Annotated in this window: 109 protein-coding genes (1 of these 109 only partly in view); 51 read left to right on the forward strand and 58 right to left on the reverse strand. The window is 59.1% G+C overall.

The genetic code is table 11. The features are described from left to right. On the forward strand, positions 1-241 hold a 241-nt coding region (locus L861_RS25085), incomplete at its 5' end, for a pyrroline-5-carboxylate dehydrogenase (RefSeq protein ID WP_035568622.1). A gap of 49 nt (positions 242-290) precedes the next feature. Here the strand turns inward: L861_RS25085 and L861_RS16025 are convergent. From L861_RS16025 to L861_RS16035, 3 genes are all read right to left on the reverse strand, one after another. Beyond that, a complete protein-coding gene (locus tag L861_RS16025; RefSeq protein WP_016417678.1) occupies positions 291-1061 on the reverse strand; it encodes a molybdopterin-binding protein in 771 nt (256 codons plus the stop codon). Beyond that, positions 1054-1935: a cytochrome b/b6 domain-containing protein gene (locus tag L861_RS16030; RefSeq protein WP_016417679.1), complete on the reverse strand. Its 882-nt coding sequence runs from the start codon at positions 1933-1935 to the stop codon at positions 1054-1056. The genes L861_RS16025 and L861_RS16030 overlap by 8 nt, the downstream gene beginning before the upstream one ends. A gap of 86 nt (positions 1936-2021) precedes the next feature. Next, entirely contained in the window at positions 2022-2279 is a 258-nt protein-coding gene (locus tag L861_RS16035; protein WP_016417680.1) for a hypothetical protein, read from the reverse strand. Positions 2280-2467: 188 nt separating this feature from the next. On the opposite strand from L861_RS16035, the gene L861_RS16040 reads away from it, so the two are divergent. From L861_RS16040 to L861_RS16050, 3 genes are all read left to right on the forward strand, one after another. Then, positions 2468-3196, forward strand: a complete 729-nt coding sequence (locus L861_RS16040) for a response regulator transcription factor (RefSeq protein WP_016417681.1) — start codon at positions 2468-2470, stop codon at positions 3194-3196. Next, a complete protein-coding gene (locus L861_RS16045) occupies positions 3193-4686 on the forward strand; it encodes a sensor histidine kinase (protein ID WP_016417682.1) in 1494 nt (497 codons plus the stop codon). Before L861_RS16040 ends, L861_RS16045 begins: the two co-directional genes overlap by 4 nt. Positions 4687-4780: 94 nt before the next feature. Further along, positions 4781-5152 (forward strand): phasin family protein, encoded by a 372-nt coding sequence (locus tag L861_RS16050; protein ID WP_016417683.1) that lies wholly within the window; start codon positions 4781-4783, stop codon positions 5150-5152. Positions 5153-5244: 92 nt separating this feature from the next. On the opposite strand, the gene L861_RS16055 is transcribed toward L861_RS16050, so the two are convergent. Continuing rightward, positions 5245-6354 carry a class I SAM-dependent methyltransferase gene (locus tag L861_RS16055; protein ID WP_016417684.1) on the reverse strand — a complete coding sequence of 370 codons (1110 nt, stop codon included), beginning with the start codon at positions 6352-6354 and terminating at the stop codon, positions 5245-5247. A 107-nt stretch (positions 6355-6461) separates the two neighbouring features. On the opposite strand from L861_RS16055, the gene L861_RS16060 reads away from it, so the two are divergent. Then, the gene (locus L861_RS16060; RefSeq protein ID WP_016417685.1) at positions 6462-7484 is read left to right on the forward strand and encodes a GlxA family transcriptional regulator; all 1023 of its coding nucleotides are present in this window, start codon (positions 6462-6464) and stop codon (positions 7482-7484) included. Between the two features lie 48 nt (positions 7485-7532). Here L861_RS16060 and L861_RS16065 read toward each other — a convergent pair whose 3' ends face one another. Further along, positions 7533-8522 carry a LysR family transcriptional regulator gene (locus L861_RS16065; RefSeq protein WP_016417686.1) on the reverse strand — a complete coding sequence of 330 codons (990 nt, stop codon included), beginning with the start codon at positions 8520-8522 and terminating at the stop codon, positions 7533-7535. Between the two features lie 290 nt (positions 8523-8812). Here L861_RS16065 and L861_RS16070 point away from each other — a divergent pair, with 290 nt between their 5' ends. The 3 genes from L861_RS16070 (at position 8813) to L861_RS16080 (ending at position 14820) form a co-directional block, all read left to right on the forward strand. Then, positions 8813-9997 carry an efflux RND transporter periplasmic adaptor subunit gene (locus tag L861_RS16070; RefSeq protein WP_371827892.1) on the forward strand — a complete coding sequence of 395 codons (1185 nt, stop codon included), beginning with the start codon at positions 8813-8815 and terminating at the stop codon, positions 9995-9997. 217 nt (positions 9998-10214) lie between these two features. Next, positions 10215-13385, forward strand: coding sequence for an efflux RND transporter permease subunit (locus L861_RS16075; protein WP_016417688.1), 3171 nt, complete (start codon positions 10215-10217; stop codon positions 13383-13385). Then, complete coding sequence (locus L861_RS16080) at positions 13378-14820, forward strand: efflux transporter outer membrane subunit (RefSeq protein ID WP_016417689.1); 1443 nt, start codon at positions 13378-13380, stop codon at positions 14818-14820. Before L861_RS16075 ends, L861_RS16080 begins: the two co-directional genes overlap by 8 nt. 104 nt (positions 14821-14924) lie before the next feature. On the opposite strand, the gene L861_RS16085 is transcribed toward L861_RS16080, so the two are convergent. Further along, the gene (locus L861_RS16085) at positions 14925-16415 is read right to left on the reverse strand and encodes a CoA-acylating methylmalonate-semialdehyde dehydrogenase (protein ID WP_016417690.1); all 1491 of its coding nucleotides are present in this window, start codon (positions 16413-16415) and stop codon (positions 14925-14927) included. A gap of 37 nt (positions 16416-16452) precedes the next feature. Next, positions 16453-17796 carry an omega-aminotransferase AptA gene (gene aptA / locus L861_RS16090; protein WP_016417691.1) on the reverse strand — a complete coding sequence of 448 codons (1344 nt, stop codon included), beginning with the start codon at positions 17794-17796 and terminating at the stop codon, positions 16453-16455. A gap of 182 nt (positions 17797-17978) precedes the next feature. On the opposite strand from aptA, the gene L861_RS16095 reads away from it, so the two are divergent. Continuing rightward, positions 17979-18899 (forward strand): LysR family transcriptional regulator, encoded by a 921-nt coding sequence (locus tag L861_RS16095; protein WP_016417692.1) that lies wholly within the window; start codon positions 17979-17981, stop codon positions 18897-18899. Positions 18900-18913: 14 nt separating this feature from the next. On the opposite strand, the gene L861_RS16100 is transcribed toward L861_RS16095, so the two are convergent. Genes L861_RS16100 through L861_RS16110 form a run of 3 tightly spaced genes read right to left on the reverse strand, consistent with a single transcriptional unit; the run spans position 18914 to position 20726 of the window. Beyond that, positions 18914-19528, reverse strand: a complete 615-nt coding sequence (locus tag L861_RS16100; RefSeq protein WP_016417693.1) for an FMN-binding negative transcriptional regulator — start codon at positions 19526-19528, stop codon at positions 18914-18916. Further along, complete coding sequence (locus L861_RS16105; RefSeq protein WP_016417694.1) at positions 19525-20256, reverse strand: GNAT family N-acetyltransferase; 732 nt, start codon at positions 20254-20256, stop codon at positions 19525-19527. Before L861_RS16105 ends, L861_RS16100 begins: the two co-directional genes overlap by 4 nt. Further along, entirely contained in the window at positions 20253-20726 is a 474-nt protein-coding gene (locus L861_RS16110; protein ID WP_016417695.1) for a GNAT family N-acetyltransferase, read from the reverse strand. Before L861_RS16110 ends, L861_RS16105 begins: the two co-directional genes overlap by 4 nt. Positions 20727-20808: 82 nt before the next feature. Here L861_RS16110 and pdxR point away from each other — a divergent pair, with 82 nt between their 5' ends. Continuing rightward, entirely contained in the window at positions 20809-22317 is a 1509-nt protein-coding gene (gene pdxR / locus L861_RS16115) for a MocR-like pyridoxine biosynthesis transcription factor PdxR (RefSeq protein ID WP_016417696.1), read from the forward strand. 3 nt (positions 22318-22320) lie between these two features. On the opposite strand, the gene L861_RS16120 is transcribed toward pdxR, so the two are convergent. The 4 genes from L861_RS16120 to L861_RS16135 all read right to left on the reverse strand — a co-directional run bounded on the left by L861_RS16120 (position 22321) and on the right by L861_RS16135 (position 25145). Next, complete coding sequence (locus L861_RS16120; RefSeq protein WP_016417697.1) at positions 22321-22707, reverse strand: RidA family protein; 387 nt, start codon at positions 22705-22707, stop codon at positions 22321-22323. Positions 22708-22780: 73 nt separating this feature from the next. Next, positions 22781-23743, reverse strand: coding sequence for an arsenic resistance protein (locus L861_RS16125; RefSeq protein ID WP_016417698.1), 963 nt, complete (start codon positions 23741-23743; stop codon positions 22781-22783). Further along, positions 23740-24543 (reverse strand): ABC transporter permease, encoded by an 804-nt coding sequence (locus L861_RS16130; protein WP_016417699.1) that lies wholly within the window; start codon positions 24541-24543, stop codon positions 23740-23742. The genes L861_RS16125 and L861_RS16130 overlap by 4 nt, the downstream gene beginning before the upstream one ends. Next, positions 24540-25145 (reverse strand): ABC transporter ATP-binding protein, encoded by a 606-nt coding sequence (locus tag L861_RS16135; RefSeq protein WP_016417700.1) that lies wholly within the window; start codon positions 25143-25145, stop codon positions 24540-24542. The genes L861_RS16130 and L861_RS16135 overlap by 4 nt, the downstream gene beginning before the upstream one ends. A 194-nt stretch (positions 25146-25339) precedes the next feature. On the opposite strand from L861_RS16135, the gene L861_RS16140 reads away from it, so the two are divergent. Together L861_RS16140 and L861_RS16145 are read left to right on the forward strand one after the other, a co-directional pair. Beyond that, entirely contained in the window at positions 25340-26104 is a 765-nt protein-coding gene (locus L861_RS16140; RefSeq protein WP_016417701.1) for a TIGR01458 family HAD-type hydrolase, read from the forward strand. 131 nt (positions 26105-26235) lie between these two features. After that, complete coding sequence (locus L861_RS16145; RefSeq protein WP_016417702.1) at positions 26236-27627, forward strand: uracil-xanthine permease family protein; 1392 nt, start codon at positions 26236-26238, stop codon at positions 27625-27627. Between the two features lie 18 nt (positions 27628-27645). Here L861_RS16145 and L861_RS16150 read toward each other — a convergent pair whose 3' ends face one another. Further along, entirely contained in the window at positions 27646-28395 is a 750-nt protein-coding gene (locus tag L861_RS16150; protein ID WP_016417703.1) for an NAD(P)H-dependent oxidoreductase, read from the reverse strand. A gap of 91 nt (positions 28396-28486) precedes the next feature. Between L861_RS16150 and L861_RS16155 the strand changes: the two genes are divergently transcribed. The 3 genes from L861_RS16155 (at position 28487) to L861_RS23685 (ending at position 30982) form a co-directional block, all read left to right on the forward strand. Continuing rightward, positions 28487-29362, forward strand: a complete 876-nt coding sequence (locus L861_RS16155; protein WP_016417704.1) for a LysR family transcriptional regulator — start codon at positions 28487-28489, stop codon at positions 29360-29362. A gap of 266 nt (positions 29363-29628) precedes the next feature. Beyond that, positions 29629-30216 (forward strand): isopentenyl-diphosphate Delta-isomerase, encoded by a 588-nt coding sequence (gene idi / locus L861_RS16160; RefSeq protein ID WP_016417705.1) that lies wholly within the window; start codon positions 29629-29631, stop codon positions 30214-30216. A gap of 43 nt (positions 30217-30259) precedes the next feature. Then, on the forward strand, positions 30260-30982 hold the full coding sequence (locus L861_RS23685; RefSeq protein ID WP_016417706.1) for an isopentenyl transferase family protein: 723 nt from the start codon (positions 30260-30262) through the stop codon (positions 30980-30982). Positions 30983-31087: 105 nt separating this feature from the next. Here the strand turns inward: L861_RS23685 and L861_RS16170 are convergent, their stop codons facing one another. The 9 genes from L861_RS16170 to L861_RS25325 form a co-directional block, all read right to left on the reverse strand. Beyond that, complete coding sequence (locus L861_RS16170) at positions 31088-32314, reverse strand: cytochrome P450 (RefSeq protein ID WP_027948076.1); 1227 nt, start codon at positions 32312-32314, stop codon at positions 31088-31090. Positions 32315-32658: 344 nt separating this feature from the next. Continuing rightward, entirely contained in the window at positions 32659-33363 is a 705-nt protein-coding gene (locus L861_RS16175; protein ID WP_016417708.1) for an aspartate/glutamate racemase family protein, read from the reverse strand. 15 nt (positions 33364-33378) lie between these two features. After that, on the reverse strand, positions 33379-33807 hold the full coding sequence (locus L861_RS16180; protein WP_016417709.1) for a VOC family protein: 429 nt from the start codon (positions 33805-33807) through the stop codon (positions 33379-33381). A gap of 220 nt (positions 33808-34027) precedes the next feature. Beyond that, entirely contained in the window at positions 34028-34849 is an 822-nt protein-coding gene (locus tag L861_RS16185) for a formate/nitrite transporter family protein (RefSeq protein WP_016417710.1), read from the reverse strand. 49 nt (positions 34850-34898) lie between these two features. Next, the gene (locus L861_RS16190; RefSeq protein WP_051149360.1) at positions 34899-35648 is read right to left on the reverse strand and encodes a DUF899 domain-containing protein; all 750 of its coding nucleotides are present in this window, start codon (positions 35646-35648) and stop codon (positions 34899-34901) included. Next, on the reverse strand, positions 35606-36172 hold the full coding sequence (locus L861_RS16195) for an SRPBCC family protein (protein ID WP_016417712.1): 567 nt from the start codon (positions 36170-36172) through the stop codon (positions 35606-35608). The genes L861_RS16190 and L861_RS16195 overlap by 43 nt, the downstream gene beginning before the upstream one ends. 11 nt (positions 36173-36183) lie before the next feature. Beyond that, complete coding sequence (locus L861_RS16200) at positions 36184-36570, reverse strand: ArsR/SmtB family transcription factor (RefSeq protein WP_016417713.1); 387 nt, start codon at positions 36568-36570, stop codon at positions 36184-36186. After that, the gene (locus L861_RS16205) at positions 36563-37465 is read right to left on the reverse strand and encodes an Nmad3 family putative nucleotide modification protein (protein WP_021029215.1); all 903 of its coding nucleotides are present in this window, start codon (positions 37463-37465) and stop codon (positions 36563-36565) included. Before L861_RS16205 ends, L861_RS16200 begins: the two co-directional genes overlap by 8 nt. Before the next feature lie 58 nt (positions 37466-37523). Next, positions 37524-37763 carry a DUF6868 family protein gene (locus L861_RS25325; RefSeq protein ID WP_371828298.1) on the reverse strand — a complete coding sequence of 80 codons (240 nt, stop codon included), beginning with the start codon at positions 37761-37763 and terminating at the stop codon, positions 37524-37526. A gap of 95 nt (positions 37764-37858) precedes the next feature. Here L861_RS25325 and L861_RS16210 point away from each other — a divergent pair, with 95 nt between their 5' ends. Next, entirely contained in the window at positions 37859-38758 is a 900-nt protein-coding gene (locus L861_RS16210) for an arylamine N-acetyltransferase family protein (protein WP_016417715.1), read from the forward strand. Between the two features lie 60 nt (positions 38759-38818). On the opposite strand, the gene nfo is transcribed toward L861_RS16210, so the two are convergent. From nfo to L861_RS16235, 5 genes are all read right to left on the reverse strand, one after another. Next, complete coding sequence (gene nfo, locus L861_RS16215; RefSeq protein WP_016417716.1) at positions 38819-39670, reverse strand: deoxyribonuclease IV; 852 nt, start codon at positions 39668-39670, stop codon at positions 38819-38821. 122 nt (positions 39671-39792) lie between these two features. Further along, positions 39793-40371 (reverse strand): antibiotic biosynthesis monooxygenase, encoded by a 579-nt coding sequence (locus L861_RS16220; RefSeq protein WP_016417717.1) that lies wholly within the window; start codon positions 40369-40371, stop codon positions 39793-39795. Between the two features lie 194 nt (positions 40372-40565). After that, complete coding sequence (locus tag L861_RS16225; protein WP_016417718.1) at positions 40566-41507, reverse strand: pirin family protein; 942 nt, start codon at positions 41505-41507, stop codon at positions 40566-40568. Positions 41508-41614: 107 nt separating this feature from the next. Then, entirely contained in the window at positions 41615-42247 is a 633-nt protein-coding gene (gene ycaC / locus L861_RS16230; RefSeq protein ID WP_016417719.1) for an isochorismate family cysteine hydrolase YcaC, read from the reverse strand. A 69-nt stretch (positions 42248-42316) separates the two neighbouring features. Then, complete coding sequence (locus L861_RS16235) at positions 42317-43195, reverse strand: pirin family protein (RefSeq protein ID WP_016417720.1); 879 nt, start codon at positions 43193-43195, stop codon at positions 42317-42319. 120 nt (positions 43196-43315) lie between these two features. Between L861_RS16235 and L861_RS16240 the strand changes: the two genes are divergently transcribed. The 4 genes from L861_RS16240 to L861_RS16255 all read left to right on the forward strand — a co-directional run bounded on the left by L861_RS16240 (position 43316) and on the right by L861_RS16255 (position 46067). Next, positions 43316-44251: a LysR substrate-binding domain-containing protein gene (locus L861_RS16240; protein WP_016417721.1), complete on the forward strand. Its 936-nt coding sequence runs from the start codon at positions 43316-43318 to the stop codon at positions 44249-44251. Positions 44252-44536: 285 nt separating this feature from the next. After that, a complete protein-coding gene (locus L861_RS16245; protein ID WP_016417722.1) occupies positions 44537-44935 on the forward strand; it encodes a cupredoxin domain-containing protein in 399 nt (132 codons plus the stop codon). A 3-nt stretch (positions 44936-44938) separates the two neighbouring features. Next, on the forward strand, positions 44939-45562 hold the full coding sequence (locus L861_RS16250) for a LolA family protein (protein WP_016417723.1): 624 nt from the start codon (positions 44939-44941) through the stop codon (positions 45560-45562). Between the two features lie 25 nt (positions 45563-45587). Then, on the forward strand, positions 45588-46067 hold the full coding sequence (locus tag L861_RS16255; protein WP_016417724.1) for an SRPBCC family protein: 480 nt from the start codon (positions 45588-45590) through the stop codon (positions 46065-46067). Between the two features lie 37 nt (positions 46068-46104). Here L861_RS16255 and L861_RS16260 read toward each other — a convergent pair whose 3' ends face one another. The 4 genes from L861_RS16260 to L861_RS16275 form a co-directional block, all read right to left on the reverse strand. Then, complete coding sequence (locus tag L861_RS16260; RefSeq protein ID WP_016417725.1) at positions 46105-46641, reverse strand: GrpB family protein; 537 nt, start codon at positions 46639-46641, stop codon at positions 46105-46107. A gap of 131 nt (positions 46642-46772) precedes the next feature. Then, positions 46773-48923, reverse strand: a complete 2151-nt coding sequence (locus L861_RS16265; RefSeq protein ID WP_016417726.1) for a methyl-accepting chemotaxis protein — start codon at positions 48921-48923, stop codon at positions 46773-46775. Between the two features lie 183 nt (positions 48924-49106). Beyond that, positions 49107-49742: a nitroreductase family protein gene (locus tag L861_RS16270; protein WP_016417727.1), complete on the reverse strand. Its 636-nt coding sequence runs from the start codon at positions 49740-49742 to the stop codon at positions 49107-49109. A 26-nt stretch (positions 49743-49768) separates the two neighbouring features. Then, positions 49769-50716 carry an EamA family transporter gene (locus tag L861_RS16275; protein WP_016417728.1) on the reverse strand — a complete coding sequence of 316 codons (948 nt, stop codon included), beginning with the start codon at positions 50714-50716 and terminating at the stop codon, positions 49769-49771. Positions 50717-50803: 87 nt separating this feature from the next. On the opposite strand from L861_RS16275, the gene L861_RS16280 reads away from it, so the two are divergent. Next, complete coding sequence (locus L861_RS16280; protein WP_081645878.1) at positions 50804-51292, forward strand: MarR family winged helix-turn-helix transcriptional regulator; 489 nt, start codon at positions 50804-50806, stop codon at positions 51290-51292. A 54-nt stretch (positions 51293-51346) separates the two neighbouring features. Here the strand turns inward: L861_RS16280 and L861_RS16285 are convergent, their stop codons facing one another. Further along, positions 51347-51682 carry a hypothetical protein gene (locus L861_RS16285; protein ID WP_016417730.1) on the reverse strand — a complete coding sequence of 112 codons (336 nt, stop codon included), beginning with the start codon at positions 51680-51682 and terminating at the stop codon, positions 51347-51349. A gap of 164 nt (positions 51683-51846) precedes the next feature. Here L861_RS16285 and L861_RS16290 point away from each other — a divergent pair, with 164 nt between their 5' ends. Further along, on the forward strand, positions 51847-52749 hold the full coding sequence (locus tag L861_RS16290) for a LysR family transcriptional regulator (protein ID WP_016417731.1): 903 nt from the start codon (positions 51847-51849) through the stop codon (positions 52747-52749). A 4-nt stretch (positions 52750-52753) separates the two neighbouring features. On the opposite strand, the gene L861_RS16295 is transcribed toward L861_RS16290, so the two are convergent. Next, on the reverse strand, positions 52754-54484 hold the full coding sequence (locus tag L861_RS16295; protein ID WP_016417732.1) for a bifunctional diguanylate cyclase/phosphodiesterase: 1731 nt from the start codon (positions 54482-54484) through the stop codon (positions 52754-52756). A gap of 221 nt (positions 54485-54705) precedes the next feature. On the opposite strand from L861_RS16295, the gene modA reads away from it, so the two are divergent. From modA to L861_RS16315, 4 genes are all read left to right on the forward strand, one after another. Beyond that, positions 54706-55512 (forward strand): molybdate ABC transporter substrate-binding protein, encoded by an 807-nt coding sequence (gene modA, locus L861_RS16300; protein WP_016417733.1) that lies wholly within the window; start codon positions 54706-54708, stop codon positions 55510-55512. Beyond that, entirely contained in the window at positions 55512-56180 is a 669-nt protein-coding gene (gene modB, locus L861_RS16305) for a molybdate ABC transporter permease subunit (protein ID WP_016417734.1), read from the forward strand. The genes modA and modB overlap by 1 nt, the downstream gene beginning before the upstream one ends. A gap of 1 nt (position 56181) precedes the next feature. Continuing rightward, positions 56182-57330 (forward strand): ABC transporter ATP-binding protein, encoded by a 1149-nt coding sequence (locus L861_RS16310; protein WP_016417735.1) that lies wholly within the window; start codon positions 56182-56184, stop codon positions 57328-57330. 93 nt (positions 57331-57423) lie between these two features. Further along, positions 57424-57945 carry a DUF192 domain-containing protein gene (locus L861_RS16315; RefSeq protein WP_016417736.1) on the forward strand — a complete coding sequence of 174 codons (522 nt, stop codon included), beginning with the start codon at positions 57424-57426 and terminating at the stop codon, positions 57943-57945. Here the strand turns inward: L861_RS16315 and L861_RS16320 are convergent. The 4 genes from L861_RS16320 to L861_RS16335 form a co-directional block, all read right to left on the reverse strand. Next, a complete protein-coding gene (locus tag L861_RS16320; RefSeq protein WP_016417737.1) occupies positions 57942-58829 on the reverse strand; it encodes a DMT family transporter in 888 nt (295 codons plus the stop codon). The genes L861_RS16315 and L861_RS16320 overlap by 4 nt on opposite strands. A 140-nt stretch (positions 58830-58969) precedes the next feature. Further along, positions 58970-60217 (reverse strand): nucleoside permease, encoded by a 1248-nt coding sequence (locus L861_RS16325; protein WP_016417738.1) that lies wholly within the window; start codon positions 60215-60217, stop codon positions 58970-58972. Between the two features lie 44 nt (positions 60218-60261). Next, positions 60262-61341 (reverse strand): sugar phosphate isomerase/epimerase family protein, encoded by a 1080-nt coding sequence (locus L861_RS16330; RefSeq protein ID WP_016417739.1) that lies wholly within the window; start codon positions 61339-61341, stop codon positions 60262-60264. A gap of 16 nt (positions 61342-61357) precedes the next feature. Continuing rightward, positions 61358-62524 carry a Gfo/Idh/MocA family protein gene (locus tag L861_RS16335; protein ID WP_016417740.1) on the reverse strand — a complete coding sequence of 389 codons (1167 nt, stop codon included), beginning with the start codon at positions 62522-62524 and terminating at the stop codon, positions 61358-61360. 246 nt (positions 62525-62770) lie between these two features. On the opposite strand from L861_RS16335, the gene L861_RS16340 reads away from it, so the two are divergent. The 5 genes from L861_RS16340 to L861_RS16360 all read left to right on the forward strand — a co-directional run bounded on the left by L861_RS16340 (position 62771) and on the right by L861_RS16360 (position 67152). Continuing rightward, positions 62771-63772: a LacI family DNA-binding transcriptional regulator gene (locus tag L861_RS16340; protein ID WP_016417741.1), complete on the forward strand. Its 1002-nt coding sequence runs from the start codon at positions 62771-62773 to the stop codon at positions 63770-63772. A 113-nt stretch (positions 63773-63885) separates the two neighbouring features. Beyond that, a complete protein-coding gene (locus tag L861_RS16345; RefSeq protein WP_016417742.1) occupies positions 63886-64893 on the forward strand; it encodes a DctP family TRAP transporter solute-binding subunit in 1008 nt (335 codons plus the stop codon). A gap of 78 nt (positions 64894-64971) precedes the next feature. After that, positions 64972-65451 (forward strand): TRAP transporter small permease, encoded by a 480-nt coding sequence (locus L861_RS16350; protein WP_016417743.1) that lies wholly within the window; start codon positions 64972-64974, stop codon positions 65449-65451. Further along, positions 65441-66736, forward strand: coding sequence for a TRAP transporter large permease (locus L861_RS16355; RefSeq protein WP_016417744.1), 1296 nt, complete (start codon positions 65441-65443; stop codon positions 66734-66736). The genes L861_RS16350 and L861_RS16355 overlap by 11 nt, the downstream gene beginning before the upstream one ends. Before the next feature lie 23 nt (positions 66737-66759). After that, on the forward strand, positions 66760-67152 hold the full coding sequence (locus L861_RS16360) for a hypothetical protein (RefSeq protein WP_016417745.1): 393 nt from the start codon (positions 66760-66762) through the stop codon (positions 67150-67152). Here L861_RS16360 and L861_RS16365 read toward each other — a convergent pair. Next, positions 67149-67682, reverse strand: a complete 534-nt coding sequence (locus L861_RS16365; RefSeq protein WP_016417746.1) for a macro domain-containing protein — start codon at positions 67680-67682, stop codon at positions 67149-67151. The two genes, L861_RS16360 and L861_RS16365, sit on opposite strands and share 4 nt — an antisense overlap. 457 nt (positions 67683-68139) lie before the next feature. On the opposite strand from L861_RS16365, the gene L861_RS16370 reads away from it, so the two are divergent. The 8 genes from L861_RS16370 to L861_RS16405 all read left to right on the forward strand — a co-directional run bounded on the left by L861_RS16370 (position 68140) and on the right by L861_RS16405 (position 77682). Beyond that, positions 68140-69120: a TAXI family TRAP transporter solute-binding subunit gene (locus tag L861_RS16370; protein WP_016417747.1), complete on the forward strand. Its 981-nt coding sequence runs from the start codon at positions 68140-68142 to the stop codon at positions 69118-69120. 122 nt (positions 69121-69242) lie between these two features. Next, positions 69243-71837 carry a TRAP transporter permease gene (locus tag L861_RS16375; RefSeq protein WP_016417748.1) on the forward strand — a complete coding sequence of 865 codons (2595 nt, stop codon included), beginning with the start codon at positions 69243-69245 and terminating at the stop codon, positions 71835-71837. An 11-nt stretch (positions 71838-71848) separates the two neighbouring features. Beyond that, a complete protein-coding gene (locus L861_RS16380) occupies positions 71849-72277 on the forward strand; it encodes a universal stress protein (protein WP_016417749.1) in 429 nt (142 codons plus the stop codon). Between the two features lie 247 nt (positions 72278-72524). Then, positions 72525-73340 carry a DUF2189 domain-containing protein gene (locus L861_RS16385; protein ID WP_016417750.1) on the forward strand — a complete coding sequence of 272 codons (816 nt, stop codon included), beginning with the start codon at positions 72525-72527 and terminating at the stop codon, positions 73338-73340. A gap of 82 nt (positions 73341-73422) precedes the next feature. After that, on the forward strand, positions 73423-74226 hold the full coding sequence (locus tag L861_RS16390) for an MOSC domain-containing protein (RefSeq protein WP_016417751.1): 804 nt from the start codon (positions 73423-73425) through the stop codon (positions 74224-74226). Positions 74227-74252: 26 nt separating this feature from the next. Further along, the gene (locus tag L861_RS16395; protein WP_016417752.1) at positions 74253-74765 is read left to right on the forward strand and encodes a lysozyme inhibitor LprI family protein; all 513 of its coding nucleotides are present in this window, start codon (positions 74253-74255) and stop codon (positions 74763-74765) included. 175 nt (positions 74766-74940) lie between these two features. Then, entirely contained in the window at positions 74941-75456 is a 516-nt protein-coding gene (locus L861_RS16400; RefSeq protein WP_016417753.1) for a putative pterin-binding protein, read from the forward strand. A 36-nt stretch (positions 75457-75492) separates the two neighbouring features. After that, positions 75493-77682 (forward strand): ATP-binding protein, encoded by a 2190-nt coding sequence (locus L861_RS16405; RefSeq protein WP_016417754.1) that lies wholly within the window; start codon positions 75493-75495, stop codon positions 77680-77682. Here the strand turns inward: L861_RS16405 and cra are convergent. Continuing rightward, entirely contained in the window at positions 77661-78668 is a 1008-nt protein-coding gene (gene cra / locus L861_RS16410; protein ID WP_016417755.1) for a catabolite repressor/activator, read from the reverse strand. The two genes, L861_RS16405 and cra, sit on opposite strands and share 22 nt — an antisense overlap. Positions 78669-78882: 214 nt before the next feature. Between cra and ptsP the strand changes: the two genes are divergently transcribed. The 5 genes from ptsP to L861_RS16435 all read left to right on the forward strand — a co-directional run bounded on the left by ptsP (position 78883) and on the right by L861_RS16435 (position 88418). Next, positions 78883-81747 (forward strand): phosphoenolpyruvate--protein phosphotransferase, encoded by a 2865-nt coding sequence (gene ptsP / locus L861_RS16415; RefSeq protein WP_016417756.1) that lies wholly within the window; start codon positions 78883-78885, stop codon positions 81745-81747. Next, a complete protein-coding gene (gene pfkB, locus L861_RS16420; protein WP_016417757.1) occupies positions 81747-82721 on the forward strand; it encodes a 1-phosphofructokinase in 975 nt (324 codons plus the stop codon). The genes ptsP and pfkB overlap by 1 nt, the downstream gene beginning before the upstream one ends. After that, a complete protein-coding gene (fruA, locus tag L861_RS16425; RefSeq protein ID WP_016417758.1) occupies positions 82718-84466 on the forward strand; it encodes a PTS fructose transporter subunit IIBC in 1749 nt (582 codons plus the stop codon). The genes pfkB and fruA overlap by 4 nt, the downstream gene beginning before the upstream one ends. Positions 84467-84682: 216 nt before the next feature. Next, the gene (gene nosP / locus L861_RS16430; RefSeq protein WP_016417759.1) at positions 84683-85870 is read left to right on the forward strand and encodes a nitric oxide-sensing protein NosP; all 1188 of its coding nucleotides are present in this window, start codon (positions 84683-84685) and stop codon (positions 85868-85870) included. Next, positions 85845-88418: a hybrid sensor histidine kinase/response regulator gene (locus L861_RS16435; RefSeq protein WP_016417760.1), complete on the forward strand. Its 2574-nt coding sequence runs from the start codon at positions 85845-85847 to the stop codon at positions 88416-88418. Before nosP ends, L861_RS16435 begins: the two co-directional genes overlap by 26 nt. Before the next feature lie 133 nt (positions 88419-88551). Here the strand turns inward: L861_RS16435 and L861_RS16440 are convergent, their stop codons facing one another. From L861_RS16440 to L861_RS16470, 6 genes are all read right to left on the reverse strand, one after another. Then, complete coding sequence (locus L861_RS16440; RefSeq protein WP_016417761.1) at positions 88552-88899, reverse strand: fucose-binding lectin II; 348 nt, start codon at positions 88897-88899, stop codon at positions 88552-88554. Between the two features lie 355 nt (positions 88900-89254). Then, positions 89255-89926, reverse strand: coding sequence for a response regulator (locus L861_RS16450; protein ID WP_027948066.1), 672 nt, complete (start codon positions 89924-89926; stop codon positions 89255-89257). A gap of 139 nt (positions 89927-90065) precedes the next feature. Next, positions 90066-90881 carry a lanthanide ABC transporter permease protein PedC gene (locus L861_RS16455; RefSeq protein ID WP_016417764.1) on the reverse strand — a complete coding sequence of 272 codons (816 nt, stop codon included), beginning with the start codon at positions 90879-90881 and terminating at the stop codon, positions 90066-90068. Further along, positions 90878-91663 (reverse strand): lanthanide ABC transporter ATP-binding protein PedB/LutE, encoded by a 786-nt coding sequence (locus L861_RS16460; RefSeq protein ID WP_236617171.1) that lies wholly within the window; start codon positions 91661-91663, stop codon positions 90878-90880. Before L861_RS16460 ends, L861_RS16455 begins: the two co-directional genes overlap by 4 nt. Beyond that, complete coding sequence (locus L861_RS16465; RefSeq protein WP_016417766.1) at positions 91660-92628, reverse strand: YVTN family beta-propeller repeat protein; 969 nt, start codon at positions 92626-92628, stop codon at positions 91660-91662. Before L861_RS16465 ends, L861_RS16460 begins: the two co-directional genes overlap by 4 nt. Before the next feature lie 45 nt (positions 92629-92673). Beyond that, positions 92674-93846 (reverse strand): lanthanide ABC transporter ABC transporter substrate-binding protein PedA1, encoded by a 1173-nt coding sequence (locus L861_RS16470; protein WP_016417767.1) that lies wholly within the window; start codon positions 93844-93846, stop codon positions 92674-92676. 334 nt (positions 93847-94180) lie between these two features. Here L861_RS16470 and pedF point away from each other — a divergent pair, with 334 nt between their 5' ends. The 3 genes from pedF to L861_RS16485 all read left to right on the forward strand — a co-directional run bounded on the left by pedF (position 94181) and on the right by L861_RS16485 (position 97663). Continuing rightward, complete coding sequence (gene pedF, locus L861_RS16475) at positions 94181-94603, forward strand: cytochrome c-550 PedF (protein ID WP_016417768.1); 423 nt, start codon at positions 94181-94183, stop codon at positions 94601-94603. A gap of 39 nt (positions 94604-94642) precedes the next feature. Continuing rightward, positions 94643-95587: a transporter substrate-binding domain-containing protein gene (locus L861_RS16480; protein WP_016417769.1), complete on the forward strand. Its 945-nt coding sequence runs from the start codon at positions 94643-94645 to the stop codon at positions 95585-95587. A 291-nt stretch (positions 95588-95878) separates the two neighbouring features. Next, positions 95879-97663 (forward strand): PQQ-dependent methanol/ethanol family dehydrogenase, encoded by a 1785-nt coding sequence (locus tag L861_RS16485; RefSeq protein ID WP_016417770.1) that lies wholly within the window; start codon positions 95879-95881, stop codon positions 97661-97663. A gap of 137 nt (positions 97664-97800) precedes the next feature. Here the strand turns inward: L861_RS16485 and L861_RS24725 are convergent, their stop codons facing one another. Further along, positions 97801-97947, reverse strand: coding sequence for a hypothetical protein (locus tag L861_RS24725; protein WP_154658840.1), 147 nt, complete (start codon positions 97945-97947; stop codon positions 97801-97803). A gap of 510 nt (positions 97948-98457) precedes the next feature. Between L861_RS24725 and exaC the strand changes: the two genes are divergently transcribed. Further along, positions 98458-99978: an acetaldehyde dehydrogenase ExaC gene (gene exaC, locus L861_RS16495; protein WP_016417773.1), complete on the forward strand. Its 1521-nt coding sequence runs from the start codon at positions 98458-98460 to the stop codon at positions 99976-99978. 94 nt (positions 99979-100072) lie between these two features. On the opposite strand, the gene dauA is transcribed toward exaC, so the two are convergent. The 10 genes from dauA to L861_RS16545 form a co-directional block, all read right to left on the reverse strand. Beyond that, on the reverse strand, positions 100073-101809 hold the full coding sequence (gene dauA / locus L861_RS16500) for a C4-dicarboxylic acid transporter DauA (protein WP_016417774.1): 1737 nt from the start codon (positions 101807-101809) through the stop codon (positions 100073-100075). A 91-nt stretch (positions 101810-101900) separates the two neighbouring features. Then, a complete protein-coding gene (locus L861_RS16505; RefSeq protein WP_016417775.1) occupies positions 101901-102671 on the reverse strand; it encodes a copper resistance protein B in 771 nt (256 codons plus the stop codon). A 9-nt stretch (positions 102672-102680) separates the two neighbouring features. After that, a complete protein-coding gene (locus L861_RS16510; protein WP_016417776.1) occupies positions 102681-104456 on the reverse strand; it encodes a copper resistance system multicopper oxidase in 1776 nt (591 codons plus the stop codon). 84 nt (positions 104457-104540) lie between these two features. Continuing rightward, on the reverse strand, positions 104541-105857 hold the full coding sequence (locus tag L861_RS16515) for an ATP-binding protein (protein WP_016417777.1): 1317 nt from the start codon (positions 105855-105857) through the stop codon (positions 104541-104543). Continuing rightward, positions 105844-106509, reverse strand: coding sequence for a response regulator transcription factor (locus L861_RS16520; RefSeq protein ID WP_016417778.1), 666 nt, complete (start codon positions 106507-106509; stop codon positions 105844-105846). The genes L861_RS16515 and L861_RS16520 overlap by 14 nt, the downstream gene beginning before the upstream one ends. A gap of 6 nt (positions 106510-106515) precedes the next feature. After that, entirely contained in the window at positions 106516-107001 is a 486-nt protein-coding gene (locus L861_RS16525) for a cupredoxin domain-containing protein (protein WP_016417779.1), read from the reverse strand. 97 nt (positions 107002-107098) lie between these two features. After that, positions 107099-108772, reverse strand: a complete 1674-nt coding sequence (locus tag L861_RS16530; RefSeq protein ID WP_016417780.1) for a phosphoethanolamine transferase — start codon at positions 108770-108772, stop codon at positions 107099-107101. After that, positions 108765-109511: a phosphatase PAP2 family protein gene (locus tag L861_RS16535; RefSeq protein ID WP_016417781.1), complete on the reverse strand. Its 747-nt coding sequence runs from the start codon at positions 109509-109511 to the stop codon at positions 108765-108767. Before L861_RS16535 ends, L861_RS16530 begins: the two co-directional genes overlap by 8 nt. Further along, on the reverse strand, positions 109493-109876 hold the full coding sequence (locus L861_RS16540; protein ID WP_016417782.1) for a diacylglycerol kinase: 384 nt from the start codon (positions 109874-109876) through the stop codon (positions 109493-109495). Before L861_RS16540 ends, L861_RS16535 begins: the two co-directional genes overlap by 19 nt. Before the next feature lie 112 nt (positions 109877-109988). Continuing rightward, on the reverse strand, positions 109989-110429 hold the full coding sequence (locus tag L861_RS16545; protein WP_016417783.1) for a WD40/YVTN/BNR-like repeat-containing protein: 441 nt from the start codon (positions 110427-110429) through the stop codon (positions 109989-109991). A gap of 50 nt (positions 110430-110479) precedes the next feature. On the opposite strand from L861_RS16545, the gene L861_RS16550 reads away from it, so the two are divergent. The 3 genes from L861_RS16550 to L861_RS24260 all read left to right on the forward strand — a co-directional run. Beyond that, on the forward strand, positions 110480-111025 hold the full coding sequence (locus L861_RS16550) for a Spy/CpxP family protein refolding chaperone (RefSeq protein WP_016417784.1): 546 nt from the start codon (positions 110480-110482) through the stop codon (positions 111023-111025). A gap of 71 nt (positions 111026-111096) precedes the next feature. Next, positions 111097-113388 (forward strand): heavy metal translocating P-type ATPase, encoded by a 2292-nt coding sequence (locus L861_RS16555; RefSeq protein ID WP_016417785.1) that lies wholly within the window; start codon positions 111097-111099, stop codon positions 113386-113388. Next, positions 113385-113426: the 5' end (the start) of a DUF2933 domain-containing protein gene (locus L861_RS24260; protein WP_021029216.1), read on the forward strand. The gene runs 207 nt beyond the window's last position; 42 of the gene's 249 nt are visible here — the first part of the coding sequence; the start codon lies at positions 113385-113387; its stop codon lies off the right edge, out of view. The genes L861_RS16555 and L861_RS24260 overlap by 4 nt, the downstream gene beginning before the upstream one ends.

Here is a 113426-nt window from a genome sequence, read left to right on the forward strand (position 1 = left end):
GCTCGACGGCACCGTCGCGCCCGAGACGCTGAGCGCGGTCAAGGGTATCGCTGCCGTGGCCGCTTCCGGCACCAGCGACTGGACCCGCGAACTGCGCCTTGCGCTCGCCAAGCGCGACGGCCCCATCGTGTCGCTCGAGACCCAAACCATCTCGCCGGAACGCTACGTGGTGGAACGCCATCTGTGCATCGACACCACCGCCGCGGGCGGCAACGCCAGCCTGCTGGCGACTGTCGAATAGACTTACCGACCCTGCCGGGCGGCGGATCGAACCGCCGCCCGGCGCTCCCTTATATCCCCGCCCACCATTGGTAGCCACGGTCCTCCCAATAACCGCCCCGGCCGCGGCCGAGGTGGGCGAAGCTCTCCACCAGTTCGACTCGCATCACGTACTTGGCCATCTTGTAGCCGAGTTGGCGTTCGGCCCGCAGCCGCAGTGGGGCGCCGTTGGCAATGGGCAGGTCGGTGCCATTCAGGTCATAGGCCAACAGCGTCTGCGGGTGATACGCCTCGAGCATGTCCAGGCTTTCGTAGTAAGGGTCCGTTCCGTGATAGCGGTCGGCACAATGGAAGACCACGAAGCGAGCTTCGTCGCGCACGCCCACCTGGGCCAACAGATCGCCGAGCACCACGCCTGTCCATTGGCCAATACAGCTCCATCCCTCGACGCAGTCGTGACGGGTGATCTGGGTACGCGAGGGCATGGCCTTGAGTTCGTCGAGCGAGAAGGTCTGTGGCCGTTCGACCAGGCCGTCGATCGTCAAGCGCCAGTCACGGAAGCCATTGGCTGCCAGGCGTCGATAGGCCTCGTTTTGGGGATTGGTGGTGCCGTTGGCGCGAAAGGTGGGGGCGATGTCCTTGGGCGCGTATTCGCGTGCCAGAGATTCGCGAGAGGCCAGTAGACGTTGTGCGCGCTGGGTCAGGGCCTCACCGGCATCGAATAGCCGGCTCATGGTGTCACTGCGTGACAGCCGGTCACAACCGGCCAGCAGCACCGCACTCGTGGCCAGCAGTGAATTCGTCAGAAAACGTCGACGTCGAGGATCGGTCGGTTCATTCATCGCGGGCCTCCTTCTCGGGAGCGGTCTCGGGGGCAGTCTTTGGGAGTAGTACATAGCGCCCGGTGATCATCGAGCGCAGGTTGTTGACGACGCCGGAGACCAGCACCAGCACGATATGAATCAGGAAGAAGCCCACCAACGCGAGAGCACACAGGAAGTGGATCGTGCGTGCGCTCTGACGGCCACCGAAGACATCCAGCAGCCACGGCCAGGTGGCATCCATGGTGGGCGACATGGTCAGCCCGGTGAGTATGATCAGCGGGGTGATCACGAACAGTACCAGCAGATAGGCCAGTTTCTGCAATAGGTTGTAATGACGTGCTTCTTCGCCCTTCGGGAAGCGCAGCCGCAGGTGTTCGTACAAGGTGTGACCAATGCTTCGCCATTCGCGTCGGCGCGGCAACAGGCGCCGTCTTAGCTGACCGCTGATGACCAGATACAGGAGATAGGCGATCAGCATGGGGACGAAGATCCAAGCGGCCAGAAAATGCCATTGGCGACCCGCGGCCAGCCAGCGCGGGCTGGGCAGGGTGATCCAGGCAGGGAAGGCACGTCGTTCACGAGCGTCGCGAGGGCCGGAGACACCCAGTACCCCGGTGGTATCGAAACGATAGGTGCCGACTTGGGTGATGCCGCGCAACTCTCCGTCGTTACCGCTCATGGCACGAATCGATAGTGCCGGGCTGTCGAAATGGGAATCCTTGCCCCAGTACAAGGCGGGGTGGGCGTTGAAGATCTGCAGGCCGCTCATCAGTAATACCAGCAGGCAGACGGCATTTACCCAGTGCCAGACCCGGGTGAACGCACTGTGTCGCTGGATGACCGTCGGTGTCTGACCGCTGTTCGTGCCAAGCCATGTCTTGAAGACACGCATCGCGGAACCCTCCTTCGAGTGAAGATCGAGAAAATGTCGGCCGGTGGGCGGGAATGCCGGCACCGGCCGGCACCGTAAGCCGAGCTTCACATGGCGTCGTCATCCGACATCATGTCGTCTTCTTCCTCCATCATGTGATCTTCTTCTTTCTTCATCTCCTCTTCTTCCATCATGGAGTCTTCCGCCATGGTGTCGCTGCCCATTTCGTCGGTGCTCATGGAATCGTGTTCCATGCTGTCGCCTTCCATGGGCTCGTTCGCCAAGGCGGTAGTCGGCAGCAGCAGGGCAGTTGCTAGCAGAGTGGCAAACAGGGCGGTACGGGATTGGTTTGTCTTCAGGCTCATCTGACACCTCCATTGATCGTCATGGCCGTCGGCGGTGTACCGAAGCGGCAAGTGTCACGCTAAGCGCCTGGCATCGGCGATTCATCACGAACGCATCACAACCCGTCATTGTTTTCGTGATCTTTTCGTGATGCGGGAAGTTGGATTCGGCCCTAGAGTAGGGCCAGATGTATGGAGAGAAGCCCGTGATGCCTTATCGGATCCTGTGTGTCGAAGACAATCCCGAGATTGGCAAGCTGCTGACGGAATCGTTGGCGGCAGCGGACTATGCCTGTGACTGGGTCCGCGATGGCGAAGCGGCGTTGGCACTACTGGCGGCCGAAGCCTCGGGGCTGCGCTATGACCTGGTGATGTTGGATCTGATGTTGCCGGGGGTGGATGGCCTGGAGGTTTGCCGCCGGCTGCGTCGCTGTGACAGTCTGACGCCGGTATTGATGGTCACCGCCAAGGCGGCGATTCGCGATGTGGTGGTGGGTCTGGAGATCGGCGCCGACGATTACATTACCAAGCCTTTCGCCATGCCGATCCTGATGGCTCGGGTCCAGGCCCTGTTACGCCGAGGTGGTCAGCAACAGACGGGTGCCGATGACGGCATCGTTGCCACTCCGCCGTTGGTATGCGGCCCATTAGCCATCGATGTCGACCAGCATCGCGTGTCGCTGGAAGGAAAACCGGTTCAGCTCACTGGCAAGGAATTTGCGCTACTTTCGTTGTTCGCCCGCCATCCCGGGCACAGTTTCACGCGCGGTGAACTGCTGGACAAGGTGTGGGGTGAAGAATTCGATGGCTATGACCATACCGTGAATACCCACATCAATCGCCTGCGTGGCAAGATTGAAACCGACCCGGCCAAGCCACGCTTCATCCAGACCGTTTGGGGCGTCGGTTATCGATTCGCCGGTGACGAACCGCCATGAGAGTGCTGATCCACAAGGCCGCCCGTCTGGGACGCAGTCTTTATGCGCGTATCGCTCTAGTCTATCTCACCAGCCTGCTGCTGCTGTCGGTGGCTGTTGCCTGGATCGCCATCAGCCAGTTCAACCAACTCGCCCGGGAATTCCAGCAGCGGATGGAAATCGACCTGGCCAAGAATCTCGCTCAGGTCATGCAGCCGGCATTGCGGCAAGGTGTCGACAGCACTGCCGCCCGCGACATGGCCCACCATATCCTGTCGATCAATCCCTCGCTGTCACTCTATGTGCTCGATGAAAACGGACGGGTGATCGCCGACTATGCCGACTCTGCCTGCGGGTTGGGGCAGCGGGTGGATCCCGGGGCACTGGAAACCTTGCTGGGAGAGGAGCCGATGCTGCCGGTGCTGACGACAGCCCCTTGCGGTGACGATCCCGGGATCTTCTCCGTGGCGTCTATCCGCCATGGCGAGCAACGCCGTTCCGGTTATCTGTACGTCGATCTAGCCAATGCCGGCCAAGCATCGATGTTCGCCATGTTACGCACCAGTTCCATTACCCGCACCTTGATGGCCGCTGGGTTGATAGCACTATTGGTCTCCGGCATTTTCGGTCTGGTGTGGTTTGCGCTGATGACTCGAAACTTCTCGCGTTTGACGGCAGCGGTGCAACGCTTCGCCGAAGGCGACTACGGGCAGCGTATCGTTGCACCTCGCGATGATGAACTCGGACGCCTCGCCAAGGCCTTCAACGATATGGCAGGAACCATCGATGCTCAGCTTCAGGCTTTGCACGAGACTGACCGGCAGCGTCGCGAACTGATCGCCAACCTCTCGCATGATTTCCGCACTCCGTTGACCTCGCTACGCGGATACGCCGAACAGTTGCTCTCCCAAGAGGCGGGCCTGGATGTGGAGCGGCGGGGGACCCTGACCGCGATTCTCGATAATGTCGATCGCCTGACCCGACTTGCCGAGCAGCTCTCGACATTGGCACGGCTGGACGCTGACGACAGGCCGCTTCAGCGCGAGCCTTTCTCGTTGTCCGAGCTGGCCCACGATATCGTCGGCAAGTTCCAGTATCAGGCACACCAGGCAGGTGTCACCCTGAAGGCGGTCTGCGATCCCGAGCTACCGTGGGTCGATGCGGATCTGGGGCTGATCGACCGGCTATTGTCCAACCTGCTCGACAATGCGTTGCATGCCACCGCCTCCGGCGGTTGGGTGCGACTGGAAGCTGAACCACTAACGGATGGTGTGTGTCTGGCGGTCGTCGATAACGGCGTGGGTATCGATGCGGAGGAATTACCCATGGTGACCCAGCGTTTCTATCGCACCCGAGCCGGTCTCGCTCGTGGAGAGGGATCGGGGTTGGGACTGTCGATCGTGCGTGAAATTTGTGAACGCCATGGTACGCAGTTGAAGATAGAGAGTCGCCCTGGTGAGGGCACCAAAGTGAGCCTGGTACTGCCTTTGGCAGGATTCACGAAAATTTGAAGATAGCATGTTGCGTCGCAACAAAAGCTTTGCTATGTTGCATTGCAGCAGAGAGCATATTGCTTTCTTTATCGCAACCCTATGGAGGTGATCCATGAGCAACGCGACTCTCGACCAAGCGACTCAGCAATTCGAATCCCTGTTCTTCGCTCCGGCACGTTCCTATGCGGCGCTGAGCCTGGACTACACCGAGAAACTGCTGGCCGCTCAGTTCGATGCCGTCAAGGCTTATTCCGACGTCAGCCTGAGCCAGGCTCGTGCCGCTCTCGACATCAAGGATGCCGAAGGGCTGCGCAGCTACGTCGAAGGCCAGCAGAAGGCTGCCCAAGATCTTAGCGAGCGTCTCAAGGACGATGCCGAGAAAGTCGTGGCCATGAACCAGGAGTTCGTGCAGAAGAGCCAGAAGCTGGCAGAGGACAACCTCAAGGCAGCGTCCAAGAGCACTACCAAGACGACCGCCAAGTAAGCAGTACACGCCTGCTCAACAGGCAATGAATACCAAGCCGTCGCCCATTGGGCGACGGCTTGTTTTTTATCTAGCGCTCCACTCGGTTCGATTCACGGACGACAGACGAAGTAGTCGTTCTGTACATCGTGCTCGAGTTGGTGAACCTGCACGTCACTGAACCCAGCCTTGTGAAAGTATTCCAACGCCCGTTCGCGCCCCCACATGGTGCCTAGACCTTCGCCACCCTGGGCTAGCGAAACGGTCATGCAATGGGTGACCGAGACAGCGTACAGTAGGGTACCCAGTGGGTGGTCTCGGTCTTGATGGTGATGGCTCGAAGCATGGATGTCCTGAGCGATGTAGACGCCATTTGGCGCCAGGCTGCGGCGGATGCCACGTAACAGATTGAGAGGTTTGGCCTGATCGTGAATGCCGTCGAAGGTGGTGATCAGATCGAAGGCTTCCGGCTCTGCCGTGGTGTCGAAGTCGCTCAGGTCGCGAACTTCGAAGCGCAGGTTATCGAGCCCGGCTTCGGTGGCGTGGGCTTGCCCCCAGGCAACGGCTTCCTGCGACAGGTCGTAGCCGGTGAAGCGGCTGGCCGGGAAGCGTTCTGCCATCATCAACAAGGCGCGCCCGCGACCACAGGCACAGTCCAAGACTCGAATGCCGCTTTCGAGTCGCGCGATCAACCCTGGCGACATGGGCAGAATGTCATCGAACAGTGCCGGCAATACTGTCTGTGCACTGTCGCTGGCCATGATTTCGTGGAAGCGGGGGTAGCGAGAGTAAGGCACACCGCCGCCTTCGCGAAAGCAGCGTACGATATCGTCCTCGACGGCGCCCAACAGGCCGAAAAACTGCGAGTAGACCGCCAGGTTGAAGGGGCCGCGGTCGGTCAGTAACGTCGCGTGGGCTTCGGGCAACCAATAGCGGTGGGTGTTGGGATCGATCTCGACGATACCGCCAACGACCATGCCACCCAGCCATTCACGCACGTAGCGCTCATCGAGACTGGCGCGTTCGGCCAATTCATGGCTGGTCATGGGCGGCTGACCGGCTAATGTCTCATAGAGACCGGTACGGTGACCGATCGACATCAGCAGCATCAGCCCACTTTCATTGAGAGCGTGGAGCAGCCGTGCCTCGAAGGCGTCGACATCATGATGGGTAGTGGTAGTGGTAGTGGTAGTAGAGGTAGGGGGAGCGATGATATCGCACATGGTAACTCCTTACGTGATTGTTGTTGGTGGTGGGTGCAAGGAGAACACTACTGCTCGGCAAGTGAGTGGACTAAAGTGAATTGCGACGCAAACGAGAGTTTTCTGCCATGCTCCAGCCTCCGGTGATGACGATCGCCTTGCTTGCCACCCGTGAAGCGACGGCATCCACGCTCTATGGCCTGTACGATTTATTCAGTTCGGCGGGGCGCGACTGGGAGATCGTGATGCATGGCCGTCCGGGTCGGGCACTGCTCGAGCCGCTGATCGTCTCGGTGGATGGCCAAGGGTACCGTGCGGGCAATGGTGCCTGGATTCAGCCTGATGCCAAGCTCGCCGACTGTGCCGCTCTCTCGGCTATCTGCATTCCCGACCTGATGGTTGCCCCAGATGAACCGCTGTCAGGGCATTATGACGCCGAAATCGAATGGTTGCGGGCCCGTCATGCACAAGGCGTGCTGCTCGCAGCAGCATGTACCGGCGCCCTGATTTTTGCCGAGGCGGGATTACTCGATGGCCGTGACGCCACTACCCATTGGGCTTATTGCGACACCCTTGCCAAGCGTCATCCCAAGGTTCGCGTGCATGCCCATCGGGCACTGGTGGCGACCGGAGAGGGCGAGCGTATCCTCATGGCGGGAGGCGGAACCTCGTGGCTGGACCTGGCGCTGTTCCTGGTGGCGCGGCTGGTGGGTACCGAAGAAGCCATGCACCTCGCTCGCCTATACCTTATCGACTGGCATCGCGAGGGTCAGCGCCCCTATGCGGCGTTGACGACCTCGCGTCAGGTCGAGGATGCCGTGATCGCCAAGGCCCAGGTCTGGGCCGCACAGCACTATGACACTCCCACGCCGGTATGCACCATGATGCAGCTCAGTGGCCTGACCGAGCGCTCCTTCAAGCGGCGTTTCAAACTCGCCACTGGCATGACGCCGATGGAGTACGTGCACACGCTGCGCCTTGAGGAAGCCAAGCAGTACCTGGAAACCACCGACGAGCCGGTCGAGGCGATCGCCGAACGGGTCGGCTATGCCGACGCCAGCTTCTTTCGGCGCTTGTTCGGTCGGCGTGTCGGTCTGACCCCCAGCCAGTACCGTCGCCGTTTTCGTAGCATGCGCCTGGCCATGCAGTGAAGGTCTAGCTACGACTTGAAAGCAAGGCCACTCGGCAAACCTGCGGATTCAGGCCGTCTCGTCCACCGGTTCCTCTTCGTCCTCGGGTTCGGTGGATGCCACGGGAAGCGCTGGTGGCTGCCAGTGCTCGGTAGTGAAGGAGCGGTCGATCTGCATGCGTTCGGCGACCATATCGACGAAGCTGCGTACCTTGGGCGAGATGAGGCGTCCCCCCGGGAATACGGCATTGAGCTCGACTTCCGGGCCCGACCAGCCTTCCAGAACGCGGAGCAGGCGTCCTTCCTGTGGCCCCCAACAGGCCACGATTTCGCTGGCCAGCATCAAGCCATGACCTTCGATGAGTAAACGCCTCAACACGAAGGGGTCATTGGCCACGGCGATGGGGTCGATGGCGACTTCTTCGTGGCGCGAGCCGTTTTGTAGTTGCCAGAAATAGCGGTGATTGCGCTGGTCGGTGGATTTCGCCAATACCGGATGAAAGGCCAGGTCCGCCGGCTGGCGTGGTTCCCCGTGACGGGTGATGTAGTTCTCGCTGGCGTAGACGAACGAGCGATAGCTGGCCAAGGGGCGGGCGACCAGGCTGGAATCCGGCAAGGGGCCGACCCGCAGCGCCACATCGATCTGGTTGGCAACCAGATCAAGACGCTCGTTCGACAATACCAGATCGATCTTGACCTCGGGGTACAACAGGCGGAAGTCGCGGATCAGGGTCGAAGTGAATTCGGTGCACATCGTGAAGGGAGCCGTGACCCGCAGCCAGCCACGTGGGCTGCCTTCGAGTCGATGCACGGCGCTTTCCGCTTCCCCCAGGTCTTGGGCGATGCGATTGCAATACTCGAAGTAGACAGCGCCGGCCTCGGTCAGGCTCAGCTTGCGGGTCGTGCGGTTCAATAACCGTGCGCCCAGACGTTGCTCCAGTTCCTGGACCTTGCGGCTTACCGTGGTCTTGGGAATGCGCAGCAACTTCGATGCGGCGGTAAAACTTCCTTGTTCCACGACCTTGGCGAAAATCAAGACGTCGTTGAGATCCTGCGACATGTCATTGTCCTTTCTCCGTGCATGCGTGTCCGGGGAGGAATATCACGTAAAGGCGGGTTGCACGGCGACTATCCCGTCAATGGAACAGTATTTCCCTCAAAACCCGACTAATCAAGTCATCTTAATCGCTTTATCTTCTTTCACCTCACCAGCGCCGATGATGTCGATTTCACGCCCTAGCCAACGACTAAGGGCATGAAGGCTATTGATTCATACCTACCACAAACTGATCGGCGTTGGCATAGAAGATAAGCGAAGGCTCAAGAGGGGCACTCATGAACGTCCACAAGATGTTCCATCATTCGAGCTCCAGGCGAATGCGCATGGTTATCCCCATGCTGCTGGGGTTTGCTTTTCTGGCAGGTTGCGATACCCAGGCGGACAGTGCGCAGCAACAGCCGCCACCACCTGAAGTCAGCGTAGCCGAGGTGGTAGTGAAGGATGTGCGGTTCTGGGATGAATTCACCGGCCATATCGAGGCGGTGGAAACGGTGGAACTGCGTCCACGTGTGTCCGGCTATATCGAACGCATCAATTACACCGAGGGCCAGGTCGTCGACGAGGGCGATGTGCTGTTCGTGATCGATCAGCGTCCGTATCGTGCCGAGCTGGCTCGTGCTGAAGCCGATCTCCAGCGTGCCCAGGCGCGAGCCGAGTTGGCCCGTGCCGAGGCCGCCAGGGCGGAAACGTTGGCACAGACCCGCGCTATCTCTCGTGAGGAGCTGGATCAGCGTCGTGCGGCGTCGGCCGAGGCCGAAGCCGACGTGCTGGCGGCGCGCGCCGTGGTCGAGACGGCAAGCCTGAACATGGAGTACACCGAGGTACGTGCCCCGATCGCTGGCCGCACCGGGCGGGCTCTGGTCACTGCCGGCAACCTGGTGTCCGACTCCACACCGCTGACCAGCATCGTTTCCCTTGACCAGGTTCATGTGCATTTCTTCGCCGACGAGCAGAGCTATCTGCGCTATGGCGCCATGGAGCGGTCAGGGGAGCGCCCCAGCTCACGGGAGGAACGCACGCCGGTACGCGTCGGGCTGGCTTCCGATGTCGGCTATCCGTATGAAGGCGAGGTGGACTTCGTCGACAACCAGCTCGACTCCTCGGCGGGAACCATTCTGATGCGTGCCGTACTCGACAACCGCGATGGACGCTTTGCGCCAGGCATGTTCGCGCGCGTGCAACTACGTGGCAAAGGCTTCGGCGATGCCATGCTGGTCGATGACAAGGCGGTGTTGACCGACCAGGACCGCAAGTATGTCTATGTCGTCGATGACCAGGGCGTCGCCGTGCGCAAGGACATCAAGCTCGGGCGCATGGCGGAGGGGCTGCGCGTGATTGAGTCAGGGCTCCAGCCCGGCGACCGCGTGGTGGTTCGCGGTGCGCAGCGCATCTTCTTTCCAGGGATGCCGGTGGCCGCGCAAAGCGTCGATATGAGTGATCCCCAACCGACGGTCGATCTTACGGCCGCTCACTGACGGCTGTTGCCGTTGATGTGTTTCCCGGGGCGGGCGCTAAGGCTTGTCCGAAAACTGTCTGCGCTCGCCCATACGGCGTTAAAAATCAGCTCAAAATGCTCATTTACAACCACGTAAACTCCGCTTTTTCGCTGATTTTTGCCTTGTCTGGCCATCGCTCGACGACTTTTCGGACAAGCCTAAAAAAAGATGCTCGCCCCGATGACGGAGTATTGCCATGGACTTCGCGAAATTTTTCATCGACCGCCCGATCTTCGCCGCGGTGCTGTCGATTCTCCTCTTCATCGCGGGTGCGATCACCATACCGCTGCTGCCGGTCAGCGAATACCCGGACGTGGTGCCGCCTTCGGTGGTGGTGCGCACGGTCTATCCTGGCGCCAATCCCAAGGTCATTGCCGAAACCGTCGCCACGCCGCTGGAGGAAGAGATCAACGGCGTCGAGGACATGATGTACCTCAAGTCGGTGGCCGGCTCCGATGGTGTGTTGCAGATGACCGTGACCTTTCGCCCCGGTACCGATCCGGACGATGCGGCGGTCAAGGTGCAGAATCGGGTCAACCAAGCGCTGGCACGGCTGCCCGAGGACGTACGCCGGCAGGGCGTGACGACGCAGAAGCAGTCACCGACGTTCCTGATGGTGGTGCATCTGACATCAGAGGACGGCCGTTACGACACCCTGTACCTGCGCAACTATGCCCGTCTGCACGTCAAGGACGCGCTGGCGCGTATTCAGGGTGTCGGTGACGCGCAGATCTTCGGTGGCGGCGATTACGCCATGCGCGCCTGGCTCGATCCGAACAAGATTGCCGCGCGCGGGCTCACGGCCGGCGACGTGGTGAGGGCGATGCGCGAGCAGAATGTGCAGGTTTCGGCTGGCCAGCTCGGCGCCGAGCCGATGCCCGACAGCGACTTCCTGACCCTGATCAACGCTCAGGGCCGTCTAACCACCGAGCAGGAGTTCAGCGACATCGTGGTCAAGAGCGGCGCCGACGGAGAACTCGTGCGTTTGGCCGATGTCGCTCGTCTGGAACTGGGCGCCGGCGACTATACCTTGCGCTCGAAGCTGGACGGCAATGACGCGGTCGCTATCGGCGTCTTCCAGGCACCGGGGGCGAATGCGCTGGAGATCCAGGAAAACGTCATCGCCACCATGGACGAGCTGGCCCAGTGGTTCCCCGAGGGAGTCGAATACGAGGCGGTGTACGATACCACCATCTTCGTGCGCGACTCGATCGAGGCTGTGGTCAAGACCCTGCTGGAGGCGGTGCTACTGGTGGTGCTGGTGGTCACGCTGTTCCTGCAGACCTGGCGCGCGTCGATCATTCCGCTGATCGCGGTGCCGGTGTCGGTAGTGGGCACCTTCGCCGCGCTCTATCTGCTGGGTTTCTCGATCAATACCCTGACCTTGTTCGGCCTGGTGCTTGCGATCGGTATCGTGGTCGACGACGCGATCGTGGTGGTGGAGAACGTCGAGCGCAACATCGAAGAAGGATTGACACCGCTTGCCGCCGCGCACCAGGCGATGAAGGAAGTGAGCGGGCCGATCATCGCCATCGGCCTGGTACTGTGCGCGGTGTTCGTGCCGATGGCGTTCCTGTCCGGTGTCACTGGGCAGTTCTACCGTCAGTTCGCGGCGACTATCGCCATCTCCACGGTGATCTCCACGATCAACTCGTTGACCTTGTCTCCGGCGCTGGCGGCGATGCTGCTCAAGCCCCACGATGCGCCCAAGGACCGTATGACCCGCTTGATCGACCTGCTGTTCGGCTGGGTATTCCGTCCTTTCAACCGCTTCTTCGGCAGCAGCTCGGCAAAGTACCAGGGGGCAATTTCACGCATCCTGGGCCGGCGTGGGGCGGTATTCGTGGTGTATGCGTTGCTGCTGGTCGCGACCGGGGTGATGTTCAATGCGGTGCCGCCGGGCTTCATCCCGACCCAGGACAAGCAGTACCTGATTGCCGGCGTCATGCTGCCGGAAGGGGCTTCGCTGTCGCGCACCGATGCGATGCTGAGCCAGGTTGGCGAGCTCGCCATGGAGACTGAGGGTGTGACGCACTCGATCGCCTTTCCGGGGCTCAATGCCCTGCAGTTCACCAATACGCCCAATAACGGTGTGGTGTTCCTGACCTTGGCGCCATTCGCTGAGCGCGACCGCACAGCGGCCGAGATCAACGCCGAGATCAACCAGAAAATCGCTGGCCTGCAGGAAGGCTTCGCGTTCGCGTTCATGCCACCGCCGATTCTTGGCCTCGGCAACGGCAACGGCTGGCAGATGTTCATCGAGGACCGGGCGGGTCTCGGCTACGGCGAGTTGCAGAGCGCGGTGCAGGCGTTCCAGGGGGCTATTGCGCAGACGCCGGGGATGGGCTTCCCGATTACCAGCTACCAGGCCAACGTGCCGCAGCTCAACGCCGAAGTCGACCGAATCAAGGCCAAGGCCCAAGGGGTACCGCTGACGGAGTTGTTCGATACACTGCAGACCTATCTTGGTTCGACCTATGTCAACGACTTCAACCAGTTCGGCCGCACCTGGCAAGTGATCGCTCAAGCCGATGCCCCTTACCGTGACAGCGTCGAGGATATCGCCAACCTGCGTACCCGCAACGAGCGCGGCGAGATGGTGCCGATCGGTTCGATGGTGCAGATCAGTCAGACCTTCGGGCCGGACCCGGTGCTGCGCTACAACGGCTATCCCGCCGCCGATCTGGCCGGCGAAGCGGACCCGCGTGTGCTGTCCTCGGCGCAGGCGATGGACACGCTGAGCGAACTCGCCGCCGAGGTTCTGCCCGGTGGCATGACCTTCGAGTGGACCGATCTGAGCTTCCAGCAGGCTACCCAGGGCAACGCCGCGCTGGTGGTGTTCCCACTCTCGGTGTTGCTAGTGTTCCTGGCCCTGGCCGCGCTCTACGAGAGCTGGACCCTGCCGCTGGCAGTGATCCTGATCGTGCCGATGTGCATGCTCTCCGCACTGCTCGGGGTACGGTTCATGGGGGGCGACAACAACATCTTCGTTCAGGTCGGGTTGGTGGTATTGATCGGCTTGGCGTGTAAGAACGCCATCCTGATCGTCGAGTTTGCCCGAGAGCTGGAGATGCAAGGGCGAGGCATCATCGAAGCGGCGCTTGAGGCCTGCCGTCTGCGTCTGCGGCCGATCATCATGACCTCGATCACCTTCACCGCGGCGGTGGTGCCACTGATGCTGGGTAGTGGCGCCGGTTCGGAAGTGCGCCAGGCGCTCGGTGTGGCGGTGTTCGCCGGTATGCTTGGCGTCACGCTGTTCGGTCTGTTCCTGACGCCGGTGTTCTACGTGGCGTTGCGTAAGCTGGCCGAGCGCTTCCGTCGGGCGCCGCAGGAAACCCTGCCAGCGGAGGGCGAATACCGTGCGTAAGCTACTGCCTATCTCCTTGTCGCTGCTGCTCACGGCTTGTGCCGTGGGCCCCGACTACCAGTCGCCCGAGCTGCCGGAACCTCAATCGCTAGTACGCGCCGATACTTCGCTGTATGCCACCGAACCGGTGGAAGCCGAGTTCTGGCAGCGTTTCGATGATCCACTGCTGACGCAACTGGTAGACGACACTCTGGTCACCAATCATGATCTGCGTGTTGCCCTGGCTCGTTACGATCGCAGCCGTGCCTTGCTACGTGAATCGCGGCAGAACCTGACACCTGACATCACGGCGGAGGCCGGGATAGCGAATCAGCGCTTGAGTGCCGACCAGATGCCGGGTGTGTCACGAGCCGAGCGTGACGGCGACAGTTTCGATGCCGGGATCTCGGCCTTCTGGGAGCTGGATGTCTTCGGTCGCGTGCGACGTAGCGTCGAGGCCCAACGCGCCGAGAGCGAAGCCACGGCTGCTGATCTGCGCGCCTTGCAGGTGGTGGTGGTCGCCGAATTGGTCGATAGCTACTTCCAATTGCGCGGATTGCAGGAGCAGCTTCGGGTCGCACGGGCCAACGCCGACAACCAACGCGAGTCGCTGGAACTGGTGGATGCGCGCCTTGCTGCGGGACGCGGTATCGAGTTCGACAGCGTTCGCGCCCGGGCACAGCTCGAAACCACACTATCGCGAATTCCGGCACTCGAAGGCGAGATCGCTGCACTGACGCATCGTATCGCGGTGTTATCCGGCAAGGAGCCCGGTGCTCTGGTCACCGTGCTGGAAGCGCCGGCACCATTGCCGGCGTTGCCTGACCGGGTCGCCACTGGTTTGCCCGGAGAACTGCTGCGCCGCCGTCCCGATATCGCCGCCGCCGAGCGGCGTCTGGAGGTTGCCAGTGCGAGAATCGGCGTTGCCACTGCGGATCTCTATCCGCGTTTCACCCTGAGTGGATTACTGGGGACCCATGCGGCCAATACCGATGATCTGTTCAGCCGTGATAGCGAGACACGGCTGATCGCGCTGGGCATTGATTGGTCGTTCCTCGACATCGGCCGTGTGCGGGCACGCATGGCGGCTGCTGATGCCGACGCCGAAGCCAACCTCGCCCGCTATGAACAGGCGATCCTGTTGGCCCTGGAGGAAACCGAAACCGCCATGGCACGCTACGCCCAAGCGCGGCGTGAGCGCGAGCACCTGCAGGATGCCGCCGAAGCCAGCGCTGAAGCAGCACGTCAGGCACGCCAACGCTTCGAGGTCGGCGTTGTCGATTTCCTGCAGGTCATCGATGCCGAGCGTTCGCGGCTCGAGATCGAGGATAGCCTGGCGCGCAGCCACACCCGTACCGCCACGGCCCTGGTCGGGCTCTACAAGGCTCTGGCCGGTGGTTGGGAGGAAATGCCGGTCGGTACTGCCGAAGTGCCAAGCTACGAAGACGCGGGATGACGTGATAGGGGCAGGAATAGAAAAATAGAAAAAAGCAGCCGAATCGGATATTCCGATTCGGCTGCAAGCACAGAGGTTGACGTTACGTCATGCCACCGCGGTCCTCATGAGGGGAAGGAGAACTGGGCGCCTTCGCGTACCCCGGCCGACGGCCAGCGTTGGGTGACGGTCTTGCGCTTGGTGTAGAAGCGCACGGCATCCGGCCCGTAGGCGCTCAGGTCGCCGAACAAAGAGCGCTTCCAGCCACCGAAGCTGTGGTAGGACACCGGCACCGGCAGCGGTACGTTGATGCCGACCATGCCCACCTGGATGTTGTCGCTGAAGTAGCGGGCTGCCTCGCCGTCGCGGGTGTAGATGCAGGTGCCGTTGCCGTACTCATGATCGTCGATCAGTTGCATGGCTTCTTCCATGGAGCCGGCGCGGACCACCAGCAGTACCGGCCCGAAGATCTCTTCGAGGTAGCAGGTCATGTCGGGAGTCACGCGATCGATCAGGGTGCCGTCGACATAGAAGCCGTCCTCGTGGCCCGGCACCTGCACTCCGCGGCCGTCGACCACGATCTCGGCGCCCTGTTGCTCGGCGCTGTCGATATAGCCGCAGACTTTCTCCTGGTGAGCCTTGGTGATGACCGGGCCGAAGTCGTTTCCGGCGTCGGAGAAGGGGCCCACCTTGAGGGTTTGCATCTGCTCCTGCATCTTGCTGATCAGGGCATCCGCAGCCTCGTCACCCACGGCCACCGCCACGGACAGTGCCATGCAGCGCTCGCCGGACGAGCCGAAAGCGGCCCCGGTCAGGGAGTTGACCACATTGTCCATGTCGGCGTCGGGCATCACGATGGCGTGGTTCTTGGCACCGCCCAAGGCCTGGCAGCGCTTGCCGTTGGCGCTGGCGCGGCTATAGATATACTCGGCGATCGGTGTGGAGCCGACGAAGCTGACCGCTTGGACGCGGGAATCGTCGAGCAGGGCATCAACGGCTTCCTTGTCACCGTTGACAACGTTCAGCACGCCGGCGGGCAGGCCTGCTTCCAGCGCCAACTCGGCGATGTAGAGCGTTGAGGTCGGGTCGCGTTCGGAGGGCTTGAGCACGAAGGTGTTGCCGCAGGCGATGGCCATCGGGTACATCCACAGCGGGACCATGGCCGGGAAGTTGAACGGGGTGATACCGGCGACCACGCCCAGCGGCTGAAATTCGCTCCAGGAATCGATGCCGGGGCCGGTGTTCTTGCTGTACTCGCCCTTGAGCAATTCCGGCACGCCGCAGGCATACTCCACGTTCTCGATGCCGCGCTGTAGTTCACCTTTGGCATCGTGCACGATCTTGCCGTGTTCCTGGCCGATCAGCCGGCAGATCTCGTCGGCATTCTCTTCCAGCAACTGCTTGAAGCGGTACATGACACGGGCCCGCTTCGCAGGCGGGGTATTGCGCCAAGCTGGATAGGCGGCCTGGGCGGCGGCGATGGCGTCCTCGACGGTGGCTTTGCTCGCCAGGCTGACCTGGCCGGCGACCTCACCGGTGGAGGGGTTGTAGATGTCCTGGGTACGCCCTTCGCTGTCGACACGAGCGCCGTTGATCAGATGGCCAAGAGTAGTCATGTGCTACCTCGTAGTGAAACGTTGTAAGTTGAGGTCTTCAGTTCAGTTCGCCAATGGCATCGCCAAGGACATTAATAAGTCGGTCTATCTCGTCGCGCTCGACGATGAAGGGCAGGCCGAGTTGGATGGTGTCGCCGCCGTAGCGTACGTAGAATCCCTTCTCCCAGCACTTCATGGCGATCTCGTAGGGGCGGCGGGCCGGTTCGCCGGGATAGCTCTCGATCTGCAGGGCGCCGGCGAGTCCGTAGTTGCGGATGTCGCTGATATAGCGGGTGCCCTTGAGGCTGTGCAGCGATTCCTCGAAGACCGGGCTCATCTCCCGCACGCGGTCGATCAGGCGATCGCTCTCGAGCACGTCCAGCGCGGCCAACGCCGCGGCACAGGCCACCGGATGCCCCGAATAGGTATAACCGTGGGGCAGCTCCAGCATGTAGTCGGGCCCACCTTGCTCCATGAAGGTGTGATAGATATCGCTCTGGACGATGACCCCGCCCATGGGCACCGCCCCGTTGGTCAGCTGCTTGGCGACGTTGAGGATGTCCGGTACTACGCCGAATTCCTCGGCCCCGGTCATGGATCCCATGCGGCCGAAGCCGGTGATGACCTCGTCGAAGATCAGCAGGATGTCATGTTGGTCGCAGATCTCGCGCAGCCGCTGCAGATAGCCCTTGGGCGGAGGGATCACCCCGGCCGATCCGGCCAGCGGCTCGACGATTACCGCGGCGATGTTGGAGGCGTCGTGCAACGCAATCAGCTCCAGCAGTTCCTCGGCACGCTCAGCGCCGCGCTCGGGCATACCCTTGGTGAAGGCGTTTTCCTTCAGCAGGGTATGAGGCAGGTGGTCGGCATCGACCCCTTGACCGAAGATGGTGCGGTTGGCGCCGATGCCGCCCAGGCTGAAGCCCCCGAAGTTGACACCATGATAGCCCTTGGAGCGACCAATCAGCTTGGTCTTAGTGGCCTTGCCTTTCTTGCGCCAATAGGCGCGTGCGATCTTCAGCGCGGTGTCGGCACTCTCGGAGCCGGAGCCGGTGAAGAACACGAAGTCCAGCCCTTTCGGCATCAGCCCACGGATGCGATGAGCCAGCTCGAAGGCCTTGGGATGGCCATACTGGAATGCCGGTGCGTAGTCCAACTCGGCGAGTTGCCGGCTAACTGCCTCGGTGATTTCCGGGCGGCAATGGCCTGCACCACAGGTCCACAGGCCGGAGAGGCCATCGTAGATTCGGCGACCCTCGGCGTCGGTGAAGTAGCTACCCTCTGCCGCGACGATGATCCGCGGATCGCGCTTGAATTGGCGGTTACCGGTGTACGGCATCCAATAGGCATCGAGCTGCTCCGGGCTCAGACCAGCGGTCTGTGGGAATTCTTGATCTGACATGGCAGCACACCCTCTGTAGACATTGCTTTTACTATTGTTGGTGGTTCTGTAGAGGCATGCTAGACCCGGCTACCAGTAAGTTAAATCTAGAATTATTTAATCTCATGCAAGCCAGCGCTTAACTTACTTCCTCTTCGAGGCTATCCTCGAAGCAGGGCTGCATCCAGGAAGAGGAAAGACCGATGCCACTCCGCAAGGAAGCCTTGACGGGCCAACTGGGCGATGCCGACCTCCGTTTGCTGAGGATCTATAAAAAGGTGGTGGAGTGCGGTGGCTTCTCTGCCGCCGAGGTGGAGCTGAATATCAGCCGGGCCGCTATCAGCATGGCGATGAACGACTTGGAGACGCGGCTCGGTCTTCGGCTATGTCAGCGGGGGCGAAGTGGCTTTGCCTTGACCGACGAAGGCTCCGAGGTCTATGAGGCCACACAACAGCTGCTGGCGTCGGTGGAAGGCTTCCGCACCCGGGTCAACAGCCTTCACGCATGGCTCAAGGGCGAGCTCAATATCGGCATCACCGACAACCTGGTGACCATACCCGAGATGTATATCACCAATGCGCTCAGTGCGCTCAAGGAGCGCGGTCCGGATGTACGCATCAACATCCGCATGATACCGCCCAGTGACATCGAGCTGGCCGTACTGGATGGGCGCCTGCATACCGGTGTGGTTCCAACCCTCAAGACCTTGTCCGGGCTGAATTACCTGTCGCTGTACGAGGAGACCTCACAGCTCTATTGCGCCTCCGGTCATCCCCTGTTCGACGCCGAGGGAGTGACGGAGAAGCAGTTGGCGAACTGCGACGCCGTGATACCCGCCTATGCCCAGACGGCAAAGATCAAGGCACAGCATGAGCACCTCAGGTCTGCCGCCACAGCCACCGACCGGGAAGGCATTGCCTTCCTGATCTTGTCCGACCGTTATATCGGTTATCTGCCGACCCACTATGCCGAAAGGTGGGTACGCGATGGCAGGATGCGCGCCCTGAACCCTCAAAGGTGGCACTATCTCACCCATTACAGCGCCATCACCCGCAAGGGTGCCCCACCCAACCTGGTGCTGGAAAGCTATCTGGAGGAACTCGAGCGTCTGGTAATAGGCTAGATGGTATCTAAGCCCTACTTCTCGGTATCCAGAGGAATGGTTTGCATATAACGCCAAAGCTGCCGGGCCTGCGGGCTGTCACTGTCGCGCAAGCCTGCGGCAACGCCGGCCTGGTCTTCCTGCGATCGATGCTGGCCGAGTTTGGCCTTGCCATGGATCTCGTGGATACGAATCCTGAAGCCGACGATGGCGGGAAGTAGTTTGTCGCGCAAGGCATCGCTTAATGTCTCGGGATCATCGAGTAGTTCGGGTTCGTATTTGGCCAGTGTCTTGTCGAGGATCTCGTGCGTGACAGACGAATCGAGTAGTTCAAGCGTGCCCTCGATATGTACGACCGCATAGTTCCAGGTTGGCACCGCCGGTTTCTTGGCATACCAGGTGGGAGAGATATAGGCGTGAGGGCCGTTGAAGATCGTCAGCACTTCCTGGCCGTCCAGGCTTCTCCAATGGGGATTGGCCCGGGCAAGATGACCGTAAAGGGTGCCATGCTCCCCTTCATTGCGATCCAGAAGCAAGGGCAGGTGGGTAGCCTGTAGTCCCTCGCTGATGAGGACACCAAAGCTGAATTCTTCGATGAGAGCGTAGGCTTGTTCCTGGTGCATCGCCATGGAGTAGGGAATATGCATCATGTCGAAGCCTCTTGGATCAGGGTGGATAGCGCTATCCGCTGATGTCCTAGGTCATCGAAGTTGTTCGGTGATAGCCAGTGCGTGAAAGCGTTCTCCAGCGCGGGCCATTCGCTGTCGAGAATCGAGAACCAGGCGGTATCGCGATTTCGCCCAGCCACCACACGGTGCTGGCGGAAGATCCCTTCGAAGCGAAAACCCAGGCGCTCGGCGGCGCGTCGTGAGGGCGCATTGAGCGCATCGCACTTCCATTCGTAGCGACGATAGCCGAGTTCGAAGGCTCGGCGCATCATCAGCATCATTGCCTCGGTGGCGGCCGGAGTGCGCTTGAGGCGCGGCGTGAAGTGCAAGTGACCAACTTCTATCGAGCCTTCTTCGGGGTCGATGCGCAGGTAGGCGGCCACGCCCAGCGCCTGTCCGCTACCATTCTCGACGATGGCATAGAAACTCGGGTCGCGGCTGGCCGCACGTCCCGCCAGCCAGTCGTGGTATTGGGCAGTGTTTTCGAAAGGGCGACCGCCCAGATAGGTCCAACGCTCTTCCAGTCCCTCGCCGGGCGTAACGCTTGGGTCAAGAAAGGCTACATGCAGATCGTCGGCGTGACGGTCGACATCCAGCGGTTCGACCCGTACCAAGCTTCCTATCATAGGCTCGGGATCGGGAAAGGCGGCACCTTGCCAATCCGTCACCTGGCGGCCAACGGGTTGGCCGTAAGCGTTCGTCTCCGTCATGGGCAACTCTCCTCGAGAACCTTGTCGTCCACCGCCAGCGCGTAGTGATAGAACACCGTGTCGCGCTGCCATCCCAGCGACTCGTACAACCCCTGAGCGACATGGTTCTCTATCTGGGTAGCCAGCTTCAGGTGCCTGACGCCGTTGTCCAGAGCCAGGTCGCGGGCGGCATTCATCAGCGCCCGGCCGATACCACGCTGACGTGCCTGAGGAGCGACGAAAAGGTCGTTGAGAAGCCACAACGGGGCCAGGCGCACGGTGGTGAAAAGGGGATAGAGCTGCACGAAACCCAGCAACTCGTCATCTTTGTCTTCATAGACCAGCAGGTGAGAATCGCCCAACCCCAGGCGATGTGCCAGGAAGTTACGGGCGCCAGCCGGGTCCGAAGGCTGGTCGTAGAACACCCGATAGCTGTCGAGCAGTTCACCAAGGGGCTCGATATCGTGCAGCTTGGCATGACGCACTGACATGAGAAAGTCCTCCTGAAGGGTGACACCCACTCAGTCTGGAGGCATATTGGTTCCTCAATAAGAGCCAATTTTCGAGAAAATCATGGAACCGGTTATTGGTGACGATGCAGATTGGACGACCGAGGCACTGGGTATCGAGCTGGCCAGCCTGTCTTCGGCACCGCTTGCGCAGCGTCTTTATCGCGCTCTGCGTACTTGGATACAGGAGGGGCGCCTGGTCAGTGGCCAGCGGTTACCGTCTTCGCGTCGGTTGGCCCAGGAGCTGAGCTTGGGACGCAACACCGTGCTGGCTGCCATCGACCAATTAATCGCCGAAGGCTTTCTGGAAAGCCGGCCGGGTGCCGGCACCTTCATCGCAGATGTGGCGTTCGAAACCACGGCGAGCCAATCTGGCAAGACGAGTCCGCCATTGGGGCAGACGACAGTGGGCGAGGCCGAGCTATCATCGCGCGGTGTACAGCTGCTTGAATTCTGCGCCACCCTCGACAACCGCTTCGGCGCCTTTGCACCTGGTGTGCCGGCGTTGGATCGCTTTCCCTTTGAGCTTTGGCAGCGGCTGTTGCGGCGTCATCTGCATGCGACGCCCACCCAATGGCTGGATTACCAGGCCCAGGGTGGTGTACCGGCATTGCGGGAGGCATTGTGCGACTATCTGCGGCTGTCGCGCTCGGTGCGTTGTCGCCCTGAGCAGATCCTGATCGTTCAGGGGGCCCAACAAGGTTTCGAACTGCTGGCGCGCATGCTCGGCGATGTCGGCGACCGGGTGTGGGTCGAGGAACCTGGTTACAACGGTGCCCAAGCCTGTTTTAGTGCGGCTGGCTTCGACGTGGAACCGGTGCCGGTGGATGCCGAGGGCATGAGCGTTGAACGCGCTCCCGTTGGAGGAGTCTCGCCCCGCTTGATCCATGTCACGCCGTCTCACCAATACCCTAGCGGTGTCACGATGAGCCTGGCACGGCGTCTGGCACTGCTCGAAGTCGCCGAGCACCACCGCGCCTGGATCGTCGAGGACGACTACGACAGCGAGTTTCGTTATGGACAGAGGCCTATCGCTGCCTTGCAGGGGTTGGTCGATGGTGCCCGAGTGATCTATGTCGGTACCTTCAGCAAGGTGCTCTATCCGGGGTTGCGGCTGGGCTATCTGGTGCTGCCCGAGCCTTTGGTGCTGCCTTTCCGCCGCGCCAATGCGCGCCTGCATCGCGAAGGGCAATATTCGCTGCAGGCGGCACTGGCCGAGTTCATTGCCCAAGGACATTTCTCACGCCATGTACGACGTATGCGTGACTGCTATCGTCAGCGCCAGGCGCGGCTACGCAAGGCCCTGGCACCCGCAGTGGCGCGTGGCCTGACGCTTTCCGAGGGCCAGGCCGGCATGCACCTGGTAGCCTGGCTCGACGATCTGGAGACTGAGCGGACGTTGGTGGCTCGAGCCGTCGAGCAGGACATCACCCTCTCGCCGCTCTCGCGTTATTACCTGCGCCAACCGGGCCGCCCTGGTCTGGTATTGGGTTATGCCGGAGCACGTGAAGATGAGATCGAACGTGCTGGAAGTTGGTTGGCAGGTGAGTGGCTGGCACTCAGTGGAGCATGAAGATCATGCACTCCGCCTAGCGACCAGCGTGATTTCCACTCGACTATCGCCATAAAGCTTGGATGATTCGGTGCAGGTGCGAGCAGGATAGTGATCCTTGGTGAAGAATTCAGCATAGGCGGCGTCCATGTCACTGATCTCGTCCAGATCGACCAGGTGCACGTCGACCCGTACCACGTCATCCAGACGGCAGTCCGCTGCCTCCAGCAAGCGTTGGAGTTGGCGCATTATCCAGCGGGTTTCCTCGCTGACATCGCCGATCACGGTCTCGCCGCCCTGGATATCGGCTGCTGTTAACCCGGAAGCGAAGACATAGTCGTCATCCAGCACCAAGTGGCTACCGGGGAAGGCCGGGGCGGGCAGGGTGGGGTCGTTGCGATAGTCCGGCATACAGGCGTTCTCCTGCTTGTGCGATATCTGTCAGTGTAGTCGCTGCCGCATTCACCCATGTCATGGCTGCGACTCACGCCGAGAGGGGGAAGAGTCGTCTCGGCACCCACCACAGGAAAATTGCCATCCCTAGCAGTTCGACCAGTGATTGCAGCACGATGACCACGGCAGTGACTTCGAAGGATGCCGGCAGGGCCAGAGCAATGGGCAGCACCACGAAGGAGTTGCGGGTACTGAAGCTGAACGCCAATACCCGTCCTTGTCGTATGGGCAGGTGGAATATCCAGGCGAGTATTCGCGCCAGCAAGGCCGACAATGCCAGAAAAGCGATGAATAGCGGGGCGACTCTGGCCAGTATGGAACTCGAGGCCATGACGGTCTCGACCTGGGAAGTGGCGATCAGCAACACGACCAAAGCCAGAAGCGGCACCGGGAACCAGCCGAGAGCATGCAACATGGGAACTCTTTGTCGTTTGCGTGCAACCCAGGCTTGAGTCAGGAAAGCGGCCAGCAGCGGCAGCAAAATCAGCCCGACAAAGGCTTCCAGCAATTCACGCCTGGCCAGAGCCAAGGCCAGTTCCTGGCCGGAGAATGCCCAAACATAGAAGGGCAATAGCGCTAGCTGCAGCAAGAGGCTCACCGGTGTGAAGGCGATGGCATGACGCGTGTCTCCCCCTCCCAATTGGGTGAAAGCGATGAACCAGTCGGTACAGGGCACTAACAGAACCAGCATGATGCCCAGGCGAACCGCTGGAGTGGCGGGGGCGAGCTGCAACAGGCCCCAGACGATGGCAGGCAACAGCAGGAAGTTGCCGATTATCGCAACAGTGAGGAAGCGGCTATCGGACAGGGCTTCAGGGAGCTTGGCCAGTGGTACCTGAGTGAAAGTTGCATAGAGCAGCATCCCCAGCACTGGCCACAGTAACGTTTCCAGGACCTGTGGTGTCTCGGGTAGCACCATACCAATGACGAGCCCGGCGCTGATGGCTACCAGGTAGACGAGCACTTGGTAGGCCTCGAGTCGTTCCCGCGTCATGACACTGGCCCGCTCAGGCGATCGAGGCGTAGCCGTTCGCGTTCGTCGAACAGGCGACGGCTTCCCGCGGTGACGGCGGCCAGAGTGCCGAAGCCAGTGCCCACGGTAATGGTGAACATCACCAGGATCTGGTATTTCACGGCCACGGCCGGCGGGCTGCCGGCGAGAATCTGGCCGGTCATCATGCCCGGCAGGCTGACCACTCCCGCTGCAGCCATGGCGTTGATGGTGGGGATCATGCCGCTGCGCATGGCTTCGCGGCGAATGTCGCCGATGGCCTCTTGCCAGCGCTGACCAAGCATCAGGCGGTTCTCGATCACTGCGCGCTGGCGCCAGGCGGTATCGGTCAGGCGGTCCAGCGAGAGCGACACGCCGTTCATGGTATTGCCAAGCATCATGCCCAGCAGGGGAATGGCATACTGCGGCGTGTACCAGGGCTCGGGACCGATGATGACCGTGAGCGTCAGCACGGTGACCGTAAAGGACGACAGAAACATCGACAGGGTGCCGATGCCGAAGGCCCAACCGCCCAGCAGACGACGTTTCTGGCGCGCCATGACCTCGCGTCCGGCGATCAGCAGCATGGCGATGGCCATCAGCGCCACCCAGTGCAAGCGGGAGGCGGCGAACAGCGCCTCCAGAATGAAGCCGATCAGCGCGAGCTGTAGTACGGTTCGGGTGGCGGCGATCAGCAAGCTCTTGCCGACCTCCAGATGGGTCAGATATGTGCAGGCGGCCAGTGCCACTACCATCAAGGCGGCAAGACCCAGTTGCCACCAGGCCAGATCGATCACGTTCATCGCACCTCCTTGAGACGCGAACCTTCGATGCGATAGTGACGGTTGGCGACATGCTCGATCTGGCGTGAGTCATGTGCTACCCACAGTACCGGCAAACTCAACTGTCTGGCTCGCTCGAGCAGCCAGCTTTCACAACGCTGGGTGGCGGTGTCATCGAGATTGGCAGTGGGTTCGTCCAGTAGCAGGGCACAAGGAGAGAAAGACAGCGCCCTCAATAATGCCAGGCGCTGTTTCTCACCGGACGATAGCCGGCCGACTTGCCAATCGAGTGTCTCCCTGTCGAAGCCCAGCGCGGCCAGATCCTCTTGCGAGATGGGGCGAGCATGCTCGCCGACGCTCGGTGCCCACCACTGGCTCTCAGCAGGTACCAGCATCACCAGGCCACGCCATTCATGTCCCGGCAGTTGTGACTGGGCACGATCACCCAGCCAGATATCGCCGTCATGAGGCTCGAGATCAGCGATGGCGCGTAACAAGCGGCTCTTGCCCGAACCGCTGGGACCGGAAAGGCAGACGATCTCGCCCGGAGCGACGGCGAGAGTGACATCCTCCAAATGGCCAATGGATACCTTGTCGAGTCGCAGGGCGTCGGTGGTCGTCAAGCGGTAACCTCATCAATGGGCATGAGTTTACGTCCAGCATATATCGGATGATCGTAATCTATCACGCGCTTCAGTAGCCCCGAGTCAGAGTGACGCTGTCCCGTCATATCGTCAGGTGATCGTGTATCGATAGCGGAAGCTTGGCCTCGGCAAGCTGCTAGCATCATAAAGACGATGACAGGGGAGGATGAACCATGCCTCAGGCCGTATTGCTCGACATCAGCGGTGTCCTTCATGAGGATGGCGTACCGCTGCCCGGTGCAGTGGAAGCGGTGGAACGACTGCAGTCTGCGAATGTGGCTCTGCGTTTCGTGACCAATACCTCCAGAAAAACCAGTGCCGCGGTGTATGCGGAGCTGGTGGAGATGGGATTTGGTGTAGAGCATCAGCAGATCTATACCGCGCCGGAAGCAGTGAAGGCGTATTTACAGCAGCACCGACTGCGGCCCTATCTACTGATCCATGATGCCTTGGTGCCGGAGTTCGAGGAACTCGATCTTCACGACCCCAACGCCGTGGTGCTGTGTGACGCCGGGCAGCGCTTCGACTACGCCAATCTGGATACGGCCTTCCAACTGCTGGTGGAACGCGATGCGCCTTTGCTTGCGGTGGGTACCAATCGCTACTTCCGCCGCCAAGGGCGCTTGCACCTGGATGCCGGCCCCTTCGTCAAGGCCTTGGAGTATGCCGCCGACATCCATGCCGTGATTCTTGGCAAGCCGGCCAGCGGCTTCTTTCACGCCGTCTTGCATGACGTGGGGGTGGAGGCCGCCGATACGCTGATGATGGGCGATGATGTCGAAGCGGACGTGGTTGCTGCCATGGAAGCAGGGCTACAAGGATGCTTGGTCAAGACCGGCAAGTATCGTGACGGTGACGAGAAACGAGCGCCTGGGGCCAGAGTAGAGAGCAACTTGGCAGACGTTGTGGAGAAAATCCTGCAGGAGCGTCAAGGCTAGCGTCAGGAAGGGGTGTGAGGCATCAATGGGTGACCTTTATTGTATACGTCAATGTCGTGTATAAGTTGAAATTTTGTGCTCATTTAATCAATCTGTTTTGTATACATAAAAACAGTCAACCTTGGATCCCCATGAGCACAACTCACAACAGCCAATCCGTTTTCGACTTCCATGGCAAACCGCCGCTCGGCAGAGCCTTGCCTCTCTCGCTACAGCACATCCTGGCCATGATCATGGGCACGGTGACCGTGCCGATCATCGTGGTCGGAGCGGTCGGAGCCTCTCTCGCCGAGATGATGACCTTGATCCAGATCTCGTTGGTGGCTTCCGGGATCTCCACCCTGATTCAGCTCTATGGCCTACGAAGGATCGGGGCGCGTCTGCCTACGATCTTCGGGGTCGGGTTCGCCTATGTGCCGACGTTGACCGCCGTGGGGGCGGAGTATGGCCTCGGGGGCATTCTCGGTGCCCAGTTGGTGGGTGGTATTACCATGGTACTGGTCGGGTTCTATATCCAGCGGATCCGCCATCTTTTTCCTCCCGTGGTGGCAGGTACTGTGGTGCTGGTGATCGGTTTGTCGTTATACGACATCGCCATCCACTACATGGCCGGTGGCATCAACAGTGCCGATTACGGTGAACCGTCCCACTGGCTCGTTGCCCTGGCCACATTGGGGGTGGTGTTGCTCGTTTCACAGTTCGCGCGCGGATTTCTCAAGCTGGCGGCCATCATCTGCGGCATCGCGGTGGGCTATGTACTCTCGCTGTTCCTTGGCATGGTGGACTTCGATCCAGTACGCGAAGCTCCATGGTTCACGGCGCCACGCCTGATGCCTTTCGAACTGGAGTTCCATTCCGCGGCAATCATTTCCATGGTGATCATCTGCGTGATCAACTCGGCACAAACCATCGGCGACCTTTCCGCGACCTCGGTTGGGGGCATGAATCGCGAACTGAACACCAAAGAGTTGTCTGGTGGCCTGCTGGGCAATGGGGCTTGCACCGCCGTTGGCTCGTTGTTCGGGGCGCTGCCGACGTCTTCCTACAGCCAGAATGTCGGTATCGTGGCCATGACCAAGGTAGTCAGTCGATATGTGCTGGCACTGGCTGCGGTATTCATGCTCGCCGCCGGCTTGATTCCCAAGTTCGGTGCGGTGATGACCACCATTCCCTATCCAGTATTGGGAGGCGCGACGATCACCGTGTTCGGCATGATTACCATGACCGGCATCCAACTGCTCACCAAGGACGAGATGTCGTCGCGTAACATGACCATTGTCAGCTTGTCATTGGCACTGAGCCTGGGTATCTATGCCGCCCCTGAATCCATCGAACGGTTCCCCGAGCTGGTGCAGATGGTGGTAGGCGGTTCGCCGATCGTCGTCGCCGCGTTGACCGCCTTCACCCTTAACCTGCTGCTACCACGTGTAACCCTGGCTGATGAAGCGAGGGAGCGGGAATTGGTGGCGGAAAAGATGAATGAAGATACCCCCGTTGAGGGGGCCGAACGCCGCCTGTCATGAGGACCTGTCATCAGGAAATCAAAGGCGCCATCTTGTAGGGTGCTCCGGCTTGAGCACACCGTTCTCATCCCAATCGTCCCAACCGGTGAAGGGAATCGGTGTTTCTTCTTCCAGGCTTTCCAAGCGACGTGCCCAGTTCGCCTTATCGGCCTCGAGCTGGGCACGAAAGCTTTCTTCCTCTTGGTAGCTGAGCCCACCGCCTTGCACGCCATAGTGGATCTGTGGCGCTATCACGTCCATGCCCAAGTAGTAGAGCGAGCAATGGATCGGCCACATCAGTGACACGATGTGGCCACTGCGACCGTGCAGCGAAAAGGTGGGTTCCGGCGCACCGGTGGTCACCGAGCAGATTACCCGTTTGCCAGGGAAGCGGCCGCGATCGTAGCGCATGCTGCCGCTATAGATCCCCCCGTAGACGAAGATCCGGTCGAACCAGCCCTTGAGCATCGCGGGCTGGGCATGCCACCACAGGGGAAATTGCAGGACCACCAGGTCGGCACGTTCCAGACGTGCGATCTCACGCTGCACATCGGCAGGCAGGATTCCTTCTCGAAAGCTATACCGCTGTTCCGTCAACGGTGCGAACGATTCAGTGTCGGCCCTCTTGGTGAAGTGTGCCGGGTGCTCGACGGGATCAAAGCCTTCGGCGTAGAGATCGGACACCTCCACGCTGTAGCCGAGGCGCTGCAAGGTCTCCATGGCGATGTCTTTCAGGGCGCCATTGAACGAATGCGGTTCGGGGTGGCAGTAGACGATCAGTGCATGCATGGAGTCACTCCCTTGGTGTCTTGTTAGGAACTACCAAGCTAGACTTTGCGTAAGTGAAATAACATTCCTCATCAATGACAATGAACTTTGCATGAATGAACAGCGAATCCAGTGGGAAGATCTCCGGATCGTGCTGGCGATTGCCGAGACGGGGTCGTTATCTGGCGCGGCACGGAAGCTAAGGCTGAGCCATGCCACGATATTTCGACGCCTGGGAGATATCGAACGACGTCTAGGAGTCGCCTTATTCGAGCGCTTCCGCAGTGGTTATGCAGCAACTACCGCCGGTGAGGACTTGGCCGCTACGGCTGCACGTGTCGAAGAAGAAGTATTGAGCGCCGAACGACGCGTGGTTGGACGAGACTTGCAGTTGTCGGGCTCGGTACGGGTAACGACGACGGATACGTTGCTGATGGGACTCCTGACGCCGATATTTGCCGATTTCCGCCGTGCCCATCCGGATATCATGCTGGAGGTTGTCGTATCCAACCAACTCTTCAACCTCTCCAAGCGCGATGCCGACGTGGCGGTGCGCCCGTCGTCGGCACCGCCGGAGGTATTGGTAGGGCGCCGAGTCGGCAGTATCGCCCAGGCTGTCTATGGTCGTGTCGGTGTGTATGGCGATCGGCAAGGTTATGATGCCGATTGGGTAGGGCCGGATGCGCATCTGGGATATGCTGCGTTGGATGCCTGGATGGCGGATAACGGGGTGGATGGGCAATGTCGTTATCGTGTGGACAGCATGCTGGGCATGTTCCAAGCGGTGCGAGCCGGGATGGGTCTGGCGGTATTGCCCTGTTACCTTGCCGATGCCGACAGTATGTTGACGCGGGTCAGCGACCTTATCCCGGAACTCTGTACCGATCTATGGTTGTTGACCCATCCCGATCTTCGCCGGGTGGCGCGCATTCGCGCCTTACTCGATTTCGTCGCAGAAGCGGTCAGGGAGCAGGAGGGCATCCGCTAAGTTTAAATAAATAGCTATACCTATGTCGGCGAGCCGATATGCTAAGGAATTTCAATTTCTATGGCCATACGAATTTGTGAATATGGGTATAAATTTGCTTGATACATTTTTTGAGTCTAAATAATGGTTGCTTTTTTACCTTTCTGCTCATGATAAGTGATATTGTGTAGCTCAATGATTTTAGGCTTGTTCTTTACAATTTCAAAAGATATTGATAAATATCTCTTGGCTGGCATGAGGGTTGATCTATTGTGTGGAGATGAGCTTTGACTTCCCGTGTGAATAATGGTCATGTCGTTTCGTATGATGATGAATCTCTCGTGCTCGTCGATAGTGATGATCGCGAGATTGGTTTTTGTTCAAAAGCTGATGTACATAAAGGTGACGGCCTGTTGCATCGTGCATTTTCACTGTTTGTCTTTAATTCAGCGGGAGATCTCATTATCCAGAAGCGTGCAGTGAACAAGCAGCTATGGCCAGGTTTCTGGTCAAACACCTGCTGCAGCCATCCGCGTCGTGGCGAAAGCATGGAGATCGCCACACAACGACGATTGAAGGAAGAAATAGGGATTCAAGCTCCACTTTCCTTCTTGTTCAAATTCCAATATCAGGCAAGGTTTGGTGACATTGGAGCTGAAAGTGAATTGTGCTGGGTATATGTCGGCTATAGCGATGAAGTGCCCAATTTCAACAGTAGCGAAGTGTCTGAAATTCGGTATCTTTCTCCGGAGAGACTGGATAATGAAATGAGCGATAACCCAGACATTTTTACACCATGGTTCAAGATGGAGTGGCAGCGAATAAGGCGTGACCACTCTGATGTAATGGAGAATCGAGGACAAAACGACTATTAAAGATATAGTGAATGATAGGTGGCGTGTGTCGGGAGGCCCAGGGATGAGGCGGCATTATATTCTGGGAACCACGGCAAGTGGGAAAACATCGGCTTCAATTTCATTGGCCGAAATGGTGAATGCTCCCGTTGTGGTGCTGGACCGAATACAGTGTTTTCAGGAGTTGTGGACTGTCAGCTCGCGTCCCCAAGATTCTGAATTGGGGGCGACCAAGCGGTTCTACCTTGATGATCGTGAAATATCTCATGGGAATTTAGGTGTGGAAGATGCGTACACTAAACTAGTGAATATTGTTGATAAACTTTCGAATTATCATTCGTTTGTCATTCTTGAGGGAGGCTCGGTATCGCTTTGCCGCCTTATTGTGGAACGTGCCGAGTTATGCCGTGGTTCCACGGTCGAAATACGCTGGAATAATCCTGATGATCCAGCTTATGTTCAGAAAATCAGGGAGCGTGTAGTGCAGATGATGGAGCCTCGAGTTGACCGAAGATCGATTGTCGATGAGCTAAAATACGCATGGGATTATAAGGAGCAACGAGATTTCATTACATCAATATGCGGGTTTGATGGTATACTGTCATGGTGTGATGATAATAATTTCCACATCGAAGATGTTGATTTCGAGTGTCTCCCTCTATCAGCTATTGGAGAAATTACCGACCGTGTGGCCGAGTCACATCGGAAATACGCTAGGACCCAATTTGAGATGCTAAATATAATGGAACAAGCGATGATCGCTACTGGAGTGAAAGTTGTCAGATAAGCTGGTCAGGAAAACTAGATATAACGGAAGGTCCACGGTTAGTAAGACACGGTCCACAACCTATTGAGGAGCGGTTTGCTGCCAGTTGAGAGAAGTGGTGTCTCTTCACAAGCCTGTTCTAATTATCAGTTTTGATAACGAGCGGATAATCAGACTGTCTTTTTGCCATTCGTATGCATTGCTATCTGCCAGTTTAATGCAAGGGTAGCAACGTAGCATTACTTCACAAACTGCTTCCGCTTGAAGCTGGGCAAGTATTTGGCCTACACATTGATGCATTCCAACGCCAAATCCTAATTGCTTCCTGCTGTTCTTTCTTGCAATATTGAACGTGTCGGGGGAATCGAATACTGAGCCATCTCTATTGGCAGCGCCAAGGCAAAGAAGAATATTGTCGCCGGCCCTGAATGTCTTTCCATGCAGATACATCTCTGTTGTAACCCGGCGTCGAGTCATCTGTAAAGGAGGTTCAAAGCGCATGACCTCTTGAATGCAGTTGTGCAGTAATTTTGGTTGCTGTCGCAGTTTTTCCTGTTCAGCAGGATAACAGGCTAGAAGCAAAAACACATTACCGATCAGTGCCGCAGTCGTTTCACTCCCTCCACCAAAAGCCGTGATGCAGTCAATGGAGTAGTCTTGGGCGTTTCTCTTGTCACACGCATCGTTAAAGCTTTCAAAAAATAAAGATTTTTCTGACGATGAGGCTATGCGCGAGTAGTGTGAAGTGAAAACAGAGTTGAGGCGATCTAAAGCTTTGGCCAGTGCATATAACCCCTTCTTATTTATGGCACTTGGGTCAAGCAAGAGTCGGCTGTTATCACCTTCCTGATTAACAATCTCCATCTCTTCCTGATTCAGGTTTAGCCATCGTGAAAAAACGCTGTACCATAGTGGACTTGCAATATGATAGATGATATCTACCTCTTGCCGATCTTTTATCGCGCCGAGTATCTTGTTGACTTCCATTTTTATTATCCGCTTCAGTTCGTCAAAGTATTCGCCACTCAATGCTCTTATCATCGATTTCTTATGACTGTCATGCCGCTCCCCTTCTTCAAAGAGAAGGATGGAGCGAATGATGTCCTGTAGCTCATCAGGGATGACTATAGACTCTTTTTCAAATTCATCTATCAAGCTATCGGAGATGCCTGATGTAACAAGATTTTCATGTCGGAGGCAGTGTTGAATATCATCGTGGCGTGTGAGTATCCATGTATTCCCTATACGATAAACAGGGAAATTGTTGGACATTTCCTTGTAGGTGGAATATGGGTCTTTATTGAATGATTCTGACCTCGGATTGAACCTGAATCCTTTACTTAATACAGTCATCGATTCCTCGGCTTTATTTCCAGTATTCGAGTGATACCGTCTTAACACACTGGGGAATCGAATATAAATTGAATTGCGTGATGATACTTATTGTAAGGTGGTATATACGTGAGCCATTTTCGACAGAAATCGTGATCGACACCAAGTATCACTGACCGCGCTGGGTATTGAGCGACTGCTTGGCTTGGCAGGAGGAGGGCCAGTGGCACCCGGGCTCTATTTTCCCGAGGTATTGATCGACCCGTCCTACTTCGTCTGTCGCCTGGAAGAGTTCGGAACTCGTATTACTGTGACGCCTAATGGTATAGCGCCTGTAGATACCTACGCGATGTCCCTGAGAACGGTTAGCTCGGGGTTGTTGCCAGCGCCCACTTCACGGCTTCTTCCGCATGGATGGTGGTGGTGTCGTAAAGCGGCACGGTCGTATGTTCCTGTTGCACTAGTAGCGCGATTTCCGTGCAGCCGAGGATCACCGCTTCGGCGCCTCGTTCGCGTAGGGCATCGATGATCTCGAGGTATTGCTGCCGCGATGCCTCAGAGATTCGACCAAGGCAGAGCTCGGAATAGATTATCTGGTGCACGATGTCTTGTTCTGGCGCGGTGGGTACCAGGACGTCGATGTCATGGCCCTCGGCAATTCGGCCCTTGTAGAAGTCCTGTTCCATCGTGAAGCGAGTGCCTAGCAGACCCACGCGTTTGATACCGTCATTGGCAAGCCGTTGCGCTGTGGCATCGGCGATGTGCAACAGGGGAATGGAGATCGATGCCTCGATCCGGGGCGCGACCTTGTGCATGGTGTTGGTACAGATCAGCAGGAAGTCGGCGCCGCCGGCTTCGACCGAGCGTGCCGCGTCGGACAGAATGTCCGCCGTCGCTTCCCATTCGCCTTCGTGCTGGAGTCGCTCGAGTTCCGCGAAGTCGACGCTATACAGGCAGATCTTGGCCGAGTGCAGGCCTCCCAACGCGGCTTTCACGCCCTCGTTGAGCGCTTTGTAGTAGCTTGCCGTGGATTCCCAGCTCATACCGCCGAGCATTCCGATGGTTTTCATGGAGCATCCTTCTCCTTATTCCTCGATTTCCCATGATGGGTTCCAGGCCACCTCCCATAGGTGTCCGTCGGGGTCCTGAAAATAGCCGGCATAGCCGCCCCAGAAGGTTTCGTGCGCAGGCTTGGTGACCGTGGCACCAGCGCTTTGCGCTTGTGCCATCACGGTATCGACGTCTTCTCGCGAAGTGACATTATGTGCCAAGGTGAATTCGGTTGCACTAGGCGTGCCTACGGGCACATCCGCATCATTGCCTATGCAGCGGCGTGGCCAGATCCCCAGCTTCAGCCCGCCCTGCAGGTCGAAGAATGCTACGGCCCCATCGCCTTCCTCGAACTCCTCGCCGACGATACCTGGCGTTTCCAGACCGAGTCCATCGCGATAGAAGTGCAGTGCGCGTTCCAGGTCATCGACGCCTAATGTGATCAGCGTGATACGTGGTTGCATGGCAAGCTACCCCCAGTTCGTGGCAAATCATCACCGGATTCCGGGTAAGGTGAAATTCAGAGTAGATCAAGTTGTCTCTGAGGGTAGCGCTCTGCGTCCTTTTCTTCATGCAACCCAGGTACATCGTGCGAGCGCCTTTTATATATATGGAGGGCAGCTTCCTTTCGCGAGTTCTCTTTTTAAGTCCAGCGGATGGCATGAGCGTGTGAGAGATAGCAATTTATGAGGGCCGATCCTCTGGCTTGTCCGGGTTGCGCAGGTAAGCGAGCCAGTACACGCCTGCGACCAGCAGGGTACCTCCGACGATATTGCCGGCGCTGACCACTACGAGATTGCTGAGCGAAGCCGTGAGCGTTACCGTGCCTTGTTCATCCAAAACGAGGCCGAGGGGTAGGAAGAACCAGTTGGCGATCGAGTGTTCGAAGCCCAGGGTCACGAAGGCGCTGATAGGCAGCAGAAGAGCCAGGATCTTGTCGGTAACGCTGTGACCGCCCATCGCCAACCATACCGCCAGGCATACCAGTACATTGCACAGAATGCCACGGGCGAAGGCTTCACTCAGCGGTAGGTCCGCCTTGGCACGGACGATCTGCAGTGCCGTCTCCCCCACGGCGCCACCGCCAAGACTGGCGATATCGGCCCATACCACCAGCATTACCGTACCCAGGCAGCCAATCACATTGCCCAAATAGACCAGCCCCCAATTCCTCAATACCCCGCGTGTACTGATCAACTGGCTTGCCCAGGCCATGGCCAAGAGGTTGTTGCCAGTGAACAGTTCTGCGCCGCCTATCACTACCAGCACCAGGCCGAGGCAGAAGCTCAGGCCTCCAAGCAGGCGGGTAACCCCGAACCCCAGACTGGAGTCGGTAACGACCATGGTAAAGAACAAGGCGCCAAGGGAAATGAAAGCACCGGCGAGCACTGCCAGTACCAGCAACGTCAAGGCGTCCGCACGCGCCTTGGCCACGCCCATGCTTTCCACTCTCCGCGCTATCTGATCAGGCTGATAGGCGTCGCCAAACAGGTTCCCTTTGTCCATCGCGTAAGCCCGCTTATGTCGGAGAATTGTTTTCCCTCACTATAGCGGGTCATATGTCGTACTCATCATGACGCCGGTTCCACACGTACGGTGCCGTTTGGGGCCAACCTTCGGGCGAGTCTTCCCACGTCTCCTGACGACCGTACGCGGTCAGGTCCAAATAGGTCCAGTGACTGCCCAGGTATTCGACGCCGCGTTTGCCAGTGAAATACGTCCTGTAGATATCGTTACCGTTGCGCAGGAAAACGCTCACGCCATGCTTTTCACCGCGATCGGCGCTGGGGTCATCCTTGTTGCCCGTTGTGACGCCCATGTCGAAGTTGAAGTCGCTATCGTATGAGGAATACCAGGTCGGATGTATCCATCCCATGCGTGCCTTGTAGCGTTCCAGCTTGTCGAGCGGAGCGCGCGATATCATGACAAAGGAGGTATCGCGGGCATGCAGGTGGGCAGGATGGGTCATGGCGTCAGCGACCCACGAGCAGCCATCGCAGCCGGCTTCCCAGTCGGGCCCAAACATGAAGTGATAGACGATTAGCTGTCGGCGGCCTTCGAAAAGTTCGAGCAGGCTCACCTTGCCCGATGGTCCTTCGAAGACATACTCCTTTTCTACCTTCACCATCGGAAGCCGACGACGTTCCGCGTTCAATTTATCGCGAGCGCGGGTCAGCGCCTTTTCCTTGGCGATCTGTTGCTCGAGTGCGGCCCGCCACTCGTCCATCGAGACGATGGGGGGTAGGGGATTGCGGGAATCGTTCACTGCTGGTTCCTCCCGTTGCGCTGCAATGTGATGCGCCATCGGTAATCCTCCTCCATACGTTCGAACACTGGCCAGAAGGGGGGCGGGGTACGTCCCTCCAATACCTCGAGCAGAATGGCGAGATGGGTATGCCAACCTCCGGCCACGTCGACCAGGGTATCGATGTCGCCGAGCCGGCGGTGGGTCAGTACCAGCCGCACCTGGTCGCCTTCCTCGCTGAGCTCGAAGGTCACCTCAGACGGTTCCTCGTTGCCGCCACCCCAGGTCATTACCAGTACATGGGGCGGTTCGAAGCGACGGATTTCGTGTTGGGTGGTGCAGCCACCCTCGAAATTGCGGAAACGCTCCGGTGCGGACGCTTGCTGTGGCGACAGGTTGGCATGGTCGAAGTGCAGGGCAAAGGCGCTGCCCGGTCGAGGTTCCATGGTGCCGGCGGCGAGCCACTGGGCGCGCTTGTCGGATTCGGTGAGATAGGCCCATACGCGCTCGATGGGGCCGGGAAGCAGACGCTCGAAGCGGATTGAGGTCAAGTCGAGTAATCGGCCGTAGTTATCGTCGCTCATACCCAGCTCCTTTATTTGATGTCGTGCTCTCTATCTTCGGCATTCAGCGCTGCCTCCAATGCGTCCAGACGCTTGCTCCAGAAGCTTTCGTAGAAGCGTAGCCACTCGTCCGCCGCGGCAAGCGGGTCCGGATTGAGCTGGCAGAAGTGAGCTCGACCCTCTACACGGCGATGGATCAAGCCCGCCTGTTCCAATACGCGCACATGCTTGGAGGCCGCTGCGAACGACATCGAGAAGGGCGAGGCCAACTCGCCGATCTTCCTCTCGCCTGAGGCGAGGTTCTTGAGCATTGCCCGTCGGGTCGGGTCAGCCAGGGCGTGGAAGACCCGATCCAGGGTTATCGTCTGTTGTTCAACCATATGGTTTAGATAGAAGGTGAAGGGCTGTTTGTCAACCATATGGTTGAACAAGATCTGAAAGCGGTGCCAATTGGCCTTCCCGATCACGGCTGCGGATCAGATCGCATGCCCAAGGCAGTGCCTCTGGATACTCCTTGCCGTCCAGGATGAACTCCTGCCCTCGCGCCGCCGCACTCAGCTCGGTGTGATCGGTGTGTTTTTTCCAGCGCTGCCGGTTGGCGTGGTAGGTCAGGGGCGTGCGTCCATCCTCCGGATAGCACCAAGAGGGAAGCCGCCAGGTGGAGGTCTTGGCTGCGTGAGGCGCAGTCAGTTGCAAGTCTGGTGAGGCGTGTGGGAAGACACCGGAGCCCGGCAGCGCATCGCTTAGTCCGTCAAAATGCAGCCGTCGGCTCGCCAGGTAGATCACGTTGTTGGGATCGCCGTGTCGCTGGAAGTGAGGATGATATTCCGCCCACTCATAGTTTCGGAGAGGTGATGCCCCGAGTTTTAATACCTCCGCTACTTGTAGCCAGCCCCAGATGACATGGCACGGGCGAGACTCGGGAGCCCAGCGCCAGACCCCATCGCGGTGTTCGACGCGCCTGAAGAGCCCGAAGAACAGGAAGAGATCGCCTGGACCGACCCCGTGGTTGCGCAGGTGTCCCTGCGCCTGCCCGGCTTGCCCGAAGATCGGCCGCCAGCCGGGTTGGCGGGGAAGCATTTCGCTTATTAGGTCGGGATCGAGATGGGCGCCGTCGTCCAGTGTGACCTTGCCCTTGGTGAGCTGGCCGACGAGGTCGCCAAGTGAGCTCTCATCGTAGACGATATCCCGGTAGCGGATGACCGATTTTCCATCCGGGATTGGCAGGGCGAGCATCCGCTTATCCGGAAAGATGGGGCTGGGCACGCCCCCGGCGGAGGAGTCGAAGCCTTTACGGCTAAGGATCAGTTTCAATCCTTTCTCCCACTGTCAGAAACTCTCCTGACCGGTTGCTTCTCCGGTCAGAGCCAACCTACCCGACAATTAGTAGCGCGACATACGATACAAGGTTAAATAGCAGAATACAGATTTTGTAGATCGCCATCCCTCCATAGTGAAGTGCATCGAACCTTTCAATGGAAAAATGGAGCCATCGGGAATGGAGTCGGTGGCTTGCCAGTCGCTCGGGCTGTGGTGGAGCGAGGTGGGAAAGTGTGGTCTGGTATTGGTGATTGCTATGGATCCGATAGGAAGTTTTTCGCTTTACCTCAATCTAACTTTAGGTCTTAGCCTGCAGTGCAACGGTTGCTTTCGGGCGGCCATTCCACTCTCTGCGGCAGGGCGCCGCTCGGCAAAGGAGTTACCGTCATGCAGGCATCCGTATCTTCGCTTGTGCCCCACGATTCAGCCTTGTGGGAAGCCTCACCTCTTGATCTCGAGGCCTATCTGGAACGCATCGACTACCGGGGGCCATTGACGCCGACCCTGGAGACATTGCGCGCCTTGCAGCAGGCGCATCTCCAGGCGATACCGTTCGAGAACCTGGAGATTATCACCGGCGGTGAAATTCAGCTCGATTTGGCGAACTTGCAGGAGAAGCTAGTGGGGCGTCGTCGCGGCGGCTACTGCCACGAGCAGAACATCCTGTTCGCCACGGTGCTGGATCGACTCGGCTTTGCGGTGGCGGGGCGCAGCGCGCGGATGTTGATGGGCGATGACGCGCGCAAGGTCACCGCCGTGGGGCATACGATCCTTGCGGTCACCCTGGAGGAGCGCGACTGGCTGGTCGATGTCGGCGTCGGTAACGTGGGGCCGCGTGAGCCGGTGCCGCTGGAGGAGGGTATCGAGATGCGTCATGGCCGCTGGGAGTACCGGCTGGAGCGTTCGCCATCGGGGTTCTGGCTGCTGCGCTACCGGCGCCATGACGGCTGGCTCAATCTCTACCAGTTCAGCGACGAACCCTACTATCGTGCCGACTATGAGGACCACAACTACCATGTGTCCCACCATCCGGCGTCGCCTTTCACCCGGCGGATCGTGGCCCAGCACAATGGGGCGGAGGTGCGTTATGCGCTCACCGATCTGGAGCTGAAAACCTTCCGGCCCGGCGAGGCACCGGAGCGGCGTGAACTCGACGCCGGGGAGTTGCCCGGCGTGTTGCGCGAGCTGTTTGGGCTGGTGCTCTCACACGCACAGGAGCGCGTATTGCTGCGGCAGGCCGAGTCGCTCGTTCTAGCAGCGTCCGAGGGCGAACAACTTGGCACCTGAAGGGGATTAACCGAGGCAGCCTACAGTGCCTGAAAGCAGATATTGGAATCGGTGTAGCCGTCAGCCATGGTCGAGCTGCTGGCCCCGCAACCAAGCAATCTCCTCAGCCCAGATAGCCGGCTCGATGGTCTCCAGCACCAGGGGAATGTCGTCAATGCGCGGGTCGCGCATGATGGTGGTGAAGGCGTCGAGGCCGATATTGCCCTGACCCAGGCTATGGTGGCGGTCGACGCGGCTGGCGAACCCGCTCTTGGCATCGTTGAGGTGCATGCCGCGTAGGTAGCCGAAGCCGACTATCTTATCGAATTCGTCCAGTGTTGCGGTACAGGCCTCCGGGGTTCGTAGGTCGTAGCCGGCGGCGAAGGCGTGACAGGTGTCGATACATACCCCAACCCGCGACTTGTCGTCGACCTGTTCGATGATCTCCGCCAGGTGCTCGAAGCGCCAGCCCAGGTTACTGCCCTGGCCGGCGGTGTTCTCGATCACTGCCGTGACGCCTTGGGTGTGTGAGAGAGCCTCATTGATGGAGTCGGCAATGCGGGTCAGGCACTCGCTTTCGCTGATCTTGTTCAGGTGGCTGCCGGGGTGGAAGTTGAGCAGGGTGAGGCCCAATTTTTCGCAGCGTTGCATCTCGTCGAGAAAGGCTTCCCGTGATTTTTGCAGCCCCGCGGTATCGGGGTGACCAAGATTGATCAGATAGCTATCGTGGGGAAGGATCTGTTTCGGAGCGAAGCCATGCTCTTGGCAGGCGTTGCGGAAGGCCTCGATGATGTCGTCGGTCAGCGACTTGGCGCGCCACTGGCGCTGGTTCTTGGTGAACAGTGCGAAGGCGTCGGCACCGATTTCGACAGCGCGCAACACGGCTTGGTCGGGACCGCCGGCGGCACTGACATGGGCTCCGAGATATTTCATGACGACGCTCCTTCGATCACTGCCTCATGATTGTCGTGAGGCCCACCGGCCATTTTCGGCACCACGATAGCCTAGCGTCATCAAACAATTGATGCACCATCTGGCTGGCGCTATGACGAGAGCTACCGGAACAACCAAGGTGCCAGGATACGAGTCACGCGGGGCATGACAGCGTATACCATCAGCGCAACGATAGTGGCGGCGATCAAGCCGTGGCGCAGTCCCCATGCACCCAGAGTAGGGGAAAGCGAAAATAGCGGCTGCCATAACAGGGGAATAAGCATCGTGAGCGGCCAGATCACTGCCGTGGTGACGAGCCACTGTTTCCAGCGTGTGGGTTGTTTGCTGGTCACGTTGGGTGGAGTGAACCAGTAATCGATTCCGCTAAGTATCTCAACCGTCTCGTCCTGCTGCAGATCGCTGTGAATGGTGGCCATTAGCTCGCGGCGCTGCTCCGACTCTCGCCATCTCCTGGCATCTTCTTCATTGGAGAATCGCACCGCAATTTCATAGTCCTGGCCGCCTTCCGGGGGACGCAGGATATGCACCCCCAGGTGTCCTGGGAAGCGCGCGGCGGTCTCGATGATCTGTCGCAGCCAGGTCTCGTAACGATCCCGCGCACTGGCGCGCACTCGATGATGGATGCGAATGGTGGCCCCCTCGCGGTGCGAAGAGGACGAGTCCGAAGGGTGCTTGGTCATGTGGTTTCCGAAGTATTCAGGGAACGGCATGAAGCTTGGTCAGTTAGAGTTAGGTTTTGTACGAAAAGTCACCGAGCGATGGCCAGACAAGGCAAAAATCAGCGAGAAGACGGAGTTTACGTGGATTGTAAATGAGTACTTCGAGCTGATTTTTAACGCCGTATGGGCAAGCGCAGGCAGTTTTCGGACAAAGCCTAGACCTTCCAGGGCAGTGGTGGCGGCATCAGCCGTTCCCCATGATACTGGGGGATATCGCCGAAGCGTGCGCTGCCTGCCTCCCAGTCGCGCTGCGCTTCGGCGATCTCCGCCTTGCTGTGGCCGACGAAGTTCCACCAGATCAGCACCTCTTCTTCGAGCGGCTCGCCACCCACCAGGATGGCGCGCCCGCCTTCCGGTAGCGTCACTTCGACACTGTCACGACCACGCCCCAGATAGGCCAGCTCATTGGTGGCGAAGGGCTCGCTGTCGATCGAAAGTTCGCTCTCCAGTGGCAGCAGGGCATATTCGAAGTCCTCCCGGAGTGGCAGTGACAGCGTCGCTGCCTGAGGACTATACAGGTCCACTCCGACCAGCGGGGAGAACGACAGCGCCGGTGCCTGGTAGCTGGCAAACTCACCGGTCAACAAGGTCAAATCCACGCCCTGGGCCTGCCAGCGAGGCAGGTTCGGGTAATGATCGAAGCGTGGCTCGGTATTGCGGTGTGCCTGGGGCAGGGCGATCCATAGCTGAGCCGCGTGTAAATGGGATTCGCCAAGTACTGACTCCTCGGTATGACTGATGCCGCGTCCCGCGGTCATCAGATTGACCTGGCCCGGACGTATCACTTGCTCATGCCCCAGGCTGTCGCGATGCAGCACCTCGCCTTCGATCATCCAGGTGAAGGTTTGCAGGCCGATATGGGGATGCGGCCCGACCCGCAGGCCGGCGCTATCACCTTTGAATACCGAAGGGCCGGCGTGGTCGAGGAAGCACCACGCTCCCACCAGACGACGCTGCCGCGAAGGCAGCACCCGATTGACGGGAATGCCGCCCACGTCGGCGGTGCGTGGCGCGATATGCTGGATCAGACGCTTGCCAGCCACCACTGGGCAGTCCAGGGAGGAGGACAGTGTCTTGTCATCGATGAGATTGCTCATGAGGTGCTCCTAGAGGATAAGCACGGGCTCGTCTCGGCCCCACCGAGGGAGATCGCTTCAGCATAGGTGGTCTCTTCCCGTCATGCCTGGGGCCGAGACGGTCGGCATCAGCTCTGGCTAGAGAGACTTTGCTGCGCGTAGCTCTGCATCAGGTTGGCATAGGCCGGAAGATGGCCGGCCAGCAGGCCGCCGAAGCCCTCGATGTCGTTGCGCCAGTCGCGATGCAACTCGCCGCCCACGGCGAACCAGGTCATCAACTGGGCACCGGCCTGGGACATGCGATCCCAGGCGGCATTGCGAGTGATCGGGTTGAAGGTGCCGGAGGCATCGGTGACCACGAAGACTTCATAACCTTCCTCCAGGGCAGATAGCACCGGGAAGGCCACGCACACTTCGGTGACCACACCGGCGATCAGCAGCTGCTTCTTGCCGGTGGCCTTGACGGCTGCCACGAACTCCTCATTATCCCAGGCATTGATCTGCCCCGGACGCGCGAAGTAGGGCGCCTGAGGAAACTTCTCTTTCAACTCCGGCACTATCGGGCCGTTGGGGCCATCTTCGAAACTGGTGGTGAGGATAGCCGGGATGTCGAAGAACTTGGCGATATCGGCCAGCGCCAGCACATTGTTCTTGAACTCGTCCGGGCTGAAATCGCGTACCAGGGACAGAAGGCCTGCCTGATGGTCGACCATCAGCAGGGCGACATCTTCCTTGTTCAGGCGGTTGTAGGCATAAGACATGACAGCTCTCCTTTCATCTTGGAGCAGGGGAACCCGGCAGCCGGGCTGCCGGGCGCTTGGACAGATGGGTCAGGCCCGCCTGTCACTCAGGACGCCGTACTTCCCTTGCTGGAAGTCGGCAAAGGCTTGCTGGATCTCCTCAGTGCTGTTCATCACCATGGGCCCATAGCCCACCACGGGCTCTTGAATGGGCTCGCCGCTGAGCAGCAGGAGTTTGGCATCGTTGTTGGCCTCCACATGCAGCGAGTCGCCGCGGCGTGCGAAGCTAACTACCCCTGCATCGCGCACCAGCTCGCTGCCGTTGATCTGCACCGTGCCACTGAGCACCACCAGCAACGTGGTGTGGCCATCGGGCACGGGCAGCAACACATCGCCGCCCGGCCGCAGGCGCACGTCCCACAGGTTGATCGGTGTGAAGGTCCGTGCGGGCCCTTGGTGACCGAGGTAGTCACCCGCTACCACGCGAACGCGACCGGCTCCCTCCGATAGAGGCACATCGGGGATATCGCCCTTGAGTAGCGTCTGGTAGGCCGCAGGCGCGGACTTGTCGCTGGCAGGCAGGTTGACCCAGAGTTGCACCATCTCGAGGGTGCCCCCTTGCTCGGTGAAGGCCTGGGAGTGGAGTTCCTCGTGGATGATGCCCGACCCGGCAGTCATCCACTGCACGTCGCCTTCGGCGATTCGCCCACCGCTGCCCGTGGAGTCGCGATGCTCCAGTTCGCCTTGGTAGACCAGGGTCACGGTCTCGAAACCACGGTGCGGATGTGCTCCAACACCCCTCGCCCGGTGAGCCGGCTCGAAATCGAAGGGACCGGCATAGTCCAGCAACAGAAAAGGGCTCACATGCTCCGCCCCCATCCTGTCGTAGGAGAACAGCGAACGCACTGGGAAGCCGTCACCGACCCAGTGACCACGTGGGGCGCTGTAAACACCTTGGATCTTCTTCATCTCCAGGCTCCTTGCTTGAACCAGGGGCTCTAGGCCCTGATGTCGAAAGCCTAGGTAAAGGACGAATTACGCACTAGAGGCTAGAATTCAGACTCACCGTTCTATTCATGGAACAGCGCAATGCAGGATCTCAACGATCTCTATTACTACGTCCAGGTGGTCGATCATGGCGGCTTCGCCCCAGCGGGACGTGCTTTGGGAATCCCTAAATCGAAGCTGAGCCGGCGTATCTCGCAACTGGAGACACGCCTCGAGACACGGCTGATCAATCGCTCGACTCGCCATCTGTCGGTGACTGAACTGGGGCAGGCGTACTACCGTCACTGTGTTGCCATGCTGGTGGAGGCTGAGGCCGCCGAGGAGCTGATAAAGCGAAACCTCGCAGAACCTCGCGGTACTGTCAGGCTGAGCTGTCCGCCCAGTTTGCTGCACTATCTGATCTCGCCATTGTTGGTACGCTTCATGGTGCAATGCCCCGACGTGGAGGTGCAGGTCGAAGCCACTAGCCGGCGAGTCGATGTGGTCAAGGAAGGCCTCGACATGGCCATACGGGTGCGCTTCCCACCCCTGGAGGACAGCGACCTGACCATGAAGGTTTTGTCGAACAGCCCACAGCGCCTGATGGCGTCACCCAGCCTCTTCGCTCGTCACCTGTTACCTCGTACTCCAGGCGATCTGGCGCAGTTGCCAAGCCTGGATTTCGACCAGGTCGACAAGCAACACGTTTGGCATCTCGACGGTCCTGATGGCGTCACTGCCAAAGTGCCGCACCGGCCACGGCTGGTGACCGACAATGCAGAGACACTGCATCAAGCGGCACTGGCAGGTTTGGGCGTCGTGAAGCTGGCCTTGATCGTCGCGGGTAAGGATTTCTCCAGTGGCAACCTCATCGACGTCCTGCCTGGCTGGGAACCACGAGCCGGCATCCTGCATGCCGTGTTCCCCTCAAGGCGTGGGCTACTGCCCTCAGTAAGAGCCCTGCTGGACTTCCTTGGCGAGAACATTAACGAGGTAGACTTCACCAGCATGGCCGCTCTCGCTCAGCAAGAGGTTTAGTGGGCGGTACCTCCTGACTAATAGGGGAAGTGTAAGTAAGGACTCACTGGGGCGGCTAAGTGATATTGGAAAGAAGTAAAAAGGATTGGGTAGTACGTGGCATTGAGGCGAAGTGAGGACTCGCTCCATCAAGTCGTGAGGCTCAGGGTGTTGAGTAAGTACTTGCTTTTGCAGTGTCTTTCGATACTTCTGCGAGGGAAAGCGTTCCGCTACTATGCTGAAAACATGTGACCGGAGACGGCTGTGATGGCATTAGCACAATGGAAGCGCAGGAAACTCGTGTGGATGGGAATATGGATGGTAGCGTCGCTGTTGTTTTTGGCCACAAGTGAGGTGCGAGCTGAGACGGAACCCTATGTGGCCCCTATCGACAGCGATGGTGTGCAACGTATTCATCTCGTGGGTGGGAGTTATTTCTTTGAGCCTGAACGCATTCAGGTCAAGGTCGGGGTACCGGTGGAGTTGATCGTCCGCAAGGAGCCTGGTCTTGCGCCGCACGACTTGGTGATTCGCTCAGAGATAATGCAGCTCGATATCGAAGAGGAGTTGGAGCGTGAGGAGAAAGTCATTCGCTTCACCCCTCAGATACCGGGCCGATTGGTCTTCTATTGCGACAAGAAGTTGCTGTTCTTCCCCAGCCACCGCAACAGGGGAATGTCCGGTGTGCTGGAGGTGGTGGAGTGAGCCATGCTGCCGGAGCTATTGCTGATGGTGTCGCTGAGCCTGGACCCCGATCCGGTGACGGCAGCGTTGGCGCGCTTCGACCAGGTGAATGCTTACCAATTGACGCTGCGCAGCCAAGGCTCGCGCGGCGAAGAAGTGCTCCACTATACCTACCAGCAGCCGGGCTTCGTGCGCATGGATATGGTCAAGCCATACCGCGGCGCGGTGTTGATCTATGACCCGCATGAACATGAAGTACGGCTATGGCCGTTCGGAGGTCCTGGGCGCCGTGCCGGTCTGACGTTGAGCCCCAGCAACCGCCTGGTACGCAGTTCCCGTGGACACCGGGTAGATGAGTCGGATGTGGGAACGCTACTGCGTAGTGTGCAGCGGCTGCAGCAGCATGGAGAACTACGCCAACTGGGCGAGGCCACGGTCGGTAGCCATAGCGTTCATCATCTGGTGGTGGAAGGAAAAGAAGGCCAGACCGTCGGCGAGGTGGCGCGCTTCGAGCTCTGGCTCGATGACCAGACCCTGTTTCCACGCAAGGTGATCAGCTACGACCGGCACGGGGACAGGATCGAAACCGTCATGATGGAGGATATCGTTATCGATCCCGTCTTGTCCCGGGATGTCTTCTCTCCCTGAGGAAGGGAAGCGGGGGAGACAAGACATGGCGGATTACCGGTTCGTGACCATCTGGCAGTTGGAAGCACCTATCGATGAGGTGTACCGAGCCCTAAGTCAGGCGATTTTCTGGCCCGTATGGTGGAAGAGCCTATTGCGAGTGGAGGAGTTGGCGCCTGGCGATGCGCAGGGCATCGGGCGGGTTTATCGCTATGTCTGGAAGAGCCGCCTGGGCTATCGTTTGCGCTTCGATATGCAGGTTGTCCGTGTGCAGCCACACCGGTTGATTGTGGGGAAAGCCAGCGGCGACGTGCAGGGTACCGGCTGTTGGCGATTGTCTCAGAAGGATGATGTAACCCGAGTGCGCTACGAATGGCAGGTGTGCACCACTCGGCGCTGGATGAACCTACTCGCTCCCGTTGCCCGACCACTGTTCGCCTGGAACCATAATACCGTGATGCAGGATGGTGCCATTGGTTTGGCGCGATGGCTCGATGCGCGATTGTTGGGTACCGAGCATGAATGAATGTTCGCGGCTTGCTGTTGACATCAGCTTTCCAGGATCAGCCATCCCCGACCACGGAGCGAACGAAATCCGTCTTGGCTCGCGTATAAGCTTCTCTATCGCTGTGATACTGGGTGGCTAGCTTCTGCTTGAGTAAAGCATATTGCCGGGCGAGCACCGGGTCGGCACGTAATGCATCACGAAAGCTCAGCCGCTGATGCCAAATGCTGCTCCCGTACACCACGATATGCAGGTGGTGGGTACGATGGCCGTTAGCGTAACGCATGAACCAGCGTCGGTCGGTAAGGGTGGCGTTGAACGCATCCGACGTGGTGTAGCCTGAGTCGAGTAGCGGTCCATACAGTGAATCTGCGGTGGCCATCGATTCGACACCGGCCAGAATGTCGATGATTGGCTTGGCTGGTATATCGGGAATGGCGGTGCTGCCGATATGTTCTACCTGGATCAGTTGTGTTGGGAATAGCTCGAGCAGGCGATCACGCTCTGCTTTGAACAGAGGTGACCACTGTGGGTCGTGAGGCACCAGCGCCACTGCTTCATGGATGGCCCGTTCCAAGGACTCGCTGTCCGTCATTCGATGCTTGTTCCGTCATCTGATGCTCTCATGAATGTTATTGGAGAATGCTTTTCAGCGCACTACGAGGATGGCGCCAGGCAATGAGCAGTGCTCATACCTGACGCCCAAGTTGCTTCGAGAGGTGGCGCTTAACTGGCTTCCAACTGAGGATGGCGAGTTTGTGCTTTCGGTAATGCCAGGTTGGGTGCCCAGGCGGGGGCACGTGAGGTGGAGTCGACTAGGGTGAAGCCACCGACGATCTCGGCAAGTCGTAGTGATTGCTCCCTGAGTTGTTCTGCGGCGACACTGGATTCTTCGACCAGAGCAGCGTTTTGCTGGGTCATACGGTCAAGCTCGGCTACCGCCACGTTAACTTGGCCGATACCTTCGCTTTGTTCACCGGTGGCAGCGCGGATCTCGCCAAGCACTCCAGCGACGCGGGTGACGCTCTGTACGATTTCGTCCATGGTCGCACCTGCCTGGCGTACCAGTTCGTCTCCCTGTTGCGTCCGACTGACCGAGGTTTCGATCAGGGCCTTGATTTCGTGCGCGGCTTCTGCCGAACGACTGGCGAGCTGGCGCACTTCGCCAGCCACCACTGCAAAGCCGCGGCCTTGTTCACCGGCGCGCGCGGCCTCCACCGAAGCATTGAGCGCCAGCAGGTTGGTCTGGAAGGCGATGCCATCCATGACGTTGACGATATCGGCGATCTGGCGTGAGGAGTCGCTGATCTCACCCATGGTCGCAACCACCTGAGACACCACTTCACCGCCACGTGTGGCGATTCGTGAGGCCGACTGGGACAGCTCATTGGCCTCGCGAGCGGAATGAGCGGTATGTTCCACTGTGCTGGTGATTTCTTCCATCGACGCCGATGTCTCCTGCAAGCTGGAGGCCGCTTGATCGGTGCGTCGTGCCAGATCCTGGCTGCCACTGGCGATCTCTTCCGCCGCTAGCTTGACCGACTCACTGCTTTGGCGGACATCGACCAGTACGTTATGGATCTTGTCGACGAAGGCGTTGAATTGAGTCGCCAGTTCGGCGGTCTCATTGCGCCCCTTGACCGGCAGGCGCTGGGTCAGGTCGCCATCGCCAGAGGCGATCTCGCGCATGCGACCGGCAAGCTCTCGCAGTGGCCTGGCGATACCGCTACCGACCAGCCAGATCGTCACCAGGCCCAGACCGGCGACCAGCAGCCCTACCAGCCCCATGCCCAGCAGGCTCTGGTGACGCTGGTGGTCCAAGGTCTTTTGTAAGGCTCCGAGATCGGCCAACACCACTTCCTGCGGCAGGCGGGTGACCAACACCCACGGCGCCTGGTTGGCGCTGATAGAAAATGGCCAATAGAGTTCGATCATACCGTCGGCATCGCTGATTTGTAGCATCTCGCCGCTTTGCTGAGCCTCGAGGATCCGCTGCTGAATCTTGTCGCTCAGCACTTGGTTGGCTGCACCACCGAGCGATGCCGTATCGGCAGTATAAGCTGCCACGCTGCCCTGGGATGCGATCAGCGCCATCTCGCCGGCACCGTCATAAAGCCTTTGGTTGGCTTCGCTCAGGAACTCCTGAGTGAAATCCACCGATATGTCGACGCCGGCGATGCCACGAAACTTGTCGTCGACCACTATCGGCACATTGAAGGAAGTGACCATGCGCATGGTGCCGGCGTAATCGTAGGCTGCGGGATCGATGATGCAGGGGGCCAGAGTGTCGCGGGGGCAGAGATAGTATTCGCCTTGGCGTAGTCCGTTGCCCAATGGTGCCTCACTTTCCATGTTGGCTTCTTTGAGAGGTTCCAGGCGCATGCTGCCGTCTGCCTCGCGCACCCACCAAGGGCGGAAGCGGCCACTGCCGTTGGCGAAACCTGTGTCGCGATTGGCGTACAGCCTGTCGGCTCCGAAGGCATCCGGTTCCCAGGCGATATAAGCATCCAGCAACGTGGGGTTCTTGACCACGGTATTGCGGATTAGGTTAGAGAGCTCGTGGCGGCTCAAACGCAACTGAGCGCGTCCGTTGTCATCCTTGATGCCCATCAGCGCATTGGTATGCGCCAACTGGGAGGCGATCGTCAATGCCTGGTCCAGTTCGTTGCGGATACGGCCGGCTTCGGCTGCCGCCAGCGACGACAGTCGTTCGTTGATGCCGCTTTCGAGAAGTGCTTGGGTATGCTCGGCTACTACGCCCTGGGTGCGCGAGGCGGAGACCATCGAATAGCTGACCAGAGCTGCCGTCACCGCCAGGATGCAGGTGCCTGCCAGGGTGACGACGAGCAGTCGAAGGGAACGGAATTGGAAGCGCATGTCGGAGGACTCGTTATTATGGATATATGAGGTGTTGGTGCCCTGTCTTCCAACTGGCAGGGAAAAAGGCGCCGGTCGGACGAAGACTGTTCGACCATAACGCCCTTCAAGGAAAGAATGAGATAACTAAGACGACTTAGGAGTGGTTATTTGCGTCAAAGGTGGGGGTGATGCTCATACTTCTTATTGCATACGGATAAACAGCTTCTCCTTGGGCCAGCGTACTTTCTTGAGTCCGGCCATCCGGTCGTTTTCAGCGTCCCGGTAGCCGAGAGCCATGAGTACCACGCTGCGCAGGTTGCGTTCCCCAAGTTTCAGCAGTTCGTCCAGACCGGTGGCGTCGAATCCTTCCATGGGGGAGGCATCCACCTGCTCCGTGGCGGCAGCCGCCAGTGCGGCACCCAGTGAAAGGTAGGCTTGCTTGGCCGCCCAGTGAAATTTGTCCTCCGCTGAAGCAAAGCCATTTACCGTGCCCTTGATCGCGCTTTCATAGCCTTCCAACTCTGCTAGTCCCACGCCGCGTTCTTCGGCGGTCAATTGGATGAACTCATCGACGTGTCCATCGTGCACCGGATCCCAGGCGGCAAACACCAACAGGTGAGAGGATTCCGTAATCTGCGGCTGGTTGAACGCTACGGGCTTGATTGCCTCGCGTAGCGCTTCATCTTCCACCACCAGTATGGAGTAGGGCTGCAATCCGTAAGACGACGGTGCCAGACGTGCGGCCTCGAGAATCCGCTCGACTTTTTCCTGGGCCACTTTCTGCCCGTTCATGCGTTTCGTTGCATAGCGCCAGTGAAGGGCTTCCGTGATGTTCATGGCTTATCTATCTCCCAATATCGATATCAAGTGGACGACATACCGCTGCGAGCGGCAGCAGTGCGAGCACCGCGGTGAAAAAGGAGGGTGCCGAAGGCGACCAGCATGCCCGCCAGGCCGAGGTTAGGCGGCGGCGCCTCGCCTAACGCGAAGACCGCGATCAGCGTGCCGACCAGTGCCGCCACTGTGCCTATCTGACTCAAGTACACGGGACCGGCAAGCTTCTGTAGCACGAAATAAAACAGGTAAAGCACTGAGAAAATACCGATTTCCACCAGCAAGAGCCGTAGCGCCGTAGTGGACCCGGCCAGTTCCCGTATCTGCCCCGGTTCGAACGACAGTGCGAAGGGCAACAGTGTCAGTGCTCCTCCGAGCATCATCAGCGCTGCCAGGAATACCGGCGAGGCGCCCGTGGGCCAGCGAAGAGTGCGATAGATGTTGCCCAGCGCGATCACCAGCGGCATGGCCAGCACTAGAGCGGCCCAACCCCAGGCACCATCTGCACCGCCGCCAGCTTTGGCGGTAGCCAGCACCAGGCCTCCGGCAAGCCCCAGCAGTACGCCAATCAAGCGCATCGCACGCAGACGCTCCAGGCTCAGCCACACGGCTAGCAACCAGGTGATCAGGATCGGGAAAGCGAAACTGAGCGAGATGAAGCCCGCGCCAACATGGCGCACCGCCAAAAAGGCCAGAGCGTTGGGTAAGGCAAATAGCGCTCCGGCAACGGCAGCATATTCGAGCATGCGGCGGTCAAGCGACATCGGTTGGCGTTGCAGTGCCGCGATGCCGGCCAACACGGCGCCGGCACCGGCCATGGCCAGCATCAGGAAGGTCAGGCGTGGTGCTCCGGCCCCATCGGCAAGCTTTGCCACTACCAATGACAACGCGAGAAAGGTGCCTACCAGCAGCAGGCAACCAAACGCATATAGCCCGGCCCGGTCGGAACGCTTGCGCGATAGTTCGGCATTCGTCATTATCCTGCTCCTATAGCTTACTGTGAAGTATCTTTGCAAAGAGCATCTTCATAGAAAGTATCTTAGTATCAAGATAAGTGGCTGGCAATGAATAGAGTAAAAAAAGCCATTAGCCAATGGCGGCGTGAGTTACCTGACCTCGATCTCCTACCGATGGAGGTCGTCGGCTATCTGAAAACGACGCAATTGATTGTCGGAGGCCAGTTAGGGGCTCTTTTCAAGGAGCATGGTCTGCAGGCAGGGGAGTTCGATGTGCTGGCCACGTTGCGACGTGCCGGAGAACCCTATGCGCTGGGCCCGACCAAGCTCTTCGAGGCGCTGATGATTTCCTCGGGCGGGATGACCAATCGGTTGGATCGGTTGGAAAAAGCTGGCTTGATCGTTCGCGTGCCCAACCCCGAAGATCGGCGCGGGATACTGGTGTCGCTGACGGAGAAGGGGCTTGAGTTGATCGATCGCCTTATTCCGCTACATGTGGAGAATGAGGCGCGTCTGCTTTCCGCTCTCGACCGGGAAGAGCAGGAGACGCTCAATGCACTGCTCGGCAAGCTGCTTGACGGGTTGGATGAAGGGTAGAGAGGGCGGCCGGAATCGCTTTCCTGCGATACGACCGCCTCACACTCACAACCATCACTGCTGCATCGCTTTGCGACGCTGTTGCCGGCGTTGCAAGATCGCTTGGGTGGCGTCCACCCGCAGTGGTAGCCGTGAGGCCCACAGGATCTCCTCGCGGTCGTGCCCCATGTCCTCGAGGATGTGATCGTCGTAGTCCAGCAGGGACAGGAAGCGTCGGCGGAAGCGCCAGCGACGCACTAGGGTACGAATTCCATTCTCCACGGCGGTGATCAGGCCCAGCGGCGGCATGGCAGGCATGTAGAAATCCGGCATGGAGGGCTTGGTGGTCTTTTGCTCGTCGGTATGCGGCAAGCGTTCGGTGTTTGGCAAGCGCTGGTTGAGATTGGTCATGACGACGCCTCCTTTAGGTGATCGCATACGGCTAGCGGCCACCGAATCGATTTCGAAAGTGGGTGAGGGTCGCGACCTCAGGAAGAAGCATGGCGGGTGGCGTTTGTTAAATCCAACGAAAAGATCTACATTCTGCTTTAAGAAAAACTGAAAGGTTCGGCGCCATGACACTTCCTGCCTTGTCATCTCAACCCGGCACGCTGCCGTTACTGGATACCGACGTGCTGCGGACCTTCGTAGCGATAGCGGAAAGCGGCAGTTTTACGCGCGCGGCGCGGCAAGTCTTCCGTACGCCCTCGGCCTTGAGCATGCAGATCAAGCGACTGGAGGAAACGCTAGGGCATCCCCTGTTCGTGCGTGAGGCACGTCAGGTACGGCTGACCCCGGAAGGAGAAATGCTGTTGAGCTATGGGCGGCGCCTGCTCAAGCTCAACGAGGAAGCCGTTTCCCAGTTCCTCGCGCCGTCGCTGGAAGGCACGGTGCGTTTCGGCACGCCCGATGATGTCGGTACCCGTATCCTGCCCGGTGTACTGACGCAGTTCGCCCGTACTCACCCCGCGGTACAGGTCGATGTCGTGGTCGGTCGCAGTACCGAAATTCGGCGGCGCATGGAAGAGGGTGAGCTCGACCTGGTGCTGGTGACCGCCGGCAACCAGGGGCAGGAGGCGGAACATGGCGAGATCGTGCATACCGAGCCGCTGGTCTGGGCATGTCGGGAAGGCGGTGTCGCACCACGTCGTTCTCCACTTCCCGTATCGCTGGCCAATCATGGTTGCGCCTGGCGTGCGATGGCGCTGACGGCTCTCGATCGTGCCGGCATCAGCTACCGTATCGCCTACACCAGTGAGCATTGCGCCGGTCAGGAAGCCGCCATGCTGGCCGATCTTGCCGTGGCACCATTCCCCTTGAGCCTGGTGCGGGCACCGTTGCGCAAGGTGGATCGGGAAGCCAGCCTACCGCCACTTGGTGACTATCAGGTAGTGTTGATCCGCAGAGAAGGAATCGGCGCGGCCAGCGAGGCGCTGGCGGGACATGTGGTGGAGGTGTTTCGTGATATGAGCCACTAGGGACTTAGGCCTGGCGGCGGTCGACGAACAGACTATTGCCGGGCCGTTTCTTGGCTTGCGATTTGAGCTCGGAAAGCTGGCTGGCGATATCCAGTGAGCTGTACCTTGTGCCTGGGTGGATCGGCAGAGCGGCAATGGAGAGGCTGACGAGCGGGTAGAAGGTTGCAGTGCCTTGGCGGTTCTCGATGTGTATGCCACCAGCACGGCGATGTTCGAGATCGTAGAAACTGGGAGCCAGATGTTCGAAAGCTCCCAAGATATCCTGGCAGATAGCGCGCCAGTTCTCGGAAACCAAGGCCATCATGAAATCGTCGCCACCGATATGCCCGATGAAGTCGTCGCGACAACCGGCCTGCTCCTGCAGGATGCGTGACAGAGCGACGATGACCTTGTCGCCGCGGGCATAGCCGTAGGTGTCGTTGTAAGCCTTGAAGTTGTCAAGGTCGCAGTAGATGGCGGTGAATTGCCGCTCCTGGTCCAGCAGTGATGTCAATGTGTCGTTGATCAGGATGTTGCCGGGGAGCCCCGTCAAGGGATTGGCGTGGCGAGCGCAACGAAGTTGAATGGCCGTGATTTCGCGCAACAAGTCCAGCAGACGCCCCATGCCACGGTAATGACCTTGGTCGTCGACGATCACCACATCTTCTTGCATGGTGTCATTGGTATCGGTGATTTGCTGGCTAAGCTGCTCCAAGGGGGTGTCATGCCTTGCCATGAGCCAGCGTTTTTCGATCAGTTCCTCGATTCGCCGTTTGGCATAGAGGGAGTGACTGAAGGGGTTGGTGAACAACGTCAGGAACTCATGGCGACGGACGATACCTACCGGTACCCGTCGCTGCACCACCGCCACGCAGCGCAGATCGGGCTGAGCACGGAAACGCTCGGCGAGGCTCAGTACCGGTGTGTCGACTTCCACTGGCTCGATGGGGCGGCAGATGCTGGCGGCGGTGGCTACCGAGTGGCCAGTGGCAGTATTGTTGGCCGGCAGCATGTGCGCGATGGTCTGGGGCGGATTTTCGCTGGGACGTGAGAAATAGTAGCCCTGCAAGAAGCTCCAGTTGAGCCCCCACAGGCAGCGATACTCGCCGGTGGTCTCGATGCCTTCGGCGATGACCTGGCAATCCAGGTGGCGCGAGACATCGAGGATCGACTGCAGAAATTGCCGTTTCAGCGGATCCTGGTCGATGTTGTGGATGAAATGGCGGTCGATCTTGACAAAGTCCGGGCGTAACTCAGCCCAGTGACGCAGGCTCGAGTAGCCAGCTCCCAAGTCGTCGAGAGCGACCCGAAATCCCATCTGACGATAATGATCGACGGCTTGGCGCATCAGGTCGTAGTCGTGGATCGGCGTATGCTCGGTCAATTCGATGACGACCCGTTCCGGGGCCAGCCCGACTTGATCGAGGTACTGTAGCGTCAGGCCCTCACGAAAGTCGCGCTCGACGATGGTGGTGGGCATGACATTGAGGAACAGTCGCCCTGGTAGCCCAAGACGCATGAAGCGTTGAATCGCCAAGCGCCGGCACAGCAGGTCGAGATCGACCAGGCGGCCCAAGCGAGCGGCGGTATCGAAGAGCGTCAATGGTGAGTGCAACGGGGAGTCGGAGGGACCGCGTATCAAAGCTTCGTAGCCGAAGATTGTCTGACTACCGGCGTCCACGATGGGCTGGAACAGGGGAGTCAGGTTCTCGGCTGTGAAGATGGTATCCAGCCACTGCGCATCGGTTCGCTGCATGTATCGGGTATCGTTTTATGATGGCTAATGTGATTCAACCCATGAGAATAGTGCGACAGTTTTGTTGCACCGAGATGACAAGGCGAGGCGATCAATTTTGCCAAGTGCTTGTGTTTGGCTGACAATTCTGTCGTGAGAGAATAAGATTGACCGTTTGGTCAGGTCGATCGTTCCTTGGTGCCAACGTGATGGGTATTTCTCCCAGCTTCAGGATGACGAACATGAAGAAGACACGATGTTGGCTGTTGGCAGGGATGCTGGTCATTCTGTCAGGTATCGCCAACGCCGAGGTACCGACGGTAGCAGCAGCTTCCTCTTTGCAGTTTGCTTTGTCCGAGGTGGCAAGCCGCTTCGAGGAAGATACCGGGCAACAGGTACGCCTCAATTTTGGCTCTTCGGGGAATTTTCGACGTCAGATTGCGCAAGGCGCCCCCTTCGAGTTGTTTCTTTCCGCCGATGAGGAGAGTGTACTGGCGCTACATGAGCGGGGAGTGACAGAGGACGAGGGCGTCATTTACGCGCTCGGGCGTTTGGTGTGGCTGCAGCGTTCCGGGCGTGATGATTTGCCTGATGAAGACACGCCGCTGGCAGCCGTTGAGGCGGCCATCGAGACATATCGTGCTGATCAAGGCCGACCACGCATCGCAATGGCCAATCCGGAGCATGCGCCGTATGGCGTGGCGGCTCGCGAGGTGCTGGAACAGGCGGAATTATGGGATGAAGTCCAGCCGCTCAAGGTGATGGGGGAGAATGTTTCGCAGGCGGCACAGTTCGCTCTCTCCGCCGATGCCCTCGGTGGTTTGGTGGCCTATTCCCTGGCGTTGGCTCCCTCGTTGGCCGAACGTAGCGACTATGCCTTGATCCCGGAGAACTGGCATACGCCACTCAACCAGCGCATGGTATTGGTGAAAGGAGCGGGAGAGACTGCCCATCGCTTTTACGACTATCTGCAAGGGGGGGAAGCTCGAGAGATACTGGCGAGCTATGGCTTTGGGTTGCCCGGCGAGCCAAGACAAGAGGCTCCCTGATGGACTGGACGGCGCTCGCGGTCTCGCTGCGTCTTGCGGTGTTCACCTGCTTGCTACTGTTGCCGCTTGGCTTGTGGCTGGGGAGAGCCCTCGCAGTAACCCGTTTTCGGGGAAGAGTGCTGTGTGAGGCACTGGTGGCACTGCCGTTGGTGATGCCTCCCACGGTGCTGGGGTTTTATCTGATGCTGTCGTTCGGCGCTGACTCCCCATTAGGAGGGCTGTGGCAGCGGCTGACTGGCGAAGGGCTCAATTTCACCTTCAGCGGTATCCTGCTGGCCTCGCTGGTGGTCAATCTTCCCTTCGCCGTGCAGCCGATTCAGCGTGCCTTCGAGAATGTGCCCGCTCACTTGCGCGAAGCGGCCTGGTGCAGTGGCCTGTCGCCTTGGCAAACCTTGTTGCGCATCGAACTGCCGTTGGCCTGGCCAGGGTTGGTGTCGGCCATGGCGTTGACCTTCGCGCATACCCTGGGTGAGTTCGGCGTGATCCTGATGGTCGGGGGGGCGATCGATGGCGAGACACGCACCCTGGCCATCTCTATCTATGACCGTGTGCAGGCATTCGACGAAAGCGGTGCCAGCCAGATGTCGGCGGTGCTGCTGCTGGTGTCGTTCGTCACCATCGGCGTGGTCTATGCTCTGGCCCGCCGGAATAGGGGGATGAGTGTTTAGCATGATGTCGACCGAGGTCGCGTTAGCCGAACTAAGGGTGTCGCTGCATCAGGTAGGGCCTATCCCGTTGGCGGCCGATTTCCGTTGTTCTCCCGGCGAATTGTTGGCGCTGGTGGGACCTTCGGGAAGCGGCAAGACTACCTTGTTACGCGCCATTGCTGGGTTATATCGGCCGGCTCAGGGATGGGTTCGTTGTGCCGGTGAGACGTGGTTCGATGCCACCGCAGGAATCTGTTTGACTGCCCAGCAGCGCCGCATCGGCTTCGTCTTTCAGGATTACGCCCTCTTCCCACATCTTTCGGCCCTGGACAACGTGATGAGCGCCATGGGCCATGTACCACGCAGCGAGCGTCGCTCCAGGGCAGCCGGTTGGTTATACCGGGTGCGCTTGCAGGGGCTGGAAGGTCGCTATCCCGCACAGTTGTCCGGTGGGCAGCGTCAGCGGGTGGCGGTGGCACGGGCGCTGGCGCGAGAGCCCCGTGTGCTATTGCTCGACGAGCCTTTTTCGGCGGTGGATCAGGTGACTCGTCGACGCTTGCAGCGGGAGCTTGCCTTGCTGCGGGAGGAGATCGACATTCCCATGTTGCTGGTCACTCACGATTTGGAAGAAGCCAGTGCGCTGGCCGATCGGCTATGCGTGTTGCATGGCGGACGCACCTTGCAGAGCGGGCCACCGGAGAGCTTGTTCCGGCAGCCGGCGTCGGCGGAAGTTGCGCGCCTGCTTGACAAGCACAATGTTTTCCAGGGCTGGAAGGTAATGGAAAATGGGCAGGCCCGGCTCGCCTGGGGGCCCTATCGGTTCGAGGTGGCGCAGGGGCTGGAGGACCTCGACAACGGCAGTGAGGTGCATTGGTATGTGCCGCCTTCCGATGTGGTGTTGCATCGACGGGGGCGGCCGTCGAAAGGTGAGCGCGAGAATCCGGTGACAGGGCAGGTATGCGAAATGATCGTGCTGGGCGGTATGACGCTACTCACCCTGGCTTTTACGCATACCGAGGACACATTGCGTTTCGAAATCGCCACGCATGCTGCACGTCGCAATGGTTTGGCTCAAGGCGTGGAAGCCAGTGTTTCGCTGTTGGCCCAGGGAATTCACCTGATGCCTCCAAGGCCTGCTGAGCGCTACGGCTCACGTGATGTTCAGGTGTGAATTTCCAGATGGCATTCGTGGTGGATCCTGCAGTGCAAATGATAAATGATCGTAGCATGATGACCGTCGTCGATATTATCGAGGAAGTCGAATATGTCCATATCCCGTCGCAAGGTGCTGATCGCCTTTTCCTCTTTGGCGGTCGCGGGTTGTCTGCCTATGGCAGGGTTCGCTGAACCGCCGGCAGGCCCGATATCCGATCTGGAGAGTAGGACGCTATCCATTCATAGCGATCAAGGCCCCCATAAGCTGCAAGTGGAAGTCGCTCGTACTCTGCGCCAGCGTGGGCAGGGGCTGATGGAGCGCGATACCCTCGACCCTGATGCCGGGATGTTGTTTCTCTATGACCGCCCCCAGCCTCACCGCAATGGCTTCTGGATGTATCGTACTCGCATTCCGCTGGATATTGCCTTCATCGGGGGAGATGGCCGAATCTTGCACATGGCCAGCATGACACCCTGTGAGTCTTCGAACCCGGGGGACTGTCCGGTGACTCGACCCAGCACTGCCTATGTGGCGGCACTGGAGGTCAATGCCGGCTACTTCGCCGAGAAGGGAATCGAGGTTGGCGATTGTGTGACGGCGCCGGGATTGGACGGAGACTGTGTGCCCTAACCTTGAGGCTCGCGGCGCTGAGACGCTTGCGGTTCCCGGCGCGGTCGAAAGCGCAGGATGATCAGTGCGATACCCGTTACTACCAGCGCTCCACCGCCGACCTTGTGGACGCCCAGGCTATCGCCGAGTAGTACCATCCCGAGCAACACCGCCAACACCGGCACCAGCAGGGTCATGGGCACCACGCGGTTGACCGGATGGCGGCGCAGCAGACCGTACCACAGGCCGTAGGCGACGATCGACGACATGACGGCGGTATATAGTACTGCCCCCCAACCGGCCCAGCCGGCATTGGCCATGGCACTCATGTGATCGTGCTCGAAGAGTAATGAGCCTAGTGCGACCTGGGGCACGGCAAACAGCGCCACCCAGCCGGCCAATGCGAGGGGAGGAATGTTCGGCCCACGCTTGATCAGCAGTTGCGAGACCGCCCAGCCCAAGGCACTGAGCAGCAGCAGAGCCAATGGCAATGCCGAGGGCAGGGTAGGGCCGCCGGCCAGTACCACCACACCGGCAAACGATAGAAGTAGACCCACCAGGCGCTTCGGCCCCAGGCGTTCCTTGAGGAAGATCACTGCGAGTACGGTGGCGAAAGGTGTACCCATCTGTACCAGCAGGGCACCGGTGCCGGCCTCAGCCTGCTCCAGACCGATGAACAGCAATGCAAAATGCAGCGTGCCGAAAGTGGCCGAGAGTAACAGCAGGAAGGGCAACTGGTGGCGATGTACCGGGTTGAATGGGACCAGCAGCGCCGCAACCAGCATGAAGCGCAGAGTTGTCATCAGCAGTGGCGGCATCTCTACCACTCCCACCTTGATGACAATGATGTTCAGCGCCCAGATGGCAATGGCGGAAAGGCCCAGCAGCAGGTCGCGTAACGGCACGGTTCGTCCTTGAGGTCGATCGACAAGACAGCGTTTAGGATACCAGTTTGTGGCTTCCGATTCGTGCAACACTTCAGGCTGGGGAAATGCGATTACCAGGGGGAATGGAGAAAGCGGCCGTGCTAGCGGCCGCTTCAGGTTCAGGCTTGGGAGGCTTCCACTTCTTCCGATGCTGGCCGTGGCTTGTCCTTGAAAGAGAGTAAGAACAGCACCAGCACCGCTAGCGCGAACACGGCTGGGAACAGCCAGATGCCCTGCCAGGCATGAGTGCCGTCGTTGTTCGCGAAAAGGTCGGTGATATGACCCGCCACCCAGAAGCCAATCAGCATGCCTACGCCATAGGTGGCTAGTGTGATCATGCCTTGTGCCGAGCTCTTGAATCGCTCGCCCGCCCGGGCGTCGGTGTAGATCTGGCCGGTGACGAAGAAGAAGTCATAGCAGATGCCATGCAAGGCGATGCCCAGGATCAGCATGAAGATCAGGTCGCCACTGTTACCGTAGGCGAATAGCGCATAGCGCAGGGCCCAGGCGAGCATACCGATCAGCAGCGTCTTCTTGATGCCGAAGCGATGGATGAATATCGGCAATAGCAACATGAACAGCACTTCCGAGATTTGCCCCAGGGTCATCTTGCCGGTGGGGTTGGCTACGCCGATCTCGGCCAGGAAAGGGTTAGCGTTTTGATAGTAGAAGGCAAGGGGAATGCAGATCAGCACCGAGGCGATAAAGAAGATCGCGTAGTTCCTGTCCTTGAGCAGTTTCAAGGCGTCGAGACCCAGGAGTTCCTTGATGCCGACGGACTCTCCCTTGCCAGCCTTGGGAGGCGTGGCGGGCAGTGTGAAGCTATAGATACCGAGTGCCAGGGAGGCGATGGCGCACATCATGAAGGTATTGCGCAGCAGGCCTGCCTCGATGGCTTGTGCTGAATCCCAAGCGAAGGCGTAGCTGATGGCAAGGCCCGCCACGATCCAGCCGATGGTGCCCCACACACGAATCTTGGCGAATTCCCGAGAGGGATCGGTCATCTGACGGAACGAGACCGAATTGACCAGGGCCAGGGTGGGCATGTACAGGATCATGTAGAGCAGCACCAGCGGATAGAAGGCCGCGAAATCGTCCGCCAGGTACAGGCTATACATCAGCGCCGCACCGGCCAGATGCAACAGGCCGAGGATCCGCTCGGCATTGAAATAACGGTCGGCGATCAAACCGATGATGAAGGGGGCGATGATGGCGCCCCACGATTGGGTAGAGAACGCCATACCGATCTGACCGCCCGTGGCGTCGAGATTGTGCGCCAGAAAGGTCCCGAGTGTGACGAACCAGCCGCCCCAGATGAAGAATTGCAGAAACATCATGATGCTGAGACGCGTGCTAAGTATGTTCATGGCGTTACCCTTGTTGTCGTTGTGATGTCGAGTGGCTGGCGTGGTCAGTTCTCGTCAGCCAGCCCCAGGATCTTGCGGTTGCGCGTTCGGCTGGCGGTGACGCCGGCGAAATCGTCGAAGGCGCGCTGCGAACGCTGAATCAGGTGGTCGGCGATGAAGCTCGCCCCCTCGGCGGCTCCCTGGCGGGCATCCTTCAGGCAGCATTCCCACTCGAGCACGGCCCAGCCGTCGAAGCCGTACTGCGTCAACTTGCTGAAGATGCCCTTGAAGTCGACCTGGCCGTCGCCCAGCGAACGAAAGCGTCCGGGGCGTTCGAGCCAGTCCTGATAGCCGCCGTAAACACCGCTGCGGCCGTTGGGCGAGAACTCGGCATCCTTGACGTGGAACATGCGGATGCGCTCGTGGTAGCGGTCGATGAAGTCCAGGTAATCAAGCTGCTGCAGCAACAGGTGGCTGGGGTCGTAAAGGATGTGAGCGCGAGGGTGATGATCCACCGCTTCCAGGAAACGTTCGAAGGAGGCGCCGTCATGCAGGTCCTCGCCGGGGTGGATCTCGAAGCACAAGTCGACTCCGGCATCGTCGAAAGCGTCGAGAATGGGGCGCCAGCGCCGCGCGAGTTCTGCGAAACCTTCTTCGACCAGCCCGGCCGGGCGTTGCGGCCAGGGATACATGAAGGGCCACAACAGCGCGCCAGAGAAGGTGGCATGGGCTTTAAGCCCCAGGCGCTGGCTCGCTTTGGCCGCGAGGTGAAGCTGGTCGATGGCCCATACTGTACGTTCACGCGGCTTGCCGCGTAGCTTGGGTGGGGCGAAGTCATCGAACAGTTCATCGCAAGCAGGATGAACCGCGACCAACTGCCCCTGCAGGTGAGTAGAGAGTTCGCTGATTTCCACCCCGGCTTCCACGCAGCGACCCTTGAGCTCGTCGCAATAGGCCTGGCTTTCGGCGGCCGTTCGCAGGTCGATGCAGCGGGGGTCCACGCTGGGTATCTGTACCCCTCGGTACCCTAGCGACGCTGCCCAGCGACAGATGGTGTCGAGGCTATCGAAGGGTGGTTCGTCGCCTAGGAATTGGGCCAGAAAGATAGCGGGGCCAAGGATCTGATTTGACGGCTCTGTACTCATCGTTCGTTCCCTCTGCTCAATCGATGGCCGGCAGTGGTGTCCACTTGCGTTCACTGTGTTGACTGGCAATCACGGTTTCGATGAAGGCCATGCCGTGCAGGCCCTCGGTCATACCGGGCACGCCCGCGGCCTGACCACTGTCGCTGCGGCGAATGCCAGCGGCAAAGTCGCGATAGAGGTTGGCCAGGGCTTCCAGGTAGCCTTCGGGATGTCCGCCAGGAAGGCGCAGCCGTTGCCGTGCTGCCTCGCTCAGCTCGGGTTGGTCGATACCCGCACGCAAAATGCGCAGCGGTGCGTGCAGCCCGCGATGGATTAGGCTGCTGGGCTCCATCTGGTGCCACTCCAGGCCGCCTTGGTCGCCGTAAAGGCGGATCTTCAAGGCGTTTTCCTCTCCCGTGCAGACCTGACTGGCCATGAGTGTGCCGCTGGCACCTTGGGCGGTTCGAAACAGTACGTCGCCGTCGTCGTCCAGGCGCCGACCTTCGGCGTGGGTGCCCAAGACAGCGCATAGTTCGCTGATGGTGTGCCCTGAAATGAATTCCGCCAGGCCGAAGGCGTGGGTGCCGATATCGGCCATGCAACCGCTGGCGCCGGCAAGTGCTGGGTCAGTGCGCCAGGCTGCCTGTTTATTGCCCTGAGTCTCGAGGGCATCGCCAAGCCAGCCTTGTGGATATTCCACGTGGATCTTGCGCAGTGTTCCGAGTTGCCCATTGCGCACCATCTCGCGTGCCTGCCAGACCATCGGATAGCCCAGATAGGTATGAGCCAGGCCATACAGACGGCCACTGGCGTTGAGTGTATGCGACAGTCGCCGGGCTTCTGCCAGTGAGAGGGCGGCGGGTTTCTCGGACATCACGTGGAAGCCAGCCTGGAGCGCCTCTTCTGCAATGGGTACATGCAGGTGATTTGGGGTCGCGATCACCAACATCTCCATCCGTTCTTCGTCAGGAAGGCGGCGTTCGCCTTCGAGCAGGGCTTGCCAGTCGGGATAGATACGCGCCGATGCGAGCCCACATAAGGCACCGGTGCGCTGGTTGTTGTCTGCATCGCGGCTGAAGGCGCCACAGACGAGCTCGATTTCACCGTCCAGGGCGGAGGCTAGACGGTGCACTTTGCCGATGAAGGCACCTTCGCCGCCGCCGACCATGCCCATGCGAACCCGGGGTGCGGGAAGTGGCGTCATGTCTTGAGCTCCAATCAAGTGAGGGAATATCGAGAAACATCAAGATCTGTCATGATGTAACCGGTTACATTTCAGGTAAAAGTAGGTAGCGAACAGGAAGGCGTCAATCATACGAAGGTCCATGACGGCAAATGGGCTTGGCACTGAGTTCAACTACTGAATGGGGTAAGCTAGCGTGCCGATGCCTCGTTGCCATCATGGGGTGAGACGAGCATGTGGTGGCACAAGCACTAAAAAAGGGAGTCCATGACGAATATTCGCAAGGTTGCCGAGCTGGCGGGCGTTTCCGTGGCAACGGTATCGCGCACGTTGAAGTCCCCGGATATCGTATCGCCCAGGACACGCGACAAGGTGCTCAAGGCGGTTAGGGAGGCGGGCTATAAGCCCAATCTCATGGCGGTGCAATTTCGCTCGCGACGCACACGGAACTTGGTAGTGCTGGTGCCGACCATCGCCAATACGTTCTTTGCCCGGGTCATTAGCGGTATTCAGGAAGCGGCACAGCAACAGGGTTACAGCGTACTGCTCTGTAACACACTGGGGCGCGAAGAGTCGGAGGCGACCTATGCCAAGATGGTGACGACTCGGCAGGCGGATGGCGTCATCCAGCTACGGGCCTACAACCCGTTTCCGGCCGATGCTTTCGCTCCGGATACGCCGCTGCCAATGGTCAATGCTTGCGAGGTTCTCGACGAGGCTCCCTGTTCTAGCGTGAAACTCGACAACCGAGCGGCAGCGCGCGCTATCACCGAGCATCTGATTGGGCTGGGGCATCGGCGCATCGGCATGATCAAGGGGCCCAGGCGTAGCCCTCTGACGCGAGACCGTGTCGCAGGTTATTGCGATGCGTTGGAGGCTGCCGGTATCGCCCTCGATGAAAGCCTGCTGTGCCCCGGCAAGTTCACTCCACACTCGGGATACGAGGCTGCCGGTATGCTGGTGGCTCGCGATGATCGTCCTTCCGCCATTTTCTGCGAGAGCGACGAGATGGCAATCGGGGCCATCCAGCGGATCAAGCAGGAAGGGCTGAGAGTCCCCGACGACATCTCGGTGGCAGGCTTCGATGATATCGCGTTTGCGTCATTCAGCGATCCTCCCTTGACCACTATCGCGCAACCGGCCGAGGCGTTTGGTCGAGAAGCCGTGGCCATGCTGATCGAGGTGCTGGAGGGCCGGGAGGAGGGGGCCAAGCAGCGCATTTTGCCCTATGAGCTGGTGATCCGTGGCAGCACAGCTGTCAAGCGCTGAACTTCCTTTCAATGCTAATCGCTTTACAATGTGATATGAATTCAAGTGCTTCTCTTCTATACCAATAACCGACCTGGATCGAGAATCCGGGCCAACGCATTCAAGGACACGCTATGACTGCATTTCGCTGTTCTCGTCTGACCACCGTTGTGGTTGGTGCCGCTCTGCTGTGTACGGCCGTGACCGCTCAGGCGCGCGAATTTTCCGTTTCCACCGTGCTTTCCGATGCCTTCCCTTGGGGCCAAGCGGCTGAACGCTGGGCAGACCTGGTGGAGGAGCGCTCCGAAGGGCGTATCACCTTGCGCGTCTATCCCAATTCACAGTTGGTGGCCGGCGATCAGACTCGTGAATTCTCCGCCATGCGTCAGGGGCTGATCGACATGGCGATCGGCTCGACCATCAATTGGTCGCCGCAGGTGCCGGAACTCAATTTGTTCTCGCTGCCCTTCTTCATGCCCGATGAATCGGCAGTGGACGCCGTCACTGGTGGTGAAGCCGGTGAGATGATCTTCGACGCCATCGAATCGCGCGGTGTGGTGCCGCTGGCCTGGGGCGAGAATGGCTTCCGCCAACTCTCCAACTCCCAAGGGCCCATCGCTGAGCCGGGAGATCTGAACGGCCTGAAGATCCGGGTGGTGGGCTCGCCGCTGTTCCAGGATACTTTCACGGCGCTGGGCGCTAACCCCACCCAGATGAGCTGGGCCGATGCCAAGCCAGCGTTGACCACCGGGGCGGTGGACGGTCAGGAGAATCCGTTGTCGGTGTTCGACGTGGCGCGTATCGACCAGGTCGGTCAGGAGCACCTGACGCTGTGGAACTACATGAACGACCCATTGATCTTCGCCGTCAATGAACGCGTCTGGAGTTCGCTGCCAGAAGAGGACCAGGCGTTGTTGCGCCAGGCAGCCATCGATGCTGGCCAGTGGGAAATCGCCATGACCCGTGAACAGGAAAGCGAGCGTCTGGCGGCGATTCAGGAGCGTGGCGTGCAGGTCGTCGAGCTGAATGGCGAGCAGCACCAGGCCTTCGTCGAGGCAACTCAGAGCGTTTACGACAAGTGGGTGCCGCAGATTGGCGAGGACTTGGTCGAAACGGCACGTGATGGGATCGAGGCACGCTAAACGTAACCTATTGCCTGATACCAAGTTATCAATGCCGATCCTGCCATGCAGGGTCGGCATCTTCATGAAGGGGGCCTCATGCAAGTGCGACCCGACGCTCGGCTGGAACGGATACTGGCGACGCTGGCGCTGGCGATCATTGCCTTGATCAGCCTGGCCAATGTCGTGGTGCGCTATGTCACCAATGCATCGTTCGCATTCACCGAAGAATTCTCCGTTTTCTTGCTGGTAGTGCTGACCTTTGCCGGTGCCTCGGTGGCACTACGCCGCAATGGGCACATTCGTATTGGACTGGTCGAACGAGCACTGCCCAAGGGACCGCGCCTGGCACTGGTCCTCTTTCAGTGGCTGTGTGGAGCCACCGTTCTGGTATTGATCGTGTGGTTCGGTGGCAAGCTGACCTGGGAGGAATACCAGTGGGGCTCGTTATCGCCTGGGCTGGGCCTGCCGCAGTGGTGGTACCTTGCCTGGCTGCCACTGCTGTCGGCCTTGATGCTGCTGCGCCTGACGCAACAGACTCTGGATCGCTTGCGCGGGAGACTCGACGATGAGCCCTGACTTATGGATGATCCTGAGTTTCCTGGGGCTGCTGACCGCTGGGGTACCGGTAGCCTTTTCCTTGGGGCTAGCCGGTGCCATGGGCATCGTTGCCGGCTTGCCGCCAGCGATGCTGGCTACGCTTGGCACCAACACCTACAACAGTATTGCCAAGTATCCACTGATCGCCATTCCGTTGTTCATCCTTACCGGCTTGATCTTTGAACGTGCTGGTGTGGCGGCGCGCCTGGTGCATTTCGCCCAAGCATTGATTGGCCCGCGTCACGGTGGCCTGGCGCTGGTGGCTGTGCTGGTATGCATGATCATGGGCGGCATGAGTGGCTCGGGGCCGGCAGATGCGGCGGCGGTGGCCATGGTGATGCTGCCGAGCATGACCAAGGCCGGTTATCCCAAGCCGTTTTCAGCGACCCTGATCGCGGCCTCAGCATCCACCGCTATTCTGATACCACCTTCGGTAGCGCTGATTCTCTATTCCATCGTAGTGCCGGGGGTCGACCTGCGCGCGCTGTTCGCGGCCGGCCTGTTCCCCGGCATTCTTGCTGGCTTGGCATTGCTGGTACCCGCTTTTTGGTTGTCTCGTCGTCACCGCTGGGAAGCGCCGGAGATCGTTGAACGGCCACCTCTCGGGGCGAGCTTCAAGCAAGCGTTGCCAGCACTGTTCGCCCCGGTACTGATTCTCGGCGGATTGCGTTCGGGGCTGTTCACATCTACCGAAGCAGCGGTCGCGGCGGTGGCTTACGGTGTGGTGGTGGGCATCTTCATCACCCGTGAGCTGGGGCTGCGCGATCTGTGGAAGCTGTTCGGCGAGGCGGCGGTGATCTCGGGGGTGGTCATGCTGATCATTGCATTGGCCGGGATCTTTGCCTGGGCCGGTACCATGTTGGGCACCTTCCGCGAATTGGCCGAGTGGATCATCGGCCTGTCCGACAATGGAACATTGTTGCTGGTGCTGATCATGTTGGCGGTGCTCGCCGCCGGCATGTTGCTGGATGCCATCTCCATCTATCTGATCATGATGCCGATTCTGATTCCGGTGATGCAGCACTTCGACTGGAATCCGGTATGGTTCGGTATCCTGTTGGCGATGAATATTGCCATCGGCCAGTTCACGCCACCAGTGGCGGTCAACCTGATGGTGACCACCGAGGTGGCTAGGATTCGACTGGAACACACCATTGGCTGGGCACTGGTGTTCGTCGCGGCCATGGCGGGAGCATTGGCGTTGGTGGCTATCTTTCCGGAGATTGCGCTATGGCTGCCCAGCGTTCTTGGTTACAACGTTTAAGGGCCACGTCGATGAACCGGTACATGAAGAGGGTTGGTGTCATCCTGGCCTGCTGCCTGGGTGGCATGGCATGGGGCCAGGAGCCGCCTGATGTGCGGGATGACGCCAGGCGGCACGCGCGCGAACGCCCCCTACCTCCCGAGGTCGTGATCGAGCTCGACTTAGACGACTTCGCCCCCATCGAGCCGGGGGCGTCGCCTTATCGTCCATCCTCTCCCCCTGTGCCGAGCGAGCCGGCATCTCCTGCGCGCCCACCCAGCCCTGACATGATTCGGTCGCCGAGTTGCGTCGCCATTGAGCGTCGTCTGGCGTATATCCAGCGAGAACTTCATGCCGGTCATGTTGACCCTCGCGGCAACCGGTTGCGCACCGAACGGCGCGAGTTGGAGCAACATTACCGCTTGACTTGCCACTAGCATGCTCGTTGCAGGCTTTCCAGCGTCTTGCGATGCAACTCGGTAGCCTTGTCGTCGAACAACACGAACCGCACCGACCGCAGGTATTGGCAGTTTTCACTGGCTTCCATCACCGTACTCAGAGCGATTCGTGTGGCTTCTCCCATGGGATAACCAAAGGCACCGGTGGACAGCGACGGAAACGCCACTGATTCCAGTTCGCGCTCGTCGGCCAGACTCAGAGCATTGCGGTAGCAGGCAGCGAGCAATTCATCCGAGGGCTCGTCGATACCGTATACCGGTCCCAGACAATGAATCACGTAACGGTTGGGCAGGTCATGGGCGCCGGTTATCACCGCTTGCCCGGGCTTGATCGGCGCCAGAGGGCGGCATTCCTCTTCCAGACCAGGTCCGGCGGCACGGTGCAAGGCCCCAGCGACTCCGCCACCGATCTTCAGTTGAGCATTGGCGGCGTTGACGACGGCATCGATGTCGGGCTGCTGGGCGATATCGCCTTTGATGCATTCGATTGTGACGTGTTTCGTCGCCATGATGATCTCCTGTTAAACACTCATGTCATTCGACAGTGTCGTGCAAGGGGCGATCCCATGCCTAATGAATGGCTTTATCACAAGATGAAAGTTAACGATTCGTAAACGCTTGTGACGACTAGGATTAGCATTAAGTGAAAAGCACTCAAAAGGTGGTATGTTTTGCGCTAAAGTAGGACGTGGTGATATCCGCAGTCAGCCACGGTGATAGGACGTGTCATTGGCCCTGCATAGGGTTTGCGGCTATAACTCATCCAAGCCCTTCGGTTAGGGCGAAGGCTTGATTAGCATTGGCCGTGCGATGGGGAGACGAGACCTGTCGCCTGGACGAGGCTCGGGTACGTTACCAGTATGCCGTACGAGCCAGGCCAAACTTGGTCTGGTGAGATGACAAGTCAGGAAACAACGAGGCGGCAAGTCCGTCAGCAATGGTGCCAACAATTCAAGAGGTGTCTTCATGAAACGCCACGCTTTCACCGCTGCAGCCTTTACGAGTGCGCTTCTCGGAGCGGCAATGGTCTCGTCACCGGCGGTTGCGCAGGAACGCTTCATCACAATCGGGACTGGCGGTCAGACAGGGGTTTACTATGTCGTCGGTCAGTCGGTCTGCCGTCTGGTCAACCGCGGCGCTGAAGAGCACAACATTCGTTGTAACGCTCCTTCGACCGGTGGTTCCGTGGCCAACGTCAATGGCATCAAGTCCGGCGAACTGGACATGGGGGTCGTTCAATCCGACGTTCAGTATCAGGCCTACAACGGCACCGGCAACTTCGAGGGAGAAGCCTACGAGGATCTTCGCGCCGTGTTCAAGATCCATGGTGAGCCGCTTACCGTGGTGGCGCGCACCGATTCAGGCATCGAAACCTTCGACGACCTCGAAGGCAAGCGTGTCAACATCGGCAATCCGGGCTCTGGTCAGCGCAACACCATGGAAGTGGTCATGGAGGCCAAGGGCTGGAACGTGGATACTTTCTCCCTGGCGTCACAGCTCGATGCTGCCGAGCAGGCTTCTGCCCTGGCGGATAACAACATCGATGCCATGGTGTATGTGGTCGGCCATCCCAACGGTTCCATCCAGGAGGCCACCACTACCGTCGATGCACGCCTGATTCCGGTAACGGGTCCTGCGATCGATGGCCTGGTCGAGGAATACCCCTATTACGCCAAGTCGGTGATCCCGGGTGGTTTGTATCGTGGCAACGAAGAGGATGTCGATACCTTTGGCGTGGCAGCTACTTTCGTGACCTCGGCCGATACCGATCCTGACATCGTCTATGAGACCGTCAAGGCGGTATTCGAGAACTTCGATCGCTTCAAGCGTCTGCATCCGGCCTTCGAAAACCTCAACGAGGAAGAGATGATCTCTCAAGGTCTGTCGGCGCCGCTGCATGAAGGTGCCAAGCGCTATTACGTAGAACGTGGCTGGATCGAGGAATAATCTAGTCTGTAAGGAGTGATAGGCTCCACGAATGATGCGCGGTCATCCGGTCGGAGGCCGCGCATTGTGGTTTCTGCACTTCATTCTTTCTTGTGTCGACTGATGGCGAGCAGGGCAAGCTTATGAGCAATGACAAGAAGACATCCTCGAACACGGATGTGGATCTGGAGGACCTGGTTGCCTCCAGTGACTCCGGGGCGCGCAAGCCTCTGGGCACTCCTGGTAAATTATTGGTCGGTATCGCGGCGGCCTGGTCGTTGTTTCAGTTATGGATCGCTTCCCCACTCTCGTTCATGCTGGGCTTTGGCGTATTCAATGCTACTGAGGCCCGTTCGATACACTTGGCCTTCGCTCTCTTTCTGGCCTTCATGGCTTACCCGGCATTGAAGCGTTCGCCACGTGACAGGATTCCGTTTCAGGACTGGATCATGGCTGCGGCTGCGGCCTTCTGCGGCGCGTATATGTTCCTCTTCTACGAGGATCTTGCCCAGCGTCCTGGTGCGCCTATCCTGCAGGATGTGATCGTTGGGGTGGCGGGGATTCTGCTGCTACTCGAAGCCACACGTCGCGCCCTTGGGCCGCCACTGATGATCGTGGCCTCGGTGTTCATCGTCTACTCACTGGCTGGCCCCTACATGCCAGGCATCCTGGCTCACCGTGGTGTCAGCCTGTATGGTTTGATCAATCACCAGTGGCTGACCACCCAAGGGGTGTTCGGTATCGCCTTGGGGGTATCGACCAGCTTCGTGTTCCTGTTCGTGTTGTTCGGGGCTCTACTCGACAAGGCTGGGGCAGGCAACTATTTCATCAAGGTCGCTTTCTCGTTGCTTGGCCATTATAAGGGCGGCCCGGCCAAGGCGGCGGTTGTCGCCTCGGGCATGACCGGCCTGATCTCGGGCTCATCGATCGCTAACGTGGTGACCACGGGGACTTTCACCGTGCCGATGATGAAACGAGTCGGCTTCTCTGCGGAAAAGGCTGGGGCCGTGGAAGTGGCTTCCTCGGTGAATGGCCAGATCATGCCGCCGGTAATGGGGGCAGCCGCCTTCCTGATGGTCGAATACGTCGGTATTCCTTATATCGAAGTCATCAAGCATGCCTTCCTGCCGGCACTGATTTCGTATATCGCACTGGTTTATATCGTTCACCTCGAAGCTCTCAAGGCCGATCTCAAGGGCTTGCCATCGAGCAACCCTGTCCGGCCGCTGCTCAACAAGGTAGTCGGCTTCCTGGCGGGGCTATTGCTGCTGATGGGGCTGTCGTTTGCCGTCTATTACGGACTGGGGTGGCTGAAGCCGGTGCTGGGCGGTGCCACACCCTGGGTGGTGGCCGTGGTTCTGACAGTGGTGTATGTCGCCCTCCTCAAGCTAGGGGCTGGCTACCCGGAGTTGGAACTCGATGACCCCGACTCGGAGATCGTCTCCTTGCCACAAACCCGGCCAACGGTGATGGTCGGATTGCACTATATCCTGCCAGTGATCGTGCTGGTGTGGTGCCTGATGGTCGAACGTTTGTCTCCGGGCCTGTCGGCCTTCTGGGCCACGATGTTCATGATCTTCATCATCGTCACGCAGCGGCCGATAATCGCCATTTTCCGCCACCGCAGCAAATTGGGTGAAGACATCAAGGAAGGCTTCGTCGATCTGTGGGACGGCTTGGTGACCGGTGCACGCAACATGATCGGCATCGGTATCGCGACTGCCACTGCGGGCATCATCGTGGGGGCGGTATCGCAGACCGGGGTCGGCCTGGTGTTGGCCGATGTGGTCGAGATCCTTTCCATGGGCAACCTGCTGCTGATTCTGCTACTGACTGCGGTGCTGAGCCTGATCCTAGGCATGGGGCTGCCCACTACCGCCAACTATATCGTGGTATCGGCATTGCTGGCGCCGGTAATCGTGCAGCTTGGGGAACAGAATGGCCTGCTCGTACCGCTGATCGCCGTGCACCTGTTCGTGTTCTATTTCGGCATCATGGCCGATGTCACGCCCCCGGTAGGGTTGGCATCTTTCGCGGCAGCGGCCGTGTCGGGAGGCGATCCAATCCGTACCGGTTTCCAGGCGTTCTATTACAGCCTGCGTACCGCCGCCTTGCCGTTCCTGTTCATCTTCAATACCGATCTATTGCTGATCGACGTATCCTTCTTGCAAGGCATCGTGGTGTTCGTGGTGGCCACCATCGCCATGTTGATCTTCGCGGCAGCAACACAGGGGTTCATGCTGGCTCGCAGCCGCTGGTACGAAAGCATCCTGCTGCTACTGGTAGCCTTTACCCTGTTCCGGCCGGGGTTCTGGATGGACATGATTCACGATCCCTACCGTTCGATACCTCCCAGCCAATTCGTTGAAGCGTTGGGCAATGTCGACGAGGACAGCACGTTGCGCCTGCAAGTGCGCGGGGAAGATGCTTTCGGTGACCCATTGACGACTTACATGACCTTGCCGGTACCGGAGGGGGATAGTGGTGAGGAGCGTCTGCAGAATCTGGGGCTGGAACTGCTGATCGAGGATGATCGTGCCATTGTCGACATGGTGACGTTTGGAAGCCAAGCCGAGCAATTGGGCTTCGATTTCGATCAGGAAATCGTCGAGGTCCAGGCTCCGGTGGATCGCTGGACGAAGGAATGGATGTGGGTACCGGCATTCCTGGTCTTTGCGTTGATCGTCTTGTTGCAGCGACGTCGACGTAATGACCAAGCGTTGGCGGCAACCGCCTGAGGAGGGCAATCATGTATACCAAGATATTGTTGCCGGTGGATCTCAACGAAGAGGCATCCTGGTCCAAGGCCTTGCCTACCGCGCTGACGTTATGCCAAACCTTCGGGGCATCGTTGCATGTGGTAACGGTACTGCCGGACTATCATATGCCGCTGGTTGGTTCTTACTTTCCCGAGGGCTTTTCCGAGAAAGTTCACCAGAGTGTGTCGGATGCACAACACGAGTTCGTCAAGCAGCATGTGCCCGACGATATTCCGGTTCAGTGCGTGATCGTCGATGGTTCGCCTTGGGAAGCGATCATCAAGACCGCCAAGAAACTCGAGGTCGACCTGATCGTGATGGCATCGCACAGCAATCGCAAGTTCGCCGACTACGTGCTGGGCCCCAATGCCGAGCACGTGGTGCATCACACCAAGATGTCGGTGATGATCGTGCGTTAGAAAACCACTCGATAGAGTCTGAGAACCTCCACACGAACGCCTCCGCCTGTCGGGGGCGTTTGCGTTGTCATGCTAGGCGTAATAATACCAAGCGGGCGTTGAAGTAGAGTTCCGGCGAAGCCACTGGCAGTCGTCTACATTTAGGTTTAGCTAAGGCATCTTGCCTTGTAGTGGCCAATCCGCTCTCGGTGCCAATGGAACCGGCACGAGTGCGTTCGCTCTCCACTCGGGGGATAAGGGGTACGCCATGAATGCTGCTGACACCAACAAGCACAAACAGCCGGATGCCAATGTGGTCACGATCGTGATCAACAAGGTGGGAATGGATAAGCCACGAACCTGGTTGGTAGCTGGCTTTCACGACTTCCGCCAGGCCACGGCGGTGAGCTTGGCCTATGGAATGTTCTGGGTCGGGTTGAGCATTGCAGTGACTGCTGGTGCCTTTGTCCTGGGGCTGTGGCATTGGCTGTTGCCGCTGGTGGCGGGGTTCATGTTCCTGGGACCACTGGTGGCAGTCGGCTCTTACGGCATTAGTCGCAAGCTCGAGGCTGGCAAAGTGCCGAACCTGGGAGATGCATTCGGTGCCTGGACCTCGCATACCGGTCAACTGGCGATGATGGGTGTGATGATGATGATCTTCTTTCTCGCCTGGATTCGATTGGCAACATTGTTGTTTGCCTTGTTCTTCGGTTTGGAGGCACCCGATCCTGCGACGGTCTATGCGTCGTTGCTGACGACTGTAGACGGACTGGGCATGTTGGCCGTCGGAACGGCAATCGGAGCCGTTCTGGCTTTTGGCGCTTTCTCGATCAGCGTGGTGGCCATTCCGACCCTGATGGACCAGGACCTGACCTTCATGGAAGGCATTGAAGCCAGCATTCGCTCCGTGGCGAACAATTTCCGTCCCATGTTGTTGTGGGCGGTCATCCTGACTGGCTGTGTGCTGGTAGGGGTGATGACCTTCTATATAGGCCTGGCAGTGATCCTGCCAGTGCTCGGTCACGCAAGCTGGCATGCTTATGAGGACCTGGTACGTATCGAGGGAGGTAGCAGCTCGTCGTGAGTTGGCTGGTCATCGATAAGGCAACCGGCTAGTCTGGGGGGCGATGACCGCCCCCTTTTCATTACTGGCCAGGAACGCCCTCATGACCGTTGATTCTCTGACTCTTTCGGGTCTCTACCGCTATCCCATCAAGTCCACCGCCGGTGAGTCCTTGCCACAAGCTTTGGTCAACGAGGAGGGATTACTGGGGGATCGTCGCTATATGGTGGTCAAGCCCGATGGCACCTTCATTACCGCGCGCTCTCATCCCCAATTGCAGCGGGTCAGTACCACCGTGCATGACGATGGCCTGGTATTGCACCATCCCGAATTGGCCGATTTTCCCTTGGAGCATGCGGCGTTCGAGGCCGCAGCCTTCTCGACTCATGTATGGGGCGACAGTTTTACTGGCCTGACGACTACGACGCGTGCCGATGAGTGGATCGGGCAGGCGGTAGGAGAAGCGGCGAAGCTGTTGTGGCTGGGGGAACGCTCTCCACGTTACCGCCAGGCCATTGGCAAGCGGGTCAGTTTCGCCGACGGTTATCCGCTGATGTTGATTGGTCAGGCATCACTGGACGATCTCAATACACGACTCCCATCGCTACACCGGATGGCACAATTTCGGCCCAATCTGGTCGTGACGGGCAGCTTGCCCTATGCCGAAGATGAATGGAGGGTACTACGCATCGGTGAGGTGGAATTGGCCGTGGACAAACCCTGTTCGCGTTGCGCGATGGTGACGGTGGACCCAGAGACGGGGCGCTTTATCCCTGAACGCGAGCCCTTGCGTACTCTGGCGGGCTATCGCCGGGGACCCGATGGTAAGGTGTATTTTGGCCAGAACCTGATCGTACTAAAGGGGGGAGTGCTCGAGGTCGGGAGTTCGGTAGAGCTCGTTGGTTGAAGACCAAGAATAACAGGAGCGTACCCATGAAATGCATATCGCTTCCGTGTCGTCACGTTCTGGCGGTCGGGGTTTTGGCTGGCTGGGTTCCGGCCATGCTCGTTCAGGCACAGGAAGCTGCCCCGGAGCCAGAGGCTAGCCACCCTATCGAACACAAGACCGATAGCTGCATGGAGGAGGGGGATTGGACGACCCAGGCAATGCATGAATGTGCCGCCCAGGCGCATGATGACTGGGAAGAGGAAATCCAACGCTTGACGATGATGTTGGAGCGGGTGTTGGGAAGTGAGGCGCGTGAGGCGCTGAGCGATGCCCAAGAGGCGTGGCGAAGCAGTCGCGATGCCGACTTCGCTTTCATCAGTGCCTATTATGCCCAGCTTTATCGTGCCGAGTTGAGTGGTGGGACGCTGGGACCACTGGCCGAGCAACTCTTTCGAAACGCCGTGTTGCAAGATCGTGCCAATCAGCTACAACGCTACCTAGATGCACTCGAGGAGTTGCAAGCGCCATCCGGAGAGCTGGAAATGATACCTGAGTGATACCCGCAGCCTCCGTAGGCGGTGGCAGGTGATTGAGTTTTGCTGGGGAGTGTAGCGATCTCACTAGCGTACCGAATCTTGGCTTCATCGTTTAAGCAGTATTGCCAGTCGGTACCTGACCTTATGGTGCGGATCGCGTAGTCTAGGCGGGCATCCCCGGTTCTGGATATCTATCATGCCAAAGCGCTTCTGCCTTGCCGTTTTCCTGGCCTTGCTTGCATTGTTGGCAATGCCTGTCATGGCCGAACATCTTCCTGTCCCCAAGGGAGATGTCATTCTTACGATCTCTGGCAATATCGAACATACCAATGTCGGCGACGAAGCCCAATTCGATTACGAGATGTTGATGGCGTTGACACCGCACGTGTTGGAAACCAGCACCCCTTGGACGGAGGGGGCGAGCATCTTCGAAGGCCCTCTGGCCAGGGCGGTGATGGAAAAGGTGGGAGCCCAAGGTGAGATGTTACGTGTCAAGGCACTCAACAATTTCGCCGCCGATGTTCCTCTAGCGGATTTCTATGACTATGACGTGATCCTGGCGCTCAAGCGGGATGGCAAGCCTATGGAGATTCGTGATTTCGGTCCAATCTTCGTTCTCTATCCTTTTGATGATGCCCCGCAGGAACTGCTTAACGAAACCATCCGCTTTCGTTCGGTATGGCAAGTCGCAAACATCCATGTCTATGAATGATGTCGCTGCACTTGCATTGAGGAGCCTGTTTTCGCCATGTACCGCTACCCTTTACGCCTGAAGCTCGGTGCTTTCGCTGCGGTGTTCTTCTTCGCCGCCGCCATGGTGGTGGTGGGGTTGGTGCTGTGGCGTCAGGACAGCCTGGCCCAGAGTGTGGGGGGCGATGCCGCTTGGTTCGCCTACAAACTGGACCGCGAGGCGATCCTGCTGCGCAACCAGTTGGAGCAAGAGGGTACGACGAACTCCCTGGATCAGTTGCGCCTACGCTTTGACCTGATGTATAGCCGTGTCAACTTGTTGCAGCAGGGAGATCTCGCCGAACTATTCCGTACGATTCCTGCCACGGCTGAACTGATGCCCAAGATCGTCACGCGAATCGAAGCGCTTGATGAGACCGTACGGAGCCTCGATTGGCTTGATGCGGAGATTCGCGACGACCTTAGCCGTCAACTCGAAGAGCTGGCCCCTTATACTGAACAATTGATCATCGCTATCAACGCGCATTTGGCCGATTCAGCGACCCAGGAACGGGAAACCTTGCAATGGCTCTACCGCCTGTTGTTGGGGCTGATCCTTTCGATGAGTCTGGCGACTCTACTGGTGGTTGGCTTCCTGTTTCGCGAATCACGTGAAAATGTCAAAGCGCGCCAGTCCATGGAAGAATTGAGTAACGAACTGAAGGAAACGGCACGCGAAGCCGAGTCGGCAAGTCAGGCCAAGTCCGAGTTCCTGGCCACTGTCAGCCATGAGATTCGTACCCCACTCAATGGTGTGATCGGTATGAGTAATTTGTTGCTGGATCAGCCTCTCGATGACCAGTCGCAACGTTATGCTCGCACCATTCACGACAGTGCCGGCCAGTTGTTGGAAATGATCAACGGTATCCTCGACTTCTCCAAGATCGAAGCTGGTCGCCTAGAGCTTGAACATACCCCATTTGCATTGCGTGAGTTGATGGATGCGGCAGTTGCCCTTTTCGCTCCGCGGGCCGCCGACAAGAAGCTTGCCCTGTCGCTCGAGATTGCCCCTGATCTGCATGACCGACGCTTGGGAGATCCCGGGCGCTTGCGTCAAGTGATTCTCAATCTTCTTTCCAACGCCATAAAATTCACGGCGAAAGGTGAAGTGCGAATAGTCGCATTCTGGTCGTCATCGCAACGCTTACGCATCGAAGTCGTCGATAGTGGCTGTGGAATCCCGGCTACATACCGGAAGCATCTTTTCGAACCTTTTCGCCAGGGCGATGCTTCCACGGCACGACAGTTCGGTGGTACCGGTTTGGGACTAGCCATTTGCAAGCGGTTGGTGGAGGCCATGGACGGCGAGATTGGTGTCGACAGTCGCGAGGGGCAGGGCACTCGATTCTGGTTCGAGATACCGTCACCTGCCCAGCCCCCGGTAATGCCATCTACCATGCAGCGTCTGACGGGGTCGGACTGCTATACGGCTCGTCTGCTGCTAGTGGAGGACAACCTGGTCAACCAGCAGGTAGCCGTGGCGATGCTCGAGCGACTGGGCTGTCGAGTCGACGTGGCGACCAACGGGGCCGAGGCGCTGCGGATGGCGCCACGTGGTGACTATGCATTGATCTTCATGGATGTGCAGATGCCTGACATGGATGGCCTGGAGGTCACACGACGTCTGCGGGCCATTAGCGGTCGGATGGCCGAGATCCCGATCGTGGCGATGACGGCCGGTGCCATGGGCGGGGAGCGTGATCGTTGTCTGGCAGCCGGTATGCAGGATTATTTGACCAAACCGTTGTTTCAAGACGCCTTGGCGAACGTGCTAGTGCACTATCTGGAAGGCGTTTCAATTCCTCGGACAACAGCTAACGTAACCCCCTCTACTGCACTCGAGGGAATGCCTGAGTTGCTGGATACCGATACCCTGGATGAACTGCAGCGCGCCCTGGGAGTGGTAGGCGTCGAGTCCCTGGCGGAAGTGTTCCGCCAGCAGTTGGTGGAAAGGCTAGAAGCATTGGATGCTGCCATGGCGGCACGTCGGCCTGCTGATGTCATGCAAGCGGCGCACTTGCTCAAGGGTGAAGCGTCGAGCTTGGGGCTGACGCAAATAGCCTCGCAGGCGAAAAAGCTGGAGCGGGCAGCTCACTACCAGGAAGTCGAGAATTGGCCCGCACTGCGAGAAGCGCTGGGCGAGAATCTCGAACCTTCCCTGGCCGCGTTGGAGGCTTGGGCAAGCCATTACCGTTCCGACACGGCATGATGCTGAGGCCGGCGCTGTTTCAATGCACGCACGACCATTGTCTGGCCAGGATGGTACTCCCCGCGGGAAGCCGCCAGGGCTCGATCTAGGGTCAGTTCGGCGATGCGCTGATGATTCTGGGGCAGGGAATTGACAGCCAAGGGCAGGAAATCGAGCAATCTATCGTCGCCGAACGTTGCCAGTCGCAGGGACTCCGGTAAACCACCATTATTCAGCAACACATCGAAGACGCCGTCGAGCAGGGTATAGGAGGCTGTGACCAATGCATCGGGAACGCCGTGTTCATCGAGCAATTCACGCATTAGACGAGCGCCTTCAGCGCGGTCGTAGCGAGTGGCGCTTTTCATGACCGCCTGTGCCGAACTGCCGGCAAGTGCGCGACGAAAACCGGCACGACGCTCGACGCTGATCGACAACTCCGGCACTGCATCGAACCAGACGATATTCCTGACATCATCTGACATCACAGAGCGTGTCAGTGCCTCGGCGGCAACTTGGTTGTTACTGACGACACTCATGAATCGGCTTGGCTCGAGCGCACGGTCAATGGCGATCACCGGTAGCCCGGAGTCCATCATTTCCCCATAAAAGGGATCGTCCATGGCCAGACAACTGGCGACGATCAATACTTCGCACCGCTGCGCGCGCAGCGCACGAGCCAGCTCTCGCTCGCTGCTCGGGTCGTCGTCGGAACCCACGATCAACAATTGGTAACCCCGTTCCCGGGCACCACGTTCAAGCAGTTTGGCCAGTCGTGCATAACTGGCGTTTTCCAGATCGGGAATGATCAGCCCCAGAGTACGGCTGGCACCACGGCGCAAAGCGGCCGCTTGGGCATCCACCCGGTAGTGGTGGCGCTCGACCACGGTCATCACCTTGTCGACCGTATCCTGACTGATACGGCGCTCACGGGCCTTGCCATTGATGACATAGCTGGCGGTAGTGCGTGAGACCCCGGCCAGTCGGGCGATTTCAGCGAGTGTCATGCGAAAATCCTTATACTGGTTCATTGCCGCAGGCGAGTATCGGCATGAGACTCAAACCATTCTACGCTAGCAGGTAAGGCACCTACCCCCTGCTAAGGTCGTAGGCGGCGCGACTTGATAAAAGTGCTGTCACGATCCAGCATTGAGCTTAAATGTAGGTGACACGATTCAGCCAGAGTTTTGTCGTCGAAACCTGGCACAGGAGAACACTCATATGCTCACCCTCGGTCACAATGACATCATGCTCGGCTGTCGTGCCAACGATTGGCACGCCGCGTTGGACCAGGCTGCTGCCGCGCTTGGCGAGGCGGGGCTGGTAGCACCCGGCTATCGCGATGGCCTGTACGATCGTGAGGCACAGTCCTCGACTTTCTTGGGTAATGCCATCGCCATTCCCCATGGCACACCGGAAAGCCGCGAGCACGTCAAGCGCACCGGGGTACGTGTGCTGCAGTTCCCGGAAGGGATCGAATGGCACGATGGCAACCGTGTTCATGTGTTGGTGACCATTGCTGCTCAGAGCGATGAGCACCTCGATATCCTGCGTCAATTGACCCATGTGTTGGACCGTGAGGGGGTGGCCGACAAGCTGGCCGCTGCCGATTCGCGTACGGCCGTGGCTTCGCTATTGTCCAAGGCGCCGGTCGAGGCACGCCTGGATGCTGACACACTATGCTTGAAGTTTCCCGCTCGCGATCATCTCGAATTGGCGCTGGCCGGTGCGGCACGTCTGCGTCAGGCCGGTTGTGTCGATGCCACCTTCGTTGCCGCGGTGGCCGAGCAGACGCCTCGAGCCTTGGGGCAGGGCCTATGGTTCACCAGCAGTACGGTCGGCGTGAATACCCCGGCACTGTCGTTGGCAACCCCGGAGACCTCATTGGAAGGTCATCAGGAGCCAGTTCAGGGCGTCTTCTGCCTGGCGGCTCAGGGCGATGCGCACCTTGGCCTGCTGGAGCGGCTGGCGGCGTTGCTCGATAGTGGTAGCGGCGAGGCATTGTTCAATGCCGATGTTGCCACCGTCTTGGCGCGCCTCTCCGGTGAGTCGGCCAGCGCTCAGACGGTACGTGCCCGCGTACTCAATGCTCACGGCTTGCATGCCCGGCCGGCCAAGCAACTGGTGCAGGTGGCACGTCAACAGACGATGCCGATCAAGGTGCGCCTACTCGAAGGTGGCGGTGAAGCCGTATCGGCTGCCAGCCTGACCAAGGTCATTGGTCTGGGTGCACGTCGTGGGCAGTTACTGGTGTTCTCCGCCGAGGGTGAGGGTGCCGACGCCGCATTGGAGGCGGTCGTTGGCGCCGTGGGCGAGGGTCTTGGCGAGAAAGTGCTGCCCTTCGAGGAAGGGCGCGATCATACCCAGGATACACCTCGCGAGATACCACTCGAGCCGTTGCCTGAGGATACCCCGCACCAGGCGGTAGCGGCTTCCCCGGGCTTGGCGATTGGGCCTGTCTTCGTGATGCGCACGCCGCGTTTTGAGTACGCCGAGCGAGCTGAAGATGCCGTACATGAAAAGCGGCGGCTGGAACGCGCTATCGAAGCGGGTATCGAGCAGCTCGAGGCACTGGTGCGCAGCGCTCCAGGTGGTGAGGTGTCGGAGATCCTGTCGATGCACGAGGAAATGCTCGACGACCCGGAACTGCACCAGGCCGCGCGTGAGGGCATCGAAGAAGGCATGAGTGCTGAAGCCGCCTGGTGGGCCGCCATCGATACCGCCGCTCGTGCGCAGGAGATGCTTGCCGACCGTCTGCTAGCGGAACGCGCTGCCGATCTGCGCGATGTGGGCCGCCGCGTGCTGGGTGTTCTGTGTGGTGTCGAGTTGCCGACTCCGCCGGACGAGCCCTATATCCTGGTGATGGACGACGTAGGACCGTCGGACGTTGCCCAGTTGGACACACAGAAGGTTCGCGGTCTGCTCACTGCGCGCGGCGGAGCGACTGCGCACAGCGCGATCCTGGCCCGTGCCTTGGGGATTCCCGCTGTGGTCGGTGCCGGTGAGCGTGTGCTGGGTCTGGAAAACGGTGTCGAGTTGATCCTTGATGGCGAACGTGGCCGAGTCGTGCCGGCACCGTCCCTTGAACGTCGCCAACGCGCCGAGCTTAGCCTCAAGGAGCGCGAGCGGCTTGAGCGAGAGGCCTACGCCGCACGCTTCGAAGAGGGCCGTACTCGTGACGGCCATCGTGTCGAAGTTGCCGCCAACCTGGGCAATACCGCCCATACTGCCGATGCCGTCGAGCGCGGTGCCGAAGGTGTCGGTCTGCTGCGCACCGAATTCATCTTCATGGCTCACGCTCAGGCGCCTGATCTCGACACTCAGGTTGCTGAGTACCGCCAGGCCATCGAGGCACTGGATGGCCGCCCGTTGGTGGCGCGCACCCTCGACGTGGGTGGTGACAAGCCACTGCCCTATTGGCCGGTTCCCCAAGAGGACAACCCGTTCCTTGGCCTGCGCGGCATTCGCCTGGCGCTGACCCAGCCGGAAGTGCTGGAAACCCAGTTTCGTGCGCTGCTCACTGCTGCCGTCGGCAAGCCGCTACGCATCATGCTGCCGATGGTCAAGGACATCGCCGAATTTCGTGCCGCCAAGTCCATCTTCGATCGCCTGTTGGCGGAGATTCCCGAGAATGAACGTGCCACTGACGTGCAGCTTGGGGTGATGATCGAAGTGCCGTCCTGCGCGCTGTTGGCGCCAAGTCTGGCCGCCGAAGTCGACTTCTTCTCGATTGGTACCAACGATCTGACTCAGTACACCTTAGCCATCGACCGCGGTCATCCGGAGCTTTCGGCGCAGGCCGATGGCTTGCACCCGGCGGTGCTGCGCCTGATCCAGATGACCGTCGACGCTGCCCATGCCCAAGGCAAGTGGGTTGGTGTGTGCGGTGAACTCGGTAGCGATGCGCAAGCGGTACCGGTACTGGTGGGTCTGGGGGTCGACGAGCTGTCAGTGGCTGCGCGTCAGATACCGTTGGTCAAGGCACGCCTACGCGAATTCGATCTCGCCGAGGCTCGTCGCCAGGCGGAACTGGCCCTGGCTCAATCCACCAGTGAAGCGGTACGCGACGCCCTGGAGAGATGCTGATGGCCCATGTATTGACGCTTAGCCTCAACCCCGCACTGGACCTGGCGATTCGACTTCCGCATCTGGCTCTGGGAGTGGTCAACCGCACTGACGAGACGCACCTCGAGGCGGCAGGCAAGGGAGTCAATGTGGCTCGGGTACTGGTATCGCTCGGTCACCGGGTAACGGTGTCGGGATTCCTGGGCGCCGCCAACGATGGGCTCTTCCTTCGCACCTTCGAGGCGCTGGGAGTGAGTGATGCTTTCATCCGCGTTCCTGGCGAAACGCGTATCAACGCCAAGGTCGCTGAGGGGGACGGTCGGGTCACCGATATCAACGGTCCCGGCTTGGCCATTGCCACCGAGGCTTGGGCACGATTGATCGGTTGGCTCGATGAGATCGCCGCCGACACCGAGCGACGCCCCGACGCGGTGGTGATAGCCGGCAGCCTGCCACCGGGCATTTCGGCCGACGACCAAGCTGCGCTGATTCAGCGTCTGCGCAAGCATGAATTGCCGGTATGGGTCGATACCAGCGGCCTGGCCCTGGCGTCTGCCATCGATGCCCTGCCCACAGCGGTCAAGCCCAATGAGCATGAATTGGCCGATTGGGCCGGTAGTGTATTGGACAACGATGCTCAGCGTCTCGCGGCGGCGCTACGCCTGCATGGTGCCGGAGTCGAGGAGGCCATGATCTCGGCCGGGCCGCACGGTGTGCTGTGGGTCAGCCGTCGCGGTGCCTGGTTGGCCACACCGCCCGAGATGACCGTAGAGAGTACAGTCGGTGCCGGCGATACGCTGGTGGCCGGCATGCTGCATGGTGTGCTCGAAGGCCATTCGGCTGAACGGACGCTGGGCTTTGCCACGGCGCTATCCGCCGAGTCCGTCCGTCACGTTGGCGTGGGGAACCCCCATGCCGAAGATTTCACCAAACTCCAACAACAGACTCGCGTACGTCGTCTCGATGACGTCGACGCAGAGGGAGCGCTTGCATGAACATCATCCTGATCACCGCCTGCCCGAGTGGTATGGCCACTACCTTCCTTGCCGCTCGTCGTCTGGAGCAGGCCGCCCGTCGTCGTGGCTGGCAGGTCAGCGTGGAAATGCACGGTGAGCTGGAGCCGCTTACCCCGGTATCCGCCGAGGCCATTGAGGCCGCTGATCTGGTGGTCGTTGCCGCTGATCACGTACCGGCACCTCAGCGCTTCAAGGATAAGCGCCTGTTCCAGGCCTCCATCGATCAGGCGCTGCCGAACCCGGACGCCTTTCTCGAGCGTGCCAGTCGCGAAGCCGAGTCCTACCAACCAGGCGACGAATCACCGGCTATCGCGACTCCAGTCGCGGCTTCCGGTGCACACAAGATCGTCGCTGTGACCGCCTGCCCAACCGGGGTGGCCCACACCTTCATGGCCGCCGAGGCACTGGCCGAGGCGGGCCGGGCACTGGGATATCAGGTGCGTGTCGAGACCCAAGGTTCTGTGGGGGCGCAGGACAAGCTTACCGAGGAGGAGATTCGTGACGCTGACCTGGTGATCCTGGCTTGCGATATCGAGGTCGACCCGACCCGCTTTGCCGGTAAGCGAGTGTGGTATACCTCTACCGGCAATGCCTTGAAAAAGCCGCGGCCGACCATCGAGGAAGCCCTGCAAAAAGCCGAGGTATTCGAAGCTGAGTCAGGCAAGCCTAGTGGCGAGCGTAAACAGAGCTTCAAGGAGAAAGGTGTCTACAAGCACCTGCTGACCGGGGTTTCCTTCATGCTGCCGATGGTAGTGGCAGGAGGGCTGCTGATTGCACTGTCATTCGTGTTCGGCATCGAAGCCTTCAAGGAAGAGGGGACGCTTGCCGCGGCGCTGATGCAGATCGGTGGCGGTACTGCCTTTGCCTTGATGGTCCCGGTATTGGCTGGTTATATCGCCTATTCGATCGCTGATCGGCCTGGGATCGCGCCGGGCATGATCGGCGGCATGCTCGCCTCCGAGATCGGTGCCGGTTTCATCGGTGGGATTCTTGCTGGCTTCCTGGCTGGCTACGTGGCCAAGGCCGTGGCCCAGAACGTCAAGCTGCCGTCGAGCATCGAATCGCTCAAGCCGATCTTGATCATCCCCCTGGTGGCCAGCCTAATCACCGGCTTGGTGATGATCTATATCGTCGGCGAGCCAGTTGCCGGGATTCTCTCGGCATTGACCGCTTTCCTCGAGAATATGGGATCGGCCAATGCCGTACTGCTGGGGATTCTGCTGGGTGCCATGATGTGCTTCGACCTGGGTGGACCGGTCAACAAGGCTGCTTATACCTTCGGTGTCGGCCTGTTGGCATCCGAGACCTACGCCCCTATGGCGGCAATCATGGCCGCTGGTATGGTGCCGGCAATCGGCATGGGGATTGCCAGCTTCGTGGCCAAGTCGAAGTTTTCCGAACCCGAGCGTGAAGCTGGCAAGGCATCCTTTGTGCTGGGCTTGTGTTTCATTAGTGAAGGCGCCATTCCCTTTGCCGCCAAGGACCCGCTGCGGGTGATCCCCGTGTGCATGGTCGGTGGCGCGATCACCGGTGCCATTTCCATGTTGGTCGGCGCTAAGCTGATGGCTCCCCACGGCGGTATCTTCGTGCTGCTGATCCCCAACGCTATCACTCCGGTGCTGCTTTATCTGGCGGCCATTATCATCGGCTCGCTGGTCACCGGCCTGGGTTACGCGGCGATCAAGCGTGGCGGCCAGGAAGTCGCTGTCGGCGCCAGCGCCTGAACACGTATCTCGTAAAGCCAACAGGATGCCACCGGATCGGTCACGATCCGGTGGCATCCTGCATTGGATCGGCTGCCGCAAGGAGAGCTTTCCCAAGGCGTTGAGCTACTACTTTGGTATCTATTTTGGGCGCCAAGGACGGCACCCAAAGTGGAATATCCACGCGGTAAAGCGCTTCCTAGACTGCTAGATAAGCCCACCGCGCGAGACACCTTCATGGACATCGACCTTCCATTCCCGCTTGCCGATACCGCCACTCGCCAGGAAACCGTGCAGATCGCCCACTCTCGTTCTCGCGATCCCGACATGGCGGCACAGGATCTGGCCAGTTGTCTTCTGCATCCATGGCTAGGAGGGGTGCTGTTCTTCTGTTCGGCCGAGTACGACTTGGAGGCTCTGGGCCTGGCACTGGAACAGCATTTCGGTGGCGTGAGACTGTGTGGTTGTACCACCGCTGGTGAAATCACCGACGAAGGCTACGGTCGTGGCGGCGTCACCGCCATTGGATTCGATCATCGCGATTTTGCGCTCGACTATGCGGTGATCGACGATCTCGACGACTTTTCACTACTGGCCGCTCAACAGTTGAGTGACCGTCTGCTCGACCAGTGTCGGCAGGTGGGTATCGCACCGATCAAGGGACACACCTTTGCCTTGACCCTGCTCGATGGTCTGTCGGCCAGCGAGGAGCGGGTATTGGCAACGCTCAACGCGGCGCTGGGCAGTATCCCGCATTTTGGTGGCAGTGCTGGCGACGACAATCGTCTGGCCGGAACCCACGTATATGGCAATGGGCGTTTTCGCACCGGTGCTGCGGTGGTGGTGATGATTAACACCGTACTCGATTTCGAGGTCTTCACCACCCACCACTTGCGACCGCTCGACGACAAGTTGGTGGTTACTGCCGCCGATCGCGAGCATCGCCGGGTCATTGAGCTCAATGCCGAGACCGCCGCTGAAGAGTATGCACGATTGGTGGGCTGTCGGGTCGAGGAGCTCGATGACGAGACCTTTGCCCGCCATCCGTTGGCGGTGCGCCTGCACGACCATGCCTATGTACGCTCGATTCAACGTGTCAACGAGGATCTCAGCCTGAGCTTCTACTGCGCGGTGGAAAACGGCATCGTGCTCACCGCCATGCATGCTGCGCCGATCCTCGACGACCTGCGTGATACGCTCGACGATATCGTTGCCCGACTAGGGCCGCCGCGAGTGGTGATCGGCTGCGATTGTTTCCTGCGCCGCCTTGAGATCGAAGCGGACGGTCTCAGCACCGAGGCTTCGCAACTGCTGCGTGATTACCGCGTGGTGGGCTTCAACACCTATGGAGAGCAGTGCAACGGCATGCACCTCAACCAAACCTTCACGGGGGTCGTCATTGGCCAGTCACGACGTGGAGGTTGATGGCAGCGAACGCGAGCGACTGCTCGAACGCGAAATCGCCAAGCTCAAGCGCATCAATGCCGCCCTCATCGAACGGGTCGAGGCCAGCAACTTGCCGCGCAGTGCTCCCTACGCGGCTTTCGAGCATGCCGTGCTGCTTGCCGAGCAGGTGCGAGAACGCACCCAGGCGCTCAACCAGACCACACACGAGTTGCGTGCCAGCAATCGCTTGCTGGCCGAAGCCCGAGAACGAGCGGAAACGGCCGGCCAGCACCTGGTCGATGCCATCGAAAGCATTACCGATGCCTTCGTGCTGTTCGATGCCGACCAACGCATCCAGCGCTTCAACAGCCGTTTCGCTGAGTTCTGGCGTCCGGCGGGGATTCGTATTCGCCAGGGAATGCGTCTTGAGGAGTTACGCCATCTGGCGTTGAGCTCGGGGCTGGTGATCAGTGAACAACTGGGACGTCGAGACAGGCGCACCATTTACCAGTTGCATGACGATCGTTGGGTACAGGTGCACCAGCGTCCCACTCGTGGTGGTGGACGCGTGATCCTGTATGTCGATATCACCGAACTGAAGCGATATGAGCATGCTCAGCGCGAACATGCCTTGGCGCAGAAGACACAATTGCTGCAGGCCACTGTGGATAGTTTGTCCCAAGGCGTTGCAGTGGTCACCGCTAGCGGCATGCTGGAGATGTGCAATCAGCGTTTTCGCGACCTCACCGGGCTCGACGTGCTCGAAGTACCGCATGACCTGGCAGCGCTATGCCATCACAGCGAATTGATCGAAGCCGGAGATGCCCAGGGGGTGACGGCTGCCTGTGAACGGCACCTCGCTGATGGTCGGATAGTGGAAGTGCGTGGCCATGCCATGCCCGGTGGGGGCCAGGTACTGACCTTTACCGATGTGACCGAACGTATTCGTCATGCTGAGACATTGCGTGAACGCGAGCACTGGATTCGTACTATCACCGATGAACTGCCGGCGATGATCGCCTATCTGGATCGAGACCTGCGTTACGTGTTCACCAACCGCGTCTACGAAGAGTGGTACGGCTGGCCACGCGATCTGTTATTGGGCGGTGAGCTGGAAGCGTTACACAGCGCCGAGCATTGTACCCGGTTGCGCCCTTACCTGACCCGGGCCTTGGCAGGGGAGAGCGTGTCCTTCGAATTCCCGGAAAGCAGCGCTAGTGGCGAGCAGCGGGTACTGTTACGAGCCTATGTGCCGCATTACGACAATGACGGCGAAGTGATCGGTTTGTTCGTGCTGATCCGTGATATCACCGAACGACGGCGCACTGCCGAGGCGTTGCACCAGGCCTATCAGAATCTGGAGCAACGAGTACGCGAGCGTACTGCGGAGCTGACCCACGTCAATCGCCAGCTACGCGAAGAGATCGCTGAACGTGCCGCCGTCGAGCAACGCTTGCGTGAGGCCAAGGCCGAGGCCGAGGCAGCCAACCTGTCGAAGACCAAGTTCCTGGCTGCGGTCAGCCATGACCTGCTGCAGCCGCTCAATGCCGCGCGGTTGTTCACCGGTGCTCTCAGCGAGCAGGATGTAGCGCCTGGCAGTCATGAGTTGATCGACCAGATCGGCCGCTCGCTCAAGGACGTCGAGACCCTGCTTGGCACCCTGGTGGATATCTCCAAGCTGGATGCCGGAGTGGTGACGCCGGATGTCGATGCCTTCCCGGTGGCCGAACTGCTTGATGGCCTGGCCCGAGAGTATCGCCAGGTGGCGGCCAGCGAGGGGTTGGATTTCCACTACGTCCCATGCAGTGCCGTGGTGCGCAGCGATATCCAGTTGCTGACCCGGGTGATACGCAATTTCCTGACCAATGCAATTCGTTACACCGGAGAGGGGCATATCCTGCTTGGTTGCCGGCGTCGCCATGACGGCCTGGAGATCGTAGTCGGTGATACCGGTATGGGCATAGAGACCGAAGAGCTGGGGGTAATCTTCCAGGAGTTTCGCCGTTCTCATGCCGCTGGGCGTCGTCAGGATCGCGGCCTGGGGCTGGGACTGGCGATCGCTGACAAGATTTCGCGAATGCTCGATCATCCGCTCGGAGTGGCCTCGGTGGCTGGGCGAGGCTCATTGTTTAGCGTGCGTCTGCCCTACGGAGAACTGACGCCCCGCAGTCAACTCTCGACGACGCCGTCAGTGGCGACAGGCGAGGCGATCCTGGAAGGCAAACGCATCTGGGTGGTCGACAACGACACTGATATCTGTGAAGCGATGCGTGTGTTAATGACGCGCTGGGGATGCGACGTTTGCGTGGCCGATAGTGAAGCATCGCTGGCGGCTCAGGTGGCGTTGGCGTCGGATCCGGCTGATGTACTGATCGTCGACTACCACCTTGACGAGGGAGATAATGGGCTGGCACTCGCCGAGCGTGTCAACGCCCAGCGCCAGGAGCCGGTACCGGTGATGGCGATCACCGCCAATCACAGTATCGAACTCAAGCAGCGCATGCGCGAGCTGGGTTACCTGCTGTTGCACAAGCCGGTCAAGCCGCTCAAATTGAGGATGGCGCTTTCGCGGCTGGTAACGAAGTGAACGGCTCTGTGGACCATGATGGCTCCCCGCCCGAGTGGGTGGGGAGCACACGGATTTTTGCTGAGGTGTGCAGTTCAGCAGTGATACCTGAGAAAACCCGTGAAGAGATACCTCCGCTGCGTGCTCGATTACATCAGCCGAGCGGCCAGTTGAGTATCGCTACGGTGTCGTTGTAATCGTTGTCGGTACTATCCTCTGATCCGAGAGCCACGACATTCAACCTGTTGGCCAGGATAAGTTGCGCAGAAGTCAGACTGGACTGCTGACCATTCACTGACACGGTGATCTGGACATCACCACTTCCCGAATTGAGCACCTGACTACCGATGACTTCGTTGCTGGTGCTCTGCCCCTCGAATTGCGCAGCGGTCTTCCCGTCGACCAGCACAGTGACGATCTGCTTCCCGGACGAGTTGACAAGGGCGGTAATGCCGAATCGGATGTTGGCGGGGAGGGTAAAAGTTCCTTGTTGATAAGCCATGATGTATCTCCTTAGGCTGGGTCTGTCGTCTCACACACCGCCAGACGAGCGGAGGAGCAGCATGCTCCTGGCGGAGTGGCAGGGCGTAGGCAGGGGACGCCTTGCCTGGATAACCCTAGACCGCTACCGAGTGCCCGAAACTGTCAATTCTAATAGGCTGGAGGAATTTCCCTCGTTCATGAAGGCGCCCCGCGCGGCATGTGTGTTGCTTTCATTGTCTATTTCGGGCCGTGGAAATATCTGGCCGGCAACCGCCCTGACGGTCAGCCGGCTGAAGGCATACCACAGCGTATGGGGGCAAAGGGCTTGAGCCTGACTATTGGCGATCACTGCCAATCACAGCGTCGAGCTCAAGTTAGTGCTTGCGGAGGTAGGCGCTGAAGTCGATATCGCTGGCCGAAAGAATCGCCTGTACCCGGTTATGCACCCCGAGCTTGCGAAGAATTGCCGAGACATGTGCTTTGACGGTGGTTTCGGCGATATCGAGGTGATAAGCAATCATCTTGTTGGACTCGCCACGGGTCATGTGCTCGAGGACTTGGAGCTGCTTGCGGGTCAGCATCTCGAGCTGCTGCGCTGTAACAGTGTGTTCATCGCGAGAAGTGGACCGCGAAGAACTGTTACCGCTGGCGCGAATGATGTCCGAAGGCAGGTAGATATTGCCGTCGAGGATTTGAGCGATGGCCTTGGTCATCTGCTCACGGGGTGACGACTTGGTGATGAAGCCCACCGCTCCGTAGGTCACTGCTTGCAGGATCACCTGCTTTTCTTCTTCGGCGGAGATGATCACTACCGGAATGGTCGGTGCCTCGTTACGTAGTTGGATCAGTCCCGCCAGGCCGTTCATGCCCGGCATGTTGAGATCCAACAGGATCAGGTCTAGGTCTTCGTGCTGCTGGGTGAGAGCCAGCGTCGAGTCGAGATCCTGGGTTTCGAGGAGTACGGCATCCTCGAAGCCGTCACGAATCACGCGGCCGATGGCCTCGCGAAAGAGAGGATGATCGTCGGCGATCAGCAGCTTGTACATGGCAGTGCCCTGGTGGTTGTCGAGTTCGGCGGTCGGAGTTGTCATTGTATTGTGGTGCCTCCTCCTGCTCGGCGCCCTTATTATCATCGCGCCAAACGATGTGAGGTTAACTGCGACTTAGGTCGCGTCTTTGTTAATTTCAGGTGGCATTGGCGGAAGCAGGTGATTTCATTCGGACTCCTCGCCGTAGATCGAAGGTCAACACCGCGATCAGGCCGAATGCTCCGGTTAAGCCCAGGCACCATAGCAAGGGGGCCGCCGCCAGTTGCTCATAGAGTGCGAAACGCACCAGTTCCACACCATGGGTAAAGGGGTTATAGGAGCAAAGCCAATACAGCCATGGTCCTGCTTCCTGCATTTTCCATAGGGGGTAGAGTGCCGAAGACAGGAAGAACAGCGGAAAAATGACGAAGTTCATCACACCGGCAAAGTTCTCCAGTCGGTGAATGGCGTTGGCCAGCACCAGCCCTAGGGTGCTGAGCATCATCGCCACTAGCAGCAGTGCCGGCAATGCTGTCACCAGGCCAAATGCCGGTGGCTGGATGCCGTACCACCACGCAATGCCGAGGAAAGCGTAGACCTGCACCAACGACACCAACGAGATCGCCAACACCTTACTCAGTAGCAAGAAGGGGCGCGATAGCGGGCTCATCAGCAATACTTTCATGCTGCCCATCTCGCGGTCGTAGACCATCGACAGTGAGCCTTGCATGCCATTGAATAGCAGGATCATGCAGCACAGTCCTGGGGTGATGTAGACCTCATAGACGATATAGGTGCCGTAGGGCGCCATGATCGAGATACCTAGCACGGCGCGAAAGCCGGCAGCGAATACCACCAGCCATAGTAATGGGCGCACCAGGGCGCTGAAGAAGCGTGTGCGCTGCTGGACGAAGCGCCGCCATTCACGGCCGCTGACACCCAGGAAGCAATGCAGGTAGGCATTTGCGCTCATGACCGACCCTCCATGACGGTGTCGCCAGGCTTGGCGGTAAGACGACCGAAGGCCTCCTGTAGCGTATGGGTACCGGTGTGAGTGCACAGGGCCTGCGCCTGGCTGTTGGCAATCACTCGTCCGGTGCACAGCACTACCACAGGATCCTGGGGCGCGATCTCGTCGAGCAGATGGGTCGTCCACAGCACCGTCATGCCACGCTCCCGGCACAGGATGCGGACATGTTCGTTGAGCGCTTGGCGGCTGGCGGTATCCAGCCCCACGCTGGCTTCATCCAGAATCAGCAACTCGGGTTCGTGGAGCAGAGCCCGTGCGATCTCCAGGCGGCGCCGATGTCCGCCATTGAGCTGACGCACCTTATCGTTGGCGCGGGCCTCGAGGTGTTGGCGCGCCAACTCCCACTCGCAACGCTCGCGGGCCTGGCGTCGCCCCAGTCCGTGTAGCGACGCATGGTAGAGCAGGTTCTGGCGCACGCTGAGATCGAGATCCAGCGTCGGCTGCTGGAAGACCACGCCCAAATGTCGCCGCACCTCTCGCGGTTGCCGTGACAATGAGTGACCGGCGACACGGATCTCACCGCTCTGGCTGCGCAGCAGGCCAGTGATCAACGCGATCAGGGTGCTCTTACCGGCGCCATTGGGACCCAGCAAGGAATGAAAGCCGCCCTTCGTCAGGGAGAGGCTCACTCGCTCGAGCGCTTGATGCGCTCCATAGCGATGGCTGATGTCGGCGACCTCGAGCATGGGGGTGGTATCGCGAGCGGGGTGGGCGAGGCTAATCATGGCGTCACGACCACACCCCAGGGGTAGCGGCCGACCTCGATGGATTTGGTGACTTTGAGGTTTTCGACATCGATGACGGATACGTCCCCGCTGACGCCATTAGTGGTCAGCAGCAGGCTCTCGTCCTCATTCAAGGCCAGTTGCCACACCCGCCGGCCGACCAGCAGGTAGTCGAGGATTTCATAGGTCTGCGCATCGACGACAGCGACATGGTTGGCGGGACCCAGTGCGACGAAGGCATAGCGACCGTCGGACGTCAGCTCGATACCCACTGGCTGGACCTTGTCCTGGTGGACGCCACGGATCGCGAAATCCAGCGTGGTGATCTCTTCCAGTGTCTCCACATCGATGATATGAACCGTGCCGCCTATTTCCGCGGAGGCCCAGGCGATTTTGCCGTCTTGGCTGAACTCGACGTGGCGGGGGCGCTGGCCGACCACCATGTTCTTCTTGATTTCAAAGCTTTCGGTATCGATCCAGTGAAGCATGCTGGAGGTTTCACTGGTATTGACCGCCCACCTGCCATCGGGGCTGACGGCCATGCCTTCCGGCTCGACGCCTACATCGATCTGGGCCAGTACGTCTTTGCTTTGAACGTCGACTACGGTCACGATGGCATCGTCTTCATTGGCAATGAATAGCCATCGATCGTTGGGATGTAATGCGAACTGTTCCGGATCTTCGCCTGAGGGGAGGGTATCGATAATTCTGCGAGTTTCCAGGTCCATTATCTGCACGGTGTCATCGTCACTGGCGCAGATATAGAGCTTGGTATGATCCTTGGAAAGTAAAATGCCCCTTGGGCGCTTTCCAACGGCTATTGTTTCGATAACCTGCATCGTCTCGGTATCGAGTATGGATATGCTGTCATCTTTTTCATTGGAAACGTAGGCTATGTTGGCTAGTGAAGAAGCAGAAAAGCCAAGCAAGACAGCCAGGATGGAAGCGCAGAATATTTTTTCCATGATGGTATTCCTTCAACGTTTTTGTGAGGGGGCGTCTCTGGCTGGCTAGGAGTTGATACGACACTCACTTTCCGCTTCGTCAAATCCTAAGGAGTCGAGATCGGTTATTGGGTGAAGAAAACCTTCGATCGGTGTTGTGGAAACGAGTCCTCGGGGATGAACCAATGGTATGGGCTGGCGAAGCTGGCCATTCCATGGACGGTAACTGAGCTTGCGACCTTTGAAAGCCGCCAATTGGAAGTCTTCAGAAAACAGGAAGTCACGAATGCGCTCGGCATTAGCCACATCAAGCTGTGTCACGGCGGTTCCCAGGGAGCGAATAGCGGCCCAAGCGGCATAGTCATCACCATTCATGTCGCGCCCAGCCAACTCGCGAAAGCGGTTTTGCAGCTGGGCCGCTCCCCAGCTTTCCACGACTCGGTGCCAAGCTACCGGTGACATACCTTGCGTACCGACAACCGGCCGAGGTAGCCAGGTATTGAATGGCACGTATTCCCCAAAATCCCCTCGTGTATCGGCCACTACCACAGCATCGTAATCGTTCGCTTGGGTGAACAGTGGTAGTTCCTGTGATGCCGTACGCCGCAGATCAGCATCGAAAGTCCAGGGTTTGTCAGCAACGATGTTCAGGCCGAAGCGAGTGGCCGAGCGGCGAAAGGCGTCTGCCCATGCTCGATCACTATCGGTTGGCCCGGTAATCATGAAAAGCGTCTTCCAGCGTCGCTGATTGAGCCACTGAGCGAGACCATCCGTCAGCATGGCGTAACTGGGCTGAGTATGCAGGACATGGGGTTGACATCCGCCAAGGCGCAGTTCGTCTTCTTTTGCACCAGCATTGAAGACCAAGGCTTTTCCAGCCGTTTTATCCGCCATGGTCTTTAGAGTGGGTGCTGGCACCCGGAGTATGAAAAGCTCGATGCCTTGGCGCATCATGCTCTCCAGAACTTCCTGAGCCTGTTCTTCGGATTTTGCTATTCGAGATTCCAGGAGGTAATGATGACCCAGGAAGCCTCCAGTGGTGTTGTTATCTTCAATCGCTAACTCGGCACCACGCAGCCCGGTGTCTTCCGGTTCGGGGATAACGTTCGAAAGGACAGGTCCCTGATCAGGAGTCCATTGGATATAGCCGATGCGGATATCCATTCCCAAGGCAGTCAGAGGCGCTGACAGAAAACACGCGAATAACGTGGCCATGAGGGCTTTGGGGATAATACGCATGGGAGCCTCTCTACTTGTCGTTATGACCACGAGCTTAGATAAGGGTTGGGGGGGCTGAAATATTCAGAAAGTCGCAATACACCTGTACGAAAGAACTATTTCCTACGTCCAATGCGCTGTTAATAGGCATAAAGTTGTCGTCAACGGATCAGTCATCGATTGCCTTCCTGCTTTAGCGTTTCTTCCTCGAGACTACTACCAAGGAACAAGTTTGGAGGCCTGAAAGTGGCATTCTGAGAAGGAGAGAGGATTTCTAGACTCGAGGACAAGATGCCGACCATTCCATTGATAAAGATAGGGCGGCCCTCTGATAACCAACGCAAAGGTAATCGGTATGACAGTTTCTACTCCACTCAAAGCATGTGTTGCTGCCAGCCTGTTTGGGTGGGCAGCGCTGGTCATGGGCCACGGTGACGTGACGCCACAACCGGTGGATACCGGTAATCTGCCTGAGCTGGGCACCGAACCGTTGTCGGAAAACCCTTTTCGGGAAGGTAACGAGCACGGCGAGTACAACGAACAGGCCATCAAGGTCGGGGAAAGTGGTTATGCCGGTAATTGTGCGGGTTGCCATGGTATCCAGGCCATGTCGGGAGGCCTGACACCCGATTTGCGCGAACTTGAAGAGTGGGACGACGAATACTTCATCGGTCGAGTCCGCAATGGAACCGACAGGGGAATGCCTTCTTTCAAGAATAACTTGGACCAGAACGCTATCTGGGCGATCAAGACTTATATCGAATCCGTCAAGGAGTGACGCGCTAGTTCAATGAGAACGAGGGAAGGGGAAAATGCCATGTGGCCGACCCGATGTTTCGCAGTCCTGACATTGATGCTGGTTTCATTAGTACTAAGCACCTTCGTCAATGCAAACGAGTCGATCCTCGACCGTGCCCCTGAACGGACCTATGACATCGTCATCGAGTCGGGCTTCCTGAATGTCGGGGTCTATCGTGACTTTCCCCCTTATTCCTATGAGAAAGATGGAGAGCCGTTTGGTGTCGATGTCGATATCGGCAAGAAGATTGCAGAGGGGCTAGGGGTAGAGTTCCGTGTGCATTGGATTACACCTGATGAAACACTGGAGGACGATCTTCGAAACAATGTCTGGAAAGGACATTATCTGGCAAAGCGCCGTATTGCCGATGTCATGATGCGGGTACCGTATGACAAGAAGTACGCCTATATGCGGGATTCCACTGGCGAGGTCATCAATGAGCAGGTGGTGATGTTTGGCCCCTATCAACAAGAGCAGTGGCAGATCGCTTATGACTCGGATGCCGTCGATTCGGTAGGAACGGTGGCGGTGTTTCAATACCACCCTATCGGTGTGGAAATTGACACCTTGCCAGCAACCTACCTGACGTCCGCCTTCGGCGGCAGGCTTCGAGACAAGACTCACCACTTTTCCAACATCGGCCAGGCTTTCCAGGCGATGGCAGAGAGAGAGGTGAGTGCGGTCATGGGGATGCGTGCCGAAATCGACTACGAACTGGGTGTCCATCCCAACCGAGGCTTTGCTGTGGCAGATAATGGATTCCCGGGAATGGGAAAGCAGGTTTGGGATGTCGGTATGGCGGTCAAGAACACGCATCGGCAACTGGGATATGCCATCGAGGAGATCGTAGACCGCATGGTTCGGGAAGGTGAAATGGCAGAAATCTTCGAGCGACATGGGCTTCGCTACAGTATGCCGGCCTTCTATGAAGAGGTGCTGGTGACTAGCGATGGAGAGGCATAGTTGTGAGGATGGTGGGTGGTTAACTTGGCATTGATGAGTAAAGCGATGAAAAGTTGGCACTTGTTTTGTTATCTGAATAGCCGGTAGAAATCACTACACCATCGCAAGAAACCCGTGGAGCGTATCCACGGGTTTCTTGCTTTTGAAAGGTCTTACTACCAAGTGAGTAAAGAAGTCGTTCCGGGGTTTAATTGTTGCCTGATGTGTTGCCAACAACAATCACCCTAGAGGCGGGAAGAGTTCCCGGTTCGCTGCAGAAACTTGACAACAAGAGAGTGGGAGCGAGCAACCATGAGATCGAACCCTATCGGTAGACAGTTTGCTGTCAGTACCATTGCGCTGGCTGTTTCTTTCGGTGCTCATGCAGTCACCGATGAAGATATCCTGAACGATCATAATACCGCCGATGATGTGGTCAGTTACGGAATGGGGGTTCAAGGACAGCGATTCAGTACCCTTGATATTCTGAATACGGACAACGTCAAGTCCCTGCAGCCGGTCTGGGCATTTTCCTTCGGTGGTGAAAAGATGCGTGGCCAGGAGTCCCAGCCTTTGATAAAGGATGGGGTGATGTACGTGACGGCATCTTACTCACGTGCTTACGCGATCGATGCCAAGACTGGGGAAGAGGTTTGGCAGTACGAGGCACGCCTCCCGGATGGGATCATGCCGTGTTGTGACGTGATCAATCGTGGCGGGGCGTTGTATGAAGATCTGTTCATCTTCGCGACCCTCGATGCCAAGCTCGTTGCCTTGAACAAGGATACCGGTAAGGTGGTATGGATCAAGGAGGTGGCAGATTATCAGGAAGGGTACTCTATTACTGCCGCTCCTATTATCGTGAAGGGCAAACTGATCACCGGCGTATCCGGCGGCGAGTTCGGTATCGTCGGCAAGATTGAGGCATACGACCCGACCAGTGGTGACAAGTTGTGGACTCGCCCGACCGTCGAGGGCCATATGGGCTATGTCTACCAGGATGGAGAGGCCATCGAGAATGGCATCTCTGGCGGAGAAGCCGGCAAGACCTGGCCTGGCGACATGTGGAAGACCGGCGGCGCTGCCACCTGGTTAGGGGGGACCTACGATCCGGAAACCGATACGTTGTTCTTCGGTACCGGCAACCCTGCGCCCTGGAACTCTCATCTGCGCCCTGGGGATAACCTGTTTTCTTCATCGCGACTGGCGATAGATCCCGACGACGGAAGCATCAAGTGGCACTTCCAGACCACGCCCAATGATGGCTGGGATTATGATGGCGTCAACGAACTGATCTCCTTCGATTACGAAGAAAACGGTGAGGTCATCAAGGCAGCTGCCACCGCCGACCGTAATGGTTTCTTTTATGTGCTCGATCGCACCAACGGTAGCTTCATCCGTGGCTTCCCCTTCGTCGATGAGATCTCTTGGGCCGAAGGGCTCGACGAGAATGGCCGACCGATCTACACCGATGACGGTCGCCCGGGTAACCCGGCCGATGTCGATAGTGAGAAGGGAGAACCGGTAGTGGCTCAGCCGGCATTCCTGGGTGGTAAGAACTGGATGCCCATGGCCTACAATCAGGATACGGAGTTGTTCTATGTTCCCTCCAATGAGTGGGCCATGGATATCTGGAATGAGCCCGTCTCCTACAAGAAGGGAGCAGCCTATCTTGGGGCCGGCTTCACCATCAAACCTGCCAACGATGAATATATCGGTGTTCTCAGAGCCATCGATCCTAAGACGGGCGAGGAAGTCTGGCGCTACGAGAACCGTGCTCCCCTGTGGGGCGGTGTCATGACCACGTCAGGCAATCTGGTCTTTACCGGTACCCCGGAAGGCTATCTAAAAGCGTTCGATGCGACGACCGGCGAGGAATTGTATCGCTTCAATACCGGTTCCGGCGTCGTTGGCACGCCTATCACCTGGAGCATGGATGGCGAACAATATGTCTCCATCACCTCAGGTTGGGGTGGTGCCGTACCGCTGTGGGGTGGTGAGGTTGCCAAGGTCGTCAAGAACTTCAACCAGGGCGGCATGCTATGGACCTTCAAGTTGCCGAAGGAGGCCGCGAGCCAGGATGTGGCCAGTCGCTGAGTGATGTATGGCCCGGAACGTTTCGGGCCACTTTTGCAAGAACTGACGAAAGAACGGCTGCCGTGGTGCCATGGCAGCCGTTCTTTCGTATGCCCCGATGGGACGAGATCCACGGCATTCCGATTACGGCCGTCATATTAGATGAGCCAGGCCGAGCGTTTCCTTTTCATGCTGCAAACAATCACTGAACGGGTCTCCACTTCGATGACAGTGTCAGGGCGGAACATGCACAGTGCCAGCATCAAGGCTTGGGCAGGAGTACGGGTAAGGGGGAATCTGGACATGCTGAGGTGCTCCCATTCAGTAGCGAACCCTGCATCCTGCATGATTGTCCTGGTATTGCTGTTAGAGCGCTCAATGCGCATCGACTCATGGAGATAGCTTAGGCATGAGAGGGAATTTTCCGACATATGACGATGGTCGCGGCTGACTACTACTTGAGGCTCGCGATGAGGGTGGTATTCCGCATGACGAGCGGCTTGTACCTTGACTCCATGCTTGCAGGCATGGGGGGGCAGTGTCCCTTCTCGGTGGCATCTTCACGCTTCTAAACTCCTTGGAATTGCGACCAAGGGAGGAGGGAAATTGCACCTAGAGTGTTGTTGAGGAGGAGGCTGAGTTCACCAAGACTGAATGGACCGCGTAGGCAGCATTTGGTGCGCGACTGTGAGTCTACGACCAAAGAACGCTGTCGTTTCCCCCTAGGCAGCATGGGGCGGCAGTCAGACTTCGCTACGCTCTAAACCAGGTCCATTCATCGGACCCCATGATTCTAACAGGCAGGAGTGCACGTCATGATCTACGCCAACCCCGGTAGTGCAGGATCGGTCGTTTCCTTCGACAAGCGCTATGGCAACTATATCGGTGGCGAGTTCGTCGCCCCGGTCAAGGGTCAGTATTTCGATAACGTCAGCCCCGTCAACGGCGAGGTATTCTGCGAGATCCCACGTTCCACGGCGGAAGACATCGAACTCGCGCTTGACGCAGCCCATGAGGCCGCTCCCGCCTGGGGCAAGACCTCAGCGACCGAGCGCAGCAACATCCTGCTCAAGATTGCCGATCGTCTCGAACAGAACCTGGAAATGCTCGCCGTGGCCGAGACCTGGGACAACGGCAAGGCGGTACGTGAGACGCTCAACGCCGACCTCCCGCTGGCAGTCGATCACTTCCGCTATTTCGCCGGTTGTATCCGCGCCCAGGAAGGCACAGTGGCGGACATCGACGCCAACACCGTCTCCTACCACTTCCACGAGCCGCTAGGCGTGGTGGGGCAGATCATTCCCTGGAACTTCCCGATCCTGATGGCCGTCTGGAAGCTCGGCCCGGCGCTGGCCGCCGGAAACTGTGTGGTACTGAAGCCCGCCGAGCAGACCCCGGTATCCATCCTCAAGGTGATGGAACTGATCGGCGACCTGCTTCCCCCGGGCGTGGTCAACATCGTCAACGGCTACGGCGCCGAAGCCGGCCAGGCACTGGCCACCAGCAAGCGTATCGCCAAGATCGCCTTCACCGGTTCGACCCCAGTCGGCTCGCACATCCTCAAGTGTGCCGCCGAGAACATAATTCCCTCCACCGTGGAACTGGGCGGCAAGTCGCCGAACATCTACTTCGCCGACATCATGGACGCCGAGCCGGAGTTCATCGACAAGGCGGCCGAAGGTCTGGTACTGGCCTTCTTCAACCAAGGTGAGGTATGTACCTGCCCGTCACGGGCGTTGATCCAGGAAAGCATCTACGAGCCGTTCATGGCCCGGGTCATGGAGCGGGTCAAGACCATCAAGCGTGGTAACCCGCTGGATACTGACGTCCAGGTCGGCGCCCAGGCGTCCCAGGAGCAGTTCGACAAGATCATGTCCTACATGGACATCGCCCGGGAGGAGGGTGCCGAGTTCCTCACCGGTGGCGACAAGGAGAGCTTCGATCCGGCGTACGACAAGGGGTATTACATCCAGCCAACATTGCTCAAGGGCAACAACAAGATGCGCGTGTTCCAAGAGGAGATCTTCGGTCCGGTGGTGGCGGTGACCACCTTCAAAGACGAAGCGGAAGCGCTGGCGATCGCCAACGACACCGAGTTCGGTCTCGGTGCCGGCGTATGGAGTCGTGACATGAACATCGCCTTCCGCATGGGGCGCAGCATCCAGGCCGGCCGGGTGTGGACCAACTGTTACCACCAGTATCCGGCACATGCCGCCTTCGGTGGCTACAAGAAGTCCGGTGTGGGCCGTGAAACTCACAAGGTGGCGCTGGAACACTACCAGCAAACCAAGAATTTGTTGGTGAGTTATGACACCAACCCTCTCGGCTTCTTTTAACGCAAACGTGACTCTCTCGTGAAGGCAGCAGTGTGGTGTTGACAGTGAGAGCTTGGGGCGTCGACTGCGGTCGCGCCCTTTTTTTGCAGTGCGTTCAGTGATGGATTGCCAGCCATTTCGATGCCAGTCGCTTGGCATGTCCGGCTTCGCGTACCCAGGCCAGCCGTCCTACCTCACGTTTTATGCCGTCGCGTTTGAGTTTCATCAGCAGCCGCGCTGGCAGGCCAACCAGGATAAGGCCGATTCGCTGGGCGTGGAGCTCGTCGACCAGGGTATGCAGGGCGACGATGGCGGTGGAATCGAGACTCGGGACATCCCGCATGTCGAGTATGATCACACGTACCTCGCGGTCGACCATACGTAGCGAGGCCACCGCCTTCTCGGCGGCTCCGAAGAACAGCGGGCCGTTGACATCGTAGACTGCCACCTGGTGAGGCAGGTCACGTGCCAGATCATGCTCGTCGGCGGTGAGTCGTCGGGTGTGAGTGAGCTTGGCCATGCGACGAATGAACAACGCGGCGGCGAGCCCTACGCCAACCGCTACTGCCAATACCATGTCGAATATCACGGTGAGGGAGAAGCAGATCACCAGGATGGCCACATCGCTACCGGGCGCACTCTTCAAGGTATGCACGAAGTGACGCGCTTCGCTCATATTCCAGGCGATGATGAACAGCAGTGCGGCCAGTGCCGCCATTGGGACCAAGCCCAGGATGCCTGCCAGTGCCACCACGGTCAGGAGTACCACCAATGAGTGCACTATCGCAGCGATTGGCGAACGGGCGCCGCTGCGGATATTGGTGGCGGTGCGTGCCAGGGCGGCGGTGGCAGTGATGCCGCCGAAGAAGGGGACCACCATGTTGCCGATACCTTGGCCGATCAGTTCAGCATTGGGGTCGTGGCGGGTACGGGTCAGGCCGTCGGCGACCACGGCGCATAGCAGCGATTCGATGGCGGCCAGCATAGCGATGGCGAAAGCGGGCCCCAGCAGTTCACGGATCAGTGCAAAATCGATCGTGAGTGGGGTGCCGTCTGCGTCGGGCAATTGCCAGGGCCAGGTCAAGGTAGGAGGAAGAGGTGGAATGCCGTTGCCCGATTGGCCCAGGTATTCCCAATGGAAACGTGAGGCGATGGTGTCCACCTCGAGGCCGAATTGGGTCGCGGCAAGTGCCACCAAGGTGCCCACAGCCAGACCAACCAGTGGGGCGGGAACCGGCAGTTTCAGCTGTGGCCACAGAATCAGGGTTGCCAAGGTCACCAAGCCGATGCCGAGCTCAGCAGGAGCTAGACTGGGTAGCGCGCGGATGATGGCAAAGAGGTTATCCAGCGTGCTTTCACCCAGAGTGACACCTGCCAGGCCAAAGAAATCGGGAAGTTGCAGTAGGGCGATGACCACGCCAATGCCGGCGGTGAAACCCAGCACGACTGGGTAAGGAATGAACTGGATCAGGTTGCCCAAGCGCGAGAGTCCCAGCGCCACCAGGATCATACCCGCCATCAGGGTGGCAATCAGAAGTCCGCCAATACCGTGATTGGCGACGATAGGGAAAAGGATGACCACGAAAGCGGCAGTGGGGCCGGAGATATTGAAGCGCGAACCGCCAGTCAGGGCGATGATGGCGCCGGCAACAATAGCCGTATAGAGACCGTGCTGTGGGGGAACACCAGTAGCAATGGCCAGTGCCATGGACAGCGGCACCGCGATGATACCGATGGTCAGGCCTGCCAGGAGGTCATGCCGCAGGTCGGCGAGTCCATATCCCTCGCGCCAGGTATGGAACAAGGCCACACCAGGTCTGGGGAACGGGGAAGAGGAGGAAGGCTTGGCCATGGCGGGTGAGTCCTGCGACGATGAAACGAGATGTTACGTTAATCCCGAATATTGCGGCGCCGCAAGCCCACCCTTCTAACTAGCTTGACGTTCAGAACATCAGCCTGACGCCGGCAACGACGCCCGTATCTTCTGTAGGATCGCCCTGCACTTGGGCCAGGTCGGCAGTGCCGCTATAGCGCTTTTCCCAGTAACCGCCGATATAGGGCGCGAACTTGCGGGTGATCTCATAACGCAATCGCAGGCCGGCGCGTATCGAATTGAGGCCTTCCCCGACACCGAACTCTTCGACCTCACTGCCAGCGACGACAAGCTCTGTACGCGGTTGCAGGAAGAGCCGTTGGGTTAGGCGAAGGTCATGTTCGGCCTCGAAGCTCGCCGAGACATCGCCTTCATCGCTTACACGCAGGGCAATATCGGTTTCGATCCGGTAGGGGGCCAAGCCCTGCAGGGCAATCACACCGAAATAGCGCTCGGGGTGATCGTCCGAGGCAATGCCGCCTTGATAACCGATGCCGCCCTGGAGCTCCCAGAAGTCGTTGATCAGCCGGCTGTAGAGCAGGTCGAGTGATTCGAACTCGGCATCCTCGCCATCGCCCTGCACGTTCTCGCCTTCGCTCTTGAGATATAGCCGGTTGATGTCGCCGCCATACCACGCCTGGAAGTCCCATACCAAGGCCTTTTCGCCCTTGTCGGGGACGGCATACTCGAGACGGTCGATGAGCACCGACCCCAGAAGATGCTCCTCCATCGGTGAAGGCCAGTCGTCCGGAGCATCGTAGCCATCCTCGGCATAAACTCCTGTCATCGTCAGCATGGTCAAGAAGGAGCAAGTCACCATCAGTACGTTCCTGGTATTCATGAAGACTCCTTACGAAACCTTGACGACTCGGAACATGCCGGCGTCCATGTGATAGAGAAGATGACAGTGGAAGGCCCAGCTACCTTCGGCATCAGCAGTGATCAGGGCCGAGATGCGCTCTCCCGGCTTGACGTTGATAGTGTGCTTGCGAGGAATCAGTTCACCGGCACCGTTTTCCAGTTCCATCCACATGCCATGCAGATGGATGGGATGCTCCATCATGGTGTCGTTGATCAGGATCAGCCGCAGGCGCTCGTCCTTGCGGAAGTGGATGGGACCGGAGACCTCGCTGAACTTCTTACCGTCGAAGGACCACATATAGCGTTCCATGTTGCCGGTCAGGTGTAATTCCAGCTCGCGCTCGGGCTCACGACGGTCAGGCCATGGCAAGAAGGACTTGAGGTCGCTGTAGAGCAGCACGCGGCGCTCGCCAGGATCGAAGCCGATACCGGCATGATCGTACTGGGAGCCGGGCTGGGCGGCCCCGGCGGGAAGCATTGCTCCCGCTTCTGCTCCAGAAGACGATGCTTCGCCCATGTCCGCCATGGTGGAGTGATCCATCCTGCTCATACCGGAGTGGTCCATGTCGCTCATGCTGGAGTGGTTCATGCCACCCATATTCGCGTGGTCCATACCACCGTGTGCCCCCATTGCTTCCATGCCGCGATCGGCGATCCGCCGGCGCTCCGGGATGGATGCCACCATGCCCAGGCGTGGTGCCAGGGTGCCACGGGCGTAGCCGCTGCGGTCCATGGCTTCGGCAAATAGCGTGTAGGCGGTATCGGCTTCGGGGGCGACGAGCACGTCGTAGGTTTCGGCGACGCCAATGCGGAACTCGTCGACGGGCACGGGCTGTACCGGTTGGCCATCGGCAGCCACCACGGTCATTTTCAGGCCAGGAATGCGTACGTCGAAGTAGCTCATCGCCGAACCATTGATTACTCGCAGGCGGATCCGCTCGCCGGGCTTGAACAGGGCAGTCCAGTTCTCGCCCGGAGCATGGCCGTTGAGCAGGTAGGTATAGGTGCTGCCGGTGACGTCGGCAATATCGCGGGAACTCATTCGCATCTGGGCCCACATGGCACGCATCTGCGCGGTTTCCTTGAAGCCGTTCTCGCGCACGTCGGCCAGGAAATCGGCAATGGTGCGCTCCTGGTAGTTGTAATAGCCCTCGCCAGTCTTCAGGTTGCGGAAGATACTGGCAGGATCTTCGAAGCTCCAGTCGGTAAGTAGCAGCACGTGCTCGCGGTCATAGCGGAAGGGTTCCCGCTCTGCAGCATCGATGATCAGTGGGCCGGCATGGCCGAGCTGTTCCTGCAGCCCCGAGTGGCTGTGATACCAGTAGGTACCGTGCTGGCAGACCGGGAAGCGGTAGGTGAAGGTTTCGCCTGGGCCGATGCCGGCGAAGCTGATACCCGGTACGCCATCCATCTCTGTCGGCAGGATCAAGCCATGCCAATGAATGGAGGTCGGTTCGTCGAGTAGGTTGGTGACCCGCAGTACCGCGTCCTGTCCTTCCTTGAGGCGAAGCAAAGGGCCGGGACTGGTGCCATTGATGCAGATCGGACGAGCCTCCCGCCCATTGATGGGCAGATTTCGTCGACGAATATCCAGGGCGATCTCGGGTCCATCGACTACGCCTTGTGGGTAGAGGTTGCTCTGACCCCAAGGGTTGGCCCAGGCTGGAGTCAGCCCCGAGGCGGCGGAACCCAGTCCCAGAGCGGCACCGCCTTTGAGAATCTGGCGACGTGTTAAAGAAAGCGAAGGGGGGGGCGAGGTTGCCATGCGCGATTCCTGTCCAAACCTGACATTTTGGAATCGATATTGGCCTGGCAAGCTGAAAGCAGGCTGAAAGTGGAGGTAGAAAGATCAAGCTTCGGGCAAGGTGATCACGACACGCAGCCCACCCAAGGACGAGGCCTGAAAGTGCAGGCTGCCGGTATACTGGCCGACCAGTTGGCGCAGAATGGACAGACCCAGCCCATGGCCGGGACGGCCTTCGTCAAGTCTCATGCCACGCCTGCCGAGTTGAGGGATCTCATCCGGCGGGACACCAGGGCCATCGTCTTCGACGGTGATGGTCAACGATGCCGCCATCTCGAGACAGCAGCGCACATCACGCTTGGACCACTTGCCAGCATTGTCGAGTACGATGCCCAGCATCTCGGTGAAATCCAGGCGTTCGACGTTCACGCTGGTTTCCACCATCGGCGCGACTTCGAGGTGGAAGGACTTGTCGGGATACAGGGCGTCGAACATGTCGATCAACTGCTCGGTCTCGCGCCGGATGACGGTTCGCTGACCGGCGTAGGGGCCAGCGATACGCGAACGGCGCAATTCGGCTTCGAGCTGGGAGTGCATGTCTTCCAGGCGATGCAGCATTTTTATGCGACGTTCGCTATCGATGGGTCGGGAGCCCCGCAATACCTGGGTGACGGCGGCCAGAGGGGTCTTGAGGGCATGTGACAGATTGGCGAGAGATTCACGGGAGCGTCTGAGCCGTTTGTCATGATCATCCATGAAGCGGTTGAGCTGCGCTACCAAGTCATCGAGCTCGGAGGGAGTGCCGAGGTGGAGTCGCTCGCGGTTCCCCGACTGCAGCTCGTCAAGCTGCCGTTGCAGCCAGGACAATGGCCGCAAGCCACGGTTGACGGCAACCAGATTGAGTGTGGCCAGCAGCGCCAGCAGCAGACCGGCGATGCCTCCCACCCACCAGTGAAGCGTTGCCAGCCCTGCTTCCACTTGAGCGAAATCCTCACCAATCAACAGTACGCCCGTGTGGCCACCGAAGGAGAATGTCCGGCGATAGACCAGTAACCGCTGATCCCCCCACTCTACGTCGACGAGGGTGTCGTCGTCTCCGTTCAGGTAAGGTTTCAGGGGCGCCAACCAACGGGGATGCGAGGTGGTGATGTCACCATCCAGCTCGACGACATAGAGATGATGGAATACCTGCGATGCCGGATTGCTCGAATCCAGCCACGTGGGAGGTAAGAGTTGACCCTGGCGAAGACGCTGCAGCGTATGCTCCGCTTCCTGGCGCAAGCGGTCGCCGAGAAAGTCCCGGGCAAGGTCATGGAGCAGGATTCCGTGCAATAACCAAGTGATTCCGACCACGATCAAGGCCACACCACCCAGCCAGGTAAGCAGGCGGAAGCGCAGGCTGCGCCGATCAATGCGAAACAAGCACGTACCCCTGGCCGCGCCGCGTCTGGATGATGTGCTTGCCAAGTCTCCGGCGTAGGCGACCGATATAGACTTCCACCAGATTCGGTGCGGCAGCATCCTGTTCTAGCGCATAGAGTTGGTCGAGCAGTTGCGATTTAGAGTGCACGCGGTCGGGATGATGCATCAGGTAACGCAGCAGCCGATACTCGGTGGCCGTCAGGACCTGCCAGGTAGCGCCATCGATACTGACCTGCTGCGTATGTTCGTCTAACTGGACCCCATTGACAGTCAATATCTGGGCCAAGGAGCCCGATTGTCGCCTAAGCAGGGCGTGCAATCTGGCGAGCAATTCGGCTTCGTGAAACGGCTTGGTCAGGTAGTCGTCGGCGCCGCGACGCAGACCGATGACTTTGTCTTCCCAGGTGTCGCGGGCGGTGAGCGCCAGGATGGGCAAGCGGTGCCCCCGTTCGCGCCAGCGCTGCAACAGATCGAGGCCCGAACCATCGGGCAAGCCGAGATCGAGGATGGCTAGAGCATACTCCTCCGTCGCCATCAACGACTCGGCCACGCGGATGCTGGAGGCCGAATCGACGCTATAACCCGAGTCTTCCAAGGTTTCCGTCAGGCTCTCGGCCAGCAAATCGTCGTCTTCGAGAAGCAACAGCTTCATGGGGGATCAGCTCTGGATATTGATGTCTCCCGACATGCCCGATTCGTAGTGACCGGGAATGTTGCAGGCGAATTCCAGATTATCGACGTTTTCGGGCGCGGTCCACACCAGCGTCTCGGTTTCGCCCGGTGCGATGGTCACGGCGGGCATCTGGCCTCCATGATCGCCTTCCGCCATGTCATGACTACCATGACCGCCGTGTCCACCTGATCCCATCTCCTGCATCATCTTACGATGCTCCTCTTGAGCTTGCGCATCGCCGATGACGAACTCGTGTTCCAGGTTGCCGGTATTGGTGATCTCGAATTTCACCGTCTCGCCCGGTTGGACGTCCAGCTTGCCGGGCGTGAACCACATGTCCCCGGCTTCGAAACTGATGGTGCGGTCGATTTGGGCATTGCTCATCTCTCCATGGCCACCTTCATGTTCACCCGCACCCAAGGCAGCAGTGGAGAACACGCCAATGGCCATCGCCAACAGTATCTTACGCATAGGAACCTCTCATGGTTTCGGCAGTGGGGTTCTCCTTTTATAAGTGGCAACCCTGAAACGAGGCTGAAAGTGAACTGACCCCCAATAGTTGGACGGTTCATTCAACCGTGCTGTGTCGCATGACGCAGTCATGGGTCATATCACGCTCGGTTTGAATCACTTTACTCTTTACACCGAGTACGCCCAAAACACTGTGAAAGATGTTGTCGTGGCTTAGTGGCAGGTCGGCGCGGGCCTCCAGGCATTCATGATCCAGACCGACAGATCGGTCGAAGGATGGGGAGGACCACCATATCATCGGCACCCTGGTCTGCTCTGAGGGGGCAATCGAATAAGGTATTCCATGCAGATAGAGGCCATGTTCTCCGAGAGATTCGCCGTGGTCGGAGGCATAGATCAGTGCTGTATCATGATGCTGATGGCTGGCGAGGTAGGCGATGATGCCATCCAGCAAGGCATCGGTATACAGGATCGCATCGTCGTAGCTGTTCACAATCGACTGCCGGGAACATTGGTTCAAGTCGGCGTTGTCACAGGTTGGGGTAAAGGCGCGGAACGTATCGGGATAGCGTCGGTAGTAACTGGGGCCATGGTTGCCTAGCTGGTGCAGTACGATCACGGTATTTCCCGTGAGGTTGTCGGCCTGCTTTTCCACTTCCTCGAGCAGTGCGCCGTCCAGACAGTGTCCATCCGGACATAGCCCGGGGTAGTCCTTGGGCGAGGGCGATAGACTCTTCACTCCATCGCACACCCCCTTGCAGCCGGATTGATTATCCACCCACACGACCTGGAAGCCGGCATGCTTCAGGACATCCAGCAGCGATTCATGGCTCTGGATATAGCGCTTGTCATAGTCGCTCTTGCCTACCGGTGAGAACATGCAGGGCACCGATACCGCGGTACTGGTGCCGCAACTGCTGACATCGGAAAAGTTGATGACACCACTTCGAGCGGCCAGGCGTGGCGTGGTCTGACGTTCGTAGCCGTCGAGTCCCCAGTTGGCGGCACGAGCGCTTTCGCCTACCACCATGACCAGCAACAGCGGCTTGCTGCCCAGGTGCGGGGTTGGTGTCGCATCTTCCCCAATGGTCAGACGCTCGTTGAGGGGTGGGTCGTTGGCCGCTAGGACTTGTCCCATCGATACCAGATAATTGCCAGGCGTTACCAGGAAGCGCAGTTCCTTATTGTTGCGCATCAACGATGACAGGCTTTGGTAGGACACCATCAGCGATATGGCCAGTACGACAATGCCTCCGGCCAGATAGGCGAGTCGGCGACCGATAGCCCTTTTCCAACCATTCTCGGCCAAGCGCACACGCCACAGCAGTAGAGTGGGCGCGATGGCAAAAGCCAGCATGTGGGCCAGGAATCGTGGGGTCAATAACTCACTGGCTTCCTGCCTATCCGTCTGCAGGATGTTTACGATCATGTCGGTATTGAAATAGGTCCCGTAGTAATAGGTGAAAAAGCTCACCGAAGCGGCGATCCACACCAGTACCGTCAGCACCACCTTGACGCTCAAACGATTGATGAACAGCACGAAGACGAGGAACTGCAGGCTGGTCAGCACCAGGGCATAGCCAGCCAATTGCCCCCAGATGGCCGGCGTCAGGAGCGACCGGTCGCCGACTACGCCATGCCAGAACGCCAGGTTATAGAACAGGGTGAAGGCCAGGCAGACCAGTAAGGTCAGGGCTTCCGGCGACAAGGTAAGGGAGAAACGGCAATGTCGTGCCAGCCAGTGGTTGGAGGCAAAGAAACGATTAGACATGTGGAGAACCTTTGAGAGAGACACGCTGCGCGCCAGTGAATGCGGGGAACGGCGGGGAAGCCGGAAGCATCAGTCTTGCCAGGATGAAGCTGATCGACAGGCACAGCATCAGAGTCCAGAGGTCGTGGGACAGGAAATGGGCACCACGCAATTGCTGAGTGATACCGAATACCAGACCCATGACGGTGCCTAGCCCGAGTCCGGCCCAACGCCAGCGGGGTATGGTGGCGTCAAGGAAGAAATACAGTGCTAGCCAGGCATACCCGGCGCTGGCATGGCCGGCGGGAAAGCAGGCTGTGTCCGGCATCGTGGTCGGGCGAGGATCGAACAAGCCGATGAAGGGAGTGTCACCGCCATAGCGGACGAGATCCCAAGGGCATTCCATGCTCACCAGGTGCTTGATAACCGATACGGTCAGTGTCGATGCCGTCACTGCCAGGAATAGATAGGTCAACGGTCGGCGCCAGGTGCGTAGTGAGGGAAGCAGAAAACTGCCGATCAGGGCCATGATGACGCCGCCACCCATGAATTGACTCATGAGTCGGCCGCCACGATGAAGGATGTTTTCAGTAAGGAAAGCATCGCGCAGGGCCCAGTGATCTCCCTGCAAGTGATAGAGTGCATCGGCCAGGTGGAAGTCCACGTCGAGCCAGCGTCCTGCCAGCATCACCGCGAGGAAACCGCACAGCATCCAGAGCACTGCCGAGAGGTTGTGTGGTGTCAGCTCAGCAAGACGCATGCCCAACTCCCTCCCGACAGCAGCAGGCTGACCATTACCGCCGCCGAGCCCAAGTCCTTGGCACGCCCGCTTAACGGGTGATGTTCCATACCTATACGGTCGACCGTTGCTTCGATAGCGGAGTTGAGTAACTCAACGACGATCACCAACAGCATGGAGGCCCACAGCAAGGCACGTTCAACCCCTTCCAGGTCGAGCACCATGGTGATGGGGAACAGGCATGACAGCGCAACGAGTTCCTGACGAATGGCCGCTTCGTAACGCCATGCGGCCAAGAGACCGGCCCATGAATGTCTGACGGCATGAAACAGGCGTGTAAGGCCTGTTCTCTTGTGCGTCTGTATGGAGGGATCGAGTGATGACATGCCTGGTAACTCCTCTTGGGTCAGGCATGCCAGTGTCGATAGTTAGGCTTAAGTGCTGCTTAACGCGGGGAAAATGCTTACAGCGCCTTCCAATTCCTGCCGCCGTTCTCGCTCATGAGAACCCTGCTGCGTTGGTCCACCCCAACGAGCCGTTCCCCATCGTTGGGGGCGATGGCGAGGTGCAACAGATAGTCTTCCCCCAGTCGTCGCTAAGCACCTGCCAGTCGCGCGATTCCTCAGTGGTGTGCAGCAGGCCTAGCCCAGGCATGAAGGCATAGAGATCGCCTCCGGCAGTGGCGGTAACCACGCTGGTGGGGCGACGTTCGGGGTTTGCCTGGCGCCAGTGTTTGCCACCGTCGGGGCTCATCAGCAGTCCTGTCTGAGTGGCGGCATAGAGATGATCCGCGTTGCGTGAGGAAGCCGCCAGACCGATCAGGCCTTCCGGGGTCGGGCCCTGGATCTCCCATACATGACCACCATCGCGGCTGACCTGCAAACAACCGTGATAGGCGCCACAGCATCGTATCTTGATGCAGGTCAAGCGACGGATCATGTCCGTGGACTATCGTCATGACAGGTTCTTCGCTCACCAGGAGAGTCATCATGAGCATTCGTCGACACAAGATCGCACTGGGGCTGATAGTGGCATTGGGTGTAGGCACTACAGGGCTTGCCGTTGCCCAAGGCATGACCGGAGACACAATGGGCCCCAGCATGATGGGCGGCCAGCAAGGCATGGGCCCGGGGATGATGATGGGGCCGGGCATGATGGGCGGCATGATGCCGTGCCCGATGATGGGCGGTGCCGGCATGAGCACGTCTGGTGGTGCCATGCCAAACGATCTAACGCCCAAGCAACACGAGGAAATGCGTCGGCTCATGCATGAGCACCGGCCTGCACAGTTCGAGCGCATGGGAGAAATGATGAACCTGCGCGATGACCTGATGGCCCGGATGAGTGAGCCCCGCCCCGATCCAGAAGAAATTCGGGCCTTGCACGATCGCGTGGCCGACCTGCAAGGCGAGATGTTGAGCGAGCGGATGCGACTTCACAATGCCATGCATGACCTGTTGACCGAAGCGCAGCGCGAGCGCTTGCAGGAAGCCCCGGTGCCGCCGGCCGGTGACGGCCATTCCGAGCATCACTGACGTCGAGCGTTGTTGTCGTGGCGGCGGGCAAAGCCTGCCGCCGCTTTCCTGTTGATGAGGAGCGCCGCCAGATGGCAACCGCAGCAGATCCCCAAGAATTTGAGCTGACGGTACCTGGCATGGGGAGCGATCACTGTGCGGGTATCGTGCGACAGACCCTTAAACGTCTTCCCGGCATAGGCGATATTCATACCAATATCGCTAGCCATCGTGTCTCGGTAACCGTCCAGCCGGGCGGGCCTGATGTCGATGCCTTGCGTCGAGCGGTGGAGGGTGCCGGCTATGATGTGGCGGCAGTTCGCGGTGCCGAAGAGGCGGAGGATACCGACTCAGATGTAAAGGTCGAGGAGACTTACCTAGCCACAGCGCGTAAGCGGCTGTGGATCGCCGGTGTCCCCACGGCACTGATCATGGTCTTGATGATGCCTCACATGTTTTGGCAGCCGATTCCGGGTTACTTGGCAATCATCGCCATCCTCGCTTTCCCGGTGGTGTTCCTTTACGGTGGGGCGGCGACCCACAAGGCTTCATGGCGGTCGCTGACCAACCGTACCTTCAACATGGATGTGTTGATCTCCCTAGGAAGCTTGCCACCCTATCTGATCGGCTTGGTCGGCTTCGTCTACCCGATGACCTCGTTCATCGAGATGGCCGCCACCATCATGACCTTCCACCTGCTCGGGCGTTACCTCGAGGCTCTGGCCAAGGGACGTGCCTCCCAGGCCATTCGCCGCCTACTGACTCTGGGTGCCAAGACGGCGCGGGTGGAGCGTGACGGTGAGGAGGTCGAGATAGCAGTCAAGGAACTCGCTCCCGGCGACATTATGATCGTGCGCCCCGGCGACAAGGTACCTACCGACGGCGAAGTGATCGAGGGGGAAAGCCATCTCGATGAATCGATCGCCACCGGTGAGTCGGTGCCGGTGTACAAGGGCGTCGGTGACAGCGTGATCGGTGCGACCATCAACAAGGAGGGCAGGCTACGGGTCAAGGCTACCCGGGTCGGTGGCGAGACATTCCTTGCCCAGGTGGTGCGTCTGATCGATCAGGCCCAAGGTTCGCGGGTACCGATCCAGGAGTTCGCAGACCGCATGACCGGGCGTTTCGTGCCGCTGGTGATCTTGATTTCCCTCGCCAGCTTGATGGGTTGGCTGATCGTGCCAGATGCTCTGCGCCCGATCCTCGACTGGGGCGCCACCTTCCTACCCTGGGTGAACCCCGAGGCGGCCGTACCGGTACTGGCGATACTCGCCGCGATTGCCGTACTGGTCATTGCCTGCCCCTGTGCCTTGGGCCTGGCTACGCCGACAGCGCTGATGGTTGGCTCGGGCATAGGCGCCGAGCACGGTATCCTGATTCGATCTGGCGAAGCGATCCAGACCTTCAAGGACGTCAAGGTGATGGTGCTCGACAAGACCGGCACCATCACTCGTGGAGAACCGAAACTGACGGACGTCGTGCCTGCAGAGGGTATCGACGAGTCAAGGCTGTTGACGCTGGCGGCAAGCGTGGAAAATGCCTCGGAGCATCCTATTGCCCGTGCCATTGTCGAGGGGGCAAGGGCACACGGTATTCGTCCCATCGAGGTGAGTGAGTTCCGCTCCACCGGGGCGCGTGGCGTCGTCGGCCTGGTGGAGGGCGAGCGTGTGCTGATTGGTAATCGCCGCCTGCTGGAGGAAGACGGTGTCACCGGCCTGGAGGCGCTGGAGGACAAGCTGCAGCGTCTCGAGTCGCGTGGGCGCACCGCCGTGATCGTGTCGTCCTCTGGTCGTGCGCAGGGCATCGTGGCCGTGGCCGATACCCTCAAGGAAGAGTCAATGGAGGCAATTCGTGGCATGCACGCGCTGGGCCTGCATGTGGTGATGATCACCGGCGACAACGAGCGTGCCGCACGCGCGGTGGCCGATGAAGTTGGCATCGACGAAGTGCAGGCTGGCGTGCTGCCCGAGGGCAAGATCGACGCCATCCGTGCCTTGCAGGAGAGGTATGGCCCCCATGTGGCCATGGTCGGCGATGGCATCAACGACGCCCCGGCGCTGAAACAAGCCAATGTCGGCATCGCCATTGGTGCAGGGGCTGACGTCGCCATCGAGGCGGCGGACGTGACCCTGGTACGCGGCGAGCTGACCGGCGTAGTGGATGCCATGCACCTCTCCCGTGCCACCTTCAGCAAGATCGTGCAGAACCTGCTCTGGGCCAGTGCCTACAACGTGGCGGCGATTCCCATTGCCGCTGTTGGCTTGTTGCATCCAATGATTGGGGTCATCGCCATGACTACCAGCTCGCTGTCGGTGATCGGCAACTCGTTGCTGCTCAAACGGCGCTATGCTCGCCTACAGCCCAGAGGAGGAAGAGCCTCATGAGTCGACATCATTCTCCAGATAGCTCGTCTACGAATGGC

The organism is Litchfieldella anticariensis FP35 = DSM 16096 (assembly GCF_000409775.1).
In the GTDB taxonomy this organism is placed as follows: Bacteria; Pseudomonadota; Gammaproteobacteria; order Pseudomonadales; family Halomonadaceae; genus Litchfieldella; species Litchfieldella anticariensis.

Bases quoted from the DNA above. Each gene is read 5' to 3' on its own strand.
- L861_RS16025 (WP_016417678.1), bottom strand. From the start codon at position 1,061: ATGAATGAACCGACCGATCCTCGACGTCGACGTTTTCTGACGAATTCA.
- L861_RS16030 (WP_016417679.1), bottom strand. From the start codon at position 1,935: ATGCGTGTCTTCAAGACATGGCTTGGCACGAACAGCGGTCAGACACCG.
- L861_RS16035 (WP_016417680.1), bottom strand. From the start codon at position 2,279: ATGAGCCTGAAGACAAACCAATCCCGTACCGCCCTGTTTGCCACTCTG.
- L861_RS16040 (WP_016417681.1), top strand. From the start codon at position 2,468: ATGCCTTATCGGATCCTGTGTGTCGAAGACAATCCCGAGATTGGCAAG.
- L861_RS16045 (WP_016417682.1), top strand. From the start codon at position 3,193: ATGAGAGTGCTGATCCACAAGGCCGCCCGTCTGGGACGCAGTCTTTAT.
- L861_RS16050 (WP_016417683.1), top strand. From the start codon at position 4,781: ATGAGCAACGCGACTCTCGACCAAGCGACTCAGCAATTCGAATCCCTG.
- L861_RS16055 (WP_016417684.1), bottom strand. From the start codon at position 6,354: ATGTGCGATATCATCGCTCCCCCTACCTCTACTACCACTACCACTACC.
- L861_RS16060 (WP_016417685.1), top strand. From the start codon at position 6,462: ATGCTCCAGCCTCCGGTGATGACGATCGCCTTGCTTGCCACCCGTGAA.
- L861_RS16065 (WP_016417686.1), bottom strand. From the start codon at position 8,522: ATGTCGCAGGATCTCAACGACGTCTTGATTTTCGCCAAGGTCGTGGAA.
- L861_RS16070 (WP_371827892.1), top strand. From the start codon at position 8,813: ATGTTCCATCATTCGAGCTCCAGGCGAATGCGCATGGTTATCCCCATG.
- L861_RS16075 (WP_016417688.1), top strand. From the start codon at position 10,215: ATGGACTTCGCGAAATTTTTCATCGACCGCCCGATCTTCGCCGCGGTG.
- L861_RS16085 (WP_016417690.1), bottom strand. From the start codon at position 16,415: ATGACTACTCTTGGCCATCTGATCAACGGCGCTCGTGTCGACAGCGAA.
- aptA (WP_016417691.1), bottom strand. From the start codon at position 17,796: ATGTCAGATCAAGAATTCCCACAGACCGCTGGTCTGAGCCCGGAGCAG.
- L861_RS16095 (WP_016417692.1), top strand. From the start codon at position 17,979: ATGCCACTCCGCAAGGAAGCCTTGACGGGCCAACTGGGCGATGCCGAC.
- L861_RS16100 (WP_016417693.1), bottom strand. From the start codon at position 19,528: ATGATGCATATTCCCTACTCCATGGCGATGCACCAGGAACAAGCCTAC.
- L861_RS16105 (WP_016417694.1), bottom strand. From the start codon at position 20,256: ATGACGGAGACGAACGCTTACGGCCAACCCGTTGGCCGCCAGGTGACG.
- L861_RS16110 (WP_016417695.1), bottom strand. From the start codon at position 20,726: ATGTCAGTGCGTCATGCCAAGCTGCACGATATCGAGCCCCTTGGTGAA.
- pdxR (WP_016417696.1), top strand. From the start codon at position 20,809: ATGGAACCGGTTATTGGTGACGATGCAGATTGGACGACCGAGGCACTG.
- L861_RS16120 (WP_016417697.1), bottom strand. From the start codon at position 22,707: ATGCCGGACTATCGCAACGACCCCACCCTGCCCGCCCCGGCCTTCCCC.
- L861_RS16125 (WP_016417698.1), bottom strand. From the start codon at position 23,743: ATGACGCGGGAACGACTCGAGGCCTACCAAGTGCTCGTCTACCTGGTA.
- L861_RS16130 (WP_016417699.1), bottom strand. From the start codon at position 24,543: ATGAACGTGATCGATCTGGCCTGGTGGCAACTGGGTCTTGCCGCCTTG.
- L861_RS16140 (WP_016417701.1), top strand. From the start codon at position 25,340: ATGCCTCAGGCCGTATTGCTCGACATCAGCGGTGTCCTTCATGAGGAT.
- L861_RS16145 (WP_016417702.1), top strand. From the start codon at position 26,236: ATGAGCACAACTCACAACAGCCAATCCGTTTTCGACTTCCATGGCAAA.
- L861_RS16150 (WP_016417703.1), bottom strand. From the start codon at position 28,395: ATGCATGCACTGATCGTCTACTGCCACCCCGAACCGCATTCGTTCAAT.
- L861_RS16155 (WP_016417704.1), top strand. From the start codon at position 28,487: ATGAATGAACAGCGAATCCAGTGGGAAGATCTCCGGATCGTGCTGGCG.
- L861_RS23685 (WP_016417706.1), top strand. From the start codon at position 30,260: ATGAGGCGGCATTATATTCTGGGAACCACGGCAAGTGGGAAAACATCG.
- L861_RS16170 (WP_027948076.1), bottom strand. From the start codon at position 32,314: ATGACTGTATTAAGTAAAGGATTCAGGTTCAATCCGAGGTCAGAATCA.
- L861_RS16175 (WP_016417708.1), bottom strand. From the start codon at position 33,363: ATGAAAACCATCGGAATGCTCGGCGGTATGAGCTGGGAATCCACGGCA.
- L861_RS16180 (WP_016417709.1), bottom strand. From the start codon at position 33,807: ATGCAACCACGTATCACGCTGATCACATTAGGCGTCGATGACCTGGAA.
- L861_RS16185 (WP_016417710.1), bottom strand. From the start codon at position 34,849: ATGGACAAAGGGAACCTGTTTGGCGACGCCTATCAGCCTGATCAGATA.
- L861_RS16190 (WP_051149360.1), bottom strand. From the start codon at position 35,648: ATGGCGCATCACATTGCAGCGCAACGGGAGGAACCAGCAGTGAACGAT.
- L861_RS16195 (WP_016417712.1), bottom strand. From the start codon at position 36,172: ATGAGCGACGATAACTACGGCCGATTACTCGACTTGACCTCAATCCGC.
- L861_RS16200 (WP_016417713.1), bottom strand. From the start codon at position 36,570: ATGGTTGACAAACAGCCCTTCACCTTCTATCTAAACCATATGGTTGAA.
- L861_RS16210 (WP_016417715.1), top strand. From the start codon at position 37,859: ATGCAGGCATCCGTATCTTCGCTTGTGCCCCACGATTCAGCCTTGTGG.
- nfo (WP_016417716.1), bottom strand. From the start codon at position 39,670: ATGAAATATCTCGGAGCCCATGTCAGTGCCGCCGGCGGTCCCGACCAA.
- L861_RS16220 (WP_016417717.1), bottom strand. From the start codon at position 40,371: ATGACCAAGCACCCTTCGGACTCGTCCTCTTCGCACCGCGAGGGGGCC.
- L861_RS16225 (WP_016417718.1), bottom strand. From the start codon at position 41,507: ATGAGCAATCTCATCGATGACAAGACACTGTCCTCCTCCCTGGACTGC.
- ycaC (WP_016417719.1), bottom strand. From the start codon at position 42,247: ATGTCTTATGCCTACAACCGCCTGAACAAGGAAGATGTCGCCCTGCTG.
- L861_RS16235 (WP_016417720.1), bottom strand. From the start codon at position 43,195: ATGAAGAAGATCCAAGGTGTTTACAGCGCCCCACGTGGTCACTGGGTC.
- L861_RS16240 (WP_016417721.1), top strand. From the start codon at position 43,316: ATGCAGGATCTCAACGATCTCTATTACTACGTCCAGGTGGTCGATCAT.
- L861_RS16245 (WP_016417722.1), top strand. From the start codon at position 44,537: ATGGGAATATGGATGGTAGCGTCGCTGTTGTTTTTGGCCACAAGTGAG.
- L861_RS16250 (WP_016417723.1), top strand. From the start codon at position 44,939: ATGCTGCCGGAGCTATTGCTGATGGTGTCGCTGAGCCTGGACCCCGAT.
- L861_RS16255 (WP_016417724.1), top strand. From the start codon at position 45,588: ATGGCGGATTACCGGTTCGTGACCATCTGGCAGTTGGAAGCACCTATC.
- L861_RS16260 (WP_016417725.1), bottom strand. From the start codon at position 46,641: ATGACGGACAGCGAGTCCTTGGAACGGGCCATCCATGAAGCAGTGGCG.
- L861_RS16265 (WP_016417726.1), bottom strand. From the start codon at position 48,923: ATGCGCTTCCAATTCCGTTCCCTTCGACTGCTCGTCGTCACCCTGGCA.
- L861_RS16270 (WP_016417727.1), bottom strand. From the start codon at position 49,742: ATGAACATCACGGAAGCCCTTCACTGGCGCTATGCAACGAAACGCATG.
- L861_RS16275 (WP_016417728.1), bottom strand. From the start codon at position 50,716: ATGACGAATGCCGAACTATCGCGCAAGCGTTCCGACCGGGCCGGGCTA.
- L861_RS16280 (WP_081645878.1), top strand. From the start codon at position 50,804: ATGAATAGAGTAAAAAAAGCCATTAGCCAATGGCGGCGTGAGTTACCT.
- L861_RS16285 (WP_016417730.1), bottom strand. From the start codon at position 51,682: ATGACCAATCTCAACCAGCGCTTGCCAAACACCGAACGCTTGCCGCAT.
- L861_RS16290 (WP_016417731.1), top strand. From the start codon at position 51,847: ATGACACTTCCTGCCTTGTCATCTCAACCCGGCACGCTGCCGTTACTG.
- L861_RS16295 (WP_016417732.1), bottom strand. From the start codon at position 54,484: ATGCAGCGAACCGATGCGCAGTGGCTGGATACCATCTTCACAGCCGAG.
- modA (WP_016417733.1), top strand. From the start codon at position 54,706: ATGAAGAAGACACGATGTTGGCTGTTGGCAGGGATGCTGGTCATTCTG.
- modB (WP_016417734.1), top strand. From the start codon at position 55,512: ATGGACTGGACGGCGCTCGCGGTCTCGCTGCGTCTTGCGGTGTTCACC.
- L861_RS16310 (WP_016417735.1), top strand. From the start codon at position 56,182: ATGATGTCGACCGAGGTCGCGTTAGCCGAACTAAGGGTGTCGCTGCAT.
- L861_RS16315 (WP_016417736.1), top strand. From the start codon at position 57,424: ATGTCCATATCCCGTCGCAAGGTGCTGATCGCCTTTTCCTCTTTGGCG.
- L861_RS16325 (WP_016417738.1), bottom strand. From the start codon at position 60,217: ATGAACATACTTAGCACGCGTCTCAGCATCATGATGTTTCTGCAATTC.
- L861_RS16330 (WP_016417739.1), bottom strand. From the start codon at position 61,341: ATGAGTACAGAGCCGTCAAATCAGATCCTTGGCCCCGCTATCTTTCTG.
- L861_RS16335 (WP_016417740.1), bottom strand. From the start codon at position 62,524: ATGACGCCACTTCCCGCACCCCGGGTTCGCATGGGCATGGTCGGCGGC.
- L861_RS16340 (WP_016417741.1), top strand. From the start codon at position 62,771: ATGACGAATATTCGCAAGGTTGCCGAGCTGGCGGGCGTTTCCGTGGCA.
- L861_RS16345 (WP_016417742.1), top strand. From the start codon at position 63,886: ATGACTGCATTTCGCTGTTCTCGTCTGACCACCGTTGTGGTTGGTGCC.
- L861_RS16350 (WP_016417743.1), top strand. From the start codon at position 64,972: ATGCAAGTGCGACCCGACGCTCGGCTGGAACGGATACTGGCGACGCTG.
- L861_RS16355 (WP_016417744.1), top strand. From the start codon at position 65,441: ATGAGCCCTGACTTATGGATGATCCTGAGTTTCCTGGGGCTGCTGACC.
- L861_RS16360 (WP_016417745.1), top strand. From the start codon at position 66,760: ATGAAGAGGGTTGGTGTCATCCTGGCCTGCTGCCTGGGTGGCATGGCA.
- L861_RS16365 (WP_016417746.1), bottom strand. From the start codon at position 67,682: ATGGCGACGAAACACGTCACAATCGAATGCATCAAAGGCGATATCGCC.
- L861_RS16370 (WP_016417747.1), top strand. From the start codon at position 68,140: ATGAAACGCCACGCTTTCACCGCTGCAGCCTTTACGAGTGCGCTTCTC.
- L861_RS16375 (WP_016417748.1), top strand. From the start codon at position 69,243: ATGAGCAATGACAAGAAGACATCCTCGAACACGGATGTGGATCTGGAG.
- L861_RS16380 (WP_016417749.1), top strand. From the start codon at position 71,849: ATGTATACCAAGATATTGTTGCCGGTGGATCTCAACGAAGAGGCATCC.
- L861_RS16385 (WP_016417750.1), top strand. From the start codon at position 72,525: ATGAATGCTGCTGACACCAACAAGCACAAACAGCCGGATGCCAATGTG.
- L861_RS16390 (WP_016417751.1), top strand. From the start codon at position 73,423: ATGACCGTTGATTCTCTGACTCTTTCGGGTCTCTACCGCTATCCCATC.
- L861_RS16395 (WP_016417752.1), top strand. From the start codon at position 74,253: ATGAAATGCATATCGCTTCCGTGTCGTCACGTTCTGGCGGTCGGGGTT.
- L861_RS16400 (WP_016417753.1), top strand. From the start codon at position 74,941: ATGCCAAAGCGCTTCTGCCTTGCCGTTTTCCTGGCCTTGCTTGCATTG.
- L861_RS16405 (WP_016417754.1), top strand. From the start codon at position 75,493: ATGTACCGCTACCCTTTACGCCTGAAGCTCGGTGCTTTCGCTGCGGTG.
- cra (WP_016417755.1), bottom strand. From the start codon at position 78,668: ATGACACTCGCTGAAATCGCCCGACTGGCCGGGGTCTCACGCACTACC.
- ptsP (WP_016417756.1), top strand. From the start codon at position 78,883: ATGCTCACCCTCGGTCACAATGACATCATGCTCGGCTGTCGTGCCAAC.
- pfkB (WP_016417757.1), top strand. From the start codon at position 81,747: ATGGCCCATGTATTGACGCTTAGCCTCAACCCCGCACTGGACCTGGCG.
- fruA (WP_016417758.1), top strand. From the start codon at position 82,718: ATGAACATCATCCTGATCACCGCCTGCCCGAGTGGTATGGCCACTACC.
- nosP (WP_016417759.1), top strand. From the start codon at position 84,683: ATGGACATCGACCTTCCATTCCCGCTTGCCGATACCGCCACTCGCCAG.
- L861_RS16440 (WP_016417761.1), bottom strand. From the start codon at position 88,899: ATGGCTTATCAACAAGGAACTTTTACCCTCCCCGCCAACATCCGATTC.
- L861_RS16450 (WP_027948066.1), bottom strand. From the start codon at position 89,926: ATGTACAAGCTGCTGATCGCCGACGATCATCCTCTCTTTCGCGAGGCC.
- L861_RS16455 (WP_016417764.1), bottom strand. From the start codon at position 90,881: ATGAGCGCAAATGCCTACCTGCATTGCTTCCTGGGTGTCAGCGGCCGT.
- L861_RS16460 (WP_236617171.1), bottom strand. From the start codon at position 91,663: ATGATTAGCCTCGCCCACCCCGCTCGCGATACCACCCCCATGCTCGAG.
- L861_RS16465 (WP_016417766.1), bottom strand. From the start codon at position 92,628: ATGGAAAAAATATTCTGCGCTTCCATCCTGGCTGTCTTGCTTGGCTTT.
- L861_RS16470 (WP_016417767.1), bottom strand. From the start codon at position 93,846: ATGCGTATTATCCCCAAAGCCCTCATGGCCACGTTATTCGCGTGTTTT.
- pedF (WP_016417768.1), top strand. From the start codon at position 94,181: ATGACAGTTTCTACTCCACTCAAAGCATGTGTTGCTGCCAGCCTGTTT.
- L861_RS16480 (WP_016417769.1), top strand. From the start codon at position 94,643: ATGTGGCCGACCCGATGTTTCGCAGTCCTGACATTGATGCTGGTTTCA.
- L861_RS16485 (WP_016417770.1), top strand. From the start codon at position 95,879: ATGAGATCGAACCCTATCGGTAGACAGTTTGCTGTCAGTACCATTGCG.
- L861_RS24725 (WP_154658840.1), bottom strand. From the start codon at position 97,947: ATGTCCAGATTCCCCCTTACCCGTACTCCTGCCCAAGCCTTGATGCTG.
- exaC (WP_016417773.1), top strand. From the start codon at position 98,458: ATGATCTACGCCAACCCCGGTAGTGCAGGATCGGTCGTTTCCTTCGAC.
- dauA (WP_016417774.1), bottom strand. From the start codon at position 101,809: ATGGCCAAGCCTTCCTCCTCTTCCCCGTTCCCCAGACCTGGTGTGGCC.
- L861_RS16505 (WP_016417775.1), bottom strand. From the start codon at position 102,671: ATGAATACCAGGAACGTACTGATGGTGACTTGCTCCTTCTTGACCATG.
- L861_RS16510 (WP_016417776.1), bottom strand. From the start codon at position 104,456: ATGGCAACCTCGCCCCCCCCTTCGCTTTCTTTAACACGTCGCCAGATT.
- L861_RS16520 (WP_016417778.1), bottom strand. From the start codon at position 106,509: ATGAAGCTGTTGCTTCTCGAAGACGACGATTTGCTGGCCGAGAGCCTG.
- L861_RS16525 (WP_016417779.1), bottom strand. From the start codon at position 107,001: ATGCGTAAGATACTGTTGGCGATGGCCATTGGCGTGTTCTCCACTGCT.
- L861_RS16530 (WP_016417780.1), bottom strand. From the start codon at position 108,772: ATGTCTAATCGTTTCTTTGCCTCCAACCACTGGCTGGCACGACATTGC.
- L861_RS16535 (WP_016417781.1), bottom strand. From the start codon at position 109,511: ATGCGTCTTGCTGAGCTGACACCACACAACCTCTCGGCAGTGCTCTGG.
- L861_RS16540 (WP_016417782.1), bottom strand. From the start codon at position 109,876: ATGTCATCACTCGATCCCTCCATACAGACGCACAAGAGAACAGGCCTT.
- L861_RS16545 (WP_016417783.1), bottom strand. From the start codon at position 110,429: ATGATCCGTCGCTTGACCTGCATCAAGATACGATGCTGTGGCGCCTAT.
- L861_RS16550 (WP_016417784.1), top strand. From the start codon at position 110,480: ATGAGCATTCGTCGACACAAGATCGCACTGGGGCTGATAGTGGCATTG.
- L861_RS16555 (WP_016417785.1), top strand. From the start codon at position 111,097: ATGGCAACCGCAGCAGATCCCCAAGAATTTGAGCTGACGGTACCTGGC.